Origin of the sequence: Flavobacterium yafengii (genome assembly GCF_030010375.1) — a bacterium.
Lineage (GTDB): Bacteria > Bacteroidota > Bacteroidia > Flavobacteriales > Flavobacteriaceae > Flavobacterium > Flavobacterium yafengii.
On the sequence record NZ_JASCRY010000001.1, the window covers coordinates 346,030 to 461,372 of the forward strand.

At 35.2% G+C, this 115,343-nt stretch carries 92 protein-coding genes (2 of these 92 only partly in view); 54 read left to right on the top strand and 38 right to left on the bottom strand.

Translation table 11 applies throughout. The features are described 5' to 3' along the window. The 3 genes from QLS97_RS01495 to QLS97_RS01505 form a co-directional block, all read right to left on the bottom strand. On the bottom strand, positions 1 to 3,844 hold the 5' portion of the coding sequence (locus QLS97_RS01495) for a T9SS sorting signal type C domain-containing protein (protein ID WP_282713919.1). The gene continues 14 nt to the left of window position 1, outside the view; the window shows 3,844 of its 3,858 coding nt (coding positions 1-3,844); its start codon is at positions 3,842 to 3,844; its stop codon lies beyond the left edge, outside the window. A 232-nt stretch (positions 3,845 to 4,076) separates the two neighbouring features. Then, positions 4,077 to 6,980, bottom strand: a complete 2,904-nt coding sequence (locus QLS97_RS01500; protein WP_282713920.1) for a T9SS sorting signal type C domain-containing protein — start codon at positions 6,978 to 6,980, stop codon at positions 4,077 to 4,079. A 210-nt stretch (positions 6,981 to 7,190) separates the two neighbouring features. Continuing rightward, positions 7,191 to 11,051 carry a T9SS sorting signal type C domain-containing protein gene (locus QLS97_RS01505; RefSeq protein ID WP_282713921.1) on the bottom strand — a complete coding sequence of 1,287 codons (3,861 nt, stop codon included), beginning with the start codon at positions 11,049 to 11,051 and terminating at the stop codon, positions 7,191 to 7,193. Positions 11,052 to 11,477: 426 nt separating this feature from the next. Between QLS97_RS01505 and QLS97_RS01510 the strand changes: the two genes are divergently transcribed. Then, positions 11,478 to 11,945, top strand: coding sequence for a regulatory protein RecX (locus QLS97_RS01510; RefSeq protein WP_282713922.1), 468 nt, complete (start codon positions 11,478 to 11,480; stop codon positions 11,943 to 11,945). Between the two features lie 257 nt (positions 11,946 to 12,202). After that, positions 12,203 to 15,487 carry a T9SS sorting signal type C domain-containing protein gene (locus QLS97_RS01515; protein WP_282713923.1) on the top strand — a complete coding sequence of 1,095 codons (3,285 nt, stop codon included), beginning with the start codon at positions 12,203 to 12,205 and terminating at the stop codon, positions 15,485 to 15,487. Positions 15,488 to 15,542: 55 nt separating this feature from the next. On the opposite strand, the gene QLS97_RS01520 is transcribed toward QLS97_RS01515, so the two are convergent. The 5 genes from QLS97_RS01520 to QLS97_RS01540 form a co-directional block, all read right to left on the bottom strand. Then, positions 15,543 to 16,700, bottom strand: a complete 1,158-nt coding sequence (locus tag QLS97_RS01520) for a beta-ketoacyl synthase N-terminal-like domain-containing protein (protein WP_282713924.1) — start codon at positions 16,698 to 16,700, stop codon at positions 15,543 to 15,545. A 125-nt stretch (positions 16,701 to 16,825) separates the two neighbouring features. Next, positions 16,826 to 18,097 carry an adenosylmethionine--8-amino-7-oxononanoate transaminase gene (gene bioA, locus QLS97_RS01525; RefSeq protein WP_282713925.1) on the bottom strand — a complete coding sequence of 424 codons (1,272 nt, stop codon included), beginning with the start codon at positions 18,095 to 18,097 and terminating at the stop codon, positions 16,826 to 16,828. Between the two features lie 84 nt (positions 18,098 to 18,181). Continuing rightward, positions 18,182 to 18,799: a dethiobiotin synthase gene (gene bioD, locus QLS97_RS01530; RefSeq protein ID WP_282713926.1), complete on the bottom strand. Its 618-nt coding sequence runs from the start codon at positions 18,797 to 18,799 to the stop codon at positions 18,182 to 18,184. A 48-nt stretch (positions 18,800 to 18,847) separates the two neighbouring features. Then, positions 18,848 to 19,234 carry a GxxExxY protein gene (locus QLS97_RS01535; RefSeq protein ID WP_282713927.1) on the bottom strand — a complete coding sequence of 129 codons (387 nt, stop codon included), beginning with the start codon at positions 19,232 to 19,234 and terminating at the stop codon, positions 18,848 to 18,850. Positions 19,235 to 19,282: 48 nt separating this feature from the next. Then, complete coding sequence (locus QLS97_RS01540; protein ID WP_282713928.1) at positions 19,283 to 20,422, bottom strand: aminotransferase class I/II-fold pyridoxal phosphate-dependent enzyme; 1,140 nt, start codon at positions 20,420 to 20,422, stop codon at positions 19,283 to 19,285. Between the two features lie 295 nt (positions 20,423 to 20,717). Between QLS97_RS01540 and QLS97_RS01545 the strand changes: the two genes are divergently transcribed. The 6 genes from QLS97_RS01545 (at position 20,718) to QLS97_RS01570 (ending at position 26,713) form a co-directional block, all read left to right on the top strand. Next, positions 20,718 to 21,257, top strand: a complete 540-nt coding sequence (locus QLS97_RS01545) for a hypothetical protein (RefSeq protein WP_147402384.1) — start codon at positions 20,718 to 20,720, stop codon at positions 21,255 to 21,257. A 488-nt stretch (positions 21,258 to 21,745) separates the two neighbouring features. Beyond that, complete coding sequence (locus QLS97_RS01550) at positions 21,746 to 22,873, top strand: transporter family protein (protein WP_282713929.1); 1,128 nt, start codon at positions 21,746 to 21,748, stop codon at positions 22,871 to 22,873. Positions 22,874 to 22,955: 82 nt separating this feature from the next. Then, positions 22,956 to 23,879 (top strand): hypothetical protein, encoded by a 924-nt coding sequence (locus tag QLS97_RS01555; RefSeq protein ID WP_282713930.1) that lies wholly within the window; start codon positions 22,956 to 22,958, stop codon positions 23,877 to 23,879. Then, complete coding sequence (locus QLS97_RS01560) at positions 23,869 to 25,425, top strand: vanadium-dependent haloperoxidase (RefSeq protein ID WP_282713931.1); 1,557 nt, start codon at positions 23,869 to 23,871, stop codon at positions 25,423 to 25,425. Before QLS97_RS01555 ends, QLS97_RS01560 begins: the two co-directional genes overlap by 11 nt. Positions 25,426 to 25,608: 183 nt before the next feature. After that, a complete protein-coding gene (locus QLS97_RS01565) occupies positions 25,609 to 26,076 on the top strand; it encodes a DoxX family membrane protein (RefSeq protein WP_282713932.1) in 468 nt (155 codons plus the stop codon). Positions 26,077 to 26,170: 94 nt separating this feature from the next. Then, positions 26,171 to 26,713 carry a GNAT family N-acetyltransferase gene (locus tag QLS97_RS01570; RefSeq protein ID WP_282713933.1) on the top strand — a complete coding sequence of 181 codons (543 nt, stop codon included), beginning with the start codon at positions 26,171 to 26,173 and terminating at the stop codon, positions 26,711 to 26,713. A gap of 51 nt (positions 26,714 to 26,764) precedes the next feature. On the opposite strand, the gene QLS97_RS01575 is transcribed toward QLS97_RS01570, so the two are convergent. The 7 genes from QLS97_RS01575 to QLS97_RS01605 form a co-directional block, all read right to left on the bottom strand. Further along, positions 26,765 to 27,046: a F0F1 ATP synthase subunit delta/epsilon gene (locus QLS97_RS01575; protein ID WP_282713934.1), complete on the bottom strand. Its 282-nt coding sequence runs from the start codon at positions 27,044 to 27,046 to the stop codon at positions 26,765 to 26,767. A 77-nt stretch (positions 27,047 to 27,123) separates the two neighbouring features. Further along, entirely contained in the window at positions 27,124 to 28,635 is a 1,512-nt protein-coding gene (atpD, locus tag QLS97_RS01580; protein ID WP_073204939.1) for a F0F1 ATP synthase subunit beta, read from the bottom strand. 255 nt (positions 28,636 to 28,890) lie between these two features. Next, a complete protein-coding gene (locus QLS97_RS01585) occupies positions 28,891 to 30,369 on the bottom strand; it encodes an SGNH/GDSL hydrolase family protein (protein ID WP_282713935.1) in 1,479 nt (492 codons plus the stop codon). Between the two features lie 28 nt (positions 30,370 to 30,397). Beyond that, positions 30,398 to 33,205, bottom strand: coding sequence for a TonB-dependent receptor domain-containing protein (locus QLS97_RS01590; protein ID WP_282713936.1), 2,808 nt, complete (start codon positions 33,203 to 33,205; stop codon positions 30,398 to 30,400). 393 nt (positions 33,206 to 33,598) lie between these two features. Further along, positions 33,599 to 35,446, bottom strand: coding sequence for a glutamine--fructose-6-phosphate transaminase (isomerizing) (gene glmS, locus QLS97_RS01595; protein WP_282713937.1), 1,848 nt, complete (start codon positions 35,444 to 35,446; stop codon positions 33,599 to 33,601). A gap of 9 nt (positions 35,447 to 35,455) precedes the next feature. Next, entirely contained in the window at positions 35,456 to 37,057 is a 1,602-nt protein-coding gene (bamH, locus tag QLS97_RS01600) for a BamH family beta-barrel-assembly machinery protein (RefSeq protein ID WP_282713940.1), read from the bottom strand. Between the two features lie 20 nt (positions 37,058 to 37,077). Then, complete coding sequence (locus QLS97_RS01605; protein WP_282713941.1) at positions 37,078 to 37,884, bottom strand: glycogen/starch synthase; 807 nt, start codon at positions 37,882 to 37,884, stop codon at positions 37,078 to 37,080. Between the two features lie 108 nt (positions 37,885 to 37,992). Between QLS97_RS01605 and panC the strand changes: the two genes are divergently transcribed. The 8 genes from panC (at position 37,993) to QLS97_RS01645 (ending at position 45,720) form a co-directional block, all read left to right on the top strand. After that, positions 37,993 to 38,841, top strand: a complete 849-nt coding sequence (gene panC / locus QLS97_RS01610; RefSeq protein WP_282713942.1) for a pantoate--beta-alanine ligase — start codon at positions 37,993 to 37,995, stop codon at positions 38,839 to 38,841. A 14-nt stretch (positions 38,842 to 38,855) separates the two neighbouring features. Then, on the top strand, positions 38,856 to 39,206 hold the full coding sequence (gene panD, locus QLS97_RS01615) for an aspartate 1-decarboxylase (RefSeq protein WP_131991043.1): 351 nt from the start codon (positions 38,856 to 38,858) through the stop codon (positions 39,204 to 39,206). Between the two features lie 285 nt (positions 39,207 to 39,491). Further along, positions 39,492 to 40,640, top strand: a complete 1,149-nt coding sequence (locus QLS97_RS01620) for an alpha/beta hydrolase (RefSeq protein ID WP_282713943.1) — start codon at positions 39,492 to 39,494, stop codon at positions 40,638 to 40,640. Further along, a complete protein-coding gene (gene radA / locus QLS97_RS01625; RefSeq protein ID WP_282713944.1) occupies positions 40,640 to 42,001 on the top strand; it encodes a DNA repair protein RadA in 1,362 nt (453 codons plus the stop codon). The genes QLS97_RS01620 and radA overlap by 1 nt, the downstream gene beginning before the upstream one ends. A 20-nt stretch (positions 42,002 to 42,021) precedes the next feature. After that, entirely contained in the window at positions 42,022 to 42,546 is a 525-nt protein-coding gene (locus QLS97_RS01630; RefSeq protein WP_282713945.1) for a hypothetical protein, read from the top strand. A gap of 122 nt (positions 42,547 to 42,668) precedes the next feature. Further along, positions 42,669 to 43,073, top strand: coding sequence for a hypothetical protein (locus tag QLS97_RS01635; RefSeq protein ID WP_282713946.1), 405 nt, complete (start codon positions 42,669 to 42,671; stop codon positions 43,071 to 43,073). A gap of 43 nt (positions 43,074 to 43,116) precedes the next feature. Beyond that, complete coding sequence (locus tag QLS97_RS01640; protein WP_091172364.1) at positions 43,117 to 43,551, top strand: hypothetical protein; 435 nt, start codon at positions 43,117 to 43,119, stop codon at positions 43,549 to 43,551. 201 nt (positions 43,552 to 43,752) lie between these two features. Continuing rightward, the gene (locus QLS97_RS01645; RefSeq protein ID WP_282713948.1) at positions 43,753 to 45,720 is read left to right on the top strand and encodes a transglycosylase domain-containing protein; all 1,968 of its coding nucleotides are present in this window, start codon (positions 43,753 to 43,755) and stop codon (positions 45,718 to 45,720) included. 51 nt (positions 45,721 to 45,771) lie between these two features. On the opposite strand, the gene QLS97_RS01650 is transcribed toward QLS97_RS01645, so the two are convergent. The 3 genes from QLS97_RS01650 to QLS97_RS01660 form a co-directional block, all read right to left on the bottom strand. Beyond that, the gene (locus tag QLS97_RS01650) at positions 45,772 to 46,809 is read right to left on the bottom strand and encodes an aldo/keto reductase (RefSeq protein ID WP_282713949.1); all 1,038 of its coding nucleotides are present in this window, start codon (positions 46,807 to 46,809) and stop codon (positions 45,772 to 45,774) included. Between the two features lie 258 nt (positions 46,810 to 47,067). Next, positions 47,068 to 48,009 (bottom strand): OmpA/MotB family protein, encoded by a 942-nt coding sequence (locus QLS97_RS01655; RefSeq protein ID WP_282713950.1) that lies wholly within the window; start codon positions 48,007 to 48,009, stop codon positions 47,068 to 47,070. 163 nt (positions 48,010 to 48,172) lie between these two features. Continuing rightward, positions 48,173 to 48,934 (bottom strand): exodeoxyribonuclease III, encoded by a 762-nt coding sequence (locus QLS97_RS01660; RefSeq protein ID WP_282713951.1) that lies wholly within the window; start codon positions 48,932 to 48,934, stop codon positions 48,173 to 48,175. A 203-nt stretch (positions 48,935 to 49,137) separates the two neighbouring features. Here QLS97_RS01660 and QLS97_RS01665 point away from each other — a divergent pair, with 203 nt between their 5' ends. Further along, entirely contained in the window at positions 49,138 to 50,940 is a 1,803-nt protein-coding gene (locus tag QLS97_RS01665) for a GNAT family N-acyltransferase (protein ID WP_282713952.1), read from the top strand. A 70-nt stretch (positions 50,941 to 51,010) separates the two neighbouring features. On the opposite strand, the gene QLS97_RS01670 is transcribed toward QLS97_RS01665, so the two are convergent. From QLS97_RS01670 to QLS97_RS01680, 3 genes are read right to left on the bottom strand one after another with little or no spacing between them, the layout of a single operon-like run. Beyond that, positions 51,011 to 51,475, bottom strand: coding sequence for a DUF2752 domain-containing protein (locus tag QLS97_RS01670; RefSeq protein WP_282713953.1), 465 nt, complete (start codon positions 51,473 to 51,475; stop codon positions 51,011 to 51,013). Next, positions 51,450 to 51,833 (bottom strand): DUF4234 domain-containing protein, encoded by a 384-nt coding sequence (locus tag QLS97_RS01675; protein ID WP_131991013.1) that lies wholly within the window; start codon positions 51,831 to 51,833, stop codon positions 51,450 to 51,452. The genes QLS97_RS01670 and QLS97_RS01675 overlap by 26 nt, the downstream gene beginning before the upstream one ends. A gap of 39 nt (positions 51,834 to 51,872) precedes the next feature. Then, complete coding sequence (locus QLS97_RS01680; protein ID WP_428831764.1) at positions 51,873 to 53,222, bottom strand: NAD(P)-dependent oxidoreductase; 1,350 nt, start codon at positions 53,220 to 53,222, stop codon at positions 51,873 to 51,875. 143 nt (positions 53,223 to 53,365) lie between these two features. Here QLS97_RS01680 and nhaA point away from each other — a divergent pair, with 143 nt between their 5' ends. Then, complete coding sequence (gene nhaA, locus QLS97_RS01685; RefSeq protein WP_282713954.1) at positions 53,366 to 54,517, top strand: Na+/H+ antiporter NhaA; 1,152 nt, start codon at positions 53,366 to 53,368, stop codon at positions 54,515 to 54,517. 305 nt (positions 54,518 to 54,822) lie between these two features. On the opposite strand, the gene QLS97_RS01690 is transcribed toward nhaA, so the two are convergent. The 11 genes from QLS97_RS01690 to QLS97_RS01740 form a co-directional block, all read right to left on the bottom strand. Beyond that, the gene (locus tag QLS97_RS01690; RefSeq protein WP_282713955.1) at positions 54,823 to 55,419 is read right to left on the bottom strand and encodes a hypothetical protein; all 597 of its coding nucleotides are present in this window, start codon (positions 55,417 to 55,419) and stop codon (positions 54,823 to 54,825) included. 42 nt (positions 55,420 to 55,461) lie between these two features. Beyond that, positions 55,462 to 55,842, bottom strand: a complete 381-nt coding sequence (locus tag QLS97_RS01695) for a Dabb family protein (RefSeq protein WP_282713956.1) — start codon at positions 55,840 to 55,842, stop codon at positions 55,462 to 55,464. A gap of 101 nt (positions 55,843 to 55,943) precedes the next feature. Further along, positions 55,944 to 56,801, bottom strand: coding sequence for an amidohydrolase family protein (locus tag QLS97_RS01700; protein WP_282713957.1), 858 nt, complete (start codon positions 56,799 to 56,801; stop codon positions 55,944 to 55,946). Positions 56,802 to 57,139: 338 nt separating this feature from the next. After that, complete coding sequence (gene proC / locus QLS97_RS01705) at positions 57,140 to 57,916, bottom strand: pyrroline-5-carboxylate reductase (protein WP_282713958.1); 777 nt, start codon at positions 57,914 to 57,916, stop codon at positions 57,140 to 57,142. Positions 57,917 to 58,160: 244 nt separating this feature from the next. Next, positions 58,161 to 59,513: a magnesium transporter gene (gene mgtE / locus QLS97_RS01710; RefSeq protein ID WP_282713959.1), complete on the bottom strand. Its 1,353-nt coding sequence runs from the start codon at positions 59,511 to 59,513 to the stop codon at positions 58,161 to 58,163. Then, positions 59,503 to 60,282, bottom strand: a complete 780-nt coding sequence (gene rsmA / locus QLS97_RS01715; RefSeq protein WP_282713960.1) for a 16S rRNA (adenine(1518)-N(6)/adenine(1519)-N(6))-dimethyltransferase RsmA — start codon at positions 60,280 to 60,282, stop codon at positions 59,503 to 59,505. Before rsmA ends, mgtE begins: the two co-directional genes overlap by 11 nt. 134 nt (positions 60,283 to 60,416) lie before the next feature. Continuing rightward, positions 60,417 to 60,728, bottom strand: a complete 312-nt coding sequence (locus QLS97_RS01720) for a DUF4286 family protein (protein WP_282713961.1) — start codon at positions 60,726 to 60,728, stop codon at positions 60,417 to 60,419. 67 nt (positions 60,729 to 60,795) lie between these two features. Beyond that, positions 60,796 to 62,571: a tetratricopeptide repeat protein gene (locus QLS97_RS01725; RefSeq protein ID WP_282715519.1), complete on the bottom strand. Its 1,776-nt coding sequence runs from the start codon at positions 62,569 to 62,571 to the stop codon at positions 60,796 to 60,798. Positions 62,572 to 62,668: 97 nt separating this feature from the next. Beyond that, the gene (serS, locus tag QLS97_RS01730; RefSeq protein ID WP_282713962.1) at positions 62,669 to 63,940 is read right to left on the bottom strand and encodes a serine--tRNA ligase; all 1,272 of its coding nucleotides are present in this window, start codon (positions 63,938 to 63,940) and stop codon (positions 62,669 to 62,671) included. A gap of 219 nt (positions 63,941 to 64,159) precedes the next feature. Beyond that, positions 64,160 to 64,699 carry a DMP19 family protein gene (locus QLS97_RS01735; RefSeq protein ID WP_282713963.1) on the bottom strand — a complete coding sequence of 180 codons (540 nt, stop codon included), beginning with the start codon at positions 64,697 to 64,699 and terminating at the stop codon, positions 64,160 to 64,162. A 68-nt stretch (positions 64,700 to 64,767) separates the two neighbouring features. Continuing rightward, positions 64,768 to 64,938, bottom strand: coding sequence for a hypothetical protein (locus QLS97_RS01740; protein WP_282713964.1), 171 nt, complete (start codon positions 64,936 to 64,938; stop codon positions 64,768 to 64,770). Between the two features lie 249 nt (positions 64,939 to 65,187). Here QLS97_RS01740 and QLS97_RS01745 point away from each other — a divergent pair, with 249 nt between their 5' ends. From QLS97_RS01745 to QLS97_RS01775, 7 genes are all read left to right on the top strand, one after another. Then, positions 65,188 to 68,325, top strand: a complete 3,138-nt coding sequence (locus tag QLS97_RS01745; RefSeq protein WP_282713965.1) for an SIR2 family NAD-dependent protein deacylase — start codon at positions 65,188 to 65,190, stop codon at positions 68,323 to 68,325. A 250-nt stretch (positions 68,326 to 68,575) separates the two neighbouring features. Then, positions 68,576 to 70,636, top strand: a complete 2,061-nt coding sequence (metG, locus tag QLS97_RS01750) for a methionine--tRNA ligase (protein WP_282713966.1) — start codon at positions 68,576 to 68,578, stop codon at positions 70,634 to 70,636. Between the two features lie 12 nt (positions 70,637 to 70,648). Then, entirely contained in the window at positions 70,649 to 71,545 is an 897-nt protein-coding gene (locus QLS97_RS01755) for a DMT family transporter (protein ID WP_282713967.1), read from the top strand. Between the two features lie 35 nt (positions 71,546 to 71,580). Next, the gene (locus QLS97_RS01760) at positions 71,581 to 72,282 is read left to right on the top strand and encodes an HAD family hydrolase (RefSeq protein WP_282713968.1); all 702 of its coding nucleotides are present in this window, start codon (positions 71,581 to 71,583) and stop codon (positions 72,280 to 72,282) included. 220 nt (positions 72,283 to 72,502) lie between these two features. After that, positions 72,503 to 73,765: an OmpA family protein gene (locus QLS97_RS01765; RefSeq protein ID WP_282713969.1), complete on the top strand. Its 1,263-nt coding sequence runs from the start codon at positions 72,503 to 72,505 to the stop codon at positions 73,763 to 73,765. Between the two features lie 183 nt (positions 73,766 to 73,948). Continuing rightward, positions 73,949 to 74,578: a chloramphenicol acetyltransferase gene (locus tag QLS97_RS01770; protein ID WP_282713970.1), complete on the top strand. Its 630-nt coding sequence runs from the start codon at positions 73,949 to 73,951 to the stop codon at positions 74,576 to 74,578. Between the two features lie 37 nt (positions 74,579 to 74,615). Next, positions 74,616 to 75,122, top strand: coding sequence for a ferritin (locus QLS97_RS01775; RefSeq protein WP_282713971.1), 507 nt, complete (start codon positions 74,616 to 74,618; stop codon positions 75,120 to 75,122). A gap of 338 nt (positions 75,123 to 75,460) precedes the next feature. On the opposite strand, the gene QLS97_RS01780 is transcribed toward QLS97_RS01775, so the two are convergent. Further along, on the bottom strand, positions 75,461 to 75,793 hold the full coding sequence (locus tag QLS97_RS01780; protein ID WP_282713972.1) for a single-stranded DNA-binding protein: 333 nt from the start codon (positions 75,791 to 75,793) through the stop codon (positions 75,461 to 75,463). Between the two features lie 186 nt (positions 75,794 to 75,979). Here QLS97_RS01780 and QLS97_RS01785 point away from each other — a divergent pair, with 186 nt between their 5' ends. The 7 genes from QLS97_RS01785 (at position 75,980) to QLS97_RS01815 (ending at position 82,554) form a co-directional block, all read left to right on the top strand. Then, positions 75,980 to 77,509, top strand: coding sequence for a bifunctional GNAT family N-acetyltransferase/carbon-nitrogen hydrolase family protein (locus tag QLS97_RS01785; protein WP_282713973.1), 1,530 nt, complete (start codon positions 75,980 to 75,982; stop codon positions 77,507 to 77,509). Further along, positions 77,506 to 77,856, top strand: a complete 351-nt coding sequence (locus QLS97_RS01790) for a hypothetical protein (RefSeq protein WP_282713974.1) — start codon at positions 77,506 to 77,508, stop codon at positions 77,854 to 77,856. The genes QLS97_RS01785 and QLS97_RS01790 overlap by 4 nt, the downstream gene beginning before the upstream one ends. Before the next feature lie 95 nt (positions 77,857 to 77,951). Next, complete coding sequence (locus tag QLS97_RS01795; RefSeq protein WP_282715520.1) at positions 77,952 to 80,264, top strand: M28 family peptidase; 2,313 nt, start codon at positions 77,952 to 77,954, stop codon at positions 80,262 to 80,264. 31 nt (positions 80,265 to 80,295) lie between these two features. Continuing rightward, the gene (locus QLS97_RS01800; protein ID WP_282713975.1) at positions 80,296 to 80,472 is read left to right on the top strand and encodes an ORF6N domain-containing protein; all 177 of its coding nucleotides are present in this window, start codon (positions 80,296 to 80,298) and stop codon (positions 80,470 to 80,472) included. Positions 80,473 to 80,478: 6 nt separating this feature from the next. Then, positions 80,479 to 80,805, top strand: a complete 327-nt coding sequence (locus QLS97_RS01805) for an ORF6N domain-containing protein (protein ID WP_282713976.1) — start codon at positions 80,479 to 80,481, stop codon at positions 80,803 to 80,805. A 2-nt stretch (positions 80,806 to 80,807) separates the two neighbouring features. Beyond that, entirely contained in the window at positions 80,808 to 81,611 is an 804-nt protein-coding gene (locus QLS97_RS01810; protein WP_282713977.1) for a Rossmann-fold NAD(P)-binding domain-containing protein, read from the top strand. Position 81,612: 1 nt separating this feature from the next. Then, the gene (locus tag QLS97_RS01815) at positions 81,613 to 82,554 is read left to right on the top strand and encodes a DMT family transporter (protein ID WP_282713978.1); all 942 of its coding nucleotides are present in this window, start codon (positions 81,613 to 81,615) and stop codon (positions 82,552 to 82,554) included. 56 nt (positions 82,555 to 82,610) lie between these two features. On the opposite strand, the gene QLS97_RS01820 is transcribed toward QLS97_RS01815, so the two are convergent. Beyond that, the gene (locus tag QLS97_RS01820) at positions 82,611 to 84,674 is read right to left on the bottom strand and encodes a M13 family metallopeptidase (protein ID WP_282713979.1); all 2,064 of its coding nucleotides are present in this window, start codon (positions 84,672 to 84,674) and stop codon (positions 82,611 to 82,613) included. 235 nt (positions 84,675 to 84,909) lie between these two features. On the opposite strand from QLS97_RS01820, the gene QLS97_RS01825 reads away from it, so the two are divergent. The 8 genes from QLS97_RS01825 to QLS97_RS01860 all read left to right on the top strand — a co-directional run bounded on the left by QLS97_RS01825 (position 84,910) and on the right by QLS97_RS01860 (position 97,038). Next, positions 84,910 to 85,575: an SCO family protein gene (locus QLS97_RS01825; protein WP_282713980.1), complete on the top strand. Its 666-nt coding sequence runs from the start codon at positions 84,910 to 84,912 to the stop codon at positions 85,573 to 85,575. 168 nt (positions 85,576 to 85,743) lie between these two features. Then, positions 85,744 to 85,983 (top strand): FeoA family protein, encoded by a 240-nt coding sequence (locus tag QLS97_RS01830; RefSeq protein WP_121343194.1) that lies wholly within the window; start codon positions 85,744 to 85,746, stop codon positions 85,981 to 85,983. Continuing rightward, positions 85,983 to 88,082, top strand: a complete 2,100-nt coding sequence (feoB, locus tag QLS97_RS01835) for a ferrous iron transport protein B (protein WP_282713981.1) — start codon at positions 85,983 to 85,985, stop codon at positions 88,080 to 88,082. The genes QLS97_RS01830 and feoB overlap by 1 nt, the downstream gene beginning before the upstream one ends. Positions 88,083 to 88,204: 122 nt before the next feature. Beyond that, positions 88,205 to 90,433, top strand: coding sequence for a TonB-dependent receptor family protein (locus QLS97_RS01840; RefSeq protein WP_282713982.1), 2,229 nt, complete (start codon positions 88,205 to 88,207; stop codon positions 90,431 to 90,433). A gap of 66 nt (positions 90,434 to 90,499) precedes the next feature. Then, positions 90,500 to 90,631, top strand: coding sequence for a FeoB-associated Cys-rich membrane protein (locus QLS97_RS01845; protein WP_282713983.1), 132 nt, complete (start codon positions 90,500 to 90,502; stop codon positions 90,629 to 90,631). Between the two features lie 573 nt (positions 90,632 to 91,204). Then, on the top strand, positions 91,205 to 93,889 hold the full coding sequence (locus QLS97_RS01850) for a TonB-dependent receptor (protein WP_282713984.1): 2,685 nt from the start codon (positions 91,205 to 91,207) through the stop codon (positions 93,887 to 93,889). Positions 93,890 to 93,931: 42 nt separating this feature from the next. Continuing rightward, positions 93,932 to 94,456 carry a YfiR family protein gene (locus tag QLS97_RS01855; RefSeq protein ID WP_282713985.1) on the top strand — a complete coding sequence of 175 codons (525 nt, stop codon included), beginning with the start codon at positions 93,932 to 93,934 and terminating at the stop codon, positions 94,454 to 94,456. 167 nt (positions 94,457 to 94,623) lie between these two features. Continuing rightward, positions 94,624 to 97,038 carry a PAS domain S-box protein gene (locus tag QLS97_RS01860; protein ID WP_282713986.1) on the top strand — a complete coding sequence of 805 codons (2,415 nt, stop codon included), beginning with the start codon at positions 94,624 to 94,626 and terminating at the stop codon, positions 97,036 to 97,038. 26 nt (positions 97,039 to 97,064) lie between these two features. Here QLS97_RS01860 and QLS97_RS01865 read toward each other — a convergent pair whose 3' ends face one another. The 3 genes from QLS97_RS01865 to QLS97_RS01875 all read right to left on the bottom strand — a co-directional run bounded on the left by QLS97_RS01865 (position 97,065) and on the right by QLS97_RS01875 (position 100,205). Continuing rightward, complete coding sequence (locus QLS97_RS01865; RefSeq protein ID WP_282713987.1) at positions 97,065 to 97,481, bottom strand: hypothetical protein; 417 nt, start codon at positions 97,479 to 97,481, stop codon at positions 97,065 to 97,067. A gap of 43 nt (positions 97,482 to 97,524) precedes the next feature. Next, positions 97,525 to 98,178: a metal-dependent transcriptional regulator gene (locus QLS97_RS01870; RefSeq protein WP_099713885.1), complete on the bottom strand. Its 654-nt coding sequence runs from the start codon at positions 98,176 to 98,178 to the stop codon at positions 97,525 to 97,527. Positions 98,179 to 98,333: 155 nt separating this feature from the next. After that, on the bottom strand, positions 98,334 to 100,205 hold the full coding sequence (locus tag QLS97_RS01875; RefSeq protein WP_282713988.1) for an Nramp family divalent metal transporter: 1,872 nt from the start codon (positions 100,203 to 100,205) through the stop codon (positions 98,334 to 98,336). Positions 100,206 to 100,325: 120 nt separating this feature from the next. Between QLS97_RS01875 and QLS97_RS01880 the strand changes: the two genes are divergently transcribed. From QLS97_RS01880 to QLS97_RS01945, 14 genes are all read left to right on the top strand, one after another. Beyond that, the gene (locus QLS97_RS01880) at positions 100,326 to 102,569 is read left to right on the top strand and encodes a TonB-dependent receptor (protein ID WP_428831779.1); all 2,244 of its coding nucleotides are present in this window, start codon (positions 100,326 to 100,328) and stop codon (positions 102,567 to 102,569) included. Then, positions 102,569 to 103,036, top strand: a complete 468-nt coding sequence (locus tag QLS97_RS01885) for a thioredoxin family protein (protein ID WP_282713990.1) — start codon at positions 102,569 to 102,571, stop codon at positions 103,034 to 103,036. Before QLS97_RS01880 ends, QLS97_RS01885 begins: the two co-directional genes overlap by 1 nt. Positions 103,037 to 103,057: 21 nt before the next feature. Further along, positions 103,058 to 104,224 carry a lycopene cyclase family protein gene (locus QLS97_RS01890; protein ID WP_282713991.1) on the top strand — a complete coding sequence of 389 codons (1,167 nt, stop codon included), beginning with the start codon at positions 103,058 to 103,060 and terminating at the stop codon, positions 104,222 to 104,224. Between the two features lie 102 nt (positions 104,225 to 104,326). Beyond that, positions 104,327 to 104,737: a BrxA/BrxB family bacilliredoxin gene (locus QLS97_RS01895; protein ID WP_091172289.1), complete on the top strand. Its 411-nt coding sequence runs from the start codon at positions 104,327 to 104,329 to the stop codon at positions 104,735 to 104,737. A 218-nt stretch (positions 104,738 to 104,955) separates the two neighbouring features. Further along, positions 104,956 to 105,414, top strand: coding sequence for a DUF1905 domain-containing protein (locus tag QLS97_RS01900; RefSeq protein WP_282713992.1), 459 nt, complete (start codon positions 104,956 to 104,958; stop codon positions 105,412 to 105,414). 1 nt (position 105,415) lies between these two features. Continuing rightward, a complete protein-coding gene (locus QLS97_RS01905) occupies positions 105,416 to 106,093 on the top strand; it encodes a DUF2461 domain-containing protein (protein ID WP_282713993.1) in 678 nt (225 codons plus the stop codon). Positions 106,094 to 106,370: 277 nt separating this feature from the next. Beyond that, positions 106,371 to 107,726, top strand: a complete 1,356-nt coding sequence (trhO, locus tag QLS97_RS01910) for an oxygen-dependent tRNA uridine(34) hydroxylase TrhO (protein WP_282713994.1) — start codon at positions 106,371 to 106,373, stop codon at positions 107,724 to 107,726. A 6-nt stretch (positions 107,727 to 107,732) separates the two neighbouring features. After that, positions 107,733 to 108,974: a peptidase U32 family protein gene (locus tag QLS97_RS01915; protein WP_282713995.1), complete on the top strand. Its 1,242-nt coding sequence runs from the start codon at positions 107,733 to 107,735 to the stop codon at positions 108,972 to 108,974. After that, complete coding sequence (locus tag QLS97_RS01920; RefSeq protein WP_091172284.1) at positions 108,974 to 109,204, top strand: ferredoxin; 231 nt, start codon at positions 108,974 to 108,976, stop codon at positions 109,202 to 109,204. Before QLS97_RS01915 ends, QLS97_RS01920 begins: the two co-directional genes overlap by 1 nt. Positions 109,205 to 109,391: 187 nt before the next feature. Continuing rightward, positions 109,392 to 110,657 carry a PSP1 domain-containing protein gene (locus tag QLS97_RS01925; RefSeq protein ID WP_131914516.1) on the top strand — a complete coding sequence of 422 codons (1,266 nt, stop codon included), beginning with the start codon at positions 109,392 to 109,394 and terminating at the stop codon, positions 110,655 to 110,657. Continuing rightward, a complete protein-coding gene (locus QLS97_RS01930; RefSeq protein WP_099713891.1) occupies positions 110,641 to 111,120 on the top strand; it encodes a gliding motility lipoprotein GldH in 480 nt (159 codons plus the stop codon). Before QLS97_RS01925 ends, QLS97_RS01930 begins: the two co-directional genes overlap by 17 nt. A gap of 9 nt (positions 111,121 to 111,129) precedes the next feature. Further along, entirely contained in the window at positions 111,130 to 113,439 is a 2,310-nt protein-coding gene (locus QLS97_RS01935) for a penicillin-binding protein 1A (protein WP_282713996.1), read from the top strand. 188 nt (positions 113,440 to 113,627) lie between these two features. Next, positions 113,628 to 114,329, top strand: a complete 702-nt coding sequence (locus tag QLS97_RS01940) for a CoA transferase subunit A (RefSeq protein WP_282713997.1) — start codon at positions 113,628 to 113,630, stop codon at positions 114,327 to 114,329. Between the two features lie 2 nt (positions 114,330 to 114,331). Next, complete coding sequence (locus QLS97_RS01945; RefSeq protein ID WP_282713998.1) at positions 114,332 to 114,991, top strand: CoA transferase subunit B; 660 nt, start codon at positions 114,332 to 114,334, stop codon at positions 114,989 to 114,991. Positions 114,992 to 115,109: 118 nt separating this feature from the next. On the opposite strand, the gene QLS97_RS01950 is transcribed toward QLS97_RS01945, so the two are convergent. Beyond that, positions 115,110 to 115,343: the final stretch of a nucleoside recognition domain-containing protein gene (locus QLS97_RS01950; RefSeq protein ID WP_282713999.1), read on the bottom strand. It continues 1,206 nt past the right edge of the window; the window shows 234 of its 1,440 coding nt (coding positions 1,207-1,440); its start codon lies off the right edge, out of view; it ends in the stop codon at positions 115,110 to 115,112.

Below are 115,343 nucleotides of genomic sequence, written 5' to 3' on the forward strand. Positions count from 1 at the left end.
TTCTCACAACCGAATGACCATTTTGCAAAACTATATTAATCAATAATGCTTGATGATTAGAAACTAAATTAAGCAACGAGAAATCAATTTCATTTATATTATTTCTTTCATATATTTTCCTTCCAGCCAAATCATATATTGAAATTTCATCGATGAATTCTTTAGTAGAATTCACCTGTAATTGTTGATTTTCATTGAATACTAAAACTGATTTTTTATCTCTTTCAAATTCATTCAAAGCCAAAGTTTTATCGGTAAAGCGCAACACAAAACGATCATTAAAAATCCCAACAGCAGTATTAAAAGTGAAATTTTCATTCTTTAAATTAACAATCCTGTTATTAGATTTATCTTCAACAAAAACATTTTGACGTGCTAATAATTCATCTGCCTGATCAATCTTAATTGTAAAAGCACCTGCTATCGTAGTAGTAAACCCTAATTTAACTTCGTCTGTTTCTTGAAATGGTAATGCCCTGCCTTGAATCACCAAATTCTTATCTTGAATAATACTGTAAAAGTCTAAATACTCATTTCCATTAAAACTTTCGCCATCAAAAGAACTATCAAAATCATCAGTCGCCCCAGTTGCATAACCCAGTAATATTTGTTTGAAAGCGCCTTCACTATTATATAAATCTAACCAAATGCGATGTCTTTCAATCTCATTTGTTTTTGTTTTTTTGGTCGTATTTAATTTAAAAAAACTTGAATTCTGCCCAATCATTCGCATATTATTATTGAATTTTGCCATTCCGCCACCATTGATACCTGTTACAAAAAAAGCCTGAGCAGAAGCAATTTTACCGTCTGGCTTTGTATTATTAACCCCTGAACTTAAGGACGCACTCGTACCAACGCCTCCCAATGAATTATAAACCGCATAATCATCCGAAGTATATAAATTATTATTAATAGCGGTATTATGTGTCCAGAAGTAAATGGTTCCGTCTAAAATTCCATTATTTGCATTGATAAACAAATTAGCATCAATCGCTGAAGGATATGGGTTTCCGATAAGATTCGACGTATCTGTAGCGCCAATTGGAATTGATACCAATCCATTGTTTGGAACACCTATAAAAACTGCTTCATGATACCCGGTAACAGCATCTGAAAAAGATTCCGGACCACGGATAATATAGCCCTTACCAACTGTCATTGCTGTTGTTGAAATCTCATTGAACCATGAATCTAATGAAGCGTCAAAAGAATAAAACTTGTCCGAAGGTGTATTAGGAGATACATCAATCAATTTTTGATTTAAAACGGGAGATGACCAATACGTATAATCTGTTTTAAGGATTGGTGTCGTTTTTCTTTTTAGCTGAATAACACCCGTATTCGTAACTTGCTCCTCTGACTGATAAAGTGCCGCATTGTTTTCTAAAACTAATGTACCAGACCCCGAATAATCAAAAACTAATCCCAAAGTATTTCCATCTGGAACAGTAACTGTATTTCCAGTGCTGATTGAGCAAGAACAGGAATTTATGGATGCCAATGAGGCATAATTACCATTAAAAATTAAAGTTTTTTCAACAGAAGGCAACCCATTACTCCATGCAATCCCGTTCCAAACAGAACTATTTGTACACAATTTAAGTCGAGCCACACGATGTTTTGTTATCCCAGAAACAGAGTTAAAACTTCCTCCAATAATTATCTTATTATTTGACGTAAAACAAGTGCTAAACAACGTACCGTTTAAATTTACTGAAAAAGTAGTGTCATAAACTCCCGAAGAAAGCAATCTCAACATCCTTTTTACAACAATTCCATTATAAGAGCCCGAGAAAGTTCCGCCAAGTAAAATCCGGTCATCCGGTTGAACCAAAATAGTTCTAATCTCTCCATTACTAAAACCTGCTCCTGATGTAAAAGTATTATCGATACTCCCGTTACTATTCAGTCTCAGAATTCTTTTTGCAGAAGCACCTCCATAGCTTAAAAATGTTCCGCCAACAATTAATTTATTATCAGACTGTAAAGTCATTGCATATACATTCTTGTCAAAGCCAATACCAACAGAAAAACCAGAATCAATACTTCCATCAATATTCAAACGAATCATTCGATTATAAGAAACTCCATTAAAAGTAGCAAAACGTCCCCCTAAAAGTATTTTTCCATCTGGCTGTAACAAGACCGCTTCTACTATAGCGTCAGCTCCTAAACCTGTATTGAAAGTGAGATCAAGAATTCCATTAGGCAATAACCGGGCAATTCTATTCACCAAAATCCCATTATAACTTGTAAAATTTCCAGCAATAATTATTTTTCCATCTGGTTGTAATGCCAGTGCATAAATTTGGCTATTTGAACCTAATCCAGTGATAAACGTTGGGTCTAAAAGCCCGTCAGGAAGAATTCTGGTTATTCTGTTTGCAATTACACCATTGTACGTTATAAAAGCTCCTGCTAAAACCATTTTATTGTCTGTTTGTATAATTGCACTTCTAATAGTATTATTTGCGCCAGCACCAGACATATTAAATGAAGAATCAATAGAACCATCCTCAGACAAACGTGAAATTCTGTTACAAATAGTTCCGTTGAACTTAGTAAAACTGCCAAATGCCATTGTTTTGTTATCTGATAAGGAAAGCACTTTCAAAACTGAATTATCAAAACCTACACCAGCGGTAAGATACCCAATGTCTAAAGTTCCAACAGGATCAACTTTGGCCAATCGCCCTTGATTTTGTGAATCAAAAATGGAGAAAGAACCTCCAACATACCAAGAACCGTCAGAAGCATTAGCTATATCCAGAACTGATGCCGAGAATGGACCTGCTCCAATATCAAATATTGGATCTAAAATTCCATTAGAACTTAAAAATGTCAATCGATTTACATCTATTCCGTTATAAGTACCCGTAAAAGAACCTCCAACCATAATGGCTCCAGCCGAATTTAGCTTAATAACCTCAACGACACCACCATTAAATCCTATGCCTGAAACGAAGCTGACATCAATAGAACCATCTATATTCAGACGAACTATTTTATTTGCTGTAATTCCGTTATAAGTTACAAAATCCCCGCCAGCAATAATTTTCCCGTCAGGTTGTAACACAAGAGCTGACACGCCAGCATTAAAACCCGAGCCTATCACAAAAGAAGTATCAGGACTACCATCCGTATTTAATCTAATTATTTTATTTTTACTAATTCCGTTGAAAGAATCAAATGAACCTGCTAAAACTATCTTTCCATCAGACTGAATTTGAACTTCTTCTACTACTCCATTAGCCGCAGATCCAGTGATAAAGCCAGCATCTAAATTCCCATTAGGTAAAATTCGGGCTACTCGATTAGCTGTGATTCCATTGTATTTAGTAAAGCTACCTACAATAACCACGCTCCCATTAGTTTGTAAAGCTAGCCCATAAATTATTCCACTACTTGCAGCTACCAGAGTATTGAATGTAGCATCAATGGAGCCATCACTATTCAATCTAATTAATCGGTTTGCACTTATTCCATTAAAGGTTGTGAAAGAACCCCCTAAAATTATCTTTCCGTCAGGCTGTATTAAAGAACAATACACTTTACCATTAAAACTTGTACCTAAATTAAAGGAAGTATCTTTAGAGCCATCTTGAAATAACCTACATAAATACGGAGTTATTGCACCGTTAAAATTCAAATAATCACCTCCTACTATCAGTTTACTATCTGCTTGCAAAGAGACCGTTCTAACAGTATTATCAAAACCATCCCCTTGCAAGCCATCATCATAAACATTAAATGTTGCATCTGACTTTCCTTGTTGAGAATAAGCCTTATTTAGAAAAAAAAGACCAAATATTATAACAAAGTAAACTAATATTGCTTTCAAATTCAGATTGGATTTAGGCCGCTATTATGAATGTAGTACCACTCATAATTTCAACTTTGGTTAATAACATCTATAAATGTAAACACAATAACTCCCTTTCACAATACCCACATTTAGTGATATTTAGCCTAAATCAAGAAATATTTTTGCTTTTATTGCTGCAAAAAAAATCCCATCCTGAACAAACAGAATGGGATTTTTTAAATACAGTTGTGAATTTATTCTATTGTTTCTAATAAATAACTTTTTTAGAGATTACTTTTCCATTGGTTAACATCACTTTGACTAATACTAATTGTTTATTTAAAGTAATATTTGATGTACTGAATTCATTACTGTTTACAGCTTCTTTATCAAAAAGTTTTCGTCCAAGCAAATCAAAAACTGTAATTCGTTTTATACTTTCAAGTTCAGATTTTATTTTTAATACATTTTTATCATTAGAAATTAAAACCGAATTATCAAATTCACCAACCTTGTCCGTTCCTAACGTTTTTTGTGTAAAACGCAACACAAAACGATCATTGAAAGCCCCTGCTCCAGTTGAAAAACTATAAGCTCCTTCTTTAAGATTTTTAACGTTATTAGTCATTTTATCTTCGATAAAAACATCTTCAGAGGTTAGTATTCCATCCACTTGATCAATACTTATCGAAAATGTTCCTTCAATAGTAGAACTATAACCCAATGTTACCTCATCATTTTTATCAAATGGCAAGGCTCTACCTTGTATTGTCAAGTTTTTATCCTCATTGATACTATAAAAATCTATAAACTCATTTCCGTCAAAACTTTCACCATCAAAGGCATTATCATAATCATTAGTAGCATCAGTAAGATATCCAACTAGCATTTGCTTGAAAGCACCTTCTGAATTAGTTAAATTAAGCCAAACGCGGTGTTTCTCAATTACGCTTGCTGTTTTTGAGCTTTTAGTTGTCCTGAAAAATTGGGAATTATTACCCAAAATAGTTCCTTCAACACGCATACTATTATTAAACATAATTGAACTATTTGCTGGAATAGTAGGCTTAGTACTAGCAAAAAACGCTTGGCCAGAAGCAATTTTACCAGTTGGCACAACAGGACCAAAACCTATAGTAGTTGCTGATGTACCTACTCCACCAGTAAGATTATAAGTTGCATAATCATCTGAAGTGTATGCGTAAGCACCGGACCCTGCAGATCCATTAGTTATGCTTGATGCTAATTGAATACTCGTATTATGTGTCCAGAAATAAAGGGTTCCATCTAAAACCAAACTATTGTCTATCAAAAATTTATTTGCATCTAGGGCGGAAGGATAAGGATTACCTATTAAATACGAACTATCATTAATTACGCTGGAAATAGAAACCGTTCCATTATTTGGTGCACCAATAAAAACTGCTTCATACAAACCTGGCGGTGGTGGTGTAATAGAATTATTTTCAGGAGCTCTTATAATATAACCTTTCCCTTTTGACATTGTAGTTGATGAACTTTCTTGTTTCCAATCTTCTGATGCTGAATCGAAAGAAAAAAACTTGTCTGAGAGTGTAGTTGGAGAAACATTATACAATGTTTGTGGTGAAACTGGTGAAGACCAATACGTATAATCAAATTTTTTAATAGGTGTAGTCAGACGTCTATAGATTATATTTCCTGAATTTGAACTAGCATCATTAGTCTGGACCAAGCTGGCGTTATTTTCAAATATTAATGATGCACTTTCAAGGACATTCAGTTCATTAACTACTGTTAAAGTACGATCAGATTTTATAGTTACTATTGCGGTACCTAAAACTTGACAAGAACACCCCGACAGATCTATAGCTGGATCTATAACTGGAGGATATGATCCTGTAAAAATAATATTTGAGCCTCCCACAGGAATACCGTTTGACCATGAAGTCCCATTCCAAGTTGTTGTAACCGGATTGCTAATGGTAACGCTAGATGATGATGTAGAGATGCAAGTTCCCAATGCAGCCGTCAGTGTATAACTTCCCGCTGGTGCAGTTACTGTGTTTCCTGAAATTGTAACTCCAGTCGACGGACTTACAGCATAAGTATAAGATGCATTGTAATTAGTTATTATAAAACTTCCAGTTAAACTTGTACAAGTTGGTTGTATTGGAGTGTTTAGAGTAGGTGTTGTAGGAATAGAACTAACAGTGATGTTAACTCCATTTGATGTAGCTGGGCTACTTGTTAGACAAGGAGTAGCATTCGAAGTCATTATTACTTTTATAGCGTCATTATTTGCTAATGCGTTAGATGTATAAGTAGCTGATGTCGCTCCATTTACTGCTATCAACCCATTATACCATTGGTATGTTGGCATAAGTCCTCCATTAGTTGGTGTTGCCGTAAATGTTACACTTGTTCCTGCACAAATTGGATTTGCTGATGCAGAAATACTAACGGAAGCAGTTAAATTCGGAATAACCGTAGCCGTAATTAACTTTCTAATAGTAGTATATGAGGCATATTTTGCCTGTACATAAAAATTTTGAGTTGATGATATTACACCTGTACTATAAGAATTTCCAGTATAAATAACAGATCCTCCACTTGCAGTGGTAAACCATTCGTAAGTAGCTCCACTCGCTGGGTCTGATGTAGCTGTGAAAGTAAAATTCCCTGAACCACAAACTGATGCTTTATCAGATGAAACACTAATTGGACTATACCCCCCTTGAATTACTAATTGAGTAAAAGTAAAGTCTACATTTGCACCTCCACTACATGTTGAAACTAAATCAGTTCCCACATAAATTCTATCAGATGCAGTACATTGATTACCGCCACTAATATCTCCACCAGATTCAACAGTAATGGATGATCCAGCTGCGAGTGTCAGTCTATCATTAGCTCCATTTCCAAACTCTATTTTAGCTTTATTTCTAATCACAAAATTAATTGCACCTAAACAAGTAAGATCAAAGCCTGAATTAATAGTTAAATTCATAGCTGTAACTCCATCTCCTATGTATAAAACACCTCCACAAGCATTTAACGGAGAAGTTCCACATGTTAAAGAACTAGTACTGGTTGTTGATGTTATGGCACATTGTGCAAACATGTTTCCTGAAAAAGCAAATAACAAAAAAATAAAAACATTAAATTTAGTAAAGAGTAATTTTTTGATCATGCTTTTTTATGTTTTTTTAATAAATTTAATTTTAAAGATGCGGTCTTCTTAAAGGAAAAAACCTACGTTAAATTCAAATTAAAAAAAACAAATCCACTTCACACAATAAAGTCGTCGACATGCATTTATATTCGTTAAAAAGCTGTTTTACAAAATCTTAAAACACTATTGCTCATAACAAATTATTAAAACTATACCTTTTAAGTTATTTTAAAATATAACTTTTTTAGAAACCGTTTGACCATTTTGCAATACAACTTTTATAATTAAAGCTTGTTCACTGGAGGATAAATTAGATATTATCTGTTCATTATTTCCAACGCTTATCTTTCTGTATATTTGTTTTCCAAGAAGGTCAAAAATTAAAACTTTATCAATTGTTTCATTTGGAGAATCAATTTTTATCTGTTTATTTTTGACAGAAATTATAATTTTATCATTTGCTGTTTCAAAATCCCCTGTACCCAAAGTTTTATCTACATAACGCAAAACAAAACGATCGTTAAACGTTCCTGCTTGTGTTGTAAAATCATACGGTGAGGCTTTTAAATCATGCACTACATTCAACAACTTATCTTCAATATATACCTTTTGAGATTGCATTATTCCATCTACTTCATCAATACCAATGCTAAAATCCCCCACAGCGACAGATCTATATCCTAGAGAAACTTCATCATTTACATCAAATGGTAAAGCCCTGCCTTGAATCACAAAATTTTTCTCTTGATTTACGCTGTAAAAATCTATAAATTCATTTCCATCAAAAGTTTCACCATCGTAGCCATTATCATAGTCATTAGTAGCTCCGGTAATATATCCCACTAACAATTGTTTGAAAGCACCTTGTGTATTAGTTAGATTGAGCCATACTCTGTTTTTCTCAATAGCACTTGTCGTTTTTGATTTGGTGCTATTTGTCTTAAAAAATTGGGAGTTATTCCCTGTAATTCCTCCAACACCAACTCTCATACTATTATTAAATACAATTTCATTTATACCTAAAATCATTGTATTACTTGTAGCAAAAAAACCTTGTCCTGCCCCGATCTTACCTGTTGGTTTAAATCCAGGACTACTCGGAGCCTCAACACCTCCTTGAGGATACGGTACACCATCTGTTCCAACACCTCCGGTTAAGTTATAGGAAGCATAATCATCTCCAGAATAAGCATAAACACCTGTTCCGGGATTAACAACCCCAATTCCAATTTTTGTACTGTGCGTCCAGAAATAAAGCGTTCCATCTATGACACCTGCGTTATCAGTCAAGAATTTATCTGCATCTAATGCCGAGGGATATGGATTTCCGATAAGATATGATTTAAAAGGATATATTCCTGTGATAGGATAGCGCCCATTATTAGGCTTACCCGTAAATGTCGCTTCCAACGGAGTCAAAGGGCTTACCGATATTGGCCCAGGACCTCTAATACTATACCCTTTCCCCACAATCATTGGACTTGTCGCCGACTCACTTTTCCAATCTTCAGAGCCTGCAGTAACTTCGTAAGAATAAAATATACTACCTACAAGACTGGAAGGATTGTACGAAATTCCTCCAGTACCTCCTAAATTTAAAGGCAATACCGGTGAAGACCAATACGTATAATCGGTATTGCGTACTCCCGTATTTGTGAGTCTTTTGTATATTATATTTCCCGCATTGACAGCGGCATCATTAATTTGAACCAAGCTAGCCCTATTCTCAAAAGTCAAAGTTCCTACTCCTACTACTTCCACTTCGTTTGTAATGGTCAGTGTACGATTTGATTTGATGGTAACAGCTGCGCTTCCGGTAACTATACAAGAACAACCTACTACATCTACATCTTGATTAAAATTTCCTGCAAAAACAATTTTTTGTACGCTTGTTGGAACTAATCCAGTTGACCAAACCGTTCCATTCCATGTATTAGTAACGATAGAGTTTATCACCACATTATCTGAAGCCAAAGATGTACAAGTCCCATTTGAAACCGTAAAAGTATACGTTCCTGGAGCCAATCCAGAAATTGTTGTTGAACTCCCTGTCCCTGTAGTTGTTGCCGATGATGTTCCGCTTCTTGTTAAAGTCCATGTTCCAGTTGATGGTAAACTATTCAAAGTAACGCTTCCCGTAGCGGAAACACAATCAGGATGAACAATTGTTTGTATTTTAGGATTTACCGAGTCGATAGTTACCAATACAGGAGTTGAAATACTTGTATTGCCACCACACGTAACAATAGATCGATAATATGTTGAAGCAGTTTGCGAAGTAGTAAATCTTGAATTTAGATATGTGATTCTTAAATTATCAATACTGTGCTTATCATTTATACCACCAGTACGTGCTGAAAATTTAAATTTCCAGTTTGATTTATTAGATGAAAGATATCCTCCTGGCAATGCTAGCCCTGATACTATTGTTGCAGTCCCAATTCTAAGTGATAAAAAACCATTCTCATCTGCAGATAACAACACATTTCTATATACTGTATTTCTTAAATTAAAAGAATTTAAAACATTGGAAAAAATCTGTACACCTCCATAAGAAATTCTAATCTGGCTACCTGTTGTATTACCTGCATTGTCATAAGAATCGAATTTTATAATCAAACCGGTTCCTTCTCCTTCTTCACCTCCTCCTTGCCCATTTCCTATATCAGATCCATAACTCAAACTCATACCATCTGCTCCTCCTCCATCAAACATTCTATAATCAAAAGTTGTTGTAAACGAATTAATATTAGAACCAGGTGTCGCCTGAATAACATATCCTCCATACTGAGAACTTACAGCACTAGTCAATACTAACTCACCACCAGTTACAGTAGCAGTACCGTAGACATTGCTATTTGCTGGCAATAAAGTGAAATCTGTATTAAAAAAAGGAACAGAAGGAACATTGTTCCATGTTGCATTATCAGGTGAGGTCTGCCATTGATATGCTACTGCTGCTGCAGAAGTATTTTGTAAAGACAATGTAAAAGGTGTATTAGCGCAAACTGCACTTGCTGTTGTAATTGTATTTCCAGGAAGTACACACGCAGAAAGTACAGTTACAGCATAATCTTCCGCTTGCCCCCATCCGTTTGAAGAACAAGGAAATACGTAGCTATTAGTGCCGTTATTAAAACTTTTAATCACTCTCATTCTTGTATTTCCTGCCAAGGCACCAGCAGGAACATTTATATTTCCTACTAATGCAGTCGAGGTATTATTTCCATTGGAATTTTCAATTATCCCTATATCATATCTCTCGTTTAGATTATTCCCAAAAACACCATTCTGATCCCAATCTACATATACTGTTATATAATTTGAAAAATTACCATCAGTATTTCCTTTTACAGAAATCGGATAAATAACTCCTTGTGTAACTGTTGCCACATCACAAAAACTTTCTAAGGCAGGAGTTCCATTCAATGTATTCGAAGTAGTTCTATTAATTCCAGCAACCGTAACATTTGTTATTGGCTCAACGACATTATTAAAAGTAGGAACACAATAATATGCATAAGTAATTTCTATTCGACCATTACCTCCATTACCTCCTACATTAGATCCAAAAAAACCATTACTTCTTTCGCCGCCGCCGCCGCCGCCGCCGGGCGCAACTCCATCACTTCCATTATTGTCATTTCCTCCAGCTCCACCAGTACCACCGTTAGGCGCAGCACCGCCAGTACCGCCAGTATTGCTACCCCCAACACCTCCATTTGCACCAGAAGTATTTACAGTACCTCCAGAAGCAGTTCCGCCTAGACCCGAAACGCTTCCTCCATTACTATTTCCCCCAATACCTCCATTAGCAGCTAAACCTAAACCAGCAATGGTTGTATTTCCTCCATTAACTCCATTATTAATACTACCTGTACCACCGGCACCAACAATATAATTTATAGTTTGGCCCGAAGTTACAGTAAAAACACCACTTGTATATCCTCCGCTACCCCCACCATCACCACTATCACTATTTACAGTAGATCCTCCCCCCGCTCCCCCTGCTCCCCAAGCTCTTACTGTTATAGAAGTTACACCACAAGGAACTACAAAAGTACCTGCACCAGTAGTATTAACTATCACTGTTTGCGCGTTAGAAAATTGTGTGATTAAAAAAAATAAAACGGGAAAAATTATTTTTGATATTAGGGTATGTAAAGCTTTATTCATGTGGTATTATTTGTAAATTCAATTATTTTAAATACGGCATTAAAGAACCATATTACGGCATGTTTATTTATCAAAAAAACTATTTGTACAATATCAGTTACTTTTTTAAATTAAACGAAATTTTATCGACTATCAGTTAAAATAACCGACGTAATACGTGTTTGTGTTTATAAAGAAAGAAAAATATCAAAAACGAATATTTATACTTTCAATAGTCACAGAGACAAACTCTTGTGGTTTTAACTGCAATACTATTGATGCAAAAATTATATTTTAATGCGTAATTAACGACCATTATAATTAATTTCGCTTAATTACTAAAAACCAGAAACCCCACTAATGAACCCAGTTTATTCCATTAAAGAAGCCATACATAAAATAGAGCATTATTGCGCCTATCAGGAACGCTGTCACGAAGAAGTCGTACAAAAACTGAGGAGCATGAAAATGGACTCTGATGAAATTGACACGATTATGGTACGTCTTATCAATGATAATTTTCTTAATGAAGAACGTTTTGCCCAGAGTTTTGCAAGAGGAAAGCACCGAATCAAACATTGGGGAAAAATCAGAATTGTCAATGAATTAAAAGCAAAAAAAATAACACAAACCCTAATCAATATTGCCCTTAAAGAAATTTCAACTGAGGAATATTTATCCACTTTTCACACTTTAGCAGAAAGAAATTGGGAATCCATTTTGGAAACCAACAATCTAAAAAAACGCAAAAAATTCTGTGATTATTTATTGCGCAAAGGATTCGAGAGTAATTTGGTTTATGAAAAAGTAAAAGAGTTAGAAGCTTAATAAACATAACTGTTCTAATTTTCATTTAATATTTATCAATTCCCATCAAGCTTTTTATTTCCAATATTTCAATACTCTTTTACAACCATTAAATACTAAATATCAATCCTTTAAAATCTAAATTTTTATCTTTTTAAACTTCTTCACAAAATATTTATTATTTAAAAATCCAAATGCAATTGTTTTTCGTAAGTCTAATTGCACTTGTAATTTTATTCAAAATAGAAAAGCATGTGAATTAATTTAAAAAATAGTTCATGAAGAAAATTTTACTTTTATTTTTACTATTACCTTTTATTGGATTTTCACAAGCATTATCTGGAAACTACATCATTAAATCAACAAATACTGCACCTTTTAATACATTGACAAATGCAGTTAACAGAATAAATAGTGTTGGAGCATCGGGTCCAGTATTTTTTTTACTTGACGACACTACTTACAGCAATGCAACCGGAGAAACATTCCCTATTATCATTACCCAATTTACTGGTACAAGTGCAGCGAACACATTGACTATTAAACCCAACATTGGAAAAACAGTAACAATTGCCGCTTCAAACAGAAACGGTTTTACTGGTATTCCTGCAGTTATTGAGTTTAACGGAGCTGATAATATTATAATTGACGGAAACAATGCAACGGGAACAACCCGAAATCTTACTTTAATCAACAATGACGCTATTAATTACATAGACAGAACTGTACTTTGGGTTGCCAGTAATGATGCTAATGGAGCAACAAATATTGATATAAAAAATACAATATTAAAATCAAACATTAGAAACCAGCAAGCAAGACAACTTTCTGGAATTTATTCCGGCAGCAATAGTTTAGGCGGAAATAACAGCTTGGGGCTCGGCAATGCACAATCAAACAATTCAGAAACCAAAATTACAAATAATGAATTCATCAATGTCAGACAGGGTGTTTACATCAACAGTAACGCTACCTTAAAAACGAGTAAAACGGCTTTAGAGTCAAATATATTTGGAAGTACTATAAACACCGAAAAACCTTCCTTGCCTATTTACATGATTAATACTAATGATTTCACCATAACAGATAACGTAATCAATGGGGTTTTGAATGACAACACAGGAAATCCATCCATAAGTGGAATTACAATTGAAAACGGGAGTAATTATAATATCAAAAGAAATACAATATCCGATGTAATATTGACCACAAATCATATTATTCAATATGCAATCTTCATAAGTGGAACACAAACGAATGGAATTATTTCCGAAAATAAAATAACAAACATAAAGAATACTGGAAATGGTATTATTAGAACGCTAAGTTTACAGATGAATGCCACTACTTCTGCAAACATGCTTGTTGCAAACAACTTTATTAGTGACATTACAACTACCGGAACAACTACAAATGGTGCTTCAGGAATACAGATACAATCTGGTAGAAATATCAAATTATACCATAATTCAGTTGTCTTGAATGGAAACCAAAACAATATCTCTGCAGCATTGAATATAAATACAGGAACAGAATTAGACATCATAAATAACATTTTCGGAAACACAAGTACAACTGGAACTGCTTATTCTGTTTATTCAACTGTTGCCGCTTCATCATTCTTGAACATTGATTATAACGATTATTATTCTGCGAGACATATCGGTTTTTTGGGCGGTAACAGAACAACATTAGCAAATTGGCAAACGGCAACTACTAAAGACCGAAATTCAATTAATGTGATTCCAACGTTTGTATCGATTGCCGATTTACATTTAAGCGGAACCAATGCAGCCTTTGATGACAAAGGAACTCCACTAGCTATTATTCCTACTGATATTGACGAAGAATCCAGAAGTACAGTCGCTCCAGATATGGGTGCCGATGAATACAACAGATGTAAAATCTCATCTAATTGGAATGGTACTAATTGGTCAAACGGAACACCTACAATTTCCATAAAAGCAATAATAAGCGGAACATACAATACACAAATTCACGGAAATATTATTACTTGTGAACTGACAATAAACACTGAAAAAACACTAACTATAACATCAGGAAAATTTGTAGAAGTACAGAATGATGTTACTGTGATAGGAAATTTAATCATTGAAAATAATGGTAGTTTAATTCAAAATGATGATGATGCAAAAAGTACCGGAATTATAAATGTAATTAGAAATTCCTCATTCATGAAGCAATACGATTACACGTATTGGTCTTCACCAGTTGCCGGTATTAAACTGTCTAATTTCAAAGAATCCTATCTATATTATTCTTTTAATGATGCAGTTGACAACTGGCAGTTCGAATCAGAGAATACCATAATGGCTCCCGGAAAAGGATATATTGCCCGTGCGCCTGAAAACGATTTGGCAACACAAATTGTATCTACAACTTTTACCGGTGTTCCTTTCACAGGTCTAATCGAGCTTCCAATTGCTACAGCAGAAACAGGTTCTCTTGGGCTTATTGGAAACCCATACCCTAGTGCTTTAAATGCAGATGCATTTCTTACAAACGCAAACAACAAAGATATTTTGGAAGGGACGCTGTATTTCTGGACACACAACACCGCTATAGCAGCAAACACTCCCAATCCCGGTTCTGGTGTTTTTGCATATTCTGGTGATGATTATGCATCATACAATTTAACGGGAAGTACTGTAACAACAAGTCCGGCTCTATCTGGAAAAACTAATAACAACAACAATAGACCTCAAGGAAATATAGCTTCTGGGCAAGGTTTTTTCGCAGAAATTAAAGCAACTGCTCCAGCTACAAAAAAACTTGTTTTCAATAACAGTATGAGAGTCAAAGGAGAGAATGGCAACACGCAATTTTTTAAAACAAAAGCTGCGAAAAGTGCGTCTAACACTACTCTTGAAAAAAACAGAGTATGGGTCAATATTACAAACGAGCAAGGAGCATACTCCGAAATGCTTTTGGGCTACATCACTGGAGCCACTAATGATTACGACAATGGCTACGACGGAAAAACATTTTCTTCGGATAGTTTTGTTTCAATGTATTCTATTTTAGGTGAAGAAAATTTGTCTATTCAAGGTAGAAGCTTACCATTTAACGAAGAAGACAGCATTCCTCTTGGTTTTGAGAACACTATTGGTGGCACATTCTCAGTAGGAATTGACAGCTTTGACGGATTCTTTTCCAATCAGCAAGTATTTTTGTATGACAAAAAAAATGACGCCACAGTCAATTTAAAACAAGGTCGCTATACTTTTACAACCGAAAAAGGAACTTTTAACGACCGTTTTGAATTGAAATTTAAAGACAAAACCTTAGGAGTAGAAAATCCTGAATTAGTCCAAAACGGAATAGTACTTTTTAAAAATGGAAGTCAAATTCAACTTGTTTCAGAAGAGAAAAACATTCAAGACATTACAATTTATAACATATTGGGTAAATCTATTTATCAGAAAAAAAACATTAACACTTTGGAGCATACAACTAATGGAATCCAAACTCAAAAACAGCTTGTTATCGTTAAAATAAAAACAGAAGACGGTTTAGAAATCACAAAAAAAATGATGCTGTAACACCGCTAATTTCAACTAGTACAAAACCCGGTAATCAATGATCTACTGGGTTTTTTTATGCCTTTTGAATCAAAACACTCACCGCATTTCCACCAAAACCAACGGCATTAATCAGTACTTTTTTAATTGGTTTTGTTTGTAATTGCGCTTCCGCAAAAGGAACTCCGATAAATCTGTTGTTTTGCATCATCAAAATAGCGAGTTCCATACTCAATATCCCCGATGCACCAAAAGTGTGACCAATTTTCCATTTATTGGTAGTCAATAAAGGAAGGCTTTCGCCAAAAACTGTTTCTATCGCTTTATACTCCGTCAAATCGCCTTTTATAGTTCCCGGAGCATGCATCACAATAACATCAACTTCGGATAAATCAGTGTTTTCCAATGCCATTTTCATTGATTTTTGGAAACAAGTTGCTTCCGCCGAAATAGAAATATTATGTTCCAGAATTTCCGTAGCATAACCGATTCCTTCGATATAAGCCAAGGCATTTTCTTTTTTCCCTATTTCGAGACAACACACGCCGGCACCTTCACCAAGAATCATGGTGCTTTGTTTTTTTTCTAAATCAAGTGCCCGATTCGGATACTCTTCTGTACTATTCGAATAAATTTTCAAAGCGCGCATTTGTGCAATCGTAAAATCAGTTAAAGGCGCTTCACTACCACCAACTAAAAATTTATCAGCCATTCCTGCTCGAAGCCACGCCACGCCATTTAATACCGCGTGCAAAGCAGTAGAACAAGTTATAGAATGTGAGATTTCAGGGCCGGAACTTTGTAAATCATGGGCAACCCAAGAAGAAATATTTCCCAAAGTAGTCGTTGGAGAAGCTAGAGTTTGTGCTTTTCCAGTTTGTAAATAATCTTGATAGTGTTTTTCAAATAAATTTGTTGCGCCACGAGACGAACCAATATTAATCCCAAAAACATCTTTTTGTGTCCAACCCGCATTTTGCATCGCTTGTCGCGAAGCCGCCATGGCATACAAAACCGATTTATCTAAAGATTTATATTTGTTATCTGATTCTCTCAAAGCGCCAACAACTTGCTCTGAATTAGCGTCTAAAGTCGCTACAAAGGTTTTTTTAAGATCTAAAATATGTTCCGTAAAACAATGATTTTCATTAAGATAATTTTCCCAAATAGCCTCAGGAGTATTTCCTAAAGGCGAAATGGAAGCTATGGCTGTTATGGAGATTATTGTTGACAAGATGTTTTTTTTGGCAAAGGTCGCAAAGTTATTTACATTCTACATTCTATCAGTGAAAAAATAGCACACGGATGGCACGAATTCTCACAGATAAAAACTGATTTTTTTAATCTGTGGCTTAAAAATTAAACTATTTCTAAAGCATTTTCAACCACTTGATATACTTTTTCTAATTGTTCATCGGTAATAATGTAAGGAGGCAAAACGTATACAATATTACCAACAGGGCGCAGAATTATTCCGTTTTCTATAAAAAAATCATAGAGTTTATTACGCAATGTTCCATAATAACTGGCTGAACTTTCGGTTTTTATTTCTAATGCAAAAATGACTCCCAGCACTCTCGTTGTAACAACTTTTGGGTGATTTTTAATTCGCTCCTGAAAATCCAAATGATTTTGATTGACACGAACTATATTCGCTTGCATTTCATTGGTTCGCAACAATTCTAAACTGGCCAAAGCCGCAGCACAACCTGTAGGATTTGCTGTAAATGTGTGTCCATGAAACAATGCTTTATTGATGTCGTCATCATAAAAAGCATCGAATAAATCTTGCGTAAAAGTGGTAATCGCCATGGGAATAGTTCCTCCGGTCAACGCTTTAGACAGGCACATCATAGCTGGTTTTTCCACCAAATAATCTGTTGCAAAAGTTTTTCCTGTTTTTCCAAAGCCGGTCATCACTTCATCAGCAATGGTTAGTACATTATTCTCCTGACAAATTCGCATCAACATATCTAACGATTCCGGCTCGTACATCACCATTCCTGCGGCTCCTTGAACCAATGGCTCAAAAATAAAACCCGCACAATTGTTGTTTTTTATAACGGATTGTAACGCATCATAACTTTCTTGCTCCCGTCCTTTAACCGGAACCGGAATCCGCACCACATCAATAAACATTCCTTGAAAAGCTTGTGTATAAAATGAAATTCCGCTCGCCGCCATGGCTGCAAATGTGTCGCCGTGAAACGCATTTTCGAAAGCAATTATCGTAGTTCTCTTTTCTCCTTTATTAAAAAAATACTGTAGCGCCACTTTAATTGCCACTTCAACTGCTGTAGATCCATTATCCGAAAAGAATATTTTCTGTTGGTTTTTTGGTAAAATTTCCATCAACTTCTCGGCTACCAAAATAGCAGGTTCGTGTGTAAATCCACCAAACAAGACATGCTCTAATGTAGTGAGTTGTTTGTAAATCGCATCGGCAATAAAGGTGTTCGAATGTCCATAAGGATTGACCCACCACGAAGCGATTGCATCAATATATTCTTTGTTATTTTCGTCCCAAAGCAATGCGCCTTTCCCTTTTTTAATGGCAATTGGTAACGCTGCGGTTTTATGTTGGGTATACGGATGCCAAAGATATTGGCGGTCTCTTTCTGTTAAATTCATTTTGCAAAGATAAAAGAAGCAAGCTACAAGAAGCGAGAAAAACCTAAAAAACAAGTCTTGATTCTTTCTTCTTGATTCTTAATTTTATAAACTCAATAGCTGTTCGCGAAACAAATCAGCATATTCTTTAATTACATTTTTATCAAAATACGGTTCTTGCTCAATTCTTCCAATGCATTTTATACCTGTTTTGTTCAAGATTATTTCTTCAGAAGCTTTATTTTCATCACCCGAAAAAACAATTCCGGCTATTGCGATTTTTCTGTTTTGCAAGGCTTCAATAGTCAATAACGTATGATTGATACTTCCTAAATAATGTCGGGAAACCACAATTACTTTATAATCAGATTGAATCAAATCAATAACACAATCATTTGAATTCAACGGGACAAAAACACCTCCAGCACCTTCAACAACCAAATGATTTTCTGTTTTGGGCTCAATGATTTTCTTTAGATCAATAACAATTCCATCTAGTTCAGCAGCAAGATGTGGACTTGCAGGCGTATTTAAAGCATAACTATTCGGATGAATAACCGTCTTTTCATTAGATAAAAAACATTTGATTTTATGACTGTCAGAATTTTCTAAATCGCCAGCTTGGATGGGTTTCCAATAATCTGCCTGTAAAGCTTCTGTAATGATAGCTGACGCGATGGTTTTACCAACATCGGTTCCAATTCCTGTTATAAATAGTTTCATATATATTTGGCCACAGATGACACGGATTAAACGGATTTATATAGATTTTTAATTTTTTCTGTTGTTTGTAAAAATTAGTCTTTTAATTTCTGGTTTTTCTCCAAAGTTTAACAACAAACCTATTTCAATATTAGTAGCTTTTAAATAATTTAAAGTCTGAACATAATGTGCCTTCACTAAACTATCACAAGCCTTTAATTCTAAAATGATAAGATCATTGATTAGTAAATCAGCAAAAAAATCACCAACAAGTTCATTCTTATAATATACTTTAATTTGCTTTTGAGGTTCAACTTTAAAACCTTGTGATTTTAATTCCAAATACATTGCATTTTGATACACCTTTTCAAGAAAACCATAACCCAATTCATTGTAAACGTCATAAAAAACTTTTAAAATAGATTCCGATAATTCTTTGTGTAAAATTTCAGTCATTATTTAGTATTTAAAAATTAAAATCCGTTTAATCTGTGTCATCTGTGGCTAAAAAACAAAAGTACTCAACAAACGCAACACTTCAGAGATTTCTTCCGTCGAATTATAACTGTGTAAACAAAAACGCAAACGTTCCTGTCCTTCGGGAACAGTTGGCGAAAGTATTGCTTTCACATCAAATCCTTTTTCCTGCAGTTGGTTAGCGATTGCTTTTACTTTTTCATTTCCTGGAATGATAGCGGATTGTATCGCCGATTTGCTTCGAACAAAAAGCGGCTTTAATCCCAACATGTTTTTTTCCTGATTAAAAAAAACAATATTTTCTCTTAATTTTAAAATTGAAGTCGAATCCTTTTTTAAATATTGGTATGCAATCAGAATTGTAGCAACCGAATGGGGTGAAAGCCCCGTTGTATAAATAAAACTTCGGGCAAAATTTACTAAATAATCCCTCAATTCAACCGAGCCTAAAATCGCGGCTCCATGACAACCCAACCCTTTTCCGAAAGTCATAATGCGGGCAAAAACATGATTTTGCAAAACTAACATTTGTACGAATCCTTCTCCTTCTGTACCAAAAACGCCCAAAGCATGCGCTTCATCAACAACAAGATAACAATGATATTTATCTGAAAGCTGAACTAATTCTTCTAGATTTGGACAATCTCCATCCATAGAAAAAACAGATTCGGTGACGATATAAATATTGGTGTTTGGATTCCGTAAAATCAATTTTTCTAAATCTTCAAAATCATTGTGATTGAATTTATAGGCTTTGGCATTCGACAGTTGAATTCCGTCCCGAATAGAAGCATGACACAATTCATCGTATAAAATCAGGTCGTTTTTTTGCGGAACAGCACTAAAAAAACCAACATTGGCATCATAGCCCGAATTAAAAATCAAAGCCGATTCAGATTTGTGAAACTTTGCAATAAAGTCTTCTGTTTCCTGATACAGTTTATGGTTTCCAGATAATAAACGAGAACCGGTTGCTCCGTTTTGAGTGATTTTATTAGTAATTAAATGCTGATGCGTCTCCTTAAAAATAATTTCTGACTGAGAAAAACCCAAGTAATCATTGGAAGAAAAATCAATCTTTTTACTTGACAAAGGTAATTTTCGCAAAGCATTATTCTGCTTTCTAATATCAAGTTTAGCGGATAGATTTTCTGGAAAATGTTTCATAGTCAGCAAAAATAAGCATCTTTTTTGGTTTATGGATTTTGCGCCATTTTTGTTTGCTGATTTCTTCAAATTAATGAGATTTGAAATACAAATTCTAATTTAGAATCCCATTTCATAAATAATAAAAATATAATCCGTTAAAAATTAACAATTGAAAAATAGCAATGAAAAAAAAATCCATAAATTTTTCCGAAAACGGTTTCGATTTATAACTTTCATAAAATTATGTTAAAAAAAACTTAAAATTAATATCGAAGATGTTAACCTATGAAATAGTTTTCTACTTTCGGCAAATATGAAACGAATTGCATCACTTTTTCTAATAGTAACGTTGTTCTACAACGTGATGGGATACTATCTGATGTTTGCTTATCAAGAGGAGCAAGCGTGGGTATCTTCTATGGAGAAAAAACATGATTCAGAGTTTCAAGTAATCAAATTGAACGCCACTTTATACTCCTTTATCGAAGACACTGATTTTGAGTATGTAAATGAAGATGTGGTTATCAACAATAAAAGTTATCATATTTTCAAGAAAAGAATTCAAAACAACATACTAAGTCTTTATTACTTGCGCAATTCACATCAAGATGCAATAAGTCAGGATTTAAAAGACATTGTTGACAATCAATTATTCAACGGATCCTCATCAAAAGAGTCTCCAGTCAAAAAACTACTAAAATCTTTCCTAAAAGATTATGTAGCAAATACTGCTGTTTGCGTAGATTTTTCTCCAAAAACAGCTGTACTTTCAAGTGAACCTATCATTATGCCAAACCAGGCGCTAGATTCCGGATACATTTCCGTATCGTATTCACCACCCGATTTCGTTTAAATCTTCTTTCATTTTAGTGGAATCATTCGCTTTTATCTGGCATTTGTAAAGTCAAGATAATTCACGATTGCTTTTTAGCTAAATCTGTACATTTATTACATCCTTTTATTAGAAATTATGCCCGTTATAAATACAAAATAGTCTTTTGTATTTTCCGAATTCGCTTTTTCGAATGAATTCAAAGGCCTATTTTGTATTTCTATTCTGGTATATTTTGTACAACTAGCTTTAAGAATCATGATTTAAATTGATTTGCAAATTCAAAAAATGGATTTTTAAAAGAGTTCTTTATTTCAAATGCAACCTTCAATCTATCCTTTTTGCCTTGTAAAATCAACGAGACTTTTTGGCGAAAGCCAAAGTAGATCTTGCTTTACAGTGATACTAACTATCCACTAACTTATCTGTTTTTAATGCCAAACTTCTTTTTAGAAAGAAGCAGTTGTTGGCCTGTTTTATACCATTAACCATTTTAAAAAACCAAAAACTTGAAAAATTTATCCGCTTTACAATCCGCTTGTATTTTTATCCTATTCCTTACAATTGCTTTTAACACCCAAAATATATCAGCCCAAGGTTGCGTCGCCATTAAAGGTAATGCCACAAGTTGTATGTCAATACACCCTGACAGTACTAATGTCTCCGGATGGCAATTTGCCAGCAGTGGTCGCTATTTTAGATCATTCAGACACTTTTCAGGAACAGAAGAAAACAAAGACAGATTAGTGCAAAAAACAGAAGTTATCAATTACACTTCCGTTTTCAATCTTTCACTTACCCGAATATTAAACAACCGCTGGTCCGTTATGGTCGACCTTCCCATTTCAAACAATGTTCGCTCTTCATTGTACGAACATGGATTGGTAAATGGGACTTACGTAAAAAGAGAAAGACATTCAACTAGTTCGTTTGGAATAGGAGATATTAGATTCGCAGCTTACAGATGGATGTTAGACCCAGCAAAAAGCACAAAAGGAAACATACAACTAGGATTGGGGATAAAATTACCAACCGGTGATTATGACTACAAAGATTATTTTTACAATGTGGGTCCAAACGGGACTAAAGAATTACGCACAGTAGATCAATCCATCCAATTAGGAGATGGCGGTACTGGATTTACTTTTGAATTAAATACCTTTTACAACTTCATAGAGAACTTTGGAGTTTACGGTAATTTCTATTATTTGATTAATCCTCGTGAGCAAAATGGCACGAGAACCTATAGAGAAACAATAGCATCACGATTAGCTAACGAAGCTATTATGAGTGTGCCGGATCAATATATGTTTAGAGCAGGTTTCAATTATTCTGTAAATCAAATAAAAGGATTGTCTTTAGCCGCAGGTGCACGATTAGAAGGTATTCCTGTTTATGACCTTGTGGGTGGCAGTGGAGATTTCCGTCGTCCAGGTTATATCTGGTCAGTAGAACCTTCTGTAAACTATGAGTATAAAAAAGTAGTCTTGTTTGCATCGGTACCATTTGCAGTGGTTCGTAACCGTACTCAAAGTGTAACCGACAAAGAAAATTCTGTAACAACAGGTACTCATGTTCAGGGTGACGCGGCATTTGCTGATTACACCATTAACATTGGTATATCAACCAGATTTTAACATTACCTGCGGTAGCAATAATAAAAACAACACACTTTTAAACAATAAAATACCAAACCACTAACCAAAAAACCATTTTTTAATGAAAAAATTTTATCTGAGTTGCCTGCTATTGGCACCTTTATTTATGAATGCTCAAACAGAGATTGATGGCATTATGATGAGCAAAAACAATTTTTGTTTTGGAGCTGTATACCAATATAGCAGCTGGGACGAATATTGGGAAGGAACATTTAAAAGAGAAAATCTTAATCTGGGTACTGTTTCTACAAAATCTGTTGCACTGATGGGAAACTACGGTGTTTCTGATAAATTGAATATTATTTTCAGTCTTCCTTATGTAGAAACAAAAGCTTCTGCAGGAACAATGGAAGGTCAAAAAGGATTGCAAGATCTATCGTTAACGATAAAATACATGCCTTTTGAAAAAATAATTGGAAAAGCAACCTACTCTTTATATGCTTTAGGAGGACTTTCGGCTCCAGTTTCTAATTATTCAGCTGATTATTTGCCTTTAAGTCTTGGTCTAAAAAGCAAGACTGCTTCTTTACGATTGATGGGTGATTATCAAAGAGGTCGTTTTTTCAGCACTGTTTCCGGAGCGTATGTAAAAAGAGCGAACATAACCATTGACAGAAATTCCTATTACACCAACGAAATACATTACACCAATGAAGTTGACATGCCAGACGCTATTTCGGTAAACTTCAGAATAGGGTATCGCTCAAACAGATTAATAGCCGAGGCAGTGTTAGATAACTGGGTTACACAATCTGGAGGATTTGACATTACAAAAAACAATATGCCTTTTCCAAGCAATACAATGAATGCGTTAAAAGTAGGTGTGAACAGTAAATATACACTCAAGAAAATACCGGCATTATCTATTATTGGAGGATGCAATTTTGTTACAGAAGGCAGAAATGTTGGACAATCGAATACCTTTTATGGCGGTTTATTTTATATCCTTAATTTAAAAAAATCAACTCAAGAAAATGAAAAATAAAATACAAAAAATAGCCTATAACAGTCTTTTGGTTTTGTTTCTTACGCTGAACTATTCTTGTAGTGACGAGTTAACAGAACGCAACGAGCAATTTCCTCAATTGAATCCAGCCAATACAGACGAATTAGCCGGAACCTGGAAAACATTCTTATTGACTACACCAAATGAATTTTCTTTGGATGCGCCAATAGCAGCCAACACACCTGCTTTTACAAGAGAAATTAACGAAATAAAAAGTTATCAGGCAAGCATAACGCCGGAGCAGAAAAAAATAATAAAATACTGGAGCGCCGGAGGTGTTTTACGTTGGAATGAAATCATGCGAACATTAGTGGCAAGACACAATCGTCCACCGTATCAAAATGAAGACGGAACATATCCTGCACCGTCCGGAGCAAATCCATTTGCAAATCCTGAATTTCCTTTTTCAAATCCCCCATACGCAGCCAGAGCTTATGCTTATGTGAGTGCGGCGCAATACGATGCGATGATTGCAACTTGGCATTATAAAAAACTGTATAATAGAGCTGCACCTTTTACGGTTGATGCTACTTTACCGGTTTTAATCCCAAAAAGCAGCTTGCCTTCCTATCCATCTGAAGATGCTGTTTTAGCTGGAGTTACGGTTGAATTATTAAAATTATTGTTCCCAACAGAAATCGCTTACATACAAGAAAAAGCAGAGGAACAAAAATTATATCGCATTATTAGTGGTGCCAATGTTCGAAGTGATGTTGATGCAGGAATTATTTTAGGCAGAAAAATTGCAGGCAAATTTATCGCCAGAGCTGCTTCTGATGGAACTGGTGCTGCTATTGGTAATCAAGCGCTTTGGACCCAACTTGAAACTCAAACTGCAGCTACCGGAGAAACTCCATGGATATCATTAGATGTGCCTGCAAGACCTCCAATGTTGCCATTGTTTGGAAAAGTAAAATCATTCCTTATGACGCCTGAAATGGTTGTTGCCAGTCGTCCGGTTCCACCGCCTTCTACAAAGTCAGAACAGTTTGCAAAGGAATTAGCTGAAGTAAAAAGCTATGGAAAAAATGCCACTAGAAAGAACATGGAAATCGTTACTTTTTGGGCTGATGGCGTAGGAACTTATACGCCTCCCGGACACTGGAATGCAATTGCATCAGAGTCGTTTGTAGAACTAAATTATAGTGAAGTACGATGGGCTAGAAATCTAGCGTTGCTAAATATTGCCATGATGGATGCGGCTATCAGCTGTTGGGATGCAAAATACACTTACTTTAATCCAAGACCGTCTCAAGTAGATCCTTCTATAAAAACATTAACAGGAACTCCTAATTTTCCTTCGTATGTATCAGGACACTCCACGTTTAGCGGAGCGGCCTGCATAGTTTTATCACATATCATCCCCACAAAAGCGCAAAATTTTATAGCTATGGCAAAAGAAGCTTCGGATTCCAGAATGTTTGGATGCATTCATTACAGAAGCGATTGCGAAAAAGGACTTGAATTAGGCGAAAAAGTAGGCGGTTTTGCTGTTGCAAGAGCCCTTACTGATGGCGCCGAATAATTTTAAATAATTAAGTTGATACTTTGTTTTAATGGTTTGTTTTAATATCTCATTTTATCAACTAAAGCCTAACAGACGTTGGAAATCTGTTAGGCTTTTTTATTTTTTAGAACCTAAAAAAAATAGAATCATAATTCTATGACAAAAAATAAAACTCAAACAATCCATTAAATACCTTTAATAATGAAACCGACATTCAACGCTTATTATTTTATTTTCAGTAAAAAAATGGAAAAATACAGTGTCAATATGATGCGAATTTCTCTGGCAATAATTTACGTTTGGTTTGGTGCGTTGAAAATTTTTGGTATGAGTCCAGCCGGCGAATTAGTAGAACAAACCGTTTATTGGTTTAAACCCGAAATATTTATTCCAATTCTTGGTATTTGCGAAGTACTTATAGGTCTTGGCTTGCTCATAAAACGTTTTATCCCTTATACAATTGTATTATTATTAATGCACATGGCGGCCACCTTTTTTCCTGTTTTTATTCTAAAAACAATCTGTTTTGATACTTTTCCTTACTGTCCTACTTTGGCTGGGCAATACATAATCAAAAATCTTATTCTAATTTCCGGAGCCCTTGTGGTTGCAGGAAAATACAATGAAAGGTATTATGCAGAAATGAATTTAAAATTAAGCGAAAAATAAAAATCCAAATCCATTTCGTGTAATCAAAGATTTTATAATTTTATAATTACAGATAGTAAAATACCATTCATTAATCCGTGATCAATAAAATTAAATGAAACCTATACTTTATAAAAGAGCGTCAACTCTAGACGAATTGGAACAAATTAGAACACTCCAATTACAAAATAGCTCTCAGAATATAAGTTCTGAAGAAAAACTTCAAGAAGGATTTGTTACCGTACAACACTCCGTCGCCTTATTAGAACAAATGAATTCCGCTTGCGCACATATTATTGCCAAAGACAATGATATCGTAGTAGGTTTTGCATTGGTAATGCTTTCTGGCTTTAGAAACGAAATTGAGGTTCTTATACCCCTATTTGAAAGAATCGATGAATTAGTACCTAAAGACAAAACCTATGTTGTAATGGGACAAATTTGCATAGATAAAAACCATAGAAAACAGGGAATATTCCGAGGACTTTATCATTTTTATAAAGAGGAGCTGCACCATGAATTTGATTATTTAATCACCGAAGTTGCCGCTATGAACCTTCGTTCCATGTCAGCACACGAAGCAGCTGGGTTCAAAATAATTGATACTTTTGAAGAAGATGGAATTGTTTGGAATATTATGCTTTGGGATTGGACATAAAAAAAGCCTAACAATTCTGTTAGGCTTTCATTTTTTATAATCGAGACTACTTTAGTCCGCTAAAATAATAACTTTATTATCTTTCATTTCAATTGTTCCTGAATTGATTGCTAGCGTATAATTTTGATCATCTATCTTCGTGAATTTACTTGCTACTTCTTTTGCGAAAGCGAAAGTAGAAGCTGTAATTTTCACGACACCTTTTCCTAAAATAGAAACGATTGGCGCGTGGTTATTCAAAATCTGAAAGCTTCCATCAACTCCTGGCAATGTAACCGAAGTCACTTCTGCTGAAAATAATTTTGCTTCTGGTGATACTATTTCTAAAATCATAATTTTTTCAATTATGAATTATGAATTATAAATTATTTGAGGCTACCCAATTCATAATTTATAATTTATAATTCTTTTTAAGCTTCCGCTAACATTTTTTCTCCAGCTTCAATAGCTTCTTCAATAGTACCTTTAAGGTTAAAAGCTGATTCTGGTAAGTGATCTAATTCACCGTCAATAATCATATTAAATCCTTTGATAGTATCTTTAATGTCAACTAACACTCCTTTCAATCCTGTAAATTGCTCCGCAACGTGGAAAGGTTGAGATAAGAAACGTTGTACACGACGCGCTCTTGAAACGGCTAATTTATCTTCTTCTGATAATTCTTCCATACCAAGAATCGCAATGATATCTTGTAATTGTTTGTATTTTTGTAAAATTTCTTTTACTCTTTGCGCACAGTCATAATGCTCATCACCTAAAATTTGAGGAGTAAGAATTCTTGAAGTTGAATCCAATGGATCCACTGCAGGATAAATACCTAACTCAGCAATTTTACGAGACAATACTGTTGTTGCATCAAGGTGAGCAAAAGTTGTAGCCGGAGCTGGATCCGTTAAATCATCCGCTGGAACGTAAACCGCTTGTACAGATGTAATAGAACCTTTGTTTGTAGATGTAATACGCTCTTGCATCGCACCCATTTCAGTAGCCAATGTTGGTTGGTACCCTACCGCAGATGGCATACGACCTAAAAGTGCCGAAACCTCAGAACCTGCTTGTGTAAAACGGAAGATATTATCCACGAAGAACAATACATCTTTACCTTGATCAGTTCCTGCTCCATCACGGAAATATTCTGCAATAGATAATCCAGAAAGTGCTACACGAGCACGAGCTCCTGGAGGCTCATTCATTTGTCCGAAAACGAAAGTAGCTTTAGACTCTCTCATTCCTGGCATATCAACTTTAGATAAATCCCATCCTCCATTTTCCATAGAGTGCATGAATTCATCTCCGTATTTTATAATTCCTGACTCTAACATCTCACGAAGTAAGTCATTTCCTTCACGTGTTCTTTCTCCTACTCCTGCGAATACTGAAAGTCCACCGTGACCTTTTGCAATATTGTTAATCAACTCCTGAATCAATACTGTTTTACCAACTCCAGCACCACCGAACAATCCAATTTTACCCCCTTTTGAGTAAGGCTCAATTAAATCAATTACTTTAATACCTGTGAATAAAACTTCAGAAGAAGTAGATAAATCTTCGAATTTTGGCGCTTGTCTGTGAATAGACATACCGTTTTCTCCTGTTTTTGGCAAGTTTCCTAAACCATCAATGGCATCTCCAATTACGTTGAACAAACGACCGTAAACATCGGCACCAATCGGCATTTGGATAGGATTTCCTGTTCCAACTACTTCATAACCTCTACTCAAACCATCTGTTGAGTCCATCGAAATGGTACGTACTGTATTTTCACCAATGTGAGATTGTACTTCAAGTACTAATAAAGTACCGTCTTTTTTTGTGATTTCTAATGAATCATAAATTTTTGGAAGTTCAACATCCTTACCGTTGAAAACTACGTCAACTACTGGGCCAATGATTTGGGCAACTTTTCCTATTACTTTTGACATTACTTATGTATTTATTAAATAGCTATTTAGGTTTATGAAATAATACCAACCGAAACTTATCGATCAGACACTTTTTTCAGTGTGCAAAGATAATTTTTTAAAATATAAAATCAATTATTTTTTTATAAAAAAAGGAATTATTTAATTATTCATACGAATAGACCTAAAAAAAGGAAAAACATCATACTATCCGCAAAATAAACAACCACCTACTGTAAAGCGGTGGTTGTCCAAAATATTTATTACAATTAATTATTATAGCGTTGCTGGATACAAAATACGGTATAAACCAACATTTTTATTTTTAAAATTAGCTCCAAACTTTGCATTGATCGCTTCGGTAAACAAATTTGCAATTATAGCATATCCTCTTGGGCTAGGATGAACACCGTCTAATGAAAACATTCCTCCGGTTACGTATGTAGATGTAGTTGTAAAACCATTATAAACTATACCGCCATTTGCTAATTGATCCGTAACTGATTTTAGTTCCACAAATGCAAGACCTTTTGCATCAGCAATAGACTTAATAGTTACGTTATAAGCATCTGTTGCAACTTTTACTTCTGCAATTTCTTCTTTTGACAAAACCCAGTTGTCAGCAAGAGGAACCGATACTCCATTTATAGCAGCAGCATTTCCACCAACTAATGTACCAATAAAACTACGCGCTGGCAAGACTACTAAATCCTCAGCAGTGGCATGTCTAAAAGACGGGATACCAAAAGAAGTTCTGTCTGTTAAATAACTATCCACTATTACAACAGCATTTGCACCCGCTTTAAAATTTATTGTTCTTCTAGTTGCTTCAGTTGCGGTCAATAAGCCAGCATTTACCATTGCTTGCAAACCCGCATTGTAATTCGCATAACCTGTATTTAGTTGTGCAGCACTAGCTGTCGATAATGCAACTGGATTGAAAGGTACTGTTGTAAAATATGGTAAAGCAGTTACATATGGCAAATTTGCCACCACGCCTTTAGCACCTTTTGCAGTCATTGCATTTACAACATTTGAATAAACACTTGCGAAAACTGTTGGATCCGTAATATCATTACCACCATAGGTTGCCGGGTTCAAATTACCAGTTTGATTTCTACCAATACCACCAGAGGTAGCAAATGATAACACATCATTACCCCCTATCCATAACGAAAAGAAAGTAGGATCTTGTGCAACAGCATCAGCTAGTACCGTTGTTGAGGCAGACGATGAAAACCTTGCGAAATAAGGATTCGCTTGCCCTGTTGCAACACCGGCAACATTTCCATAACTTGGCGCCACTAAATGATAACTTTTTGCTCCTGGCACACCCATGTTATTAAAAGAGCCTGCTAACTTAGTAGTAACCTCTGTTGACGGCAAACCTGCAACTGGAGTAGGTGCAGTACCATTAAAAAACAAACGCTGCCCTTGAATTACATTACCACCCAACAACAAACCACCAACGTTATCAGCCATCAAAGGCGTTTTAAATTCACCTCCGCCTATCAAAGCAAACTGCTGCGAAATAATATTTGCATATGAACCTTGCTGAGCGGCTATGAATAATGCATTATCACTAAAACCGGCTGCATAAGAATCTCCAAGCGCTACGTACTTGGACACTGATGCCGTACCTGAGGTTAAAGACTTCCCATCAGATGAATTAGCGTCAATTGTCACCTCTTCCTCACTATCACACGCTACAAATGCTAAAGAAGCAAATAATAACCATTTGAAATTTTTTATCATCGTTTTATAATTTAGTATTAATGAATGATTACGGGTTGATTGTCCATGATACAAAATATTGCTGACCAATCAAACCAGCGCCTAACACTTGACCATATTCTTTACCACCAATATTTGAAGCTCCTATCTTTAATGTAGATTTCAAAGAAGGAATTAGGTAATTTAATTGTGCGTCTATAACTGTAGCAGCAGCTATTGTACCGTCAGCAAATGAAGACTGCCATAAATATTCGCTATTCCATCTTCCGCTTACGTTAAATCCAAAATTTGGGAGTAACTTTTCATTACCGATAGATGCTTTAACGCGGTGTTTTGGTGTATTAAAACCCGCTTCAAAACTAGGGTCTTTTGACTGATCAAATTTGAATTCAGCATAATTGTAATTAACACCAATTTCAAAATCTTTATACACTTTTCTGGATAATCCAAGACCAAATCCTAATGATTTAATTTCTAGCGGAGTATTTGTATACAATTGAAAAGTTCTTGTATTTCCATTTTGCAAAGCATGTAATGCTTTCGGTCCTTCTGGATTAGTTAAACCACCACCATCAAAAGCAGTTCCATACAAAGGAGTAATAACATTTAAGTTTCCGATAAAATTATTGTAAACGTTATAATATCCATTAATATCAATTGAAGTTTTATTTATAAAAGATCGGTAACCTAATTCAAAAGCTTTTACTTCTTCTGGTTTAACTACACCTGCATTTGTTTTTCTCAATAATGCAGGATTAGCCGCAGCTGCAAAAGCAAGAACAGATGATGCCGTATATGAATTTTCATATGCTCTTGTTCCGTTAATAGTCACCGAAGTACCTCCGGCAAATCCCTGACCTACAGTAGTTGCGATTGGTAAAGTTTCTACAAATCGTGTCAAGTTATCTGGTGCTGAACCAAGTAAAATTGCACTTCCCACATTGAATCCAATGTATTGATCTTGCGTAGTAGGGTTTCTAAAACCAGTTTGAAAAGACCCTCTGAAATTATGATTTTTGTTTTGTCCTGCGGAATATACAGCAGAAATTCTCGGAGAGTAGTTACCATCAAAATTCTGCGCTTTATCATAACGAATAGAACCGGTCAATTTCAAACGATCATCCATTAATTTTTTCATTATCTGTGTGTATACACCGTATTCATCATAACGTATCGGTCCAGCAGCATCTGTATAAATACGCCCAAATGAATTCAACTCGTATTCTCTGTACGATCCACCAACCTGAATTTCAGCAAATTCTATCAAATCTTTAAAATTATAATTTGCATCAGAGTGGTAAATTCTTGAATTATCAACCAATTTTGAACCCGACAATACACTCGGGTCATTAATAACTTGATTAAATGCATTTTTAAATGCATCTGTTCCTGGTATCAATCTACCAGTATCTGCAGTAGCTCTCGCACGTGCATGTGATTGCTCAGGAGTAAATCCTCCTAGCGTTGATTGTATGTATGCCCCAGCATATTGTCCAAACCAAGTTCTGTCATCTTTCCATTTTCTGTTTACATTAATACCTGTAAACAACATGTCGTACGACTGACCGCCATCCTCAGTTGTAGTATATCCTCTTAAAAAGAAGTTTTTACCTTTGAATTCAATTTTATGTTGTTGCATAAAAAAATTATTCAAATAATAACGGTTAGCTCCTTGGTAAACTGTATTTCCATAACCAAATTTACTTTGCACAATTACTTCTAACTTTTCATCTCCGAATGGACGAATGTGTAAAGACAAATCAATTTTCGTATTGGAAACTCTATTGTCAGTCAAATCAACTTCATTGTATCCTGTTCTACTAACATTAGAATTTGGAAGTAAATTTACCGCCGACGCAGGAATCAAATTTTGAGCTGCTAAAGCTTGACCAACTCCTTTGATATTTGTAGCAACTTCATCACCGTAAACATTTATACCGTCATAATTAATAGTATTTCTATCAATCCCTTCACGTGTTTTATCATCATAATTTACTGCATGCCACTCTGTACCTCTCATGTAAGTAAAATTTACTTTACCTGCTATGTACTTATTGAATGCCTTAGCCATACGAAAACCATAATCAATATAGTCATTTGTACCAGCAGCTTTTTGAGAAGTTTGTCCAAATTTTGCATAACCAGTTATCCCTTCACTTGTAAATGGACTTCTACTGTTCATAAATAATATACCGTTGAAGGCATTTGCACCATATAATGCAGAAGAGGCTCCTGGCAGTAATTCAACGCTTTGAACATCAATTTCAGATAAACCTATTAAGTTTCCTAGTACAAAATTCAACAAGGGGGAAGAGTTATCCATACCATCTACCAATTGCATAAAACGGGTATTTGCAACAGATGCAAAACCACGCGTATTAATCGATTTAAATGACATACTTGAAGTATTCATTTGAACTTCTTTCATATTTTCTAATCCATCATAAAAAGATGGCGATGCCGTTTTCTTAATTTCAGCAATACCCATTCTTTCAATAGTCACTGGTGATTCTAGAACTCTTTCTGGGGTTCTTGATGCAGAGACTACAATTTCGTCTAATTTATTCTCTTCATCAACAAGCTTCACTATAACTTTTTGCGAGGAAGATGTTATTGAAACTCTTTTAGATTCATACCCTACACTCGTAACCTCAATTGTAAAAGGCGGTTTTCTAGACGATTGCAAAATAAAAGAACCATCGAAATCGGTAATCGTACCAGAAGTTTCTCCAACGATTTTAATATTGGCTCCAGGAATAGGTTGGTTGTTACTATCTGTAACAATACCTGAAATTGAATTTTGAGCAAAAGTTAGGCTACAAAAAAACAATGACAAAAAAAGTAAATACACTCTCATTGGGTTATAATTTGTTGGTTTATGACGCCAAAGTACAAATATTTTTGATATTAATAAAAAAGCCCCTAAAAAATTTCATATTTATCAGTTATTTTGCCTCATTCGCACTTATTCTATATTTATTTTTTATTATTATATGTTAAAAATTATGTAATAATAACAGAATATCATTATGCATGCATATAAAAAATACATTTATCACAAAAAAATTATTAATTTTTAGATATTTGATAAAAGTGATAAACAAGGGAAAATTTAACCTTTCCTTTACTCTTTTAAGGCTTTTAAAAAAGTACGGAGCTAAAAATTATTTATTCAAAAAAAAGCCTCGAAAGAAAATCTTACGAGGCTTAGTTTAAAATAGTATAATGTAAAACTGTTTTGTAAATAAATTTATTCTACTGTTACAGATTTTGCTAAATTACGAGGCTGATCAACATTACAACCACGCATAACAGCAATGTGATACGATAAAAGCTGTAATGGAATTGTAGTAATCAATGGTGATAAAGCATCTGATGTTTCAGGGATTTCAATAACATAATCCGCTAATTCACGCACTTGTGTATCACCTTTAGTTACTACGGCAATAATTTTCCCGCTTCTGGATTTAATTTCCTGAATGTTACTTACAATTTTATCGTAATGTCCTTGCTTTGGAGCAATAACAACCACTGGCATCTGTTCGTCAATTAATGCAATTGGTCCATGTTTCATTTCAGCCGCAGGATATCCTTCAGCATGAATATAAGATATCTCTTTAAGCTTCAAAGCACCTTCAAGAGCTACAGGAAAATTATACCCTCTTCCTAAATAAAGGCAATTAGGGGCATCTTTAAAAACAGAAGCAATTTCTTTTGCTTTTTCATTTGTTTCCAAAGCTTCTTTTACCTTTTCAGGAATAATTTCTAATTCTTGCAAATAGGCATGAAAAGCAGAATTTGACAATGTTCCTTTGGCTTTAGCCAAACGCAAAGCTATCATTGTCAACACAGTAATTTGCGTAGTAAAAGCTTTAGTCGATGCCACACCTATTTCAGGTCCAGCATGTGTATAAGCTCCAGCATGTGTTTCCCTAGAAATAGAAGAACCTACTACATTACAAACACCAAACACAAATGCTCCATGTTCTTTAGCTAGCTTTATTGCCGCCATAGTATCCGCCGTTTCTCCAGATTGCGAGATTGCAATCACTACATCTTTACTGTTTATTATTGGATTTCTATATCTAAATTCTGAAGCATATTCCACTTCAACAGAAATACGTGCAAATTCCTCAAAAATATATTCTGCAACTAAACCAGCATGCCACGAAGTTCCGCAAGCCACAATGATAATTCTATCAGCATTTAGAAATTTTTCTAAATTATCCTCAACTCCTGCCATTTGAATAATACCTTCATTGGCATGAAGTCTTCCGCGATACGTATCTTTTATAACATTTGGTTGCTCGTAAATTTCCTTAAGCATAAAATGATCGTAACCACCTTTTTCAATTTGCTCTAAGTTCATTTGAAGCTCCTGAATATAAGGGTCAACTAAAGAATCATCTTTAATTTTTCTAATTTTCATGGCTTTATGCAATCTAATATTTGCCATTTCGCCATCTTCAAGATAGATTGCGTTAGAAGTATATTCAATAAAAGGCGAAGCATCCGAAGCAATGAAATACTCTCCCTCTCCTACTCCAATTGCTAATGGACTTCCTAATCTGGCAGCAACAATTTCGTTTGGGTTTTTTTTGTCAAAAACAGCAATTGCATAAGCTCCCACTACTTGATTCAAGGCAACCTGAACTGCTTTTCCTAATTTTAAATTCTCTTTTTTTTGCACCTCTTCAATAAGATTTACCAATACCTCAGTATCAGTATCCGAATGAAAAACATACCCACGTTTTATTAATTCTTCTTTTAAAGGAGCGTAATTTTCAATAATTCCATTATGAATTATTGCCAAATCACCTGAATTAGAAAGATGAGGATGAGAATTCACGTCATTTGGAACACCATGAGTTGCCCAACGCGTATGCCCTATTCCTATAGTTCCGTTTGTTGTAATTGCCTTAGAAGCTTTCTTTTCAAGATCCGAAACCTTTCCTTTTGTTTTACAAAGTTTTAGCTCTTCACCATCATACAGCATCACACCAGCACTGTCATAACCTCTGTATTCGAGTCTCTTTAATCCTTTTATTACAATAGGATAAGCTTCTCTATAACCAATGTATCCAACGATTCCACACATAGTCTTTCTTTAATTAGGTTTTGTATAATAAATTTCAAGTTTCAATCTTTTATCATTTGGAACAGTTGATTTTCCACCGAACAAAATAGTTCCTAAAGGATTCATAACTGATGCTTTTGGCGCTCCAGTGATAAAAGCATTTGGGGTTCTTAACTTATGAGAAGCGATTGTTGCAATATCTTCTGTAACCACCAAGCCCAATTTAACATTAGTTGAATCTTTATATTTAACAAGATTTATAATTTGATTTGTAACCCTAATTTTATATGTAACTCCTCTTTTACTAGTAGCATCTACATTTATGTTACCATCGAAAATGGCTTTTGATTTTTTAGCATTGACACTATTTGTTGTTGGGTCCGCATAGTAATCAACTATAGGTCGGTTATTATTAAAATCATACAAATAAATTCTTTGTGGCTCATAATTATTAGCCATAGTAGCTGCATCAATATGGAAAACCAAATTGGCCTCATTAATCAACCATCCACTATTTCTAATCGCTTCTAACTGCCCTGGAGTATTAAAAAGACTAATCACAGCAACGGATCCTTCACCGCCTTTTAGATACAATTTATCATCACCCTCGGTTGTATTTCCTGTATTTGGCAAAGCATTATAAGCGAGTCCACTACCTGCAAAATCAGTATTCAACAAACTCACGGAATTTCCGGTCATGTCTAGCACTATGGTTTTTTTAACTCGTGTAATTGTAGTCACACCAGCAGTTGTTGTAGACAAATCTTCATTATATTTTAAAGTAATTTTTCCTGCTTTAAAATTCAACATTGCTAAATTTCCAGCACTACTTCCTGATTTTTCCATTTTAAAATAAAGTCCTCTGAAGTACTCTTTGAAAACATCATTTGTAGCCAATTTTCCAGACGCTACAGCATCAATTATTCTAGTTTTAAAATAACCCTTATTCAAATTCAATTGCATTCCCGGAGGAGTTCTTGTAGTCGTAACTACTTTTGTAATTGAATCTGTTGCAGTCACAACATGCTCTGCTGGATCAAAGAAAAATTTATCGTTTTGAGCCAAATTGGAATCATCATTTAAACGATTTGGTTTTTTAACATTATCAAATTCAGCATTTTGATTTGTAAAATATTTTTGGGGCTGTAGAAATCCACCAATAGGATCTGCATCTCTCATATAATAACCCGATTCATAAACACTTAGTTTCATTTCGGCCTTATCAGCTCCATATATAGAATCTAGTACATATTCATGACTACCATCCGCTTTTGTAACCGTTTTTGACGCATCATAATAATATGGGATTGTCAAAACTACACTTTCAATATATGGTCTTGTACTGATTGTTGTTATGGTTACAGGCAAAGTCAATTGAGTACCAAAATTGGCTGTCGTCTCACCAAAATTTGAGTTGTTATAAACACCCAAAGGATTCACCACAAGATCATTAGACTGAATAGGCCCTGTTTTTTGATTGTAAGCTAAAACATCGTACGTTTCTTTTTTGAGATCAAAATTGTTCTCACCAATTAAATCACCTCCAATTTCATTATAATCTTTATCACAAGAATATAAAAAAACAACACTCGCAACTACCAGAATTTTCTTAAAAAAAGAATTATTGTACATATTTAATAAAAAAGTTTAATTTAAAGAACCTCGTTTCTATAGAAATTAGTATACGCTTCCGCGAATGCATCTTTCGGTGCGAAAGGTAAAAAAGGTTTTCCTGAAGATTCTATATATTTTGTTAAACTTGGAGACAGGTTTTCTGATGCAATAATCACCGCATCCGAATGCTTAATGGTAGCCTTAATGATGTTTTCATAGTCCGGAACTTCCAGATCAACAATTGCCTCATCAGGAATACCGTCAAATTTCACTTTATTAATCATCTCTACATCTAAAGTACCATCAAAAGACTGACTGTAAACCGAAGTAACAATCTTTGTCTCTGAAAACAATGCTTCATTTTTGTAAAAATGCTTCATATAAATGGGTAACATAGCAGCCATCCATCCGTGAACGTGAATAATATCAGGAACCCAATTGAGTTTTTTTACAGTTTCAACAACTCCTTTTGCAAAGAAAATGGCACGTTCGTCATTATCAGGATACATCACACCTTCTTCATCAGCAAATGTGGCTTTCCTTTTGAAATACTCATCATTATCAATAAAGTAAACTTGTATTCTTTCTTTTGGTATGGAAGCCACTTTTATAATCAAAGGCATATCCAAGTCGTTCACTACCAAATTCATCCCCGAAAGTCTAATTACTTCGTGCAATTGGTGTCTTCTCTCGTTAATATTTCCATACCTTGGCATAAAAATTCTTATCTGCCCACCTTGATCGTTAATCATTTTCGGCACGTCGTAAGACATTAAAGAAACCTCATTTTCAGCGAGATAAGGAACCACTTCAGATGATACATATAATATCCTCTTATCTTTCATATTGTAATTTACTTAATTTATTGGCAATAAAAACCATGCAAAATTACAAAATTTTATGCAGTTATTAACTAAAATAGTAAGTTTGCATTTAATTTTAATAATACTGCCATGCATATTTTCTACGGAAAAGCATCTTTAATCGACTATTTGAAATCTATAAAAACCGTCCAATCCACTATTGGATTTGTTCCTACGATGGGTGCTTTACATCAAGGTCATTTGGCATTAATGCAAAAATCATTACTGGAGAATGCAAATACTGTTGTGAGTATTTTTGTAAATCCAACACAATTTAACAATCTTGAAGACTTAGCGAAATACCCAAGAACATTAGAAGAAGACGTAAAAAAACTTACTGCTTTAAATCCAAATATAATTCTATACGCCCCATCTGTTGAAGACATTTATGACGGAAAACCACTTTCTCAATCTTTCGATTTTGATGGATTAGAAAATCAAATGGAAGGCAAATTCAGACCCGGACATTTCAATGGCGTAGGCACGATTGTAAAACGTCTTTTTGAAATAGTGGAACCTGCAAACGCGTATTTTGGTGAAAAAGATTTTCAACAATTACAAATTGTAAAAAAAATGGTAGCCAAAAACCACTTACAAGTAAACGTAATTGGTTGTCCTATTTATAGAGAGGCTAACAATCTTGCCATGAGCTCCAGAAACGAACGCTTATCAACAGAGGAAAGAGACGAAGCGGCAATTATTTACAAAACACTAACCGCGGTAAAAGAAAAATTTGCAAGCAATAGTACTACAACTATTTCAGAATGGGTTCAAAAATCATTCAACAAGAACACGCGCTTCACATTAGAATATTTCGTAATTGCTGATGAAGCAACACTTTTACCTTGTACCCGAAAAAATAAAAATAAAAAATACCGTGCTTTCATTGCGGTACTTGTCAATAATATTCGATTGATTGACACCATTTCATTAAATTAATTTACTTTTGTAGCATGCAAATTCAAGTCGTAAAATCAAAAATACACCGAGTAAAAGTAACTGGAGCCGATTTAAATTATATCGGAAGCATTACCATAGACGAAGCTTTACTGGAAGCCTCTAATATCATTGAAGGAGAAAGAGTATTCATTGTAAATATCAACAATGGGGAACGCTTTGACACCTACGCCATCAAAGGCGAAAAAAACTCAGGTATCATAACCTTAAATGGTCCAGCAGCCAGAAAAGTACAAAAAGATGATATTATTATCATTATTTCTTATGCTATCCTAGAATTTGAAGAAGCCAAAACCTTCAAACCCTGGATTATTTTTCCTAACGAAAATGACAATTCTTTGACTTAATTCTTCAGAGATAATATACTTTTAAAAAAGACAAACTCTTTTTTTATCACTCAAAGTAAAAGTATTTAATTCTACAGGCTACTGAATATCTGATTTTACAACTCAAAATCAGATATTCAGTTGTTTTTTGTTGACTGTAATTTCAACTCACTAAATCCTATTTATTTCCCTAAAAAGCAAGTGCATTTCTGGCGCTTTAACTTTTCTTGTTTTTAAATAAAAGTAAATAAAGTATTATATTGCTGTCTTATTTAGATGTATTTTAATTTCTAAACGCTCCAAATTATGAAACAACTACTACTATTCTTGTTTTTCTCTATTACAACATTTTCACAAAAAACTACAATACCATTCGATTCAAATGCTTTGGGCGAAAGCCGGGAAATCACGATTGGCTTACCGCCTTCTTTCGAAAAAAATCCAAATAAAAAGTATCCGATACTTATATTACTCGATGGCGATTATTTATTTGACCCATTTTACGGCGCTTTGAACTATGGTGCCTATTGGGATGATTTACCTGAAATGATCGTCGTTGGCATAAGCCAAAACAAAAATAACGAACGCATTGACGACAGCACTTATGATGAAGCAGATGGAGTTCCTTCAGGAAAAGGCGCAAAATTCTTCGAGTTTATTGGCGCCGAATTACTTCCTTATATAGAGAAAAAATATCCCGTTGCACCATTCCGAATTATTGCAGGACACGACACTACAGCAGGATTTCTAAACTTTTTTCTGTACAAAGACAACCCTTTATTCAATGGATATATTTCATTGAGTCCGGAACTGGCACCTGAAATGGAAAACCGCATTCCAGAAAAACTTTCAAATTTAAAACAACCTGTTTTTTATTATCAATCCAATGGAGATGGCGACATAAAAAAAATTCAGGAGTCTATAAAAAAACTGGACGAAAACATAAAACAGGTTACTAATCCCGCATTGAATTACAAGTTCGATAATTTTAAGGGTGCGTCACATTATTCGCTCGTGCTGTATTCGATTCCAAATGCCTTATATCAATTTTTCGATGCCTATAAACCCATTTCATCTACAGAATATACGGAGAAAATCGCTGTGCTACAATCCGGTTATGTGGATTATTTGACCAATAAATATGCTGTTTTATCCAAAAGTTTAGGTTTAAAAATACCTATTCGTGTCAACGATTTCAAAGCAATTGAAGCGGCAATTCTAAAAAACAAAGCCTATCCTGAATTGGATAAATTAGCTGAGATTGCCAATAAAAATTATCCAAAATCAATGCTTGCCGATTATGAATTGGGTTTAATGTATGAAAAAATGGGCGACCCGAAAAAAGCGGCAAAACGCTATCAAAGTGCTTCTCAATTAGAGGAAATTGGCGATCTTACAAAAAATATGATGATGGAAAAATACGATGATATGATAAGTCAAACACCAAAAAAATAATGTCTAAAGTAAAAACAACTTTTTTTTGCCAAAACTGTGGCGCACAATATGCAAAATGGCAAGGACAATGCAATTCCTGTAAAGAATGGAATACCATTGCGGAAGAAATCATCCAAAAACAAGAAAAAACAGCTTGGAAAAGCGAAACTACTTCCAGCAGTAAAGCACCAAAACCGTTACGAATAGACGAAATTGATTCGGCACAAGAAATCCGAATGGATACGACTGACACGGAGCTTAATCGCGTATTAGGTGGTGGAATAGTTCCTGGTTCCCTGATTCTTTTAGGCGGTGAACCCGGCATTGGAAAAAGCACGCTTTTACTTCAAATATCCTTAAAATTACCGTATAAAACTTTATATGTTTCGGGCGAAGAAAGTCAGAAACAAATAAAAATGCGTGCTGAAAGAATCACGCCCAGCGGCGACAATTGCTATATTCTTACCGAAACCAAAACACAAAATATCTTCAAGCAAATTGAAGCTATTGAACCGGAAATCGTGATTATCGATTCCATTCAAACCTTGCATACGGACTATATTGAATCCACTCCCGGCAGTATTTCTCAAATACGGGAAACTACCGCCGAACTGATCAAATTTGCCAAAGAAACCAATATTCCCGTAATTCTTATTGGTCATATTACCAAAGACGGAAACATTGCAGGACCAAAAATCCTGGAACACATGGTGGACACGGTTTTACAGTTTGAAGGCGACAGAAATCACGTATACCGCATTTTGCGTTCGCTAAAAAACCGTTTTGGTTCCACTGCTGAAATTGGTATTTATGAAATGTTAGGTAATGGATTACGAGAAGTTTCGAATCCATCCGAAATATTGATTTCGCATAAAGATGAAGAATTATCCGGAACTGCAATTGCCTCCACATTAGAAGGCATGCGCCCGTTGATGATTGAAATCCAAGCATTGGTAAGCACCGCAGTTTACGGAACACCGCAACGCAGCACCACGGGTTATAATGCCAAAAGACTCAATATGATTCTGGCCGTTTTAGAGAAAAGAGCCGGTTTCAGGCTTGGCGCCAAAGACGTTTTCCTGAACGTAACGGGAGGAATTTCAGTAGATGATCCCGCGATAGATTTAGCGGTTGTAGCCGCCATTTTATCCTCGAATGAAGATATTGCAGTCAATAAAGATTTTTGCTTTGCCGGCGAAGTGGGTCTTTCAGGTGAAATACGTCCGGTAAACCGCGTGGACCAGCGTATTCAGGAAGCGGAGAAATTAGGTTTTTCGACCATTTTTGTATCCAAATACAATAAAATTGCGTTGAAAAATACCGGAATCAACATTCGATTGGTCGCGAAAATTGAAGATGTGGCGAGTGAGTTGTTTGGATGATTTTAAAAACAAAATAAAAAATGAAACCTTTTAAGGATCACTTACAAATCATCAATACCTTTCATGAACTTGGAGAAACCATTGCCGCTGCCCAATTTCTAATACAAGAATATGGTTTAGAAGATCCAAATTTTAAAGGCTTCGAATTAAGAGAAAAAGCCAAACCGGAATTTATCCTGATGACCACCGAAGGCGTTTTAGGCGAACCCCAAATCATCCGAATTCCCGAAAACACATTCGAATATCCGCTGGGATTAATGCTCAATCTTCTGGCGCATGAAATGATTCACGTGAGTCAAAAAACGAAAGAAAACTTGATTGAAGATAAGAACGAAAGGGAATGGCAAGCCTATTACGAAATGCTTTTTCATAAAAAATTCCCTCAAATTCCGGAGCTTTCTGATTTTCACAATCGCTTCTTTGCAAAAAAAGCGTTGGAATACTACAAAAGAATGGGCGAAAGCTCTGAACTCCAATTAAAATACGCCAATCAAAAACTGGAAACAGACAATCTGCTGTCTTTTCTGGATGCAAAAACTAAATAGCACTTTTTTTACTTCCTTGACTTCCTTTAACTATTTCTTATTTAAAATAAAAATAACAAATCAGGAAGAAAACTCATTATTTTTCGTAACTTTATGTTTAACAATGTTTTACGAAAAAAATAATGAAACCATCACACCAAACTATGACTCATTTATACGAACACTTAGGCAAAGTGTTCTATTCTATTGCGGCCATAGACAAAACCATTCGTACAGAAGAAATCAACAAACTGAAACAAATAATAAAGACCGAATGGCTTCCGCTGGAAAACAGTTTTAATGAATTTGGCGACGATACCGCTTATGAAATCGAAATTGTTTTTGACTGGCTTGTCGCCAATGAATGGGAATTAGAACAAGTGTTTCCCGACTTTAAAATTTTCAGAGCAGAACACCCACATTTGTTCACTCCGGAAATTAACGCCTTAATTCTAAAAACTGCCAACGCTATAGCTTCTTCATTTTTAGGAAAAAATAAATCAGAACACGTCTTAATAAGTCAACTAAGCACGATTCTGTTGCAATAAAAACAGCAAAAAACAATCTATTTTAATTTAAAATATCAAAGACATGAAAAGACAAACTGGCATTTGGATAGACTCCTCAAAAGCAATAATTGTTGCTCTTGATGGTGATACAGAAAAAATTACCGAAATAGATTCTGAGGTTGAAAACAGCGTACATCATAATGACGAAGGTAATAAAGGAACTTTCTCAGGAGTTCATCATGGCAATAGCGACAAAAAATTTGACGACCGAAAAAAACAAGAGCTGGATTATTTTATAAAATCAGTGCTGTCTTATGTCAAAAAATCGGATGAACTTATTGTTTTTGGTCCGGCGCAAACCAAAACTAAACTGGAACAAAAATTAATGACGGATCATTTAATTGAACCCGGAAAACTAAAAGCCGTAGAAACAGCAGATAAAATGACCTTAAACCAGATTGTGGAAAAAGTAAGACGTTTTTATAACCCTTTTGAGTATAAAGAACCAAAACCCTAAAGCAAATTTAGCTGCTATACAATAATTTAGAAACTACAACGCTTTGCAGGTTGTAGTTTTTTTATTTAAAAAAATCATTTTCCCCAATCAAAATGCTAAAGAAAACCATAAAAATCTTTCCTTTAGTAATATTTTCCTTTTCTTTATGGCCGAGATTCCAAGCGCATTGTATTTTAGATTATATTACTCATTAAACTATTTATGAAAACCGGAAAACAAAAACTAATTCTAGCAGCAAAAATACTTTTTGTATTATTTGTCACTTTAATTATTGCTTTTTATATATTTCGAGATGCCGTTTTACAACAAACAATAGCAAAAGTTTCCAATGAAATGGAAGTGGATTACAACAGCTCTTTTACGATAAAAAAAGCTTCTTTTGACGGATTATCGGGTTTGGATCTTACCGAAATAATACTGGTTCCAAAAAACAGAGACACGCTTTTTAAAATCCAAAAACTAAAAACCAGCGTCAATTTATGGCATCTCATAACGGGAGATGTTCAACTTGGAACTTTAGAAGTCCAGAACGGTTTTGTCCAGTTAGTAAAAAAAGGAAAACTGAGGAATTTTGATGCTTTTCTAAAAAAAGACAACCAAACGGAAATAAGCGACGAGAAAAGAGATTACGCCCAGTTTGCCTACAGAATAATCTCAAAAGCACTGAATTTAGTCCCTACGGATATGATCTTGGACAATCTTTCTTTTCGACTCAATGATAACGGAAAAAAAGCAACTATCAATTTCCAAAAACTGCGATTGGTCAATAAACAACTCGAAACATCTATTCAAGTTCAAACCAATACGATTTCACAACGATGGAGAATCAAAGGATTTGCCGATCCAAGAAATAAAAAAGCGGATATTCGTTTCGTCAATATTGATACTGGCGCAATCAAAATGCCGTATTTAGACGAACGTTTCAACCTGAAATCGAGTTTTGACTCTATTAGATTGAACATTCAAAACATTGATAAAGACGGTGACGAATTGCATATTGATGGCTTTATGGCTATTGCCAATTTAAAACTCAACCATCCGAAAATTGCCAGTAAAGATGTTATTCTTAAAAATGCCAAATTTGATTACCGATTCTTACTAGGCTCTGATTTTATTTCTATTGACAGCACCTCCACGGTTCAGTTGAATAAAATAAAATTTCATCCTTCCGTGGCTTACGAAACGGAGAAAGATACGATTTACAAACTCAAAGTTACTATCCCAAAAATGAAAGCGCAGGACTTTATCTCCTCGCTACCTGACGGTTTATTCACCCACTTTCAAGGAATGGAAGCAAGCGGTACTTTTGATTACAAATTGGATTTTGCGTTCAACCAAAACAAACCCAATCAGCTGGTTTTTGACAGTAAATTGAAAAAAGAAAATCTAAAAATCACAAAATACGGCGAAGCCAATCTCAACAAACTCAATGGCGAATTTGTATATCGAGCCCTTATAAAAAATGTGTTGCAGCGACCGGTTTTAGTTGGCGTAGCCAATCCAAATTATACGCCTTTAGACCAAATTTCACCGTATTTAAGAAAGTCGGTTTTAACAACTGAGGATCCTTCTTTCTTTTCGCATCGGGGTTTTATCAGCGAAGCATTCAAACAATCCATAGTCAAAAACATAAGAACCAAAAAATTCTCCCGCGGTGCCAGTACCATCAGCATGCAACTAGTAAAAAATGCTTTTCTGAGTCGGGAGAAAACAGCATCTCGAAAACTGGAAGAAATTTTATTGGTTTATATTCTGGAAAATAACCGGATTGTGAGCAAAGAACGCATGCTCGAAGTATATTTTAATATTATCGAATGGGGTCCAAATGTATATGGAATTGGCGAAGCAAGTCAGTTTTACTTCCAAAAAACACCTTCGGAATTATCGCTGAACGAATGCTTGTATCTCGCCCGAATTATTCCAAGTCCCAAGAAATTCATGTACCAGTTCAACGATCAAGGGATGTTGAAAGATTTTGCTGTAAAACAAGAATCTTTTCTAACGAATATTATGTTTCGAAGAGGGCTTTTGACTCCTGAAGACACTATTTACAAGTCCTTACCAATATTGATTTCAGGACCTGCAAAATCTTTTATCAAATTCAAAGTGCAAGATTCAACACAAATAAAAGTGGATTCCTTAGCCGTTGATGATGAATTTGATCTTTAATTCTTAAAAATAACCCTATCAGAGTTTAGAACTCTGACAAGGTTTCTTAATTTACGGTGCCGGATCTGGAATCACGGCCTGAACTTCATCAATCGCTTTTAGAATTTCATCCGAAAGTGACACTTGAATCGTATTAATATTTTCTTTTAATTGTTCCAATGTTGTCGCGCCAATAATCGTGCTCGTTACAAAAGGCTGCTGTTCTATAAATGCCAAAGACAATTCCGTTAAAGTCAGTCCGTTTTTCTTGGCGATTTCCTGATACAATCGAGTGGCTTCGGTACATTGTGCGCTGTTGTATCTGGAATACTGCGGAAACAACTTGACTCTGGCATTTGGATGATCTTCACCAGTAAGGAATTTACCGGATAAAACCCCAAAAGCCATCGGTGAATAGGCCAATAAACCAACATTTTCTCTTAGGCAAATTTCAGCAGAACCATTTTCAAAAAGTCGGTTCAATAACGAATACGGATTTTGAATCGTTTTTACTCTTGGCAGATTGTTGTATTTACTTTCCTCCAGAAAACGCATGATTCCCCAAGGGTTTTCATTAGAAAGTCCGATGTGGTTTATTTTTCCTTCTTTGACAAAACCATCTAATGTTTCCAATACATTGTGAATATTATCTTCCCAAGCATCATCCTGCACTTTGAAACCGCGTTGTCCAAAATAGTTGGTTTTGCGTTCCGGCCAATGCAATTGGTACACATCTATATAATCTGTTTGTAAGCGTTGCAAACTTTGATCCAATGCAAACTTGATACTGGCTGGTGAGAAATCTAATTTCTCTCTCATATAACCAAAATTAGGATTGGGTCCGGCAATTTTGGATGCCAAAACTATTTCTTCTCTTTTGCCTGTTTTTTTAAACCAGGTTCCAAGGATTTTCTCTGTACTTCCGTAGGTTTCCTGACGCGATGGAACCGAATACATCTCAGCAGTATCAAAAAAATTGATTCCTTTTTCTAAGGCATAATCCATTTGGGCGTGACCATCAGCTTCTGTGTTTTGTTGTCCAAAAGTCATGGTTCCAAGGCAAATTTTGCTGACTTTCACATCAGTATTGGGTAAAGTAGTATATTTCATTTTTAAGGAAATTTTATTTTATTTTCGAAAACAAAGATAAAATTAGTTTGTTGTTTAGATTGACAGTTAACAGAAAATTGAGAAACGTTTATTTAAGATTAAAGCTGATATTTAAAAAAATAAAACCGCTAATTCGCAAATTAAAAACCTTCAATCGAAAGATGAAATTTGAGAATTTGCGGTTGAGAATTTATTCTTACCAAAAAAGGTCCAAAGCATAAACTCTGAACCTTTCTATCTTTGAAACTTTACTCTTTTTTAATTTATCTCGTTCAACATTTTAGAAATTTCGTCTAATCTCGGTGTAAGAATAATTTCGATTCTACGATTTTTCGCTTTTCCTTCGGCGGTTGAATTGCTTGCTAAAGGCGAAAACTCTCCTCTTCCGGCGGCCGTTAAATTTTGTTTGCTGATTTTTTTGTTCTCGCTCAAAATAGCAACAATTGCTGTCGCTCTTTTGGTCGATAAATCCCAGTTATCCGCAATTGGTCCTGAAGCTGTGAACGCATCATCATCCGTATGACCTTCAATAAGAACTGATATATCCGGGTTGTCACCCAAAACTTTACCAACTTCAATTACTGCCTTTTTCCCTTCGGAGCCTACAGCCCAACTTCCCGAATTGAAAAGTAGTTTGTTCTCCATAGAAACGTACACTTTTCCGTTTTTTTGTTCCACTGTCAACCCTTTTCCTTCAAAACTGTTCAAGGCTTTAGATAAGGTTTCTTTTAGTTTTTTCATGCTGGCTTCTTTGGCAGCAATCAAATCTTCTAATTCTTGCAAACGTTGTGCGCTTTTGCTCAATCGCTCTTGTTCTAATGCCAATGCTTTTCCTTTCTCGTCTAATTGATCCAGCAAATCACGGTTTTTCTTCATGTTGCTTTGTAAAGCGTCGCTGCTATTTTTTTCTAAAGCGGCGTAGGAATCCTGCAAGACTTTAAATTTATTTTGAGCCGCTGCGTAATCTGCTTTCAATTTATCCAGCTCCGCTTTGGATTTGCTCAAATCTGATGTTAAACCGTCGCGATCTAATTCTAATTGGTTTTTAGCTTTTAGCAAATCGGTATTTTCATCTGCTAAATTTCTGTTTTCTTTTTTTAAATCGGTGAATTTACTTTCTAAGTCGTTGTATATTTTCTTAGATACACAGGAGGTTGAAAGCGCCAATACTAATAATCCGATGGAAACTCTTTTAATCATTTTGATGGTATTTATGTTGTTTCTATTGTTCTTTTGAAAGCAAAAATTCAAATTGCATTCGAATGCCCTAGCCCCGATAAAAGTGAAAATCCTTGTTGTTTTTTCTTTAAAAACAACAAGATTGCAATCTCGTCTTTAGGACGAGACGGGAAATTGCTCCAGATTATTCGATTTCTACCAAAATTGGGCAATGATCCGAATGCACCGCATCTGATAAAATAACGGCTCTTTTTAATTTATGTTTTAAAGAATCGCTGACTAAATTATAATCGATGCGCCAACCCTTGTTGTTTCCTCTGGCTCCGGCGCGGTAACTCCACCATGAATATTGGTGCGGCTCACTGTTGAAATGGCGAAAACTATCGACAAATCCGGACTTCATAAATCCATCGAGCCAAGTTCTTTCTTGGGGTAAAAACCCGGATACATTTTTGTTTCTGATAGGATCATGAATGTCGATTGCCTCGTGGCAAATGTTGTAATCCCCGCAGATAATTAGGTTTGGCGTTTCTTTTTTGAGTTCGTTGATGTACGTTTGAAAATCATCCATAAACATGAATTTATGATCCAATCGATCGATATTTGTCCCCGATGGCAGGTACAAACTCATCACAGAAAACCCATCAAAATCAGCGCGAAGGTTTCTTCCTTCGAAATCCATGTGGTGAATTCCGGTTCCATGAACCACATTATTGGGTTTAATTTTTGAAAGTATAGCCACGCCGCTATAGCCTTTTTTGGTTGCTGAATAGTAATATTGGTACGGATAGCCCGCTTTTGCTATATCTTCGACTGGGATTTGGTCTTCGGTTGCCTTAATTTCCTGAAGGCAAATAATATCCGGATTTGCGTGTTGCAACCAGTCAATAAATCCTTTTGAAATGGCTGCTCTGATTCCGTTTACGTTGTATGAAATAATTCTCATTAAAGTGTTTTTTGAATTTCTTCCGAAAAATTATTTTTTGCCTGCGGTTGTCAGGAACCCACTTTTTTATTTTCTCGGAAAAAATTATATTGTTTGAATGTGGATTTCAAATGTAACAAAAAAGTAGAAGTTTGATTCAGAAAAATAGAGAAAATGGAGTTTTTTGCTATCTTTGTTTCTTGCTCTAAAAAAACAAAAAATACATGGGTTTAGTAACCGCGAAAGAAGTTGCAAAAGCAATAAATGCAGACAAGTACGGAGTTCTGGGGACTTTTTCTGGCTGGATGCTGATGAAGGTGCTAAAAATATCAACCTTAAACAAAGTGTACGACAGAAATAAACATTTAAAAGACGTTGCGTTTTTAAATGGAATATTAGATGATTTACAAATAAAATTTGAAATTCCGGAAGAGGATTTAAAACGATTGCCAAAAGAAGGCGCTTATATCACCATTTCAAATCATCCGCTAGGAGGAATTGATGGTGTTTTATTGTTGAAATTAATGCTCGAAAGAGAACCAAATTTTAAAATTATTGCCAATTTTCTTTTGCATCGCATTGAGCCTCTCAAGAAATACATTATGCCGGTGAATCCTTTTGAAAACCATAGGGATGCCAAATCAAGCGTGGTGGGAATTAAAGAAACCCTGCGTCATTTAAGCGACGGAAAACCATTAGGAATGTTTCCAGCTGGAGAAGTTTCTACGTACAAAGACGGAAAATTAATGGTAGACAAACCGTGGGAAGAAGGCGCTATCAAAGTAATTAGAAAAGCACAAGTACCTGTTGTTCCTATTTATTTTCACGCAAAAAACAGTCGATTATTTTATTTGCTTTCTAAAATAAGCAGCACTTTTAGAACAGCAAAACTGCCTTCGGAAGTGTTTAGCCAGAAACATCGCGTGATTAAAGTGCGTATCGGTAAACCAATTTCCGTAAGCGAACAAAACGAACATGCTACGATTGAGGAATATTCGGAATTTTTGAGAAAGAAAACCTATATGTTAGCGAATCCTTTCGAAAAAGAAAGCAACTTTTTGCCGACACCCACTTTAAAAATTCCTAAAAGTCCAAAGAAAATTGTTACAGCCGCAAGTCAGGACAAAATGATCAAGGAAGTTGATGCGTTACGCAGCACAGATTGCCGACTTTTACAAAGTAAAAATTACGAAGTTTTCTTTGCAAGAGCATCTAAGATTCCTAACATCTTGCACGAAATTGGCCGTCTTCGAGAAATCACTTTCAGGGAAGTGGGCGAAGGGACAAACGAACCTATTGATTTAGACAAACACGACCAATATTATCATCATCTTTTTTTATGGGATGCTGATGCCAATAAAATTGCGGGTGCGTACCGAATGGGATTGGGTTCAGAAATTTATCCGAAGTATGGAATAAATGGTTTCTACCTCAACGACTTATTCCGATTTGAACCTGAATTATATGATATGATGCACAAATCCATAGAAATGGGTCGTGCCTTCATCATTAAAGAATACCAACAGAAACCAATGCCTCTTTTCCTGCTTTGGAAAGGGATTATGCACACAACATTGCGTTACCCGGAACATAAATTTTTACTGGGTGGCGTGAGTATCAGCAATCAATTTTCAGATTTTTCGAAATCACTGATGATTGAATTCATGAAGTCCAATTATTATGATCCGTATATTGCGCAGTATATTCACCCGAAGAAAGCGTATAAAGTAAAACTAAAAGATGCCGACAAAGATTTCATTTTTAACGAAACCGAATCGGATTTGAATAAGTTTGATAAAATTATTGACGAATTGGAACCCGGAAGTTTGCGTTTGCCGGTTTTGATTAAAAAATACATCAAACAAAACGCAAAAGTAGTAGCCTTTAATGTAGATCCATTGTTTAACAATGCTGTCGATGGATTGATGTACATCAGAATTGCAGATATTCCGGAAAGCACCATGAAGCCCGTAATGGAAGAGTTTCAGGCTGAACTGGAACGAAAATTAAATGACAAAGACGATTAATAAAAAGTTGAAACATATAAAAAATCCCGTCTCGTCTTTTTAGGACGAGACGGGATTTTTTATGTTTAGTTTATCTCCAGATAGATTCTTTCAAAATGGAATCTAAAGAATTGTTTTTTATAAAGAAAATAAGTCTTACGATGTGATATCCAACAAGGAAAAAACCCAAACCATATGCCAGTCTTTTATTATACATAACAGTATTAAAATACTCCTTTTTAGTAATCAATTCCATGGTCAATACAAAAATACTGACAACACTAAACACAATTACAAAAGGACCCAATATATGATAGCTAACGCTCTTGTAAAAATCTCCCTGATAAAAATAAACCAATGATTTTGTAATCCCACAACCTGGACATGGAAAGCCAGTAATCATTTTAAAAGGACACAAAGACTGATCCGTCTCAAGATGATTATCTCCATTGAAAAACATTAAAAAAAACGGAATCATAAGCGTTAGAACTGCGCCTATAATTCCGTAAATTTTACGTTTATCTTTAGTATTAATTGTATAATTTATTGATGTCATTTTGAACTATCATTGCAGCAATCATTGGAAAGAAAAGCCCTAAAATAAGTAACAAAACTGTATCGTCTTTTTGGGCTGAACCAGATCTATGATATACATCCGGAAGTCCGTCTCTACCTGCTAAATAAAAGAAATAAATATTTACAGGATAGCAACAACCTGCAAATATGGCAATTGGTTGTGAGATAACTTCTCGCTCAGAAACTGCATTAAAAACTTCTGCAACTTTAATGTTCCAATAGATTAAATACAATCCACAGGTTAAAAACCCAAAAATTAATACTAATACTGGATCTACTTTAAATACTGGAATAGGTTTCCTTGGAGTATTCCAAGTTTCTTGTACGATTTCTTCCATTTTGGTTTGGTTAAATTTAAGTTAGTAAATATTAAAAATTTATTGAAATGCTTTATCGATTGGTTCCCAAAGTTCTATCTTATTCCCTTCAACATCCAGAATCCATCCAAATTTTCCATACTCATAAGTCTCCATATCACCCACAATTGTTACACCTTCATCCGATAATTTTTCTAATAATTTTTCTAAATCATCCACTCTGAAGTTTTGCATGAACTGTTTCTCGCTTGGTGCAAAATAAGCAGTGTCATCTGCAAATGGCGACCATTGAGTAGAACAATCATTTCCATCTTTGTCTTTCCACCAAAAAGTGGAACCATATTGATCCGTTTTTAAACCCAGGTGTTTGCCGTACCAAGCTACCAATTCTTTTGGATTTTTTGATTTAAAAAAGAAACCGCCAATTCCCGTAACGCGTTTTTCCAGCTCGGTATCTTTGGCTTGACCAAAATACTTTGCTTTTATCTTATCAACGATTACTTGCGCTAATCGTTCATGGCTTTCGAATGTCCAACCAGCAATATGTGGACTCAGAATCACATTCTTAGCTTTCAACAAATATTGAAAAGCTTCAGGAGTATTTTTATCGTGAAAAAGTGTTTCGAATGACAACTTCTCGTATTCCAAAACATCTAAACCAGCTCCGAGAATTTTACCGGATTGCATAGCGGCAACCAAATCGGCAGTGACAATATTCTTGCCACGAGAGGTATTTATAATCCAAAAAGGTTTGGTGAATCCATTGATAAAATCACTGTCAACCATTTTATCCGTTTCGGGAGTCCACGGAATATGCAGGCTTACTACATCTACTTTTTGCTGGAATTCTGCTAATGAAACCTGCTTTGCATTGACATCGCCTACATTTACCTGAATATCATAACAAAGGACTTCAACATCAAAACCACGGAGTTTCTTAGCAAATGATTTTCCCATGTTTCCGTAACCTATAATCCCAACTATTTTTCCGTCGAGTTCATGACCGCGGTTGCTTTCACGGTTCCAATGTCCGGAGCGTATCTCACTATCTGCTTCATTCAATTTATTAAAAAGGGATAAAATCATTCCCAATGTATGTTCGGCAACAGCATTTCGATTTCCTTCCGGAGCAGCGATAAGCGTAATGTTTTTGGATGCTGCATAGTCGCAATCGATACTTTCTAATCCGGCTCCAACGCGCGCAATGAATTGTAAATTAGTGGCTTTGTCCAAAAATGTTTTGTCAATCTTGAAACGGCTTCGGATAACAATACCCTGATACTCTTGAATTTTGGCTTCAATTTCCTCTTTTGACGAGGTGAAATCGCTGTGATTTATAAATCCAGAATGCTGCAATTGATCCCAAAGTAAGGAATTATTGCTATCGATATGAAGGATTTTGATGTCCATAAAATGTACTTTTTTAATACTTCAAATTAACAAAAAAATTACGGTTTATTGTTTTATCAAAGAAAATTAGCTCATAAAATCGTAAATTAGCATTCTCAATTTTTATTATAAATCGTATGCTTATAATAAATGAAAACCGAAAAATGAAATTAACGAAAACATTCAACGCTTTTTTCGAAAGCGAAAAAGCCGGTGGACTCTTATTACTTTTTGTAACAATACTCTCTCTTTTATTAGCCAATTCTCCCGTTCAAACCGAATATATTGCATTTTGGGAAACCAATATTGGCAGCCATTCCATAACACATTGGATCAATGACGGTTTAATGGCTATCTTTTTTCTACTCATTGGTTTAGAATTAGAACGTGAAATGTATCAAGGAGAACTATCCAGTATAAAAAATGCGGCTTTACCTATTTTTGGAGCCTTGGGCGGAATGGTTGTTCCTGCCGGAATCTTTTTACTGTTTAATTTTGGAACTATCACACAAAATGGAGCCGGAATCCCTATGGCGACAGATATTGCTTTTGCTATTGGAATCCTGTCACTTTTAGGAAATCGTGTTCCTACATCTTTGAAAGTATTCCTGACTGCGCTTGCCGTAATCGATGATTTAGGCGCTATTATGGTAATTGCCATATTTTACACGGACACTATTGCTTATCTAAATTTATTTATCGCTTTTGCTATTATGGGTGGTTTGTTTATCCTGAACCGAAGAAAAGTACACAGTCTTATTCCTTATTTGATTGGTGGAGCAGCGATGTGGTATTTCATGCTAAATTCAGGAGTGCATGCGACAATAACCGGAGTATTATTAGCCTTTGTAATTCCTTTTGGAAATGGAGGCAAAAAAACATCTTCGTACCGATTACAGCATTTTTTACACAAACCAGTGGCGTTTTTTATTCTTCCTTTGTTTGCCATAGCAAATACGTGCATTGCCATAAATTCAGATTGGCATGAGGGATTGAATCATCCCAACACAATTGGAATTATGCTAGGGCTTGTTGTGGGAAAACCATTGGGAATCTGGTTGTTTTCACTACTGGCGGTTAGTTTAGGAATTTGTACGCTGCCAAGAGATCTAAAATGGAGCAGTATTCTAGGCGCAGGAATGCTGGGCGGAATAGGTTTTACAATGTCTATTTTTATTACACTCCTTGCGTTTAAAAATGATGGTGAAGAAGTAATCACGTATTCCAAAATTGCGATTCTAATTGCTTCATTCATTGCCGGAACCATTGGTTTCTTATGGTTAAAATTTAATTTGAAACCTGCTAAAGTAAAATAAGCACAACCTAATTAAATAAATTAAAATCAATCTAACCTTTTTAGTTTTGTAATTTTTTACTTATTTTTGAAAATGGAAAAAACAATTAACGATTTTAGCTTTGGTCTACTTTTATGGCAACTATTTACAGTGTTTTTTTTAGTTGTAATTCTCTATTTTGCAATTAAACTGTATAAAAAAATTATCAAATATTTAGAAAAAAATTCTTAATCATACAATATAAAATCAAAAAAGGCTGTCCAAAAACAGCCTTTTTATTTGTATATCGGTAACATAATCTAAATCTCTGATCGCTTTCTATTTTCCTAAAAGGTATATCCTATTCCTATATGCAAATAAGGAATGTATTGATTTCTATTATACGCTCCATCTACATTCTGCACATTACCATTAACTGAATTCTCTTTCAAATACACCACACGATACCCAAACCCTAAAGCAGTCTCATAAGTGAAATGATTTCCTATTTGGCGTTTTAAACCCCAAGTGGGAACAATAGCTAAATCAGCCGTTTTGGTTACGTTATCCGCTAAATTAATTACAAACCAGTCTGGGTGATAACTTGTTCTGATTGAAACATAATTGCCGCTATTATTGACTGTTTTTTTACCTTTTGCATTCCTTTTTTCCAGATTGTAATAATATCTTGGTTCTACTGTTAGTACCGGTTGCAAAATAAAACCGGCGCCATCGTAATGATCTCCAACCGTAAAATCGTTCTCAAGACCAATTTCACTTCGTAATGCGATGCTACTTGACAATTTGCTTTCATTGTTAAACCAAATTCCGGTGTGTACTCCAAATCCGGTTTGTATTCCAAAAATTGATTTTTCAACGGGTACTTCTTGAGCATTTGCATTTAGATTGAATGCTAAAATCAGGACTATTATTACTTTTTTCATTTAGTCTGTACTTGTTCTTTAATCTTTTAACTCGATTTCTGTTTACTTATTAGTCCAATAATCAACTACGGTAACTTTATCTGGTGCCGGACTCAAAACAGCCACAAAAGCTTTGTGATCCGGATGAATCAAATACGCATCTCTATCAGCTTCACTGTTGAAAGTCAAGACAAAACAATGTGTCAAACCATTATTCAAGTTTTCAGGACTGTTATTAATTCCCCATTCATACGCTTTGATCAATTTGATTTTATGCTCCAAGTTCCCAAAAGCAGTTACCACTTTGTCAATTGCTACTGCATCTGTACCGGGTTTCCAACCAAACATAACAACATGTCTGAGCACTTGTTTTTGTTTATTTTGTTGTGCACTTACGGTATAGCTTGAAATTAGAATAAGTGTTAAAATCAGTAGTTTTTTCATAATAATTTTTTTTCAAATATAGGATTTATTTGAATGTTTTATACTAAAATGAAATATCGATATTTACGAAGTTTAGGTAAAAAATTTACGAAGCAAGTTTTTTAATTTTTTGGGGGCATTTTAAAAAATTGTTCTGCATTTTTATAAAATATTTTTTCTTTTTGTTCCGAAGATAAAAAATCAAGTTTATTTACAGACTCTATCATTTGTTTAATATTTCCATTATCGGATCCAAACATTAATCTGTTCTCCAAACCTGCATCTATTAATCTTTTCATTGTGGTGTAAAAATCTTTGTAAGGAATATTGTCTGGATTTGCAATAACAGAAATATCTGTGTATACATTCCAATAAACGCTCATAATACCAACCGTTTCCTCGATAAAAGGATAGCCGGAATGCATTATCCAAATTTTTAATTTTGGGAATTTCAGTATTAAATCTTCCATTAAGATTGGACTACCTAAACCAACTCTAAAATTTGGAAATCCATGATTTGGACCTGCTAAACCTGTATGAATGCCAACCGGTAGATTGTATTTTTCTGCTAACGCATAGTAAGGGTATAACAATTTATCCGATGGTGAAATCCCATAATACTGGCTTAATACCTCTCCAATAAAATCAATTTTACCATTATTAATTTGCTGTTCTACCCATTTAATATCAGGTAATTCCTTTCCGTTTGCAAAGCAAAGCTGGTTGCTATATGGCACTTTCCCATTTGGACATGGCAACATTAACCCATGTAATAATTCAATTTTGAATTTATTTCGATATGTATTTTGCAAATCCCATGAAGAACTGATTGCAGCTTTGTAAACACCTGAAGTTTCTAATTGTTGCATTTGAATATCAGGATTTGTCTCTCCGTGGATATGTGTGTCAAACACTTTTTGAGAGTAACCATTATAAAATCCAAAAAGAAATATGATGAGAATTAGTATTAATTTTTTCATGTGATTTCATTTTACTTTCGGTTTCACAATATTGTATTTTGGTTCGTATGCGCATTGCAGGCAACTGTAAATATACGCATGTTTTAAAAATACAGCAACACTAAAGACTTGACAATAAATTATTTACAAATACATACAATAAAAATGAATTTACAAACAAAGCTATCGCGAATGATTGCTGATGTAGAAAACTGAATACAATATCAATCGGGTTCGCGTGAAGGATAGCAGCTAGCTACCGAAGTAGCGCGAATAGCCAGACCTCATTACAAAAAAGGGTCCTCTCAACGTTACGCTGAGAAGACCCTTTTTGTAATGAGGGCACGCCCAAATGACGTTTATCCCTTGATTTGTTTCAATGAAGTTTTGATTCCTCGTATCAAAGACGAACTGAATCCATGCATTTCCATTTCGTTCAATCCGGCTATGGTACAACCTTGTGGTGTGGTGACACGGTCAATTAATTGTTCCGGGTGTACTTTTTCTTCCAACAGCATTTCGGCAGCTCCTTTTACAGTTTGTGCTGAAATGGCTAATGCGGTCTGCCAGTCAAATCCTATTTCGATTCCGGCTTGCATCGATGCGCGAATGTATCGCAACGCAAAAGCAGTTCCGCTAGCCGCAAGAACGGTTGCTGCATCCATTAATTTTTCGTCAATAATAGGAGCGGTTCCCAAACTCTGAAAAAGAGAAACTACATCTTGTGCTTTCTCTTTGTCTTTTTCGTGGAACGCAATACAGGTTGCTGATGCGCCAAACTGTGCCGCAATATTAGGCATGATTCGGATGGCACTATTAGCAGCACCGATTTTGTTTTGTAAATTTTCTATGGACAATCCACTCACTGCCGAAGCGATAATTTTATTTGAAATTACCGGAAGGATTTCGGCTAAAACGGTATCTACTTGGTACGGTTTTATGGTCAAGATAATGACATCGGCTTCCTGAATCTGATGGATGTTATTAGTGGAAACCTTAGCGCCCAATTTTTCAAGATAAAGAATGCTTGATGTGTTTCTTCTAGTTACGGTAACTTGATTTTCTGGTGAAAATTTTGATAGTCCTAATGCGATAGAAACACCTAAGTTTCCGCCGCCAATGATGTGTACTTTCATGCTGGTTGTGGTTTTTCCTCTCCCCAACCCTCTCCAAAGGAAAGGGAGCCAATATGGGAAAGTGTTAGTTTTGATTATTTTTTTAGATTCTGTATAAAATATTTGAATCCAATTTATTTTAAATTATTTACAACTTTTCTTTAATTTCTGTTCCGTTTTACTTCACAAAAATTAAAATAACCTTTTGAAATTCTGCCTTTTAATTTTTTTCCTCTTTGTTCTATTCTCTTTGTTCTTTGCTTTCCTAAAACCCCAAAATCATTTTTGCTATCGAAAAATAAATTAGAATTCCGCAAATATCATTACTGGTTGTGATGAACGGCCCGGTTGCCAATGCTGGGTCAATTCCAAATTTATCCAACAATAACGGAACAAAAGTTCCTATTAACGATGCAATAATAATTACCGACATCAATGCTATAGTAACAATAACGCCAATGATCAATTCGACATTCAACAGAAAATGACTTCCTAAAAACAATATCGTAGCCAAAATCAGTCCGTTTAATAAACTTAATGACACTTCTTTGACCAATCTATTAAACAAGGATCCGCTCAACGTATTGTTAGCCAAACCCTGTACTATAATTGCTGATGATTGTACCCCAACATTTCCTGCCATTGCGGCAATAAGTGGTGTAAAAAAGAACAAATTTCCATGTTCGAGCATCGCGCCTTCAAATAACCCCAGTACTTTTACGGAGATAAAACCACCCAAAAGAGCCAAAACCAACCAAGGTAATCGTGCTTTTGTATGTTCAAATATGCTGTCATCCGCTTCAACATCTTGCGAGATACCTGCTGCCAACTGGTAATCCTCATCGGCTTCATCCTTGATTACATCTACAATGTCATCAATGGTGATTCGGCCCACTAAGCGACCTAATTCGTCCACTACCGGAATGGCTTCTAAATCGTATTTTTGCATGATTCGTGCCACCTCAACATCTTCTGTATCTACTTTAACCGAGTTTAATTTTCGGATGTAAACATCGCTCACTGGTGTTCTGGAAGAAGTGGTCAATAAATCCTTGAGGGACAAACGTCCTTTCAATCGGTCTTCATCATCCACCACATAAATAGAATGGACTCTGGAGATATTTTCGGCCTGAATGCGCATTTCTTTCACACAGGTTAGTACATTCCAATTTTCATTGACTTTAACCAATTCCTTATGCATGATTCCACCTGCGGTGTCTTCGTCATAACGCAATAAGTCAACAATATCTTTGGCGTGCTCCACATCCTGAAGCTCTGATATTACTTCGGCTTTCAAATCTTGTGAAAGCTCCGCAATAATATCGGCTGCATCATTCGTTTCCAGCTCATCTAATTCTTCTGCAATCTCTTTTGCCGAAAGCCTGCTTAATATATTCTCCCGCAAATCATCTTCCAGTTCCAGAAGAATTTCGGCGGTTTTTTCACTGTCTAATACTTTAAAAATATAGGTCGCCTCATTAAAATCAAGCTCATCCAGAATTTCAGCAATATCAGCATGATGCATATCATTCAATAACACTCCCAGTTGCTGGTCGTCTTTACTTTGAATGAGTTGCTCTAATTCCTGAATTAATTCTTTGCTGATTTTAAACTCCATCGGCTTCTATTTTTTGGGTGAGTGCTATGAACTGCTCTACATTTAATTGTTCTGGTCGAAGGTTGAAAATTTCATCTTCTCTCAAACTATCCGACAAATTTAAGGTTTTTAAACTATTTCGTAACGTTTTGCGTCGTTGTTGAAAAGCCGTTTTCACTACCGTAAAAAACAATTTTTCGCCGCAAGGCAAACTGTAATCTTTCTTCCTGCGCAAACGTAAAACTCCTGACTTTACCTTTGGTGGCGGAATAAAAACATTTTCATCAACCGTAAATAAATATTCCGCATCATAAAAAGCCTGAACTAAAACTGACAGAATTCCATAGGCTTTTGTTCCCTTTTTTTCGCAAATACGTTGTGCCACTTCTTTCTGGAACATTCCCGCAAATTCCGGAATCTGATCGCGGTATTCCAAAGTTCTAAACACAATTTGTGTCGAAATATTATACGGGAAATTCCCAATAATAGCGAATTGTTTCCCTTCGAAAATATCGTTGATATTGTATTTTAAGAAATCTTTAGAAATGATTCTGTCTTTTAATTTTGGATAATTTTGGTCCAAATACGTCACTGATTCCGTATCGATTTCTATAACGTAGGTGTTCACCGGTTTATCCAACAAATATTTTGTCAAAACTCCCATTCCCGGACCTATCTCTAATACATCATCATATCCTTCTAAGTTCAACGTGTCGGCAATGTCTTTTGCAATGCTTTCATCTTTCAAGAAATGTTGTCCGAGGTGTTTTTTGGCTGTTACTTTTTCCATGTTTTTTGTTTTGCCACGAAGGCACTAAGGCACAAAGTGTATTTTATTTCAAATTGGAGATCGCAGATTGCGACTTCAAGATTGTGGTTCAAAACGACAATCTGAATGTGATTGCTTCGTTCCTTGCAATGACTCTAAAAATCTGCAATCAATTCTAATTCTGTTCTAAAAGCAAGCATTTTGTCTCCAAATAATTTTAATCCTTCTTCGCGAAAAGCCGGTGCATCTTCCTGGTAATATTTCTCCAAAGTTTCTTTGCTGTCCGTTGCATATTGAACCGAATAGGTTACTCCGCCCATTTCTTCTTCAATTAAAACCCGTACCATTCTTGCCGAAGAGAATTTTCCTGTAGCCAAAATTTCGGGAATGTGTTTGTATTGCATCCAAATCATCCATTGATCGTGAACGCTTTCATGTATGTTTGTGGTAACGTTATATAATATCATTTTTTTTGTTTAACTGGTTAATTGTTTAACTGGTTAATCGATTCGACAATTAAACAGTTAAACTTTTTTACAAATTAGTATCTCCTCGCAATTGTCTGAATTTTTTCCTGGCTTCCACAAAATAAATACTGTCCTGATGATTGAACAATACCTTTTCATATAGTGGCTTCGCTTTTTCAGGTAACGATTGCTTGTTATATATTTCTGCCGAAAAATACAACGCTTCGTCTATGTAAATTCCGTCGCTATGTTGGTCGATAATCATTTGGTATTGGCTTAAAGCCAAAGCAAAATCACCTTTCTTTTCATATATTTTCCCTAATCGCAACAAGGTTACAGCCTCTATTTCTTGTCCTTTATAGTTTTTCAAAATCGTCTGAAACTGTGCTACCGCTTCCTGATTCCTGTTTTGATACAACAGATAATCTCCTTTGGCAAATTGCTTTAAAGCCGTTTGTGTCGAATCAGCAACAGTATTGTCATTGATTAACAGAAAATATTCCAAAGCATCATTCGCAATCAACTGCGTATTGGCTGATTTCAATTCCTTAAATTGTTTCAACGCCCACGCAAAATCGGTTTTGAAATAACTGGTTTTTGCTGCTTTCAGACTGGCTTCATGTGCCATTACATCATTCTTCAAATCCAATTCAATCTGTGAATAATAGATCAAAGCCTGGTTGAATTTTTCTTCGTAAAGCAAAATATCTGCCAGTTCCATTTTGGCATTAGCCACTTCATAATCATTCAATTGCAATTCCAGCGCTCTCTTAACTATTACTTTTCCTTCTTCCGGTTTTTTCAATTTAAATGCCGTGAAATGTGCCTGAATCAGCTGCAAAGATAAGGTAAAAGGACTTATTTCGAATTGTTTCAACAAACCATCTAATTCTGTGCTGATGGCTGCAAAGTCATTTTCGGATGCTTTTTCAATTTTCATGGTTACCAAATAAGAATTCGCTTGGATCAGCAATTCTAAATCTTGTGTGTTTTCCAATACAAATCCCAAAATTTCTTTAGCCGCTTCCTGATTCTCTTCTTCAATAGCCAGTTGCCCTAAATTTACAATATTGGCAAGCGATTCCGGATTACGTTTGTAAATGGCTTTTTCCTGAATAAAAGCTTTTTCGAACTCTTTTTGCTGTACATAAAACCAGCTCAAATAATGATTCCAAAAGAGGTCTTGATTTTTCTGGGTTCTTAAAATCAGCGCTTTCCGTAATATTTCATTGAAGTTTGCGTCACCTTCATCAACCATAAAACGAACCAGTTGATTTTGGATTCTAATGGAGTTTTGAGGATTCGCAAACGCTTCGTCCAGAAAGGTGGAAATCATCATTTCCATATTAGACAATTGACCGTAAAGCAACCCTATTTGATAATTGAAATTAAAATTCGGTTCTAGTTCTGTAGCAGTTTGATAGGATTTCAGCGCATATTCGAGCAACACTTTTCTCTCAAAAGCATTTGAAATTCCGTAGACTTCATTTGGATTTTTTCTGATTCGGTCTAATGCCTGATCGTAGTAAATCTTAGCTTTGGCATCATTTTTTTGCAACTGAAAATTATACCCTAATTCCACCAGAAGATTCCCTTGATTGTACTTGTCAAGTCGTTCTTGAATGGCTTTTTCGGCACTTTCAAATTGTTGCAATTGCTGCGAACAGTCTATTATTCTTAAAAAATATTGGGAGTTTAACGGAATCTCTTGCAGCAACTCTTCATAACTGATTTTTGCTTTTTCAAAATCGCCTTTGTCATAATAATACTGCGCTAATTGTTCGTTTTGTGAAAAACAAACTAATGAAAAAAACAGGGTAATATGTAGAAAGAGTTTTTTCATTGTTTCAATTGCAATTTGTTTCGTCAAACATCTCTTTTTTAAACAGATAAGTCATATAATTTTACAAAAAATTATATGACTTATCTGTTGAAGATTTTTAGTTTATAATATCAAACCCGCAATACGGACGCAAAACCTCAGGAATTACAATTCCTTCCGGAGTTTGGTAATTTTCTAAAATTCCTGCCAAAACTCTTGGTAAAGCCAATGCGCTTCCGTTTAAGGTGTGAGCCAATTGGTTTTTTCCGTCTTTGTCTTTGAAACGCAATTTCAAACGGTTGGCTTGGAAAGTCTCAAAGTTAGAAACTGAACTGATTTCTAACCAACGATCTTGCGCCGTAGAAAAAACTTCGAAATCATACGTCAAAGCTGAAGTGAAACCCATATCGCCACCACAAAGTCGCAATATTCGGTATGGTAATTTCAATTCCTGTAATATATTTTTAACGTGTTCTACCATTCCGTCCAAAGCTTCGTATGATTTATCAGGATGCTCTACACGAACGATTTCTACTTTGTCAAATTGATGCAAACGGTTCAATCCACGAACGTGTGCGCCATAAGAACCTGCTTCTCTACGGAAACATGGTGTATAGGCCGTTGTTAAAACGGGTAATTCATTTTCGTTTAAGATTACATCTCTAAACAAATTCGTTACCGGAACCTCAGCCGTTGGAATTAAATATAAATCATCGGTTTTATCATGGTACATTTGCCCTTCTTTGTCCGGCAATTGTCCCGTTCCATAAGCAGATGCTTCATTTACCATGTGCGGCACCTGAACTTCATTGTACCCTGCAGCCGTATTTTTATCCAAGAAATAATTGATCAAGGCGCGTTGTAATCGTGCTCCTTTTCCTTTATACACCGGAAATCCTGCGCCTGTGATTTTTACTCCAAGTTCAAAATCGATGATGTCGTATTTTTTTACTAATTCCCAATGCGGTTGCGCTCCTTCATGCAAAACTGGAATCTCTCCTTCTTCAAAAACGTTCAAGTTTTCCTCCGGCGTTTTTCCAACAGGAACTATATCAGCAGGAAGATTGGGTAAAGTATATAATTTTTCTAAAAGTTCAGCGGCAAGCGCATCAGCCGTTTCCGCTAAAGCTTTGCTTTTTTCTTTGTTTAAAACAGTTTTTTCTTTTAGAATTGCGGCTTTCGCTTTCTCTCCGCCTTTCATCAATTCGCCAATATCTTTGGATAATTTATTAGATTCGGATAAAATGTTGTCTAGCTCCACTTGCGTAGCGCGACGTTTTTCATCCAGTTGTACCACTTCTTCAACAACACTCGTAGCATCGATGTTTCTCTTTGCCAAAGCCTTGATTACTTTTTCTTGATTCTCTCTAATAAATGCGATTTGTAACATAGCTTGATTTTTTTAACGCTAACTTTTATAATAATGGAAGCAAATTTAAGGAAATGTTTGATAGAAATGGGACAAAGTTTTGATGAAAAGTCTAAAGTCAAAAGTGATAAAGTCAAACGCTAAAATATAACGTAATTTTTACACCTCTATATTTTGAAATTAACATGTTGAAAAGACAACTGCTTACAAAACAAAAAAACTTTAAGACTTTTGACTTAGTTATTCTCTTTTAATCTCATGACCTACAAATTCTTCTAAGGTTGCAAACATGTCGTCTACAGAAAGGACTTCGAAATCTGGGTGGGTTTTTAAGAAAGTAGCATTCAAAGTAATTAGATTTTCTTCTATTTCGAAGAAAGTATCGTTGTTAAGCAAATCTCGAATAGGATTTACGCCTTCCAATTTCCCTTTCAAGAATTTGTTGAGCTTTACACTGCTCATTAGTTTTACTTTTTTGGATTGCTGTTGGAACAATTCCAAATGCTTTTCGGCGCCAATCAAAGCCAAACCTTCTTCGATTAATTCGTTTAGTGCTGCATCCCAACCGGAATTGTATACAAACTGAGCAAAATTTCCTTCGGTATATTGTGAGGTATAATAATCTAAATAATAACTCATTATAGCATCTTCGTGAATCAAATCATCGTTCACGCCTTCCTCACGCATTAAGTTGATTACCGAAATATTAGAGTGAATCACATCTTGGAGGTTCTCACTATTAAAGGCTGTTTCTGAAATAATTATTCTACCGAATTCCATAGGTTTTGTGTTTGAATATGTGCTGCAAATTTCGGGTAAATTAGTACAGAAAAGAAATACAATGTGATTTAAATGACATCAGATTCGTTACTATTCTTTTTCTGATTCATTTTTGTAACCAAAGCTTTCAAACGTAAGGCTTTTTCTTTTTTCTCTTCTTGAAGCTTAGTCTTCTTTCTATTTAGCAATTTGGTATGTAAAGCCTTATTTTTGGTGTTTTTTTCGGGTCCTTTTGCCATGATCTATACTCTTCTTTAATTACGGTTGCAAAGATAAATAAACGGATCTTAAGATTGGATTACAAACCTAACTGATAGTATGGATTTAAAATCTGCAATATTGGCTTTACAAGCATAAATTATCTATCATTTCGTATAAAATCGAAGCTATTTGCTGATTTAAGCTACTTTATTAAAACAATTGCAAATTCACATTTTAAATAGAGACTTTACCAAACAGAATAAAATTATTTGTAAAATACATATTATATGACTTTATTTGATAAGTATTTTAACACAAATAAACTTACCATGAATGATTCTAAATTACCAAAATCCCTAATTGATAGTATTAAAGACGGCAAAGTAATCCTATTCCTTGGGGCTGGTGCTGCATTTGACTCATATCATAAAAACTCTAAAAAACCTCCAACTGGTAATCAATTAGCAGATTTAATAGCTGAAAAATTTTTAGGAGACGAATATTTAAATCGAGATCTTCAGTATATATCGGAATTAGCAATTAGTGAAACCGATTTATTTACAGTTCAGAAATTTATTTATGACATATTTATTGAATTTAAACCAGGGGAACATCACAAACTAATCCCTTTATATAAATGGCACTCAATTTACACTACAAATTATGATTTATTAATTGAAGAATCGTATGAAAGATGCCATAAAAAACAACAAGAACTAGCTACGTTTATAAAAAATGGAGAAAGAATTGGAGATAAGATGATCTTTGAGAACTCAGTTATGTTCAACAAATTACACGGATCAATTACTGATATTACTAACAAAGATGTACCCCTAATATTAACCCCAGATCAATATGTAGAGCATAGAGAAAATAGAGAGAGATTATTTAAAAGACTAGAGGAGTCATCATATGAATATCCTATCCTTTTCGTAGGTTTCAGTTTTGCAGATTTAGATATAAGAAACAGTCTCAAACATCTAGAAAAAATTGGAAATGTTAGACCAAGATCATATATGGTTGGCCCGTACATAACAGATGCAGAAGAAAGACTCTATGATTCTAAAAAAATATCTTCTATAAAACTTTCATTTAAAGATTTCATGAAAGAAATACAATCAAGCATTTCTGAAAATCAAAGAATTTTAAGTAGTATAAAGAAAGATAGTTTTTTACATCCAATCTTAAATAAATTTAATTCTGACTCACCTGCGCCAAGTGACAGACTTATGCAATTCTTAGAAAGAGATGCAACCTATTTACACTCAAATTTAGCAGATAAAAATACCGATCCACGAGAATTTTACAAAGGATATTTTGAAGGTTGGGATCCAATTATTAAAAATTATGATGCTGAACGAAATATCACAGATTCAATACTATCAGAAGTCTTTTTAATCGATGAAAACCAAAGGATTTCAAAACAGGAATTATACATAATTAAAGGCAATGCTGGCTCTGGAAAAACTGTTTTATTACATAGATTAGCATGGGATGCTGCAGTAACATTTGAAAAATTATGTATTTTTTTTAAATCTGATATAAGCATAGAATATGACAGACTATCTGAATTATTTCAACTCACAAAAGAAAGAATTTATCTATTCATAGATAATGCAACAGAAAGAAATGAAGATATTGAATACATCTTTTCAAGAGCAAAAAAAGATAATTTATTAATATCTATAATATCAGCTGAAAGGGTAAATTTATGGAACATTAATGGCGAAAGTTTAAGTGTTTATTTAACAAGAGAATATACTCTTAAATACCTAAAAGACAATGAAATTATTAAGCTTATAGAGTTATTGGCTAAATATAAATCTTTAGGTTATTTACAAGGCAAAACAATTGAACAACAAAAAGACGCTTTATCCGAAAAATCTGGGAGAGAATTGTTGGTAGCATTGTATGAAGCAACTGCGGGTAAACCATTTGCTGATATTGTCATGGATGAATATAATTCTATACCCAATGAAGAAGCCCGTAATCTGTATCTATCAATTTGTATTTTTCATAGAATAGGAACATACGCAAGAGCCGGAATAATTTCGAGATTGCATGGCATCAATTTTTCATATTTTAAAGAATATCTTTTCAAACCTCTCGAATCTGTAGTGTATAGTAATCGAAATTACAACATCAATGATTATGTTTTTCAAAGTCGACATCAACATATTGCTGAACTAGTTTTTGAACAAGTATTGGTCGATTTAAATTCAAGATATGATAAATATATTAGCATTATTTCAAAATTAGATATTGATTATGATAGCGACCGTCAAGTTTTTATTGCTATGACAAATGCACGAAATCTTTTAAATGTTTTTAAGGATCCTGAAATGATTAGATCCATTTATAAAATAGCATATGATAATGTTGGTGAAATTTCATCCCTAATGCAACAGGAATCTATTTTCGAAATGAATGCAAATGGTGGAAATCTCGAAAAAGCTTCTAATTTATTAGATTTAGCCCATGAAATTGATCCGAAAAACGGATTTATTGCTCATTCCAAAGCAGAATTTTTATTACGAAAAGCAGAAAAAACCCCTCAAAGATTATTAGCTAATAATTTACTCAATAATGCTAAAGAAATTTGTAATGAAATAATCTCAAATAAAAGAAGTAAAAATATAGTTCACGCATATCATACATTATTAAAAATTTACTTACAGGAGTTGAAAATTTCAATTGACAATCAAATGGTTGATTTAATTGAAGTAAAAATTCAAGAATTCGAAAAAACGTTAAATAAAGCCAAACAATTTTACCCAAATGAAAGTTTTTTTCATGATGCAGAAGCCAGTTTCAATAAATTAATAAATAATACTCCGAAAGCTTTAGAAGCATTAAAATCTGCTTTTGATTTTAACAAAAGAAGCCCATATCTGGCTACAAGATTGAGTAATTATTATATCGAAGAAGGCAAAATAGATGAATCTTTAAATATTTTAGAATTATCACTTGCGGTAAATGAAAACGACAAGGATTTAAATTTTAAATATGCAAAATTATTAAGTGAAAAATCACCCGAAAACTATGTGAATTTAAAACATTATTTAAGAAAATCTTTCACAAAAGGAGATAAAAGATTTGATCCTCAATATTGGTATGCAAGATGCTTGTATCTTTTAGATGAAAAAGATGAATCTTTGATTTATTTTAATAGTTTAAAAGATGTTGCTTTAGATGTGAGAATTAAAAGAAAACTAAATGGCTTTATAACTCACAATGGAAAAAATAAAACATTTGAAGGAACTATAATAAAATTAGAAAATTCTTTTGGTTTTATTAAGAAAGATTTTACTGGAGAATCAATATATTTTAGCAGAAATAATAGTGACAATTTAAAATATAATTCAAGAGTTAAATTCAATTTAGCGTTTAATTATAATGGTTTAATAGCTGAAGTAACTGAATAGACATTTATTAATAAATCCCTAAGTGCCTAAACATAAACTATTATTGCTACGCAACCCACATCTCCTAGCCCTGATAAAAGCGGCATCCTATTATGCCGGGTTTCGGCACAATAGATATGGGAAATAGCAGGAAATAGCTCCAAAAAACACGAACAATTTCTCCTAAGTACGGACAAGTCTCGACTTGTCCGTATCATACCTTCTTCCCTATCATAAAAAATCTTATTTTTGCACTCAATAAAATTGAATCATGATACAGAATCCAAAAAGATATACCATTACAGCGGCATTGCCGTATACGAACGGACCGATTCACATTGGCCATTTGGCGGGTGTTTACGTGCCTTCGGACATATATTCCAGATATTTAAGATTGCAGGGAAGAGACGTTTTGTTTGTTTGCGGAAGTGATGAACACGGTGTGGCGATTTCGATGAAAGCCAAAAAAGAAGGCATCACGCCACAGGAAGTAATCGATAAATACGATGGAATTATCCGCAAATCGTTCTCTGATTTTGGAATTTCGTTTGATAATTATTCCAGAACTTCGGCCAAAATTCATCATGATACGGCTTCGGAATTTTTTAGAAAACTGTATGACAAAGGTGATTTTATCGAGGAAGTGACGGAACAATTGTATGATGCAAAAGCAGATCAGTTCTTGGCTGACCGTTTTGTGGTGGGAACTTGCCCAAAATGTGGCAACGAAGAAGCCTACGGTGATCAATGCGAAAAATGCGGTTCGACGCTGAATGCTACGGATTTAATCAACCCAAAATCGACAATAACTGGAGAAACTCCTATTTTGAAATCTACGAAACACTGGTTTTTACCTTTGGATCGTTATGAAGATTTCTTGAAAGAATGGATTCTCGTTGGACATAAAAATGACTGGAAACCGAATGTTTACGGGCAAGTAAAATCGTGGATTGACGGTGGATTGGAGCCTCGTGCGGTAACTCGTGACTTGGATTGGGGAATTGACGTTCCTGTTGAAGGTGCTGAAGGAAAGAAATTATACGTATGGTTTGATGCGCCGATTGGCTACATTTCATCTACCAAAGAATGGGCTTTGCGCGAAGGAAAAGATTGGGAACCGTACTGGAAAGACCAAGATACAAAACTGGTTCACTTCATTGGGAAAGACAATATTGTTTTCCATTGCATCATTTTCCCTGCGATGTTGAAAGCCGAAGGAAGTTATATTTTACCAGATAATGTGCCTGCGAATGAGTTCTTGAACTTGGAAGGAAATAAATTATCGACTTCTAAAAACTGGGCGGTTTGGTTGCACGAATATCTGGAAGAATTCCCAAATCAGCAAGATGTTTTGCGTTATGCGTTGACGTCAAATGCACCGGAAACTAAGGATAATGATTTTACCTGGAAAGATTTTCAGGCAAGAAACAACAATGAATTAGTGGCGATTTACGGGAATTTCATTAATCGTGTGGTGGTTTTAACCAATAAATATTACAACGGAGTTGTTCCCCAACCAAATGAACTTTCGGAAGTGGACGAAGCTACTTTAACCGAACTGAAAGCGTATCCTGCAGTAATTTCAAGTTCTCTGGAGCGTTATAGATTTCGTGAAGCGTTGAGCGAATTGATGAATGTGGCGCGTTTAGGAAATAAATATTTGGCGGATGAAGAGCCTTGGAAAGTTATCAAAGACAATCCGGAACGCGTGCAAACACAAATGTATGTGGCGTTGCAAATTGCTGCTGCTTTGAGTTCACTTTGCGAACCGTTCCTACCCTTTACAGCTAAAAAATTGTCAAGAATTCTAAAAATAGAAAGTCCGTTGAACTGGAATACTATTGCTCAAAATTCTGATTTGATTCCGGCCGGACACCAAATCGGGGAAGCAGAATTGCTTTTCGCTAAAATTGAAGACGAGGAAATCCAAAAACAGATAGACAAACTGGAAGCGACTAAAACCGCCAATACTGCTGAAAACAAAAAAGCGGAGCCACAAAAAGAAGCGATTCAATTTGAGGATTTTGCCAAAATGGATATCCGTACAGGAACGATTCTGGAAGCCGAAAAAATGCCGAAAGCCAACAAGCTTTTGATTTTAAAAGTAGATACCGGAATTGATGTTCGCACGATAGTTTCAGGAATTGCTGAAAGTTTTAAGCCAGAAGACATTGTTGGAAAACGCGTGACTGTTTTAGTGAATTTGGCTCCAAGAAACCTTCGTGGCGTAGAAAGTCAAGGAATGATTTTGATGACTACCAATGCCGAAGGAAAACTGGTTTTTGTGAATCCAGATACGGATGGCGTTGCGAATGGAGAGACAATTAATTAAGGAAGTTATAAAATGAAAATAAAAAAGCCGCAATTAGCTTTAATTGTTGGGATACTCTGCATTTCGATTTTTCCAATATTAATAAAACTTCGGTTAACTCCCGGACTAATTTCGGCTTTTTATAGAATGGCAATTGCAGCAACTTTGCTATTGCCTTATGTCATTATTACAAAAAAATTCAAGCTTCCAACAATCAAGCTGTTAATTCCTGCCATAATTTGCGGAATTTTATTTGCCTCAGATGTTGCTGTCTGGAATATTGCCATCCAAGAATCTAGCGCCACTCAGGCTTCATTGCTGACTAATTTATCACCGCTTTGGGTTGGCATTGGTTCATTTCTGTTTTTAAAAACAAAACCTGCCATCAATTTTTGGATTGGAACTCTAGTCTCATTATTCGGAATGATTATGCTGGTTGGTTTCCCGTTTTTCATCGAACTGAATTTTGACACCGCTTTCCTTTTAGCCGTATTATCGGGTATTTTATATGCTATTTACTTATTAATCAGTAAAAAAGTGCTTTCTAAAGTGGATGTGCTTTCGTTTATGGCCATCAGCCTAATTTCTTCAAGTATATATCTAGGAATTCTCTGTTTAATGCTAGGAGAACCTTTTTCCGGATTTTCTGATGCTGGCTGGCTGGTCTTGTTGATCCAGGCAGTCGTTTGCCAACTGTTAGCATGGTTATCGCTCAGTTATGCCACACAACACATGCGCGCCACAAGAGTGTCTTTGAGTTTGCTCGGTCAAGCCGTTTTGACTGCTATTTTAGCTTGGTTGTTTTTAGATGAAATAATCACACTACAAATGATTATCGGAGGAATTATTTTACTTTTGGGAATCCGAATTACCTTTTATTCGAAAACAATTTCAATGAAGAAAGTTTTTTCCAAAACAGTTAAAAGTTAAAATAAAAACCTCAATTATATCAAAATAAAATAAAAATGGAACTAAAAGTAATTGCTTTCGACGCCGATGATACCTTATGGATCAACGAAACGTATTTTGATGAAACCGAGAAGAAATTCTGTGGTTTAATGGAAGATTATTTGTCGCATCAAGGAATTTCCAAAGAATTATTTAAAGTCGAAATCGATAATTTAAAATTATATGGTTATGGAATCAAAGGCTACATTCTTTCGATGATTGAAGCGGCGATGAGTATTTCAAATAACACACTTCCCATAGAAATCATTGAAAAAATCATTCAATATGGAAAAGAATTACTGGAGAAACCGATTGTTTTATTAGATGGCGTAGAAGAAACTTTAGACGCTTTACACGGAAAATACAAATTAGTGGTTGCCACCAAAGGTGATTTATTGGACCAACGCAGAAAATTACATAATTCGGGTTTGGGTCACTATTTTCACCATATCGAAGTGATGTCGGACAAACAGGAAATTGATTATTCTGATTTGATCAAACGATTGGAAATACAACCTGAAGAATTTTTTATGATTGGCAATTCCTTAAAGTCAGATGTTTTACCGGTTTTAGCCATTGGCGGACACGCCGTTCACATTCCGTTTCATACGACTTGGGCACATGAAAAAATTGACCATAAAGTGGAACATAAAAACTTCAGTGCTTTCGAAAAAATAACAGAAGTCCTAAAAAAATTGGAATCAGAAAACCTGTTTTAAACTTTTCTAATCATTAATAAAAGTCTTTTCAACCAAAAAACACTCCATTTTAAAGTTAATATCTTCGTGTAATCTATAAAAAAAGTACAAAATATTGCTAAAATCGCCGTTCTGAACTTAGTTTATAGAATTAAAACTAATTCTTACATAATTAACTGTTTAAAATTTCTTATCTAACAATATGTCGTATTTTTGCATAAAATTATTAAAGAATAAAATTATGAAAAAAATCATACTTACGTTAGTTTTTGCTTCTGCAATGACAACTTTGAGTGCTCAAACAGAAAATGTAGAAAGCGCAAGTACTGGAACTGAATTTAACAAATGGTCTGTTGAATTAGCTGGTGGTTTAAACAAACCGATGAGACCTATGACTGCTGGATATAGAACTGCTGTTACTAGTGCTTATGTAGCTGATTTAGGTGTGCGTTATATGTTCAATAACAAATTTGGTTTAAAAGCTGATTTTGGATATAACAGTTTTAAAGAAGGTGAAAATTCAATAGGATTTGATTCTAAATACTATAGAGCTGATTTACAGGCAGTTGCTAACCTAGGAAGAATCATGAGCTTTGAAACTTGGACAAACACTCTTGGTTTATTAGGTCACGCTGGTTTTGGATTAGGTTTTGGTGAATCTGATAACTTTTCAGGAACTGACAGAATGGGTAATTTTATTGCTGGTGTTACTGGTCAAATTAAATTATCTAATAGAATTGCATTGACTGGAGATTTTACAACAATTCTTAATGCTAAACAAAACCGTACTTTTGATGGTGCAAGTACAATAGGATCTCCTGGTTTCGGCGGTGTACTTTTCAATGGTACAGTAGGTTTAACTGTTTACTTAGGTAAAAACGAAAAACATGCTGACTGGGTTATCGACCATGAAGGTAGATTTGACGCAATTGATGCTAGATTTATGGCTATCGAAAATAAAATGCTAGATTCTGATAAAGATGGTGTAGCTGATTATTTAGACGAAGAATTAAGTACACCTGCTGGCGCAATGGTTGACACTAAAGGAAGATCAATTGACAAGAACAACAATAATGTTCCTGACGAAACAGAAGCTTACATCTTAAAAAATTACGCTGCTAAAACTGGTGATACTGGTGTTGTATACGATAACGAATTGATTAAAAGTTTAATTAATGGTGGTTATGTTGCCGTTTATTTTGATTTTGACAAATCTAAACCAACTAACGTATCTACTGAAGGTATTGATTTTATCTTAACTTATTTAAGAAACAATCCTTCTGCTTCAGTTGATATTACTGGTCATGCTGACGAATTAGGAAGATCTGCATACAATGATAAATTATCTAGTGCAAGAGCTGCTAATGTAAAAACCACTTTAGTGAACGCTAAAGTTGATGCATCAAGATTGAATGTAATTGCTGCTGGTGAAGATACTTCAGTTGATAAAACTTCAGAAAACGCAAGAAAATTAGTTAGAAGAGTTACTTTCACAGTAAAATAAGCTACTTTTTTATATCAAAAAGCCCTAAAGGAAATTTCTTTTAGGGCTTTTTTTATGGCTGCTAATCTCGGTTTTAATCACACGCATAGTTCAAACATCTATTTTATGGTTTGTATGTAACAAAATGAATTTAAGATCCCTAAGAACAACAGTACTTTTAAACCAAAAATAAAACACAAAATCTTGAAAACACTTTTAGATATAGCGAACTGGTCCAGAAAAGAACATTTCCACTTTTTCAGACAATTTGAAGAACCTTTCTTTGGTGCCACTGTCGAAATCGACTGTACGAAAGCCTATGCAACTGCAAAAGCACTAAACACTTCCTTCTTTATCTATTATTTACACAAAACGTTAGTTGCTGTAAATAGTACCGAATCATTTCGCTATAGAATTTCAGATGAGCAAATATATGTTTATGACCAAATTAATGCTTCTGCAACTATTGGTCGTGAAGATGGCAGTTTTGGATTTTCTTTAATCGAATACAATGCTGATTTTGAAATTTTCACTACAAATGCATTGGCGGAAATTGAAAGAATACAAAATACGACTGGTCTTTTTACCCGAACATTTACGGATGATAATTCAATTCATCTTTCGGCGATTCCATGGCTGGATTTCACTTCATTATCGCATGCCCGAAGCTATACTTTTCCAGATAGTTGCCCGAAAATTTCTTTTGGAAAAATGAAAATTGCTGAAAACGGAAAAAGAACCATGCCAATGTCTATTCATGTACATCATGGATTAGTAGATGGCTTACATTTAGGACAATTTGTAGATTATTTTCAAGAAATTATGAATCAGTAGATTAAGTATTTTGTAACTTTACTTAAAACTTATTACCATGCTATCAAAAAACATAGAACACGCGCTGAATAATCAGATTCAGATTGAAGCTGAATCATCTCAAACCTATCTTTCTATGGCTTCATGGGCAGAAACTCATGGTTTGGAAGGAATTTCAAAATTTATGTATGCTCAATCTGAAGAAGAAAGAGTACACATGCTTAAACTAGTCCGATACGTAAATGAACGAGGTGGCCATGCTAAAGTAAGTGAATTAAAAGCACCGAAAATCAGCTACGGAACATTTAAGGAAATGTTTGAAGAACTTTATAAACATGAAATTTTTGTTTCTGATTCGATTAACAAACTGGTTGACGTTTCCTTTACTGAAAAGGATTATGCCACACACAACTTTTTGCAATGGTATGTAGCCGAACAAATTGAAGAAGAAGCTCAGGCTAAACTTATTTTGGATAAAATAAACTTGATTGGTGATGATAAAGGAGGCCTGTATCTATTTGACAGAGATATGCAACAACTAACTTTAAATAGCACACCCAAATAATCAAATACTATTTAGCAAACAACTTGATTTTAATTTTTTAGAAATTGGGTAAAAAGAAGAAAAATAAGGACAAGAAAAAGGATAAAAAAAAGTTCCTTAAAAATGGATCTGATAAAGAAAACCTCAAGTCCGAATGTTGCGAAAAATATAAAAAAGGAGAACATAAACGTTGCAAAAACTGTCCAAAATTTGATTTACGCAAAAAAGCCAAATAACCAATATCAGTCACAGTTTACGTTCTAAATAATCCATAAAAAAACCACCGATAATTGTCGATGGTTTTTTTTTGTTTGGTTTCAGTCGCAGTTTACAACATTACAATAATTGTAAACTGAATATTATTTTCCTAAAAGAAGCACATCATTTACCACTACTTCGGTAACATAACGTTTCTCCCCATTTTTATCATCATAACTTCTATGGGTTAATTTCCCTTCAACGGCAATTTCTTTGCCTTTGGTAACGTATTTTTCAATGATTTCAGCCGTTTTCCCCCAAGCTACAAGTTTGTGCCATTGGGTTTCCTCTACCTTTTCTCCTTTGTCGTTTTTGTAGCTTTCGTTAGTTGCTAATGTAAAATTGGCTAATTTTTTCCCTCCATCAAAAGTTTTGATTTCCGGATCATTCCCTACGTGTCCAATTAACTGTACTTTGTTTCTTAATGTGCTCATGGCGTGTAAAATTTAAATGTTAGTGTATATAAGTTATTTGTTGAATCATTGTTTCAAATCAACAAAGCAAAGATGCGGTGACTTCCAAAAAGTATTCGGTTACTAACTGTTTACTTTCGGTTGTAACTATTTGTAAACGTTTGTAAATGGAAAAATTTAGTTATATTTGATGGAAATCAACTTCTTATGCTAGCCAAAATAAAAAAAGTAGAATTACGAAATCTAAAAATTGAAGACTACAAGGAATTAAAAAAATCAATGGTAAAGTCCTATCCAGAGCTTGCTGATTCGTATTGGAAAGAAAAAGATATTGAAAGATTACTGGACTTATTTTCTGAAGGACAATTCGTAATTATTGCAGATAAGAAAGTGGTAGGCGCTGCCTTTTCATTAATTGTAGACGAAGTCTTAGTGGATAAAAATCCGGATTACGCTAAAATAACAGGAAATTATACTTTCTCTACACACAATCCAAAAGGGGAAATATTGTATGGAATTGATGTATTCATTCATCCTGACTACAGAGGTTTGCGACTTGGCAGACGATTGTATGATGCCCGAAAAGAATTGTGTGAAAAACTGAACCTGAAGGCTATCGTTTTTGCCGGAAGAATCCCAAATTACAGTAAATACGCCCAAGAATTGACTCCTAAAAAATATATCGAGAAAGTAAAACTAAAAGAATTACACGATCCTGTGCTTTCCTTTCAGTTGAGTAATGATTTTCACGTGATGCGGATTATGAAAAATTATCTCCCAGGAGACATCGATTCCAAAGAATTCGCAGTATTATTAGAATGGAACAATATCTATTATGATGAAAGCCCCCAATTAATAAACACCCAAAAAAGCATAATACGAATTGGATTAATTCAGTGGCAAATGCGTCCCTTAATAAATTTGGACGCTTTATTTGAACAGGCAGAATTTTTCATTGATGCCATATCCGGTTATAAAAGTGATTTCGCCCTTTTTCCGGAGTTATTTATTGCCCCACTTATGGCAGATTACAATCATTTAGCTGAACCCGACGCCATTAGAGAGCTTGCGAAATATGCAGATCCCATTCGCAAAAAATTTCAGGAACTTGCCATCTCTTATAATATTAACATCATTTCAGGAAGCATGCCCTATTTAGAAAATGGCGCTTTATACAATGTTGGATTTCTTTGTAAAAGAGACGGAACCTCTGAAATGTATTATAAGATTCACATCACCCCGAATGAAGTCTTACATTGGGGAATGAAAGGCGGCTCCCAAATTAAAACTTTTGATACGGATTGCGGAAAAATAGGAATTATGATTTGTTATGATGTCGAATTCCCGGAACAATCAAGACTATTGGCCGATGAAGGAATGAATATTTTATTTGTACCCTTTTTAACAGATAACCAAAGTGGTTACATCAGAGTCAAACATTGCGCGCAGGCCAGAGCCATAGAAAACGAATGTTATGTCGCTATTGCCGGATGCGTTGGAAATCTTCCAAAAGTGAATAATATGGATATTCAATATGCGCAATCTGCAGTTTTTACACCATCGGATTTTGCATTTCCCAGCACCGGAATAAAAGCGGAAACCACGCCTAATACTGAAATGACTTTGATTGTAGATGTGGATTTGAATTTGCTTAAAGAGCTTCATGAACATGGAAGTGCCAGAATCCTAAAAGATCGCAGAACTGATTTATACGAAATTAAAAAAATCAATCCATGAATAAAACCTGCTTAGAATGTGGAGAAAAAATTGTAGGCCGAGAAGATAAAAAGTTTTGTAGTGACGGTTGCCGTAATGCCTACAACAATAAAATAAACAAAGACAGCACTAATTTTATGCGCAACATCAACAATAAGCTGCGCAAGAATTACCGTGTTTTGTCAGAGCTAAATGTGGACGGAAAATCAAAAACTACTCGGGCAAAACTCCTGAGCAAGGGTTTCGATTTTGAGTTTTTTACCAATATTTTACAAACTAAAACAGGAAACACCTACTATTTTCTGTATGACCAAGGTTACATGCTTTTGGACAATGATTTTTACATACTAGTCAAAAAAGACCTTTAAATATCCCAATCTACTTACCTACCATGAAAAAAGATTATTCCTCCATTTTTGCCTGTTTATTTATCCTAGGGATTCTGGGGTTGATTTACTTTACCATGATGCCGCATTGGACTTCAGACGAAGAAGGTTCTCTTTCTGAATTTTCGACCAAAAGAGCTTTAAACCAAGTAGAAGCCATTTCAAAACAACCCCATTATGTAGGTTCCAAAGAACATGAAGTGGTTGCTAATTATCTCGTAAAAGAGTTGAACAAGTTAGGACTGGAAACTTCCGTTCAGGAAGGATATACCTTGAGCGATTGGGGAAATTTAGTACAATCTAAAAATATATTGGCTCGCATAAAAGGAACTTCTAACGCTAAAGCTTTGTTATTGCTTTCCCATTATGACAGCGCACCACATTCCTACTCCAAAGGGGCGAGTGACGCAGGTTCTGGTGTAGCAACAATCCTGGAGAGTATTCGTGCTTTTTTATATTCTAAAACCCCTCATAAAAATGACATTATCATTCTGTTTTCGGATGCAGAAGAATTAGGATTAAATGGCGCAGCATTATTTGTAACCCAACACCAATGGGCAAAAGAAATAGGCTTGGTGCTTAATTTTGAAGCGCGTGGTTCTTCTGGACCCAGTTATATGTTGATGGAAACCAACAAGGGAAATGCCGGATTAGTAAAAGAGTTTGCTGCCGCAAAAGCCACTTTTCCGGTTTCAAATTCCTTGATGTACAGCATTTATAAAATGTTACCCAATGATACCGATTTAACCGTTTTTAGAGAACAAGGCAATATTCAAGGGTATAATTTTGCTTTCATTGATGACCATTTTAACTATCACACAGCTCAGGACGATATCGATCATTTAAACAAAAATACGTTAGCGCACCAAGGCACGTATTTAATGCCTTTGTTAAATTATTTCTCAAATGCCGATTTAAGTACTACGCAAGCCAGCGAAGATTACGTCTATTTTACCATTCCATATACTTTTATAAGCTATCCTTTTAGCTGGGTTTTACCAATGGTGGTAATCGCATTAGCGCTATTTATTTTTCTACTTTTTTTAGGAAGAGCAAAGCGCATCTTATCATTCCGTGAAATTGGAAAAGGATTTATTCCGTTTTTAGGTTCCCTAATCGGTACCGGATTAATTACTTTTTTTGGTTGGAAAGGATTATTAGCCGTTTATCCGCAGTACAATGATTTACTTAACGGATTTACGTATAACGGGCACGCTTACATTGCTGCATTTGTACTTTTGGCATTGGCGATAACTTTAGCCTTTTACAATCGTTTTTCTGCCAAAAAGGTTACTATAAATCATTATGTAGCACCATTATTAATTTGGATTGTGATTAATGGAGCACTTGCTTTTAGTTTACAAGGAGCCGGATTCTTGATTATTCCGGTTTATTTTGGATTATTTTTATTCGCTGTATTTATCATTACCCAAAAATCCCGTAAAATACTAAGTCTTGTTTTTAGCATTCCTGCTTTAATAATTATTGCGCCTTTCATCCAGATGTTTCCTATTGGTTTGGGACTAAAAGTACTGTTTGGAAGTGCTATTCTTACTGTTTTGACCTTTGGATTATTGTTGCCTGTTTTTGGGGCTTTCGCCAAAAAGGGAATCTGGTCTTTAGTGTTTTTTGTGCTTGCTATTGGCTTTTTTGCGAAAGCACATTCTGAATCCGGTTACGAATATGGAAAAGCCAAATCAAACAGTTTGTTGTACATATACAATGCTGATACGGACCAAGCCAATTGGGCAACGTACGACACCAATCTTGATTCCTGGACCAAAGGCTATTTGGGTGAAAACCCGAAAAAAGCAACGACTTTAAACGAAACACCATTGTTCAGCAAATACAATTCCGGTTTTACGTATGCTGCCGAAGCTCCTAAAAAAGACATTCTGAAACCAAGTATCGTATTTCTGGAAGACAGAATTGTAGGCAATCAAAGGTATTTGAGAATAAAAATTTCCCCGAATAGAAACGTCAATCGCTATGATATTTTTGCCAATGAAAAAATGGTTATTCATAATTTCAAAGCAAATGGCGTGACCACATTAGGTCAGAAAAATTCACTTTACCAACGCAAAGGAAAGAAAATATTGAGTTATTATGTCGTTGGAAACGCACCTTTAGAAATGCAGTTTAGCGTAAATTCCTCTACGATTTTAGATATGGAACTGATGGAAAGTTCTTTTGATTTAATGACTAATCCTTTATTTGGAATAGCCAAAAGAGAAAATTGGATGATGCCAACACCTTTTGTTTTGAATGATGCTGTGGTAATCAAACAAAAAATAAAGCCGACACCGGTTGTGGTTGCAAATGCTTTGAAAAGTGTTACTAATCCTGTAATAAAAGATAGTTTAACAGTTGTGAAAGACAGTTTAAAATAACTTTAATACAACCAACTCTTTTACAAATCATATGCAAATAGCCACATTACAATCTAAAATACACGATATACAAGGACTAAAAGTGATACTTGACTTTGATCTTGCTACGCTTTATGAAGTAGAAACTAAAGTTCTAAATCAAGCCGTAAAAAGAAACATCAAAAGATTTCCAAGTGACTTTATGTTTCGACTAACCATTGAAGAATAGGAAAGTATGCGGTCACAATTTGTGACCGCATACCAAAATAAACGAAATGTAACAGTAACCCCTTTTGCCTTTACAGAACAAGGAGTAGCGATGTTAAGTGGTATTTTAAATTCGGATGTGGCGATTCATGTAAATATTGTCATCATGCGTACTTTTGTCATGATTCGAAAATATGCTTTGGAACACAAAGAATTCAACGAAAAACTGCTTGAAATAGAAACCAAATATGACAAGAAATTTAGTGATGTGTATGAAGCTTTGAACTACCTCATCAAAAAAGACGAGAAAGAGAACACACAAAAAGAACGTAAACAAATTGGTTACAAAAAATAAAAATGACAAAAATTAGTATTCTGGGTTGTGGTTGGTTGGGTTTGCCTTTGGCGAAAGCCTTATTAAAAAAGGACTATTTAGTAAAAGGCTCGACGACTTCAGAAGAGAAATTAGCAGTATTGAAAAATGCAGGAATTGAACCTTTTTTAATTGTGCTTTCAGAAAATAAAACTACTGGAAGCGTAACCGATTTTCTGAAGAATTCTAAAATTTTAATCATCGATGTTCCACCAAAACTTCGCGGTTCAGGGACCGAAAATTTTGTTTCCAAGATTAGAAATGTAATTCCGTTTATAGAAAAACTAGCTGTCGAAAACGTACTTTTCATCAGTTCGACATCGGTTTATAATGATGGCGATGCGTTTGTTACTGAAGAAACAATTCCGAAACCGGAAACTGAAAGCGGTAAGCAATTGTTGGAGACCGAACAGCTATTGCTAAGCAATAGCAATTTCAAAACTACAGTATTGCGTTTTGGGGGATTAATTGGCGAAAACCGTCATCCGATACATTTTCTGGCTGGTCGTGAGAATCTGGATAATCCGGATGCACCAATCAATTTAATTCATCAGGAAGATTGCATCGGCATAATTTTAAAAATCATAGAAAATAATTCTTGGAACCAAACTTTCAATGCGGTGACTCCTTACCATCCTTCGCGAGAAATGTATTATACTCAAAAAGCTATAGCTTTGAATTTGGCTTTGCCAAAGTTTAATCATGAAAATAATTTTGGCAAAAAAATAATTTTGAGTGATACGTTAGAAAACGTTTTAAATTATACTTTTACGAAACCAAATTTATAATGTGAAAACTAAAATTAAGAATGCTGTTTCGTCTAAAGTTAATGCCATTGGATTACCTATTTTGGCTTTATGCTGGGTTAGTTTTTTTTGGGGAACTACTTGGATTGCTTCAAAAGAAGGCGTAAAACACATGCCGGCGTTACAACTTGCTGCCATTAGACAATTCATTGGCGGATTGCTGTATATTTCCTTTTTCTTGTTCAAAAAAACTCCTTGGCCAAAAGGAAAACAATGGAAAACCATTATTATTTTAAGCATCCTTAATTTTGTTTTGAGTAACGGATTAAGCACTTGGGGCGTGAAATACATCAGTAGCGGACTGGGAGCGATCATTGGTGCTCTTGTTCCTTTATGGATTGTAATCATTACTTTTTTTAGGGGGGAGCGACTGGCACGATTAACGGTTATTGGTTTAATTATCAGTTTTGGTGGCGTTTGCGTTATCTTTTACGATCATTTGAGTGATTTTATGATTCCTGATTTTAGATTTGGGATTATACTGTCATTAATCGCTACATTAACTTGGGCATTTGGCTCGTTATATACGAAGAAAAAAGCAGCCAGTTTTAATCCGTATTTTAGTTTGGGACTACAAATGTTTATATCCAGTATTTTACTTTTTGCGTACAATGGAGCAACAGGGACTTCCGTTAGTTTGAATACCATTCCAGCGATTTCGTGGTGGTCGATTGCCTATTTAGTTGTTTTTGGTTCTGTACTTACTTTCATTGCCTTTATCTATGCGCTTCAAAATCTTCCTGCAGAAATAAGCAGTATTTATTCGTATATCAACCCAATTATAGCCGTGATTTTAGGCGCTATGATTTTTGGTGAAACACTCAATGTAGCCATTGCCATAGGTGGCGGAGTTACGTTGTTTGGATTGTATATGGTGAATTATTCGTTGAGAAAAACACGTAAAAATAGTAGTGAAATACTATAAAACAAAAAATCCCATCCGACTGAACGAATGGGATTTTTATAAATTTTAAAATCAAATTACCAAATTCTTACACGCTTTTCAGGTGCAATATACATTCCGTCAGTTGCTTTGATATCGAATGCTTTATAGAACGTATCTATATTTTGCAAAGGAACATAAGCACGGTACATTCCTGGAGAATGCGGGTCTGTTTTTACTTGGTTTTTCAAGGCTTCATCACGCATTTTTGAACGCCAGATAGTCGACCAAGAAATAAAGAAACGCTGCTCTGGAGTATATCCGTCGATTAATCCCGGATTTCCATTTTCTTTCAAATACAATTGTAAACCATCATAAGCAGCATTTACTCCACCTAAATCTCCAATATTTTCTCCTAAAGTAAATTTACCATCTACAAAAGTTCCCGGAATAGGTTGCAAAGCGCTGTATTGAGCGGCAAGTGCTCCTGTTAATGCTGAAAATTGTTTCAAATCTTCTGCAGTCCACCAGTCTACTAAGTTTCCGTCAGCATTGTAACGGGAACCTGAATCATCAAAACCATGTGAAATTTCGTGGCCAATAACTCCTCCAATTCCACCATAATTTACTGCTTCATCCGCTTGGTAATTGTAAAAAGGCGGTTGTAAAATTGCTGCCGGGAATACAATCTCGTTATTTGAAGGATTGTAATAGGCATTTACCGTTTGCGGAGACATTCCCCATTTTTCTTTATCAACTGGTTTGTTCAACTCAGCAATATTCTCATTGAAACGCCATTGCGCCATACTTTTAGCGTTTTCAAAATAAGTTCCGCCTTCTTCTGGACTTTTAATCGTCAAGGCTGAATAATCTTTCCATTTGTCAGGATAACCAATTTTAATTCTTGATTTATGCAGTTTAGCAAGCGCGCTTACCTTTGTTTCTGCAGACATCCAAGACAAATTATTGATTCTGTTTTCGAAAGCTGAAAATATATTTTTGATCATTTTCTCCGCTTTGGCTTTGGCTTCAGCCGGAAATTTTTTCTCTACATATAATTTTCCTAACGCTTCTCCAACCGCACCGTTGATGGTTTGAAGTGCTCTTTCGTCACGTGGTCTTTGACTTACTGCACCCGTTAACGTTCTTCCGTAAAACTCCCAGTTTGCGTTTTCAATTTCAGTTGACAATTGGCTTGAAGCTCTGTTCAATAAACTCCAACGCATGTATGCTTTCCAGTCTTCTACTTTATTTTCTTTAAATATAGTTTCTAGCGCAGTCATGTATTTAGGTTGCGATACAATAACGGTATCTACTTTTGCTAATCCAATTTTTGTGAAATAATTATTCCAGTTGATTGATGGAGTTAATTTACTCAACTCATTCAATGTCATCGGATTGTAAGACTTACGACGGTCTCTGCGTTCTACTCTGTCTAATCTTGGTTTAGACATGGCAATTTCAAGAGCCAGGATTTTTTCAGCATTCATTTTTGCAACTGCTGGTTTATCACCAAGGTATTGCAACATTTTAGCAACGTGTAAAAGATATTTCGCACGTTTCTCTTTGGAATCGGCATCTTCAGAAACATAATAATCTCTGTCTGGCAAACCTACTCCTCCAGGACCTAAATTAATCACGTTTCTACTGCTGTTCTTCGCATCAGTTCCTACGCCAGCACCCATAAAACCGATACCACCGATAGGTTCCATCTCAATCATTAATGCTTCTAAATCTTTTGCGTTTTTAACTGCATCAATTTTTTTTAAGTACGGTTTCAAAGGCGCTATACCTAACTTATTTCGTCCTACGGTATCAAGAATAGATTTGTATAAGTTAATCGCTTTTCCTTGATCTGTATTCGATTTGTAGCTTGGATTTGTTGTAGCTTCTTTTAGAATTGCCAATGCATCCGCATCCGTTTTTTGACGCAATTCATCAAAACTACCCCAACGGGTTCTATCAGCTGGAATTTCTGTATTATCCAACCAAGTTCCGTTTACATAACGAAAGAAGTCATTGCTTGGCTTTACATCCTTATCCATGTAATTCACATTGATTCCCGGTTCTTTAGCTGCCGGAGCATTCTGAGCTTGACTCACCGCAAAACCCATGATTGCGGGAATCACAAAAAGCAATTGCTTATTGCTGGTTTTTTTCATTTTTTTTAGTTTTTTAGTTATCTTAACAAAGCTATTAATAAATAATTTGATTTTTAGTTAAAAATAATTATTTACGAATACATCTTTATTTGACTCCAAAATTTCTAAAAGGTTTAATTAAAAAAAGACATTAATTTCACATCCTTCCTTTCGAAGGAATCTATCCCAAATAAGATTGTGTTAATTTGAATTAAAAACAAATCTCGTTTTCGTATTTTTGCATCAAAATAGCGTTATGTTAGAATTTTTCAAAAAATACCGACTCTTTTTCGGGGTCTTCATTGTTCTTTCGGCAATCATTTTATCCTTATTTTATTCGGCTTTAAAGCCAAAAAAAACACTTCCCATTTATAATCCTGCGGATGTAAATCCTGAATTAGTGGACAGCACCGTTCAATACAAAAGCAAGTATCATACGATTGCTGATTTTTCGTTTATCAACCAAAACGGGGAAACCATCACCCAAAAAGATTACGAAGGCAAAATATATGTAGCTGATTTTTTCTTTACTACTTGCGGTTCCATTTGTCCAAAGATGACTACCAATTTATCGGATATTCAAAAAGCTTTCGCTAATAATCCAAAGGTAAAATTATTATCATTTACCGTTTTCCCAGAGACTGACAGCGTTCCGGTTTTGAAGGCTTACGCCAAAAAACACCATGTTAACGATGCCAAATGGAACTTAGTAACCGGAGACAAAAAAGAAATCTACACGATGGCCAGAAAATCCTATTTGGCCGTAAAACTGGGGAAACCAAGTGAACTATATGATATGGTTCACACCGAAAATTTTGTTTTGGTCGATACTAAAAAAAGAGTTCGTGGCTTTTATGACGGCACCAATAAGGAAGATATCAAGCGATTAATCGAAGATATTACTTTTTTGAGCAACGAATAAAACTTTTTAAGACTGCATAAGTCCCTTATAATCTGATCGAAAAATCCAGCAAAATAAACTATTACCCCATTCTTAAAATTATCTAAAAAAACTACAAAATTGATAATTATCATTTTTTTTAGTTTTATAATATGTACTTTTGCAATCTTAATTCAATCTAAATAAGACTTGCAAACAACGATACATTCTCTAAAAAAAGGTGAAAAGGCCATTATCAAAGATTTTGATATTGACATTGTTCCGTTGAAATTACTAGAAATGGGTTGTCTGCCGGGAAATATGGTTGAACTCCTTCAAATTGCTCCTTTTGGCGATCCTTTATACCTTAATATTAATGGATCACACGTTGCTATCCGCGTGGAAACAGCCCGTGAGATTGAAGTTGAAATACTAAAAAACAACTTATAATGACCAATCAAAATATCAATGTTGCTTTAATTGGGAATCCTAATACAGGAAAAACTTCGGTTTTTAATCAGTTGACAGGCCTTAATCAACAAGTAGGAAACTACCCTGGAATTACGGTTGAAAAGAAGATTGGTTTTTGTAAATTACCCAATAATGCCAAAGCTAATATTCTGGACTTACCCGGAACATACAGCTTGAACGCCAGTTCGATTGATGAAAATGTTGTCATTGAATTATTGCTGAATAAAAATGATAAATTATATCCGGACGTAGCGCTAGTCGTTACTGATGTTGAAAATCTAAAACGAAATTTACTACTTTTTACCCAAATAAAAGATCTTGAAATTCCAACAATATTAGTCATCAACATGGCTGATAGAATGAAATTTAAAGGAATCACATTAGACATTCCTTATCTTGAGGAGCATTTAAAAACAAAAATTGCACTCATCAGTTCCAGAAAAGGTTTTGGAATCGATGAATTGAAAAAATTGATTGTCAGTTACAAAACCATTTCAAGCGAACCGTGTTTGAATGCCTCCAGTATTGATCCAGAATATTTCAATACGCTTCGCAAAACATTTCCAAACCAACTGTTGTATAAATTATGGTTGGTCATCACGCAAGACGTAAACTTCCTGAATTTAGATCGAAATGAAATTAGAAGTTCGTTTACTAAATCGCATTCGGATTTAAAGCGTTTGCAACAAAAAGAAACCATAAAACGCTATCAATTCATCAATGATGTTTTGAAAGAAGGATTAAAAATTGACACCACTATTGCTAAAGATTTCCGCAGCAAACTTGATCGCGTTCTGACACACAAAGTATGGGGATATGTAATTTTCTTCCTGATTTTGTTTGTTATTTTCCAATCTATTTTCGAATGGTCTAAAATTCCAATGGATTTTATTGATGCTTCTTTTGCCTCATTGAGTACACTTGCTGCCGAAGAATTACCGGCGGGAGTTTTAACCAATTTAATTTCGCAGGGAATCATTCCTGGAATAGGTGGAATCTTGATATTTATCCCACAAATCGCGTTCCTGTTTATGTTTATTTCGATTCTTGAAGAAAGTGGTTACATGAGCCGAGTCGTTTTTCTGATGGATAAAATCATGCGGAAATTTGGTTTATCGGGCAAAAGTGTGGTGCCGCTTATTTCTGGGACAGCCTGTGCTATTCCTGCAATTATGGCTACCCGAAACATCGAAAACTGGAAAGAAAGATTAATCACCATTCTGGTAACTCCATTTACAACCTGTTCTGCCAGATTACCGGTTTATGCCATTATTATTGCGCTGGTAATTCCGGACAATCGCGTTTTTGGCTTTCTGAACATGCAAGGAATGACCTTAATGTTGTTGTACCTTTTGGGTTTTGGAATGGCTATTTTTTCGGCTTACATTTTGAATAAAATCCTTAAAATAAAAGGAAAAACATACTTCGTGGTAGAAATGCCGAATTATAAATTACCCCTTTTCAAGAACGTGGGAATCAATGTAATCGAAAAAACCAAAGCTTTTATTTTTGGTGCAGGAAAAATCATTTTAGCGATTTCTATTGTATTGTGGTTTTTAGCTTCTTATGGACCAGGTGAAAAATTCAATAATGCAGAAACAATCGTTACTGAAAACACCAAGCAAAATCCGTTGGCAGAAGCAGAATTTGAGAATGCTGTGGCTTCACAAAAACTGGAGAATTCCTACATCGGGTTAATGGGAAAAGCCATTGAACCTGCTATTTCTCCACTGGGTTATGACTGGAAAATAGGAATTGCTATTATCAGTTCCTTTGCTGCCAGAGAGGTATTTGTGGGAACATTGGCTACAATTTACAGCGTAGGTGGCAGTGATAACGAAGTCACAATAAAAAATAAAATGGCCGCCGAAATTAATCCGGTTACAGGAGAAAAAGTTTTCAATTTTGCATCAGGAATATCACTATTACTGTTTTATGCTTTTGCTTTGCAATGTGCCAGTACACTTGCCGTTACTAAAAAAGAAACCAATTCATGGAAATGGCCGGCTGGACAATTAATCTTCATGTCTGGGTTTGCTTATGTTGTAGCTTTACTGGCCTATCAAATTCTAAAATAAATCCAATACTTTTTCTATCACAATAAATCAACAAGAGTTAAATTATAAATTTTTATTATTTTTAATTTGTCTAAATAAGATTTAGATTCTACATTTACAGCGTAGAATAAATCTAAATAAAAATGAGGAATATTATAATTGCAGCTTCACTATTCATTACATCCGCTTTGTTTTCACAAGAAAAGGAACTTACCAAAACTCAAAAAGACAGTATTGAAAATTTAAATGAAGTTATTATTACCACCGATGCGATTGTTGGAAGTAAATTCAAAGCCAAAAACAAAGCAGGTTCTACTTATTTTATTTCTCCAAAAGAATTAAAAACCTTCAATTATGATGATGTTTCCAGGATTCTAAGAACCGTTCCCGGCATTAGCATTCAGGAAGAAGAAGGTTTTGGTCTCAGACCAAATATTGGCATGAGAGGAACCAGTCCGGATCGTTCCAGTAAAATTACCCTCATGGAAGATGGCGTTCTAATTGCACCCGCTCCTTATGCCGCACCTGCAGCGTATTATTTTCCTACAGTAAACCGAATGCAGTCTTTCGAGATTCTAAAAGGCGGAAGTCAAATACAATACGGTCCTTATACCACCGGCGGTGCCATCAATATGGTTTCTACCCAAATCCCAAATCGTTTAAAAGCCCGTGTTGTGGCAAGCATAGGAAGCTTTAATACCAAAAAAACATACGTAAATATTGGGGATGAACGGGAGAATTTTGGTTACGTTTTAGAATATAACAACCGAAATTCAGATGGATTTAAAAAAATTGACAACAGTTCCAAAAATACCGGTTTTCAGGGAAATGATTATGTCGCAAAATTTAGAATTAATACCGATGCCGATGCCAAAGTCTTTCAATCCTTAACTGCTAAAGTTCAGTATAGTGAAGATTTTGCCTATGAAACCTACCTTGGTTTAACCGAAAACGATTACAACAACAGTCCGTACAGAAGGTATGCCGGTTCGAATGAAGATTATATTGACACGGAGCACAAACAAATTATGTTGACCCATTTTATAAAACCATCCCAAAATTTCAACATCACCACGAAAGCCTACAAAAATGATTTTGCCAGAAATTGGTACAAATTAGATGCTTTAAGACTTGGAACTACAAAAGTGGGAATCAATTCTATATTGACCAATCCAACAACTTATAATGCGGAATATTTAGCGCTAACAGGAGCCAGCAATACTGCCGATAATGCGTTATTGGTGAAAGCCAATAATCGAATTTACGAGGCCAAAGGAATCCAATCTGTGGCGAATTATAATTTTGGAACAGGAGCTCTGAAACACGACCTTGATTTTGGCTTCCGTTACCACGAAGATTTCGAAGATCGTTTTCAATGGGTTGACGGATACGCCATGCAAAATGGGGTTATGAACAGAACCTCGAACGGAACTCCGGGTACAGACGAAAACCGAATTACAAAAGCCGAAGCAATTGCCGCTCATGTTCTTTATACGATTACCTATGATAAATTTACTTTTTCGCCTGGAATCCGATATGAAAACATCAATTTAGAATCTATCAATTACGGGAGCAACGATATTTCAAGAGCCGGCACAAGTGTAGTAAAAGCAAATAATCGTTCTGATGTTTGGATTCCGGGAATGGGAATACTGTACAAAATCAACGAGGATTACAATGTATTTACGAGTATTCACAAAGGGTTTTCTCCTCCGGGAGCTAAGGTTGGAGAGGATGCCGAAAACAGTATCAACTCAGAACTTGGTTTTCGTTTTCACAAAAATGCCTTTTACGGAGAATTGATTGGCTATTACAATGATTTTTCTAATTTACAAGGTTCGGATAACATGTCTGGTGGCGGAACTGGAACTGGGGATTTATTCAATGCAGGTGCAGCAATCGTAAAAGGAATTGAAATTTCGGCCACGTATGAAATCCAGAATAATCCCGAAAGAGGATACAAACTGCCGCTTACCTTTTCCTATACTTTAACGGATACAAAATTAAATAGTGACTTTAACAGCCCAATATGGGGAAATGTAACACGTGGTGATGAGATTCCGTACATTGCAAAAAATCAATTTGCCCTGACAGCCGCCTTCGAAACAGAAAAGTTCAATTTGGCAATCAGTGGTAAATACGTAGATGCTTTTAGAACAGTAGCTGGAACAGGATCAATTCCGTCCCAAAACAAAGTAAACAATAATTTTATCGTTGATTTCTCAGCAAAATACCACCTCAGCCAAAAAGTGAGTCTGATGTCGAATATCATTAATCTAATGGACAGGAAATATGCCGTATCAAGAGTTCCAGCAGGATTAAGACCCGGAATGCCTTTTAGCATCAACTTTGGAATTATGGCACAGTTGTAAAAACTTTCTCATTAGTTTAACTCAAAAAAGCAACCCCTTTCGGTTGCTTTTTCTTATTTTTACGGTATGGATATTCAAGAAATTTTAGCTTTTACCGCCCTCGGAATAGCACTCGCTTTTTTGATCAAAAAATTCTTTTTCAAAAAGAAAAAATCAGATAAAAATTGCGGTAGCGGTGATGATTGCGGTTGTAATTAAAATTTTCATTATTTCTGTTTTTAATCTGAACTACTTTAAAACACAACAGGGTTAAACTTTCCTTAAAAAAATAAAAAAAAGCCTTCTACAACTTAATAAAATGCCTTTTTTTTATTAAATTTACTATAGAAAAAATGAGTTTTTAGACTCGAAATCAATCGTTTCCATTTTTTTTGATTAAAAAAATGGTTTCGGATTTGAACTTGATTCTAAGTTGGCTTTTGGACATAATTTCAACTTTATCCCTACAAAAAAGTGAAGTTATAGAACTATTATGAATTGGTAATCCACATACGATTATACAATCATAATTTTTAATAAAAATCTGATATGTAAGTTGTAAATATTTTTAATCCCTATAAAATATTTACAATTCTGTTATAAACTTAAGTAGTATTCGTTTTTAGATAGACTTCTTTTAATAACTCGAAGAAAACTACCTTTTGATTTCATAATTATCCTTTTCACGGATTACTTTTCTCAAAAAAACACAAGAAGTAGTTCCATGAAAACTTCCTACACTTATTACGTTGCCATTGATTTCAAACCAAAACGAACCAATATCAACTAATCATGAAAAAGTTTGTCACCATAGTATTATTTATGCTAAACATCACGTTTCTTTTTGCACAAAAAGAAATCTCGGGTTTTGTATTGGATAATGCCGGTGTCGCCATGTCAGGTGTTAATGTTACCGAAAAAGGGACAAACAACAGCGTCTCCACTAATATCAATGGTGCATACACGATTACTGTAAAAGAAGGTGCTATTTTGGTCTTTAGTTACTTTGGTTTCTCCAAACAAGAATATGACACAACCGAATCTATTCTGAATGTGGTTTTATCCGAAGGTGGCGGACAGAATCTTAACCAAGTTGTCGTTACCGGAACAAGAGCTACGCCCAGAAGCAATACCACAACTACACTTCCTATTGATATTGTATCATCTGGAGACCTGACCTCAACCGGACAAACAACCTTTGATAAAGTATTACAGTACAAAATCCCCTCTTTTAACACGTCTCAAACTCCTGTAAACGATGCTACTTCTTTACTTGATCCATACGAAATTAGAAATATGGGACCCAGCAGAACCTTAATACTCATCAACGGAAAAAGGAAAAATTTGAGTGCTTTACTGTATGTTCAAACATCTCCTGGCCAAGGGGAAACAGGTGCTGATATTTCTGGAATTCCAATTGATGCGATAGAAAGAGTCGAAATTCTTCGTGATGGCGCATCTGCTCAATATGGTTCTGATGCAATAGCCGGAGTACTAAATATTATTTTAAAAAAGAAACCCAATAATGGCTCAATAACTATACGAACAGGAATTACTGTTGAAGGTGATGGCGAAATGCTGGGCATAAGTTTGAACAATGGAGCTTCTGTGAGCGATAAAGGTTTTGTGAATTATACCTTAGATTTTTCGAAAGTAAACTTGGCAAACAGACCCGGAAAAGTAGATGCAGACGGAGAGTTCGCTGATTTTGGAGGTACTGTTTCAGGCATTAACCCCTCAACAGATATTAAAGCTTTCCTAACAAAATATCCAGATGCCCAAAATATCAATGGAGCTCCAAAAACTGCGGCCGCAAAATTTTTAGTCAACGGTGGATTTAATCTATCCGATGAAACACAAATGTATTATAATGCCGCTTATGTGTATAAAAAGGTGAATTCTTATGCCAATTACAGAACGCCATACTGGGACTATGGAGAAGGAGTTACTGTAAATGACCTTCCCTACTTATTGAACTTCTTTGGAGATGGAACTATTACTTCATACAAAGGCTACATCCCAACATTTATAGGTGATTTAAACGATTACAATGCCACTTTAGGCTATAAATCAATAAAAAACGGATGGAATACTGATGCGAGTATGACTGTAGGCGGAAACAGGCAGGCTTATGCTATAGAAAACTCTCATAACAGATCTGATATTCAAGATGCAAATGGAGTGAATTTATATCGTGAGAACAGTCCCATTTTTTTCAAACCGGGAGGTGCTTCATTCAATCATGTTGTAGGTAACTTAGATATTTCTAAAGTGCTGTCTGATAAAATCAGTATTGGTTTTGGCTCTGAAGTCAGAACCGAAACGTTCGTAATTAATGAAGGCGATAAAGCTTCTTGGGATGGATTTGGCGCAGACTCATTTGCGGGAAATCGACCTGAGAATTCCGGGAAATGGAATCGTTACAATTTGGGAGGATATTTCGATTTAGCGTATGACTTTACCAAAGACTTTTCGGTAAACGGTACCGTTCGTTATGAAGATTACAGCGATTTTGGGGCTGCAACAGTTTGGAAATTGAGTTCCAGATATAAGTTTTCTAAAGATAAAATTACAGTAAGAGGTTCTATTTCCTCAGGATTTAGAGCGCCGACATTGCACCAAATTTACACTCAGAAATCACAATATTCTTTCGTTGCAGGTCAGGGAATCCAAATCAACGGCTTAATTAATAATATTTCTGCACATGCACGCATTTTGGGCATCCCTAAATTAGATGCCGAAAAATCAACCAATATGACTGTAGGAATAGGCGCTAATCCTTTTAAAAATTTAAATTTCACTATAGATTATTACACCATTAAAGTAAAAGACCGAATCATTTTAGGGGATAAAGTAAACACTCAATTTGGCAATGTTGCCTGGTTTGAAAACTCTTTCGATTCGAGAACTTCAGGTTTAGATGTGGTCATGAATTACGGCACTGTAGCACTAGGAACCGGAGCACTGGGATTCAATTTATCCGGAAACGTAACTCTTGAAAACAAAAGAATTTCACCCGTTGCAAGTGATAATTTTGGCGCAACACTTGAGGCTTTGATGTTTACCTCCAGACCCGAAACCAAATGGATTTTGGGAGGAAATTACAAAATCAGAAAATTTGATTTCTCGCTTAGCAACACGTATTTTGGGAAAACAACTTTCAAACAAGAAGGTTTAGATTCCAATTTAAGAACCGAATTTATACCCAAAATAGTCACTGATTTAGGAATTAACTACGCCACCACAGATAAATTAACTGTAACACTTAACGTGAATAATATATTAAATGTAGTCCCAGAATGGAAATTTAAAGCCGAGAATGAAGCCGGAACTACTATTTTGAATAATCCAGCTCAAGTAAAATCACAATTTAACCTAATTACATTCAATGGTCGTTATTCTCAAATGACCTACCAAGGATATCACTTTAGCCAATTAGGAACCTTATTTAGTTTGTCCCTTATCTATAAATTTTAAACCAGATTTTTCAAATCAGAATAGAAATTCATTAAAAACAGCATGATGAAAACTAAAAATCACCTATTTATTTTAAGCGCAATTATCATGCTAATGGGAGGAAATACGATTTCAGCCCAAGAGAATTCCGGTGGGAAAGAATATGCCCTGAAAGCTGATTTTCTATATCGTTTTGTAGACTATGTTTATTGGAAAAATTACTCTAAAAAACAAACTTTCAAGATTGCTGTTTTAGAAGAAAGCCCAATTACTACTTCACTACTTGACGTTACTAAAAACAAAAAAATTGAAGTAAAGGAATATAAAAATTTGGATGAATTAAGTTTTTGTAACATTCTGTTTGTTCCTTACAATTGTTCCATTCCTATTGAAACCATTCTTTCTAAATTTTCCGGAAAACCCGTACTGATTGTGACAGAACAAAATGGTTACGGAAAAAAAGGCACACACGTGAATTTTGTCACAGTAGACAATAAATTAAAATTTGAAGTGAATCTCAAAGCAATAAATAAAGCCGGAATAGGAATCAGTTCGTTCTTGTTGCAACATGCCATTATTGTGCAGTAAAAGTATCAAATCACACATTTACATTGTCATTTATACTTGAATTCGAGCGATTTTAGAACCTTTAAAACCAAGAAAATACAAAACGTTTAGTGTGTTATAAATATTGAAAAAACAATAAATACATGATTAATCTTCGTAACATATCAATTAAAAATAAGCTGGTGCTTATGCAAGTTTTCACCTCTGCATTTGTACTAGGTCTTTGTATTACTGCTTTTGTACTGATAGACATTCAAGGATTTAAAGACCGGAAAGTGATTAGTTCAATAGCTATTGCACAAGTGGTGGGTTTTAATAATGTTTCTTCCCTTGAGTTTTTGGATAATGCTGCCGCCAATAAAATTCTATCGGAATTAAATGTGCAAAACGACATTTTGAATGCAAACATATTGGACAAAAAAGGCAACGTTTTTGCTTCCTATACAAAACCGGGCTCTGATCCTAACTATCGTTTTTCTATTCCCGCCATGGATGAAAAAAGTTCCCATTTTACCAATGAAAATCTTTTTGTGTACAGTAAAATCAAAAAAGACAATAAAACAATAGGATTGGTTTGCATCCGATTTGAACTATCGGAATTGAATAAAATAAAAATGGATGTGCTGCGTCTGGGAATCGTGTTATTGGTCGTAGGAATCGGGCTGGCTTTCTTGATTGCAATGATTATTAAAAAGTACATCTCAAAACCCTTGTTGAACTTGGTAACCGTTATACAGCAGATAAAGGACACCAGTGATTATACAACCCGCATGACAGTTGAAGGAAAAGACGAAATCAGTATTCTTTCTTTGGGCCTTAATGACATGCTTTCTACAATCGAAAAAAGAGACAATGAAGTGGCTCAATCCAAAGAACAGTTAAATGAGCAAAATACACTTTTACAATCAGTGATTCAAAATATGGGTGATGGATTAGTCGTAGCAGATGAAAATGGAAAATTCATCATTTGGAATCCCGCTTCTGAAAAGATAATTGGAATTGGATTGCTGGATATACCCGAAGAAAAATGGGCTGACACGTATGGCATATTGTGGCCCGATACTAAAGCCATTTTAACCACTGATGAACTTCCTATCGTTAAGGCATTACATGGCGAAGAAGTGGATGACATGGAAATCTTTGTACAAAATTACAAAAAAACAGAAGGTAATTTTGTCGTGATATCTGCCAGACCATTAAAAGATTCGGCAGGGAAAATCACTGGTGCGGTGGCCGTTTTTCATGATATCACAGAACGAAAAAATGCAGAAACCGAGATTAAAAAACTAAATGAAGAACTGGAACAAAAAGTAACGGAACGTACCGCACAATTGGCAGAAGCTATAGAAACACTTCGCAAAAGCGAGGAAAAATACCGTGAAATTGTGGAAAACATAAGCGATGTTGTCCATACATCAGACTACAAAGGATATTTTACTTACATCAATCCTGCTTGTAAAAAACTAACGGGCTACACCCAAAATGAAATTATAGGAAAACAATTTTCAGAACTAGTGGCTCCGGAGTGGAGAGACCGTGTGGCGGAGTTCTACTTGAATCAATTTAAACATAAAATAGACGAAACATTATTCTCATTTCCCATTATTACCAAAAACAGAGAACAAAAATGGGTAGAGCAAACGGTAATGCAGTTAAGGGAAGGAAATAGAATTACCGGACATAAATCGATTATGAGAGACATTACGGAGCGAAAAGCAGCCGAACAAAAATTAAAAGAAAGTGAAGGTCAATTACAAACTATATTTAATGAGGCTCCGGATGCTTTAATTGTAATAAATGATGAAGGAAATATCATCAGATGGAATCCACAAGCCGAAAAAATATTTGGATGGTCATTAATCGAAGCGATGGGAAAACCTATGCACAGCTTAATTATTCCTGAACAATATAGAGAACGTCATGTCAAAGGATTCAAAAACTTCCTTACAACTGGTGAAGGTCCAATTATTAATAAAACAATTGAAATCACAGCCCTTAACAAAGAAAATATCGAATTTGATATTGAGCTGACAGTATCTCCCGCAACCATTCTTGGTAAATATATTTTCATTGCTTTTATCAAAGATATTTCGTTCAGAAAAAAAATGGAAAATGAGAAAAAAGAAGCTGATAAATTAATGCAACTTAATGAGCTCAAATTAAAATTAATTCTGGAGAATATTGGCGAAGGAATTATTGTAACTGACAACCAAAAAAAAATTGTTTTGTCCAATCACATGGCCGAAGAAATCATAGGAATAAAACAAGATTCCACAATGCCAACCACACTGGATTGGTCCACTAAATATGACTTGTATTATCCTGATGAGCTAACTGTTTTTCCAGCTCAAAACCTTCCATTAGAAAAAGCCTTAAAAGGCGAATCAACAGATGATGTTGAGATAATAATTGAAGATTCAGAAACTAAAACCAGAAAACGGGTTATCATCAGCGGCAGACCAATAATCGATGAAAACAATTATGTTATTGCCGCTGTTGCGAATATAAAAGACATTACTTATTATAAAGAACTTGAAGTCGCTCTGGAAGAAAGTGAACAGAAATATCGAAAATTAATTGGGTTCAAAAGTGATAAAAAATAACATTTACAGTACTGATTCCAGAAGGTTTATTTTATATACCCAATTTTTACATAATAGTTTTTCGGATTGATTTTGACTCCTTCTTTTGGATAAGGAAAAACACTAAAGCTTTTTACATTTTTTTGTTTTTCCGGCAAATATTTAGAGAACCACTGTCTATTTTCTTGTTCGTTTTTCATCGAAAAAACCATCGTGTGGTCCTCCACTAATTTTGAATCTTTATAAACCGAAACTGTAACCGAAGCTTCTCCAGCCCAGATACAAGTCACACCTTCCGGGCAACGGGAATCAGAAACAACTGCTGCAAGAACTAAATTAAATCCCTTTTTCTTAAGACACTTTTTCTGGGTTATCTTTAAGGATTGAACATTTTCTGTTTTAGTGTTTTGTGCGAAAGTTATCGTGCCAATCATCAAAAGAAACAACAACAAGGAATTTTTCATGTTCTTTATTTTAAATAGTTTATCCAAAGATAACGCCAAATAGCTACGTTAATTTTACGAAAAGGTTACTGGCAATTTTATTGGAAATGGTTAAATCCTTGTTGTCCACTTTTATTTTCAAAGACAAATCGAAAGTTTCCTTTCCTATGATTTCAATTTTAGAACCCAATGCGATTCCCTGTTTGTCCAAATATTTTAGAAATTCTGAGGAGGTATCTTTAACACCAACGCAAATCCCTGCTTGGTTTTCGTGCAATTCAGAGAGCAATTGCTTTTCTATTTTAACAATTTGACCATTTGCATCAGGAATAGGATCTCCATGAGGATCTTCGGTAGGATTTCCTAAAAAATCATCCAGTTTGTTGATTAATTTTTCTGATTTGATGTGTTCCAGTTGTTCTGCAATATCATGAACCTCATCCCAAGAAAAATCTAGCTTGTCTACTAAAAAAACTTCCCAAAGACGGTGTTTTCTCACGATCATTTTTGCTGCTATTTTTCCGTGTTCTGTCAAAGAAACGCCTTGGTATTTTTTATAATTAACCAAGTCTTTTTCTGCCAATTTCTTGAGCATATCAGTCACTGATGAAGCTTTGGTTTCCATTTTTTCGGCAATAGCATTGGTGCTTATTTCTGAATCTGAAATAATAGTAAGGTGGTATATGGTTTTAAGATAATTCTCTTCTGAAAATGTCATTTGATTTTTGATTGCAGATTAACGATTTTTGATTTCAGATTCCCTAGTCCGGATAACAGTGGGAATCCTTTTATTTGCATTGTTGTTCAGTGAATTTCATTTACAACGGATAACGGGAATAGCTTCTGATACTGAAACAAATTCAGCACAAGAATTTAATTTTTAACAATTAGTAACGGAATAGAAATTTTGTGGCGCAATTTATCAACCGTAGTTCCAAAGACTAAATCCTTGAATCCGGTATGACCGTGAGTTCCCATAACCAAAATGTCAAATTCTCCTTTATTGATAATCTCCGGAATCACTTTATTAGGCTCTCCAAATCCTAATTGTGTGGCTACTTGAAATCCTTTTTCGGTAAGCATTACTTTGTATTCTTCTAATAATTTCTCGTCGATTAAGGTTTCATGATCATCTGTGTTTTCGCCATAAATCATGGCTCCAACGGTTTCTACCACGTGAATCAAAGTGTATTTTGCTTCTATTCCGCCTAATTCAAAAGCGTTATTTAAAGCCACTTCATCGGCACTGGAAAAATCTACGGAGACCGCAATATTCTTTTTAGTATAACTTCCTGATTTAGAAAATCGCAGTTTTAAACTGTGTGGTGAATGATTTTGAATGTCTATTTTGGCTTTGGCAATAAAAGGCTTGAACACAATATAAAGCAACAAAATCAAGAAACCTATCGCTAGGGGAACTACCGTTAACCATAACAAAAGTGGATTTTCGGAAGTTTCAAGCCAACCTGTTATTTCATCAAAAACCAATTTAGCATTTAGTGAAACAATGATTGTTGCAATAATCCAAGAAGCGATTTGGGTCACTTTTCCAATATGGAATCCTTTCATTTTTGATTTATCACTTACAAAATGAATCAACGGAATAATAGCAAAACCCAGTTGTAAACTCAGGATAACCTGACTCAGAATCAGTAATTTTCCCGTTACACTTTCGCCATAAATCGTAATTACAATAACCGCCGGAACAATGGCGATTAATCGTGTGATGATTCTTCTAACCCACGGCTGAATGCGCAAATTAAGATACCCTTCCATTACAATTTGTCCGGCAAGAGTTCCTGTAATTGTAGAACTTTGTCCGGCAGCAATCAACGCAACCGCAAATAATATAGGTGCAAATTTGCTTCCTAAAAGCGGCTCCAAAAAGCGATGGGCATCTTGAATCTCGGCCACTTCAAACATTCCGTTTTTATAAAATGTGGCTGCAGCCAATATCAAAATTGCGGCATTCACTAAAAAAGCTAAGTTTAATGCAATCGTAGAATCGATGAAATTGTATTTTAAAGCCTGCTTAATTCCAGCTTTACTTCGGTCGAAGTTTCTAGTTTGCACCAATGAGGAATGCAAGTATAAATTGTGCGGCATAACCGTTGCTCCAATAATTCCAATAGCGATATACAATGCCGTTTCATTGGGCATTGAAGGAATTAACCCAAACAACACCTTATCCAGTTCCGGCTGGGCAAATATCATTTCAAAAATAAAGGAAAATCCAATAATAGCAACCAATACAATGATAAAAGCTTCCATTTTACGGATCCCTTTATTGATTAAGAACAACAACAAAAAGGTATCTAAAACCGTAATCAAGACCCCTTCAATCAACGGAATATCAAATAGTAAATTGATACCGATTGCCATTCCTAAAACCTCGGCAAGATCACAGGCTGCGATAGCAATTTCGGCAAGGAAATACAATATATAATTGATAAATGGCGAATAGGTTTCTCGGGAAGCTTGCGCCAAATCACGTTGGGTAACAATCCCCAGTCGGGCACTCAAGCTTTGCAACAACAAAGCCATAATGTTACTCATCAATAAAACCCAAAGCAAGGCATACCCAAACTGGCTACCGCCTGCAATGTCCGTCGCCCAGTTTCCCGGATCCATATAACCGACGCTAATTAAATAGGCCGGCCCAAAAAAAGCAAGGATTTTTCGGAATACTGATTTCTTGTTTAGCGTAGAAACGGATTGGTTTACTTCTTCTAAAGATTTAGTCATATTATTAAGTTATTGATACAAATGTAATTAAAAAATTTGTTTTGCAAAATATAATTTTTAGCTTTGCCTAAATTTAATTTAAGCATAGTGAAAAAATTATATGTATTTTTTGTTTTTCTGATGTTTCACTTAGGCTACGGCCAAGAAAAAACGAGTCTTTCAGGATTTGTTTCATCAGAAAAAAAAGGAGTTTCGGAGGCTCGTGTTTATTTAATTGGGACAAAATACGCCACCCAAACGGATAGCTTAGGAAATTACAGCATCGAGGATATTGCTGAGGGAAATTATAAAATACAAATTGTCGCAGAAGGTTTTCAAACTTTAAAAAAGAATATAATTGTCAAAATTAATGAAAACAACATTTTAGATTTTGACCTTTCAAGTACCGAAAATCAACTCAACGAAGTCGTGGTTTCGGGAACATTAAAAGCGGTAAAAAGATTAGAAAGTGCCGTTCCAGTTGAGGTTTATTCTCCTGTGTTTTTTAAGAAAAATCCAACGGCCAGTATTTATGAAGCATTACAGAATGTAAATGGTGTACGACCGCAACTTAATTGTGGCGTTTGCAATACGGGCGACATTCACATTAACGGACTCGAAGGCCCTTATACTTTGGTTTTAATCGACGGAATGCCTATTGTGAGTAGTTTATCTACGGTGTATGGATTATCCGGAATTCCAAATTCATTGGTGGAACGAATTGAAATCGTAAAAGGTCCTGCTTCCTCTTTATACGGCAGTGAAGCCGTGGGCGGTTTGATCAATATCATTACTAAAAATCCAACAAACGCTCCCCTATTCTCTGCTGATGTGTTTTCTACTTCTTGGTTGGAAACCAATGTTGATTTAGGAGTAAAACTCAATGTTGGCAAGAAAGCAACTGCACTTTTAGGTTTAAATTATTTCAGATACAATCAAAAAATAGACAACGACGGCGATAATTTTACTGATGTTACCCTTTCTGACCGAATTTCCCTTTTTCAAAAATGGACTTTCGACAGAAAAGAAAATCGATTGTTTACCATTGCGGCGCGTGGCGTTTATGAAGACCGTTTTGGCGGGGATGTGCGTTGGGAGAAAAAACACCGCGGCGGAGACGAAATCTATGGCGAAAGCATTTATACCAAACGAGCGGAATTGATTGGAAGTTACCAATTGCCTTTTCAGGAAAAACTGATGCTGTCTTTTTCAGGGAATGTACATTTTCAAGACAGCCGCTACGGCACAACGAGTTATATAGCCAATCAAAAAATCGGTTTTCTACAATTGACTTGGGACAAAAAAATAGGAAAAAATGATTTGCTTACCGGAATTGCCACCCGTTACAATTATTACGATGACAATACACCGGCAACTTCAAAACTGGGAAACAACAACCCAGAAAAAACGTGGCTACCGGGAATTTTTGTTCAAGACGAAATCACGTTCACTGAAAAACATAAGCTATTACTGGGAATGCGTTACGATTACAACTCGTTTCACGGAAGCATCTTAACACCAAGAATCGCGTATAAATGGAAATTAGACGATAATAATATCATTCGTTTGAATGCTGGAACGGGTTTTAGGGTAGTGAATTTATTTACAGAAGATCACGCTGCTTTGACCGGCGCTCGTGAAATTATAATCGCAAATAACCTGAAACCCGAACAATCTATAAATACCAATTTGAATTATATCAAGAAAATAAATTTCGACAACGGAACCTTTATCGGTATTGAAACTTCGTTTTTTCATACCCGATTCAGCAATAAAATTGTGTCGGATTATGAAACGAATCCCAACCAAATTATCTATGACAACATTAATGGCTATGCGATAAGCCAAGGAATCAGTACGAATATCGATTTCAATTTTCCAAATGGATTAAAGATTATCACTGGCGCTTCTTTGCTTGACAACAAAAACGTTGAAAATGGCCGAAAAGAAACACCTTTTCTAACCGAAAAATTTACGGCAACTTGGAGCGTTTCCTATAAAATTCAAGCTATTGATTTGAATGTAGATTACACCGGAAATGTGTACAGCCCGATGCAATTACCTCTTTTAAGCGCTTTAGATCCTCGTGCTTCAGAATCGCCTTGGTACAGTTTGCAAAACATTCAATTCACCTATTCTGGTTTAAAAAACTTTGAATTCTATGCCGGAATTAAAAACCTATTGAACTTTTTACCAAAACAAAACAATCCGTTTTTAATTGCAAGAACAAATGATCCTTTTGATAAAAATGTAACCTACGATACGAACGGACAAGTGTTGGCAACACCTGAAAATCCTTATGGATTGACGTTTGATACGACTTATGTCTATGGACCAAACCAAGGAATCAGAAGCTTTTTCGGACTTCGTTATACCTTAAAATAATGAAAAAGAATCTTTATTTACTGTTGCTTTTATGCAGTGCGATTCCGGCTGGATTTGCGCAGTTGCATTCAGTTTCATTGGAACAAATTGACAGTTTACAACGTATTGAAAAGAGAAAAACGATTGTTTTCATTCAAACCGATTGGTGCCAATTTTGCCATGCGATGAAAAACACCACTTTCAAAAACGAGGAAATCATCAAGGAACTCAACAACACTTTTTATTTTGTTGATTTCAATGCCGAAGAAAAACGAGCGGTAGTTTTCAATAAAACCACTTTTCAATTCAAACCCACAGGAAACAACTCTGGAACGCACGAACTGGCCATCGCATTAGGAACAATAAATAAGCAACTGAACTTTCCTGTTTTGTGTGTTTTAAACAGTGAAAACGAGATTATTTTTCAGCACAGCGGGTACTTAAAACCAAAAGAATTAAAGCTGATTTTAGCCAAACTAAAAGAATAAAATTGTCTATTTTTGGGGGAAATGTCAAATTCCCAAATGAAACACTACGATTATATTTTTACCGGCGCAGGATTATCGACTTTGATGACCGTATATAAAATGGTGCAATCCGGAAAATTTAAGAATACAAGTATTTTGTTATTGGATGAAGACACTAAAAAAACCAACGACAGAACCTGGTGTTTTTGGAAAACCAACGATTCGGTTTGGGAACAATCAATTTCGAAGAAATGGGACTCGGCTTTGTTTGCCAATGAAAACTTTCGCAGGGATTTAGACTTGCAACCGTATCACTACAATATGGTCAAAGGGCTGGATTTTTACAACCAAGTATTTGATTTGCTTTCAAAACAAGAAAATATCACTTTCGTGAACCAGAAAGTCTTGGAAATCGAAGAATCCGAAACCATAATTCTGGTACAAACCGAAAGCGAATCCTTTTCGTGCTCGAAATTATTCAACAGTATTTACAACAAACATAAAGCAGATAACCAGACAAAATATCCAGTTTTACAACAGCATTTTATTGGTTGGTTTATCAAAAGTGAACAAGCTGTTTTCAATTCTGAACAAGCCACGTTCATGGATTTTTCGGTGGAACAAAAAGGAAATACCCGTTTTATGTACGTGTTACCCATATCAAAAACTGAAGCTTTACTGGAATACACTTTGTTCTCGCACCAGCATTTAAAAACTGAGGAATACGAAAACGAAATCCAGCAATACATCGAAAAACTTGGAATTACGAACTATGAAATCGTCGAAAAAGAGCAAGGAAGTATCCCGATGACCTGTTATCCATTTTGGAAATCGAATACTAAAAACGTACTAAATATAGGAACTTCAGGCGGTTGGACGAAAGCCAGTACCGGTTACACTTTCAAAAATTCCGATAAAAAATCAAGTGAATTAGTTGCCTTTCTGCAAAGAGAAACTGACTTCACCAAATTTCATAAAAAGACCAAATTCTGGTTTTACGATTTGCTTTTGTTAGACATTTTAGACCGAAAAAATGAATTGGGTTCCCACATCTTTTCTTCGATGTTCAAAAAAGGAAATCCAAGTTTGATTTTTAAATTTCTAGACGAGGAAACGTCTTTTATTGAAGATATTAAGGTCATTTTGAAATGTCCAAAAATGCTATTTATTAAAGCCTTATTTCATGTTGCTCTCAAAACAATGAAATAACAATCAAACTATAACAAAACTTTATAATTGAACTCCTATTCTTGATTGTAAACTTTGTAACTTTGCAACTCGAAGTTATTATTGATTTAAAATAAAAAAGATATGTATCCAGAAGAAATGGTAAAACCAATGCAAGCAGAATTAACCGCTGCAGGTTTTCAAGATTTACATAGTGCTGAAGCAGTAGAAAACGCAATGAAATTAGAAGGAACAACACTTGTAGTTGTAAATTCGGTTTGTGGTTGTGCTGCTAGAAACGCACGTCCAGGAGCAAAAATGAGTTTAGATGGCGCTAAAAAACCAGACCATTTAATCACCGTTTTTGCAGGAGTTGACAAAGATGCAGTTGATGCTGCAAGACAACACATGTTCCCTTTTCCTCCATCATCGCCAAGTATGGCTTTGTTCAAAAACGGAGAATTAGTGCACATGTTAGAGCGTCACCACATTGAAGGTCGCCCAGCAGAATTGATTGCTGAGAACTTGAAAGACGCTTTCAACGAATATTGCTAATACATGCAAAAGCATAGAATTTAAAACCACGTCTCGGCGTGGTTTTTTTATTTGGAGCTATTTCCAGCTATTCGTTTCAATCTTTTTCCCCGCTAAAAAAGCGGATAAAAAAGGATTTCCACTGCTATCTGGGCTAGAAAAAAATTTAGGCTAGAAAAAGAGGTGTATATTTGATGGTATTAAATAGTTAGCAGAAAAGCTAAAAATGAGACTGTAAAATGGACTATATCATAAAAGACGAAAAACTCGAATTAAAATATGAACACGGAAAAGGTGCTTGGACTTATCATTTGCGTATTCCAAATTCAAAACATATTGATGGAAAATGGGGCGACATAAAAGTTTCAGGTTCAATCGATACTTACAAGATTGAAGCAAGAAACCTTGCGCCAATAAAAGGAGAAGACAAAATGCTTTCTGTAAATAGTGAAATAAGAAAAGCTATCAATAAAAAAGGTGGTGATATTGTTACAGTTTCACTTTATCTATTATCCAAGAAAGAAGAAATAACTGAAAAGCAAATTTTAGAAACCTTCAAGGAATCGGGAGTTTTAGAAGCGTTTGAAAAACTAAACGAATTTAAAAAAAATGAAATCTTAGAAAGCATTCTTTCTCAAAAAATCGAAGAGAAACAAATCAAGATAATTATAAAACACATAGATAAATTAAGTAAGTAAAATGATTAAGCAAACATCTTTAAACTTTTTAAAAGAACTTAAAAAAAATAATTCAAGAGAGTGGTTTGAACAAAACAAACTAACTTATCAAGCCTACAAGGATGATATTGTTTTTTTTACAGAAAATTTATTGTTAGAATTAGCAAAACTAGACTTGTCAATAGCAAATGCAAATTTAGTTCCTAAAAAGTGCTTGACAAGAGTAAACAGAGACTTGCGATTTTCAAAAGACAAGACTCCATATAAAAACTATGTTTTAGTCGTTTTCAATAAAAATGCTCCACACGGAAACACAGCAGGATATTTTATTCACATTGAACCAGGAAATTGTATGGTTGGAGGTGGGATTTGGCAGACAACCCCTGAATTTTTAAAAAAAATTAGGCAAGAAATAAGTTATTCCTATGAGGAATTTAACGAAATAATTTCAAACAAACAATTTCAAGATATATTTCCAAGCGGAATACAAGGTCAAAATAAATCAAAAAAATTCACTGATTTTTATGAAAAAAGTGACCCTGTTGTTGAATTACTAAAAATGAAAGGTTTTTGCACCAAAGAATTGATAAATGACAAAATTTTGACAAGTACAGACGCAGTAAAAATCATCATTAACTATTTTAAAACGGCAAAACCACTAATTGAATATCTTAATAAAGCTATAGAATTTGAAGAATAAAAAAAAACCCGCTCCCGCACGAATCCTTTCGTGTGACTCGAAGCGATAAATACGATTCTACAAAACTAAACATTCTATTGACCACAACTCCCCTAGCCCAGATTGCAGCGGCATCCTCTAGTTGTAGCGATAGCGAAAACAAGAGATATAGCGAAAAGCTGGAAATAGCTCCAAGAAATCAAACCATTCATAAACTTTGCGACTTCATTGTGAACATTGTGGTTAAATTATTTACTTTTGCAAAAAATATATTTCTCAACTTAAAACTGTTTATAGCATGCAACTGTATAACACATTAAGCGCAGAGGAAAGAGCCATCATGATTGATGATGCCGGAAAACAACGTCTTACGCTGTCTTTCTATGCTTATGCGCAAATCTCAAATCCAACACAATTTCGTAACGAATTATTTCTGGCGTGGAACTCACTTGAAGTTTTGGGTCGAATTTATGTAGCCAGTGAGGGAATCAACGCCCAATTATCATTGCCTGCCGATAATTTCTATGCGTTCAAAGACTCGATAGAAGTCTATGATTTCATGAAAGGAATCCGATTGAATATCGCCGTAGAACAAGACGATCATTCGTTCTTGAAACTGACCGTAAAAGTGCGTGATAAAATTGTGGCCGATGGTTTGGTTGATGAAACTTTTGATGTAACCAATATTGGAATTCACCTAAAAGCTAAGGAATTCAATGAACTTTTGGAAGACCCAAATACGATTGTGGTCGATATGAGAAATCATTACGAGAGTGAAATTGGACATTTTACCAAAGCTATAAAACCAGACGTGGACACTTTTCGTGAAAGTTTACCAATCATAGAAGAACAACTTTCTGAACACAAACAAGACAAAAAATTATTGATGTATTGCACCGGAGGAATTCGTTGCGAAAAAGCCAGTGCTTATTTCAAACACAAAGGTTTTGAAAACGTGTACCAACTGGAAGGCGGAATTATAGAATACACGCGCCAGGTAAAAGCCGAAGGATTAGAAAGTAAATTCATTGGAAAAAACTTCGTATTTGATCACCGCTTGGGCGAAAGAATCACGGACGATATTGTTTCCCAATGCCATCAATGTGGCGCGCCTTGTGATGTGCATACCAATTGCGTGAACGAAGGCTGTCATTTACTTTTTATCCAATGTGACTCTTGCAAAGAAAAAATGGAAGGTTGCTGTTCTGCTGAATGTGTAACTGTCATTCACATGCCGGAAGAAGAACAAAAAGCCATTCGAAGAGGAATTAAAAACGGAAATAAGATTTTCAAAAAAGGAAAATCAGACGTTTTGACTTTCAAAAACAACGAAGAAACGCATGGTGTTTTTGTTGCCGAAAAACCAAAAACTGTAGTCAAAAAAGAACCAAAAGTTAAGAAAATTTATATCGGAAAAGGAACGCATTTTTTCCCAAAACCAAGTATTGGTCAGTTTTTAATTGAAGAAAACGAAATCAAAATTGGCGATACGATTCTAATCAAAGGTTCCACAACCGGCGAACAAAAAATAGTAATCGAAGAAATGCTTGTTAACGATTTAGCACAAGAAAAAGCAGTTTCTGGAGATACTTGTACTTTTAAACTGCCGTTCAGAATTCGATTATCTGATAAATTATATAAGATTTTAGACTAATTTATCATGACATCGAATAACAAAATAGAACTTATGGCTCCTGCCGGGAACTTTGAGTCTTTACAAGCCGGATTAGATAATGGTGCGGATTCTATTTACTTTGGCGTTGAGCAATTGAACATGCGCGCCAGAGCCACCGTGAATTTCACCATGGACGATTTGCCGGAAATAGCAAAACGATGCGAAGCTAAAAATGTTCGAAGTTACTTGACCTTGAACACCATAATTTACGATCACGATTTATCCGTCGTAAAAACCTTACTGAACAAAGCCAAAGAAGCGAATATCACTGCGGTTATTGCTTCTGACCAAGCGGTTATCGCTATGGCTAGAGGCATCGGAATGGAGGTCCATATTTCAACTCAACTGAATGTGACCAACATTGAAACCATAAAATTCTACAGCTTATTTGCAGACACGATGGTTTTAAGTCGGGAATTGAGTTTACGTCAAGTAAAAAGCATCACCGCTCAAATCGAAAAAGAACAAATTAAGGGCCCAAACGGAAACTTAGTGGAAATCGAAATCTTTGGTCATGGCGCTTTGTGTATGGCAGTTTCAGGAAAATGTTATTTGAGTTTACACTCCAATAATTCCTCCGCCAACCGTGGTGCGTGTAAACAAAATTGCCGCAAGAAATACACTGTTATAGATCAGGAAACCGGTTTTGAAATCGAAGTCGATAACGAATATTTAATGTCTCCAAAAGATTTATGCACTTTAGATTTTCTGGACCAAGTCATTGATTCCGGTATTCAGGTGTTGAAAATTGAAGGCCGTGGCCGTGCTCCTGAATATGTTGCCACTGTTATCAAAACCTATCGGGAAGCGATTGACAGTTATTATGAAGATTCGTTTTCTAAAGAAAAAGTAGCCGATTGGATGGAAGCTTTAAACACGGTTTATAATCGTGGTTTTTGGTCCGGTTATTATCTCGGACAAGAATTGGGCGAATGGAGTGATGTTTCCGGATCAATGGCGACACAGAAAAAAGTCTATATAGGAAAAGGAACCCATTATTTCCCGAAAGCCAACATTGGTCAATTCAAAATTGAAGCTTACGACATCAAAATTGGCGATAAAATTCTGGTAACAGGACCAAGCACCGGAGCGCAGCAAATGATTATCGACGAAATGTTTGTCAATGATGTTACGGCTGACAAAGCCACCAAAGGCGATGATTGTACTTTAAAATTACCTTTCAGAATCCGAATGTCGGACAAATTATATAAAATTGTGGAAGCCTAATGGTTATTGTTACTTTACAGAGGGACAAATGCATTGGCTGTAATTATTGCGTTGAAATGGCTCCGGTTCAATTTCAAATGTCCAAGAAAGACGGGAAATCAGTTTTGATTCATTCGCAAAATGCAAAAGGTTTTTTTACTTTAAAATCACACGACCACACGATTGTTGAAAGTTGTGAATTGGCGGCAAAAGCATGTCCAGTTAAAATAATTTCGGTGAAAGAAACCTAAGTTTTTTATTAAAAACAGATTTAGATTCAACCCATTACAGCTGCAATTGTAATGGGTTTTTTTATTAAAAATTTATGAATTATTGACGCAGATAGGCGTTGTTCCATAAAATTAAAAAATACTATCTTTACACATTAAACGTTTTAAGAACTTAAGTTGTGCTGGTCGCAACACTACATATAAGATTATGGCATGTACAAGTTGTTCAACTTCTGATGGTGGCGCACCTAAGGGTTGTAAAAATAATGGGACTTGCGGCACCGATAGCTGCAATAAATTAACGGTATTCGATTGGCTTTCTAATATGAGTTTGCCTAATGGCGACGCACCTTTTGACTGTGTTGAAGTACGTTTCAAAAATGGAAGAAAAGAATTTTACCGCAATACCGAAAAATTAACGTTAAGCATGGGCGACATCGTTGCTACTGTTGCTTCTCCGGGTCATGATATAGGAATTGTTACTTTGACAGGAGAATTGGTTAAAATTCAAATGAAGAAAAAAGGAGCCAATTACCTGGGTAATGAAATTCCGAAAATTTATAGAAAAGCATCCCAAAAAGATATTGATATTTGGTCCACCGCAAGAGATCGTGAAGAGCCGATGAAGGTTCGTGCACGGGAACTGGCGATTGCTCAAAAACTGGAAATGAAAATTTCAGATATTGAATTTCAAGGGGATGGATCGAAAGCTACGTTTTATTATACCGCAAATGACCGTATTGACTTTCGTGCGTTAATTAAAGATTTTGCTAAAGAATTCAGCACTCGTATTGAGATGAAACAAGTAGGTTTTCGTCAGGAAGCGGCTCGTTTAGGAGGAATTGGTTCTTGCGGAAGAGAATTGTGTTGTTCTACCTGGTTGACGGATTTTAGAAGTGTAAATACCTCAGCGGCACGTTATCAACAACTGTCTTTGAATCCACAAAAACTGGCTGGACAATGCGGAAAATTAAAATGCTGCTTGAACTATGAGTTAGATACGTACATGGATGCGTTGAAAGATTTTCCGGATTTCGAAACAAAATTGGTAACCGAAAAAGGAGATGCCATTTGCCAGAAACAAGATATTTTCAAAGGATTGATGTGGTTTGCGTACACCAATAACTTTGCTAATTGGCATGTGCTGAAAATTGAACAAGTCAAAGAAATTGTTGCCGAAAACAAACTAAAAAACAAAGTTTCTTCGTTAGAAGATTATGCTATCGAGATTGTTGCTGAACCGGAGAAAAACTTCAATAATGCAATGGGTCAAGAAAGTTTGACTCGTTTTGACCAGCCAAAACCAAAGAAAAAACCAAATAAAAAACGCAAGCCGGCTGGTGAAAATGCAATTGTAGCAAACAACAATAAACCTGCAAACAACAACAATAATAACCGTCAGAATTCAAATGACAAAAAGCCTGCGGAACCAAGAAAACCTATAATTATTACTAAAAATGTGGATAAAAAATAGCGCTTTACTTCTTTTAGTTGTGATTCTCTTTTCTTCATGTGATAAAAAAAGAGTTTTTGATGAATATAAATCTGTAGGTAGTGCGTGGCACAAAGACAGTATTGTAACGTTCAATTTACCGGAATTAGATTCCACAAAACGATACAATCTATTTGTGAATTTGAGAGCCAATAACAATTATCAGTATAATAATCTGTTTTTAATTGTTGCATTGGAATTGCCAAATGGTTTTACAAAAGTAGACACGCTTGAATACCAAATGGCAGATCCGGACGGAACACTTTTAGGCGATGGATTTTCAGATATAAAAGAAAGCAAACTCTTTTACAAGGAAAATGTACGGTTCAAATCAAAATACAAAGTCTATATCAAACAAGCGGTTAGAGAAAACGGCAAAGTTCCCGGCGTAACAGCTTTAGATGGAATTACAGAGGTAGGTTTTAGAATAGAAAAAAAAGAATAAAATAGTATTATGGCTATCAAAAAAAATAACAATCAGACAAAAAACATTGATAAGGACATCACTTACTACAAAAAGAAATTTTGGAAAATCTTCTTTTATGGAATGGGTGCAGTCGGTTTATTTTTCTTATTTGCTTCATGGGGACTTTTCGGTTCGATGCCTTCTTTTGAAGATTTAGAAAATCCAGATTCAAACTTAGCCACCGAAATCATATCGGCTGACGGAGTAGTTTTGGGTAAATATTTTGAAAAAAACAGGTCCCAGTTAAAATACTCTGACTTACCAAAAAACTTGGTACAAGCATTAATAGCTACTGAAGACGCTCGTTTTTATGAGCATTCCGGTATTGATGGAAGAGGAACTTTAAGAGCTATTTCCAGCTTAGGAACCAGCGGTGGTGCGAGTACGTTGACACAACAATTAGCCAAACAATTATTTCATGGAGAAGGATCTAAATTTCTGCCTTTTAGAATTGTACAAAAAATAAAAGAATGGATTATCGCCATCCGATTAGAAAGACAATACACTAAAAATGAAATAATTGCAATGTATTGCAATGTATATGATTTTGGAAATAATTCTGTTGGAGTAAGTTCAGCAGCAAAAACCTATTTTTCTAAAGAACCGAAGGATTTAACCATCAGTGAATCGGCAATATTAGTGGGAATGTTTAAAAACTCTGGTTTATACAACCCTATCAGAAACCCACAAGGGGTAAAAAACCGCAGAAATGTGGTGCTTTTGCAAATGGAAAAAGGAAAAATCATTTCAAAAGAAGAGAAAGAAAGACTTCAAAGTTTACCTATTAAGTTAAACTTCAAATTAGAAACACACAAAGACGGAACGGCTACGTATTTTAGAGAATATTTACGTGATTACATGAAAAAATGGGCCGAAGAAAATAAAAAACCGGACGGTTCTGATTATGATATTTACAAAGACGGTCTAAAAATCTACACCACGATTGATTCCAGAATGCAATTGCACGCTGAAGAAGCGGTTACGGCACACATGGCAAACCTTCAAGAAGAGTTTTTTAGTCAATCTAAGGGTAATAAAAACGCTCCTTTCGTTAATATTTCTTCTGTAGAAACACAACGAATCCTGAATCAGGCAATGAAATCATCTAGCCGATGGGCTGTGATGAAATCAATGGATAAAAGCGATGAAGAAATTATAAAATCGTTCAGCGAAAAAGCAAAAATGACGGTCTTTTCTTGGAAAGGAGAAAAAGATACCATCATGACACCATTGGATTCTATTCGGTATTACAAACACTTTTTACAATCTGGATTGATGGCTATGGAACCGCAAACCGGAAATATAAAAGCTTGGGTTGGTGGTATCAACTACAAATATTTTCAATACGATCACGTAGGACAAGGTGCCAGACAAGTAGGTTCGACTTTCAAACCATTTGTTTATGCCACTGCTATAGAACAATTGAATATGTCTCCGTGTGACTCGATTATAGATGGTCCATTTGTCATTAGAAAAGGACGCCATCATGTTACCGAAGATTGGGAACCTAGAAATTCTGACAACAAATACCGCGGAATGGTTACCTTAAAAAGAGGTTTGGCTAATTCCATAAATACGATATCCGCAAAATTAATTGATAAGGTAGGTCCAGAAGCAGTAATCGATTTAACCCATAAATTAGGCGTAAAATCCGAAATTGTAAACCAACCATCCATTGCATTAGGAGCGGTAGAAATCACAGTCGAAGACATGGTTGCCGCTTACAGCACTTTTGCCAATCAAGGCGTTTATATGAAACCTCAATTTATATCTAAAATTGAAGATAAAAGTGGCGTTATCATCTACGAACCAATACCTGAATCGCATGATGTTTTAAATAAAGACATTGCTTATGCAGTTATCAAATTACTGGAAGGTGTAACCGAAGGTGGTTCTGGAGACCGTTTGCGCACCACTGGCGGCGGTAACGGAGACAACCGCTGGACGGGTTATCCTTATTCGTTTAAAAACCCTATTGCAGGAAAAACAGGTACTACTCAAAACCAGTCTGATGGTTGGTTTATGGGAATGGTTCCTAATCTTGTAACTGGAGTTTGGGTAGGTTGCGAGGACCGTTCAGCCCGTTTCAAAAGCATCACTTACGGTCAGGGAGCTACAGCCGCATTGCCGGTTTGGGGTTATTTCATGAAACTGTGTTATGCTGATCCGGCACTTAAAGTATCTAAGGGACCCTTTGAGCGTCCTGCAAATCTTTCTATAAAAGTAGACTGTTACGTTCCTAAAAAGGTAATAGACACGACGGCCGTAGAACAAGATACCGAAGAATTTGAATTGTAAAAGTCATTGCGAGGAACGAAGCAATCGCATATCGAGAGCAACAAATGGGATTGCTTCGTTCCTCGCAATAACAGGATTTCCACTGCTATCTGGGCTAAGGCAATCGTCCTTAGAACTAAATCTTGAGGTCCGTAGATTATAACTTAATTCTTCTTTAAATAAAATTCGACAAATAGCAACTCATTTTTATGATTAACAAAAAAGTAAACAACGTTCAGGACGCCCTTCAAGGAATTGAAAATGGGATGACTATCATGCTTGGCGGTTTCGGATTATGTGGTATTCCAGAAAATTCCATCGCCGAATTAGTGAAAAAAGAAACTACGGATTTAACGTGTATTTCAAACAACGCCGGTGTAGATAATTTTGGTCTTGGACTGCTTTTGCAAAAGCGTCAAATCAAAAAAATGATTTCTTCTTACGTAGGTGAAAATGCCGAATTTGAACGCCAAATGCTTTCTGGAGAACTCGAAGTGGATCTTATTCCTCAAGGAACTTTAGCAGAACGTTGCCGTGCGGCACAAGCCGGAATTCCTGCTTTTTTCACACCTGCTGGTTATGGAACTGAAGTAGCCGAAGGTAAAGAAGCACGTGAATTCAACGGAAAAATGCACGTTATGGAACACGCTTTCAAAGCTGATTTTGCCATCGTAAAAGCATGGAAAGGTGACGAAGCCGGAAACTTAATTTTCAAAGGAACCGCAAGAAACTTCAACCCTTGTATGGCCGGAGCAGCAAAAATCACCATAGCCGAAGTAGAAGAATTATTACCTGCAGGAAGTTTAGATCCAAATGAAATTCATATTCCGGGAATACTTGTAAATAGAATTTTTCAAGGTGTGAAATATGAAAAAAGAATTGAACAAAAAACCGTGCGAAAAATTTTCTAATTATGGCTTTAGATAAAAATCAAATTGCAAGACGTATTGCAAAAGAATTAAAACACAACTATTACGTAAATCTCGGAATCGGAATCCCAACACTAGTAGCTAATTATATCCCAGAAGGAATTGACGTTGAATTTCAAAGCGAAAACGGAATTCTCGGCATGGGTCCATTCCCTTTTGAAGGCGATGAAGACGCTGATTTAATCAATGCAGGAAAACAAACCATAACTACTTTGCCTGGAGCCAGTTTCTTTGACTCCGCATTCAGTTTTGGAATGATACGTGGGCAACATGTTGACTTAACAATCCTTGGCGCCATGGAAGTTGCCGAAAACGGTGATATTGCCAACTGGAAAATTCCTGGTAAAATGGTCAAAGGAATGGGAGGCGCAATGGATTTAGTGGCTTCTGCCGAGAATATTATTGTAGCCATGATGCACGTTAATAAAGCTGGAGAATCAAAAATACTTAAAAAATGTACCTTACCATTAACGGGTGTAGGTTGCGTTAAAAAAGTAGTTACTGAATTAGCTGTTTTAGAAATAACACCGCAAGGTTTCAAACTCCTGGAACGCGCACCGGGTGTAACTGTAGAACACATTATCGCTTCTACTGAAGCTGATTTAATTATTGAAGGTGACGTTCCAGAAATGGAAATGGATTAACACCAACGCTTAAAATACACAAAAACCACAATCTCAAATAGTATTTGAGATTGTGGTTTTTTTTATACTTTGATTTGCAATTCCATTCAGAAATCAAATTGCTTCAAAATTCTTATTTTTAAAAGAACCAAGTTGCGACAAAAATAGCAGTAATCACACAGATTAAATCTACGACAAGCATTGTCCCTAGTGCATAACGCGTGTTTTTAATATTTACAGAACCGAAATAAACGGCTATCACATAAAAAGTACTTTCGGCACTACATTGAAAAATACTGGCCAATCTAGCCGTTAAGGAATCTGCACCAAAAGTATTCATCGAGTCAATCAAAAATCCTCTTGATCCTGCAGA

Coding starts and splice junctions, on each gene's coding strand:
- bioA (WP_282713925.1), bottom strand. CDS start 18,097: ATGAATTTAACAGAAAGAGACCGCCAATATCTTTGGCATCCGTATACC.
- QLS97_RS01695 (WP_282713956.1), bottom strand. CDS start 55,842: ATGAAAAAACTACTGATTTTAACACTTATTCTAATTTCAAGCTATACC.
- serS (WP_282713962.1), bottom strand. CDS start 63,940: ATGTTACAAATCGCATTTATTAGAGAGAATCAAGAAAAAGTAATCAAG.
- panD (WP_131991043.1), top strand. CDS start 38,856: ATGCAAATTCAAGTCGTAAAATCAAAAATACACCGAGTAAAAGTAACT.
- QLS97_RS01945 (WP_282713998.1), top strand. CDS start 114,332: ATGGCTTTAGATAAAAATCAAATTGCAAGACGTATTGCAAAAGAATTA.
- QLS97_RS01920 (WP_091172284.1), top strand. CDS start 108,974: ATGGTTATTGTTACTTTACAGAGGGACAAATGCATTGGCTGTAATTAT.
- QLS97_RS01820 (WP_282713979.1), bottom strand. CDS start 84,674: ATGAAAAAAACCAGCAATAAGCAATTGCTTTTTGTGATTCCCGCAATC.
- QLS97_RS01905 (WP_282713993.1), top strand. CDS start 105,416: ATGATTAAGCAAACATCTTTAAACTTTTTAAAAGAACTTAAAAAAAAT.
- QLS97_RS01940 (WP_282713997.1), top strand. CDS start 113,628: ATGATTAACAAAAAAGTAAACAACGTTCAGGACGCCCTTCAAGGAATT.
- QLS97_RS01740 (WP_282713964.1), bottom strand. CDS start 64,938: ATGGCAAAAGGACCCGAAAAAAACACCAAAAATAAGGCTTTACATACC.
- QLS97_RS01545 (WP_147402384.1), top strand. CDS start 20,718: ATGAAACGAATTGCATCACTTTTTCTAATAGTAACGTTGTTCTACAAC.
- QLS97_RS01925 (WP_131914516.1), top strand. CDS start 109,392: ATGGCATGTACAAGTTGTTCAACTTCTGATGGTGGCGCACCTAAGGGT.
- QLS97_RS01570 (WP_282713933.1), top strand. CDS start 26,171: ATGAAACCTATACTTTATAAAAGAGCGTCAACTCTAGACGAATTGGAA.
- QLS97_RS01690 (WP_282713955.1), bottom strand. CDS start 55,419: ATGAAAAAAGTAATAATAGTCCTGATTTTAGCATTCAATCTAAATGCA.
- QLS97_RS01840 (WP_282713982.1), top strand. CDS start 88,205: ATGAGGAATATTATAATTGCAGCTTCACTATTCATTACATCCGCTTTG.
- QLS97_RS01930 (WP_099713891.1), top strand. CDS start 110,641: ATGTGGATAAAAAATAGCGCTTTACTTCTTTTAGTTGTGATTCTCTTT.
- QLS97_RS01755 (WP_282713967.1), top strand. CDS start 70,649: ATGAAAATAAAAAAGCCGCAATTAGCTTTAATTGTTGGGATACTCTGC.
- QLS97_RS01720 (WP_282713961.1), bottom strand. CDS start 60,728: ATGATATTATATAACGTTACCACAAACATACATGAAAGCGTTCACGAT.
- QLS97_RS01725 (WP_282715519.1), bottom strand. CDS start 62,571: ATGAAAAAACTCTTTCTACATATTACCCTGTTTTTTTCATTAGTTTGT.
- QLS97_RS01895 (WP_091172289.1), top strand. CDS start 104,327: ATGTATCCAGAAGAAATGGTAAAACCAATGCAAGCAGAATTAACCGCT.
- QLS97_RS01850 (WP_282713984.1), top strand. CDS start 91,205: ATGAAAAAGTTTGTCACCATAGTATTATTTATGCTAAACATCACGTTT.
- QLS97_RS01560 (WP_282713931.1), top strand. CDS start 23,869: ATGAAAAATAAAATACAAAAAATAGCCTATAACAGTCTTTTGGTTTTG.
- QLS97_RS01785 (WP_282713973.1), top strand. CDS start 75,980: ATGCTAGCCAAAATAAAAAAAGTAGAATTACGAAATCTAAAAATTGAA.
- QLS97_RS01885 (WP_282713990.1), top strand. CDS start 102,569: ATGAAAAAGAATCTTTATTTACTGTTGCTTTTATGCAGTGCGATTCCG.
- QLS97_RS01700 (WP_282713957.1), bottom strand. CDS start 56,801: ATGAAAAAATTAATACTAATTCTCATCATATTTCTTTTTGGATTTTAT.
- bamH (WP_282713940.1), bottom strand. CDS start 37,057: ATGTACAATAATTCTTTTTTTAAGAAAATTCTGGTAGTTGCGAGTGTT.
- feoB (WP_282713981.1), top strand. CDS start 85,983: ATGACCAATCAAAATATCAATGTTGCTTTAATTGGGAATCCTAATACA.
- QLS97_RS01535 (WP_282713927.1), bottom strand. CDS start 19,234: ATGACTGAAATTTTACACAAAGAATTATCGGAATCTATTTTAAAAGTT.
- proC (WP_282713958.1), bottom strand. CDS start 57,916: ATGAAAGTACACATCATTGGCGGCGGAAACTTAGGTGTTTCTATCGCA.
- QLS97_RS01555 (WP_282713930.1), top strand. CDS start 22,956: ATGAAAAAATTTTATCTGAGTTGCCTGCTATTGGCACCTTTATTTATG.
- QLS97_RS01635 (WP_282713946.1), top strand. CDS start 42,669: ATGAAACCATCACACCAAACTATGACTCATTTATACGAACACTTAGGC.
- QLS97_RS01565 (WP_282713932.1), top strand. CDS start 25,609: ATGAAACCGACATTCAACGCTTATTATTTTATTTTCAGTAAAAAAATG.
- glmS (WP_282713937.1), bottom strand. CDS start 35,446: ATGTGTGGAATCGTTGGATACATTGGTTATAGAGAAGCTTATCCTATT.
- QLS97_RS01500 (WP_282713920.1), bottom strand. CDS start 6,980: ATGATCAAAAAATTACTCTTTACTAAATTTAATGTTTTTATTTTTTTG.
- QLS97_RS01650 (WP_282713949.1), bottom strand. CDS start 46,809: ATGAAATATACTACTTTACCCAATACTGATGTGAAAGTCAGCAAAATT.
- QLS97_RS01790 (WP_282713974.1), top strand. CDS start 77,506: ATGAATAAAACCTGCTTAGAATGTGGAGAAAAAATTGTAGGCCGAGAA.
- QLS97_RS01855 (WP_282713985.1), top strand. CDS start 93,932: ATGATGAAAACTAAAAATCACCTATTTATTTTAAGCGCAATTATCATG.
- QLS97_RS01640 (WP_091172364.1), top strand. CDS start 43,117: ATGAAAAGACAAACTGGCATTTGGATAGACTCCTCAAAAGCAATAATT.
- QLS97_RS01900 (WP_282713992.1), top strand. CDS start 104,956: ATGGACTATATCATAAAAGACGAAAAACTCGAATTAAAATATGAACAC.
- QLS97_RS01805 (WP_282713976.1), top strand. CDS start 80,479: ATGCGGTCACAATTTGTGACCGCATACCAAAATAAACGAAATGTAACA.
- panC (WP_282713942.1), top strand. CDS start 37,993: ATGCATATTTTCTACGGAAAAGCATCTTTAATCGACTATTTGAAATCT.
- QLS97_RS01675 (WP_131991013.1), bottom strand. CDS start 51,833: ATGGAAGAAATCGTACAAGAAACTTGGAATACTCCAAGGAAACCTATT.
- QLS97_RS01670 (WP_282713953.1), bottom strand. CDS start 51,475: ATGACATCAATAAATTATACAATTAATACTAAAGATAAACGTAAAATT.
- QLS97_RS01825 (WP_282713980.1), top strand. CDS start 84,910: ATGTTAGAATTTTTCAAAAAATACCGACTCTTTTTCGGGGTCTTCATT.
- QLS97_RS01745 (WP_282713965.1), top strand. CDS start 65,188: ATGACTTTATTTGATAAGTATTTTAACACAAATAAACTTACCATGAAT.
- QLS97_RS01645 (WP_282713948.1), top strand. CDS start 43,753: ATGAAAACCGGAAAACAAAAACTAATTCTAGCAGCAAAAATACTTTTT.
- QLS97_RS01655 (WP_282713950.1), bottom strand. CDS start 48,009: ATGATTAAAAGAGTTTCCATCGGATTATTAGTATTGGCGCTTTCAACC.
- QLS97_RS01665 (WP_282713952.1), top strand. CDS start 49,138: ATGGGTTTAGTAACCGCGAAAGAAGTTGCAAAAGCAATAAATGCAGAC.
- rsmA (WP_282713960.1), bottom strand. CDS start 60,282: ATGGAAAAAGTAACAGCCAAAAAACACCTCGGACAACATTTCTTGAAA.
- QLS97_RS01630 (WP_282713945.1), top strand. CDS start 42,022: ATGAAACCTTTTAAGGATCACTTACAAATCATCAATACCTTTCATGAA.
- QLS97_RS01620 (WP_282713943.1), top strand. CDS start 39,492: ATGAAACAACTACTACTATTCTTGTTTTTCTCTATTACAACATTTTCA.
- QLS97_RS01875 (WP_282713988.1), bottom strand. CDS start 100,205: ATGACTAAATCTTTAGAAGAAGTAAACCAATCCGTTTCTACGCTAAAC.
- QLS97_RS01540 (WP_282713928.1), bottom strand. CDS start 20,422: ATGAAACATTTTCCAGAAAATCTATCCGCTAAACTTGATATTAGAAAG.
- QLS97_RS01590 (WP_282713936.1), bottom strand. CDS start 33,205: ATGAGAGTGTATTTACTTTTTTTGTCATTGTTTTTTTGTAGCCTAACT.
- QLS97_RS01775 (WP_282713971.1), top strand. CDS start 74,616: ATGCTATCAAAAAACATAGAACACGCGCTGAATAATCAGATTCAGATT.
- QLS97_RS01935 (WP_282713996.1), top strand. CDS start 111,130: ATGGCTATCAAAAAAAATAACAATCAGACAAAAAACATTGATAAGGAC.
- QLS97_RS01890 (WP_282713991.1), top strand. CDS start 103,058: ATGTCAAATTCCCAAATGAAACACTACGATTATATTTTTACCGGCGCA.
- QLS97_RS01605 (WP_282713941.1), bottom strand. CDS start 37,884: ATGAAAGATAAGAGGATATTATATGTATCATCTGAAGTGGTTCCTTAT.
- QLS97_RS01810 (WP_282713977.1), top strand. CDS start 80,808: ATGACAAAAATTAGTATTCTGGGTTGTGGTTGGTTGGGTTTGCCTTTG.
- trhO (WP_282713994.1), top strand. CDS start 106,371: ATGCAACTGTATAACACATTAAGCGCAGAGGAAAGAGCCATCATGATT.
- mgtE (WP_282713959.1), bottom strand. CDS start 59,513: ATGGAGTTTAAAATCAGCAAAGAATTAATTCAGGAATTAGAGCAACTC.
- QLS97_RS01860 (WP_282713986.1), top strand. CDS start 94,624: ATGCAAGTTTTCACCTCTGCATTTGTACTAGGTCTTTGTATTACTGCT.
- QLS97_RS01880 (WP_428831779.1), top strand. CDS start 100,326: ATGTTTCACTTAGGCTACGGCCAAGAAAAAACGAGTCTTTCAGGATTT.
- QLS97_RS01575 (WP_282713934.1), bottom strand. CDS start 27,046: ATGATTTTAGAAATAGTATCACCAGAAGCAAAATTATTTTCAGCAGAA.
- QLS97_RS01915 (WP_282713995.1), top strand. CDS start 107,733: ATGACATCGAATAACAAAATAGAACTTATGGCTCCTGCCGGGAACTTT.
- QLS97_RS01780 (WP_282713972.1), bottom strand. CDS start 75,793: ATGAGCACATTAAGAAACAAAGTACAGTTAATTGGACACGTAGGGAAT.
- QLS97_RS01845 (WP_282713983.1), top strand. CDS start 90,500: ATGGATATTCAAGAAATTTTAGCTTTTACCGCCCTCGGAATAGCACTC.
- QLS97_RS01735 (WP_282713963.1), bottom strand. CDS start 64,699: ATGGAATTCGGTAGAATAATTATTTCAGAAACAGCCTTTAATAGTGAG.
- QLS97_RS01795 (WP_282715520.1), top strand. CDS start 77,952: ATGATGCCGCATTGGACTTCAGACGAAGAAGGTTCTCTTTCTGAATTT.
- QLS97_RS01515 (WP_282713923.1), top strand. CDS start 12,203: ATGAAGAAAATTTTACTTTTATTTTTACTATTACCTTTTATTGGATTT.
- bioD (WP_282713926.1), bottom strand. CDS start 18,799: ATGAAACTATTTATAACAGGAATTGGAACCGATGTTGGTAAAACCATC.
- QLS97_RS01870 (WP_099713885.1), bottom strand. CDS start 98,178: ATGACATTTTCAGAAGAGAATTATCTTAAAACCATATACCACCTTACT.
- metG (WP_282713966.1), top strand. CDS start 68,576: ATGATACAGAATCCAAAAAGATATACCATTACAGCGGCATTGCCGTAT.
- atpD (WP_073204939.1), bottom strand. CDS start 28,635: ATGTCAAAAGTAATAGGAAAAGTTGCCCAAATCATTGGCCCAGTAGTT.
- QLS97_RS01760 (WP_282713968.1), top strand. CDS start 71,581: ATGGAACTAAAAGTAATTGCTTTCGACGCCGATGATACCTTATGGATC.
- QLS97_RS01680 (WP_428831764.1), bottom strand. CDS start 53,222: ATGGACATCAAAATCCTTCATATCGATAGCAATAATTCCTTACTTTGG.
- QLS97_RS01765 (WP_282713969.1), top strand. CDS start 72,503: ATGAAAAAAATCATACTTACGTTAGTTTTTGCTTCTGCAATGACAACT.
- nhaA (WP_282713954.1), top strand. CDS start 53,366: ATGAAATTAACGAAAACATTCAACGCTTTTTTCGAAAGCGAAAAAGCC.
- radA (WP_282713944.1), top strand. CDS start 40,640: ATGTCTAAAGTAAAAACAACTTTTTTTTGCCAAAACTGTGGCGCACAA.
- QLS97_RS01585 (WP_282713935.1), bottom strand. CDS start 30,369: ATGATAAAAAATTTCAAATGGTTATTATTTGCTTCTTTAGCATTTGTA.
- QLS97_RS01660 (WP_282713951.1), bottom strand. CDS start 48,934: ATGAGAATTATTTCATACAACGTAAACGGAATCAGAGCAGCCATTTCA.
- QLS97_RS01865 (WP_282713987.1), bottom strand. CDS start 97,481: ATGAAAAATTCCTTGTTGTTGTTTCTTTTGATGATTGGCACGATAACT.
- QLS97_RS01800 (WP_282713975.1), top strand. CDS start 80,296: ATGCAAATAGCCACATTACAATCTAAAATACACGATATACAAGGACTA.
- QLS97_RS01510 (WP_282713922.1), top strand. CDS start 11,478: ATGAACCCAGTTTATTCCATTAAAGAAGCCATACATAAAATAGAGCAT.